The sequence below is a fragment of the Mycolicibacterium arenosum genome (assembly GCF_024320865.1).
In the GTDB taxonomy this organism is placed as follows: Bacteria; Actinomycetota; Actinomycetes; order Mycobacteriales; family Mycobacteriaceae; genus Mycobacterium; species Mycobacterium arenosum.
The window spans coordinates 96,782-210,197 of the sequence record NZ_JANDBD010000009.1 but is presented as its reverse complement, the minus strand read 5'-3'; the positions used below and the strand labels follow the sequence as shown (position 1 = coordinate 210,197).

Below are 113,416 nucleotides of genomic sequence, written 5' to 3'. Positions count from 1 at the left end.
ATGGGACAGAACCAACGCGCGGCCATCGCGATGACCGACGACGAGATCGCGCAGTTCATCGAGCGCAGCCGCACCGCCACCATGGCCACGGTGCTCCCGAATGGGCGCCCGCACCTCGTCGCCATGTGGTACGCCCTGATCGACGGGGAGATCTGGTTCGAGACCAAGGCCAAGTCGCAGAAGGCGGTCAACCTGCGTCGCGACCCGACCATCACGGTGATGATCGAAGACGGCCGGACCTACCCGACCCTGCGCGGCGTGTCGATCGACGGCACGGCCGAGATCGTCGACAGCGACGCCGATCTTCTGCACCGGGTCGGTGTCAGCGTGTGGGAGCGCTACACCGGGCCCTACACCGACGAGATGAAGCCGTTCGTCGACCAGATGATGAACAACCGCATCGCCGTCCGCGTCGTGCCCTCGCGGCTGCGCAGCTGGGACCATCGCAAGCTGGGCATGGGTGACATGCCGGTGTCCGGGTCGACGGCGCAGTACCTGAGCTGACGGGTCCACCCGCGGAGCGGTCCTGATGACTGCTGCCATTTGTTTGCCAGAACTGCCAACACGGGGCGCTGGGCGGCGCTGAAAGCGCCCCGCAGGATTCAACGCCGCAGCTAGCGCAGATTGCCGAACCGGCCATGGAAACGGCGTTGAGGACGCACTCGACTGTGCTGTTTCAAGATTGCTGTGTAAATTCTGATCTTGAGACCGGGCCGCTGACGGGTGAGGAGATTCACGTGACATCCGTGCCACCGGAATGCCGTGTCGACGGCCCGATGGCATCCGCCGACGCGATGTGGCTCTGGTTCTCGGCCCGCTTCCCAACCGACCAGGCGCTGGTGTTCGCCTTCCGGGGAGTTCCGGCGTCGGTGCCCGAGGCGGTGGCCGCCACGTTGACGCGGGCCCGCGAGATCCCCTATCTCGCCGTTCGGATCCGCGAGGACCCTGCCGGGTGGCGCCACCCCACGTGGGTGCCCGCCGCTGTGGCACCGGAGCAGGCCGTTGTGCACGAGTTGCCGACGTCCACCTGGGACGCCTGCCTGGATGCGGTCAGCGCAGTGCTGCGGCAGCAGCTGGATCCACGGGTGAGGGCCTGGCGACTGCACGTGTTCACCCCGGTGCACGGCGTGCCCGGCACATCGGGAGCGGCCACGGTCGTCGTGCTTCAGATCGACCACACGCTGGGCGGTGGGGGCAGGACCGCCGCGTTGGCCGGGGCGCTCTTCGGGCGGCCCGCACTGCCCGACCCGATTCAGCGGGCCACGTGGGTGCGGCCGCTGCGCAGCGTGACAGCCAAGGCGCGCGCCAAGCGCACGTTGGCCGCCGACACCGCAGCGGGCAGGCTGCCCGCGGTGAAGGCGCCGGTGCGCTCGCTCAGCGTCAACGCAACGCCGTCGGGCACCCGGGTGCTGCGAACTCTGACATGCGACAGGGACCGCCTGTCCGGCCCGACGGTGACGGTCGGGGCGATGACCGCGATCTCCGACGCGATGACGGGCTACCTGACGGCCCGTGGCGAGGACCCCGCCCAACTGACGGCGGCCGTCCCCGTCGCCAAACGCGGAGTTGCCAAGTCCTACAACCACTTCGACCAAACCTGGATCGGCTTCCATCCCGACGCACCGACGCGCGACGAGCAGATTCGCCGCATCACCGACGACTTCGCGGCGTGGCACAGGCGTACGCAGCACCCGAGCTACGACATCGCGTCCGCCCCCTCCGAGGCGATCCCCGCTGCAGTACGCAGGCTGGCGATCAAGCTGGCCCGAATCGACGGCGGACGGGAGCTGGTGCCCGCGCACACGACCGTGTCCAGCGTCGACCGCGGGCCGGCCGACCTGTCGTTCGGCGGGTGTTCCGTCGCCTTCACCACCGGGTTTCCCGCCCTCGTCCCGATCTCCAGCCTGAGCCACGGCGTCCACGTCATCGGGCGCACCGTGGCCATCGGCGTGCACGCGTCAGCCCCGCAGGTCGACGTCGACGACTACCTCGACAGGCTCGACGCGGCGCTCACGCGGTAGCCGCGGCGTCACGCCGCGATCGAGGGTGCCAGCACGACGGCCGAGTTGTGTCCGCCCATCCCGAGCGACGTCTTCAGCGTCAGGCCCGCGTCCATCGGGGTCGCGCCGTCGAGAAGTCGGGGATGCCCCGGTGCGACGGTCGGCGGCGCGGGGATGACGCCGTGCTCGTAGCCGAGTGCCGCGGCCGCGATCTCGACCGCAGCCGCCGCGCCCTGGCAGTGCCCGGCGAGCGGCTTGACGGAGTAGATCTGGGGCCTGCCGCCGAAGATGTCGTCGAGCACGCCCGCCTCGGCCGCATCGCACTGGGCGGTGCCGGGGCCGTGCGCGTTGATGTACCGGATGTCGCCCGACTCAACCCGCGCCGCGCTCAAGGCATCTCGCACGCACGCGTCGACGTGGGTGCGTGCCGGATCGACGGAGGTGAGGTGGAAGGCGTCGTGGCTCATCGCTCCGCCCAGCATCGACGTGTACGAAGCACCCGCCCGTTTCGACAGCACGAAACTGATCGACGCCTCGCCGCCGGGGAAACCGCGGCTCCCCTCCTGGAACGGGCGGCATCCGTCCAGCGGTTCCACGTCGACAACGGCGACACCCAACTTGACGAAATGCTCGACGTGCTCCGGAGTCAGCGACAGGTCGGTCGCGATGAACAGCACGTCGTCGACCATGTCGGCGTCCAGCCACATCTTCGCGGTGATCAGCGCGGCGTTCCCGGAGGCGCACATCGCCGAGACGTTCATGGCCGGACCGTGAAAGTCGAACTCCCGCATGATCAACGACACCGGAGTGGACGGCATCATCCCCAGGTAGTCGCGCACCCGGCGGTTGGACTTGTCGTTGAGGTAGAAGCGCCGCCACTCCTCGACTTCGGGGACCACCACGGCGTGCAGCAGGCCCACCCGCCGGCCGGGGGTCCAGCCCCGTGCCACAGCGTCGGCGATCGCCTCACGGGCGGCCGCGCGCATCGCGCGGGCGGACCGACTGATCCCGTCCTGCGGGTCGCCGCCCGGGGGAACCATGGCCAGCCAGGCACTGCCACCGCCGCCGTATCCCTCGTACAGGTCGGCGGCGGGCTTACCGCTGAGCAGTCCCGTCCACAGGGCATCCGCGCCCCAGCCGTAGCCTGTCACCGCTCCCAGCCCGAGGATGTGCGCGCCCGACGCAGATGTGAGTGTCATTGACGTCTCCGTTAATTGTGTTGTGGCGTGGCCGGTTTGGCCTCCATTGATTTACCCTCAGCCGAGCCGTATTGACCAGTCCGACGATTCAGACGTTGGCCGAGGTAAGCGATCGATTCGGTGTTACTTTTGACGCGACTAGCCAAGGGGAAGTAGCTGTGACTGTGGGGGACGGCGACTACGAGGCCGAGGATGTCAGCGCGACCGACGACACCTCGGCCGACTTGATCGCGGCCCGCAGCGAGTCCGCCGACGACCGGTACCAGCGGTTGCTGGAGCACAGTCCCGACGCCATCTGCGTGCACCAGGGCGGACGCGTCGTCTACGTGAACAAGGCCGGGTTGCGGTGGATGGCGGTGCCGCCCGGCGAGGACCTCGTCGGCACCGTCATCACGCAGTTCGTGCACGCCTCGTCGATCCCCGCGATGCTCGAACGGATCGGGTCGCTGCGCAAGCAGGGCGACATCTCCGAACCGTCCGAGGCGATCATGCTGACGTTCGACGGAAGGGAGGTCGACGTCGAGGCGGTGTCGGTGCTCACCGTGTGGAACGGCGAACCTGCGTACCAGGTGATCTTCCGGGACATGACGGGGCACAAGGTCGCTCAGGCCGCGCTGCGTTTCCAGGCAGCCCTCGTCGACCATGTCAGCGATGCGATCATCGCGACCACCGATGCCGGGCTGATCACCTCGTGGAATCCCGCCGCGGAGGCGATCTACCACCGCTCCGCCCCGGAGGTGCTGGGTTTGCCGGTGAGCGAAGCCGTTGGGGCGCAACTGGATCCGGCGGCAGTCATCGCCGCCGGTGGCCGCGTCAGCGTCGCACACCGGTCGGCCGACGGGGTGGCGCTCTCGGTGCGCGTCTCCGCGGCGGCCATGACCGACGGGTACGTCCTGCTGTGCACCGATCAGTCCGCGCTGCGACGGGCCGAACAGCACTTCCAGACCGTGGTGAGTTCGCTGGAGGAGGGCGTCGTGGTGCTCGACCACGCCGGCCGCCTGCTCTCGGTGAACCCCGCGGTGGCCCGAGTGCTCCGGCTCACCGAGGAGGACCACCGGCTGTCCTACGTCGAGGTGGCGCAGCGGTGGAAGCTCGACCCCGACGCGGCTCAGATCTCGGGCAGGCCCGTGCTGGACACGTTGACGACGGGAACCCCGTTCAGCGGCGAGGTGTACAACGACGGACCGACCGGGGAACGCCGGTGGCTGTCGATCAGCTCCCGCAGGCTGAACCCCGAAGACGGCCGCCGCTCAGCGGTGTTGATCACCTTCCACGACATCACCGCGGTGCGCACCGCGACCGAACGTTTCGCCCACCTCGCCCTGCACGATCCGCTCACCGGACTACCCAACCGCGCACATCTGGTCGCGCACCTGGATCGGCTGCTCGCCGACGGCACTCTCGGCGCCGTGCTGTTCGTCGACCTCGACGATCTGAAGACCATCAACGACTCGCTCGGCCACGACACAGGTGATGAAGTGATTCAGCTTGCAGGACAACGGATCAGGGAGTCGGTTCGGAGAACCGACAGCGCCTATCGGCTGGCGGGTGACGAGTTCGTCGTATTGATGACCGGCCCACTCGAGGGCGCCGCTCTCGACGAGGTCACCGGGCGGATCAACGCCAAGTTGGAAGAGCCGATGAGTGTGGCCGGACTGACCATCACCGTAGGAGGCAGCATCGGCGTCGTCGACGTTCGCCCCGACGAGGCCCGTGGCGGTGCGGCCCTGCTGCGGCAGGCCGATCGGGCGATGTACGCCGCGAAGGCGCGCGCCCGCCGGGCCGCGACCTACGTCATCGACTCGGACGCCGGCGTGGACGATCAGGCATCGCCGACGCCGCTGACGCGCAGGCGCTCGTAGAGGTCCCGCATCGCGTCCAACGACGCCGTGTCGGGAATGCGCGCCGACGTGATCGCGACGCCCGCGCCCAGTTCCTCGTCGAACATGCCGAGGATCACCAACACCGTCATCGAGTCGAGGAAGCCGTCGCCCATCAGGTCGGTCGACGCGGCGACGTCGTCGGCGGTGTGCGCGTAGAAGACCCTGGTCAGCAGTCGGGCGCGCACCTCCTCCCACGGCGCGGGCGCGGCGGTCACAGCTTTCCCGATTCCGGTAGCGAAGCCGGGTCGAGAACCTCGACGACGGCGGCGGCTGCAGCGTGACCGATGTTGTCGGACAACGCGATTCGCACCGCTCGCTCCGCCGCGTCGCGGTTGGCCCTGGACGGGATGAGGACCCGGAGGTGGGGGCACTCACCGAAGGCCTGATGCCGCACGGCGGACACCCGGACGTCGAGCACGCCGTCGACGTCCCGCACGATCTGCCGGAGGTGATCGAGGCCGATACGACCTCCGAGGAAGTTGATGTCGGACGCGGCTCTCCCCGTGATCAACACGGTGCCGTCGGCGCCGACGCGTCCGACGTCACCGGTGGGCCACCAGTCGGCCGACGCATCCGCAGGCACGGGTTCGCCCGCAGCGGTCACGTAGGACTCCATCCGATACGGACTGCGCACCGAGATGCGACCCTGCGGATCCGCCCGCACATCGACCCCCGGCAGCGGTCGGCCCACGTCGCCTTCGCGGAACGCCGTGATGGCGGACCGCCCGATGGAGATGCGCGGGCCGAGCTCCGCCTGGCCGTACATGTTCGTCACCGTGGCGTTGGGAAAGCAGCGCCCTAGTGCGTCGACCATCGACTGCCGTAGTGGACCGCCTGCGAACACCAGCTCGATCGGTGCGTTGAAGCGCCAGTGCGGATCCTGCGCCAGCAGAAACGAGTGATGCGGCGCCAGGTAGATCGTCGAGTCGGGCCGCAGCGACTCGCGGACGTCCGCCCACTCGGCGAGCGTGGTCGGGGGCTTCGCGAAGCGCACGGGAGTCCCTGCGAGGTGGTGGCTGTGCAGCACCGACAGCCCGTACGCGAACCGCGGATTGATCAGGGCGATGTAATCGCGGGCGGCCTCGAGTTCCAGCATCCGGGCGATCGCCGTCGCGCAGTCCCGGATGACCTGTTTGCGATAGCGGACCAGTTTCGGGTCCCCGGTCGTCCCGGAGGATTCGAAGACGAGCTCGTCCGTCCGTTGGCGGGCGGTGCCGACGAACTGCGCCGAGCAGTCGGTGACGTGCCACCCGGCGAAAACCGCCGATGATGCCGCGCCGGCAACCCTGCCGGGCGCCACGACGACGACGGACGTGAGGTCGGAGAACGCGCGAAGGTACCGTTGCAGGACCTCCGACGCGTTGCCCAGCCGACCCGACGGTGCCGACGGCTTCATCAACGTTTGCCCGACCTCCCCCGCTGTGCATCGTTGCGCCGGCCGGCGACGCTTTTGATCATGAAACGATGCTGGCAGAGGTTCGGTTCACCGTCCACTCGTACAACTCGGCGACCGAGGTCAGAAGAATGCTGAACTCACGATCACGGCATGGAAACCTTTCAGGCGGGGTCGACGAGATCGGCGTACGCGCCGCTCTTCTCGATGTATTCGGCGACCATCCAGCACGGCGCGACGATCCGAAGACCGTCGGCGCGGGTGGCCTCCAGCGCGTGGGCGACGAGGATGGTGGCCAAACCGCGGCCCTGAAACCGTCGGTCGACGACGGTGTGGAAGAACGAACGGCGGCCCGCCGACTCCGAGAACTCGGCGAATCCGACTTCGCGGCCCTCGACGGAGATCGTGAAGCGATCGGACTCTCGCCCGACGGTGGTCGGGGCACCGGTCCTATCGGTCTGCTGGGCGGTCATCGGGCCTCCTGGTCGGTGGATTGCCACGGGGACGCAGAGCGCCGTTCGGCAGTGGGGGAGCGGACAGTCGGTTGCCGGGATAGCCGACGACGGAACCGAATCGGGCGTCGTGGTCCTGCCACCGGCGGCGGTACTCGACGATGTCGGAGTGGCTGCGGCCCACGAAGTTCCACCACATCACCAGCTCCTCGCCGAAGGGCGGGCCACCGAGGACCAGCAGCCGCGCGGGCTCGGCGCCGGTGTTGACGAGGGCGAGCCGGCGGTGCCCTGGAGACTGATACCAGAGGTCGCCTCGGGCGAGCGCGGTACCGCCCGCCGAGACCGCGCCCGCGTCGAGGAGCACGCCGTGCTCGAAGTCGGGCGACACCTCGAACGACGCGGTGCCGCCGGGCGCGATGTCGACCTGTGCGCCCAGCAGCGGGGTGAAGGTCGGCACGGGCGAGGTGGCTCCTGCCAGCGTGCCGAGGAACACCCGGACGTCGACGCCGTCATGATCGCGAGCCGGGGGAGCGAAGTGGTGGAAGTCGCGCGCCGTGTCGCGATGCGCGTCGGGAAGGGCGACCCAGAGCTGTACGCCGTGCAACACGGTGGTGTCCGGCAGCGACACCTCCGAGTGGCAGATGCCCGCGCCCGCCGTCATCAGATTCAGCTCGCCGGGCCGGACCACGGCGTGAACGCCCGCGCTGTCGCGGTGCTCGATCTCGCCGCGGAACAACCAGCTGACGGTCTGCAGGCCGGTGTGCGGGTGCGGCGGTACGTCCATGCCCGGACCTGCACCGACGTCGTCGGGACCGTAGTGGTCGACGAAGCACCACGCGCCGATCAGCGAGCGTTCCCGCTGCGGCAGCGTGCGGCGCACCCGCAGGGCGCGGGGGCCACCCAGCGGAACGTCGCGGGGGTGCAGCACGCCGGCGAATGACGATGCACCGCAAGCGACTTCGTCAGGGCCGGGCTCGACGTTGCTCACCCGACCACAGTAACCTCCGCCGAGTCGGCCGTCATGGCGGTGCGAATCACCTCGAAGTCGTGCTCGCTGATCGCGAAGACGCCGGTCCGGAAGCGGTAGCCCCACCGCGACGGATCCACGATGAAGTCGAGCCGATCCAGCAGCGGCCTGATCGGCGTCTCGGTACACGGCAGGAATTCGACTGCGCGTCGCCACGGCTGGAACTGCGGATCGAGGTCCTCCTGATACACCTCGTCGTCGGCGACCTGACCGATCGCGGTGAACGCCTGCAGCGGCGGACCGTCCGGGTAGTCGGTCTTGGGGGAGTAGAAGTCGATCCAGTCGCCGCGGGCCATCCGCTTGAGCATGTGCGGCTTGCCGTGATTGGCCTGAGTGAATCCGCCGGCGACGCCGCGCAGCACGTGTCCCCGGCTCACCGTGTTAATCCAGTACGTCATGTCCACCACGCTAGGAACCCGCCCCGACATTCCGCCGAATTCATCCACAGGCCCCCCGGCACCCCCGGTTCTCCTTAGGTGGCGCTGACGCCGGGTATCCGACCCGCCCTGAAGGCCTCCACGAAGTGGCGGTGGTCCTCCCGAACGACCGCGGAGTACGTCAGGCCGAACTCGACCATGTCGGCCACGAACCCGGCCTCGTCGTCGCCGATCACCGAGACGATCGCGTCCTCGGTCTGGAAGTCGACGAGTGACTGGTCACTGTCGGTGTCGCTGACGCAGTGCACCTTGGCGACCGCTTGGCCGAGTTGTTCGACGACTTCGGCCAACGCGTCCGGCTCGGTGAGCTCGCTCCAGTCCAGATCGGCCTCATACGGCGAGAGCTCGCTCACGACGAAGCCGACCCCGTCGATATCGGTGTAGCCGAGCAGCGGGTCGGCGTGCGCCTGCAGTGCCCGCTGGGAAACGGCGGTGCGGTGGCCGTGGTGCATGAAGTACTCGTGCACCTGCGGGTCGTCGACGACCCTGCTCGGCGCCGCGACGTTGCCCTGTTTCATCGACAGCACCACGTCGTTGTCAAGCGCCTGATTGAAGCCCTCGATCAGGACGGTGTAGGACGGCAGGCCGGCGCTGCCGATGCCGAACCCGGTCTTCGCGATGACATCCTTGACGTCGTAGGCGATTCCGCGAAATCGCTGGGTGCGGGGGATCGTGTCGAGATAACGCGCGAAGGCCGACTCCACCCGTCCCCGCTCGTCGTCGTCGAGTCGGACGACACCGGAGGCGTCCCGGAACCGACGGTCGTACTCGTCGACGAAGGTGATGCGGTCGAGCATCTCGGCGCGGGTGGACAGCCGGGCCGACTGCAGTGCGGTCAACACCGCGCCACGGGCGGTGAGCAGGTTGAGCGAGAAGCTGGAGTCGTCCTCCACGTCGACGAACCACCGCACCTGCCTCACGTACGCGCGGGTGAACGTCTCGATCAGCATCGCGATCGACTCGTCGGAAAGCGCCTTCTGCCAACACATCAGCGCGATGCTCGCGACGAATCTCTGCACGTCCCAGGTGAAGTGACCAACGTACGCCTCGTCGAAGTCGTTGACGTCGAAGATCAGCACGCCGGCGCCGTCCATGTAGGTGCCGAAGTTCTCCGCGTGCAGGTCACCCTGAATACAGATCCGGCTGGTGCGCTCGTCCGCCCACCTGTCGTCGAGAGCGGACACGTCGGCGTAGAAGAGGCAGGCGCTCCCGCGGAAGAACGCGAACGGATCGGCGGCCATCTTGCGGAACTTGGTTCGGAACGCATCCGGGTCCGACTTCATCAGTTCGGAGAACGCGTCGACCAGGGTGGCCACGATGAACGACTCGCGTTCGTCGGGCTCGGATGCACTCATCCGGTGCGAATGCCCGGCCCGCAGCCGACTCAACCGCGGGTACATCGGATTCGCACACGTCAGCGCGGGTACCCGGTCCGAACCCGACGAAGTGGAGAAATCTCATGAGCTCGCCCGACCACGCGGAGAACACCGGCGACAACCTGCGCCATGCGGCCGAGGTTCAGGAACAGGCGCGTGACGACGACAACGGCACCGAGGTGCCACCCGAAGAGCAGGCGCCGGAAACCCCGTTGCCGGACTTCAACAGCTAGCTTCGGTAGGCTGACGGCTTGTTACTCCTCTTCGGTTTCGGCACCAAGCAGAAGCTCCTCGGCGCGGGCGACACACGCACCTGCCCGCGCTGCCACAACACCACGCAGTGGACCCGCGTGCGTGAATTCAAGCAGTTCACGCTGTTCTTCATCCCCGTCGCGAGGTGGCGGCGACGGGTGTTCGAAGTGTGCGGAATCTGCGGAGCCGCAGTCTAATCGCGCGTCGCCCGTCCGATCGCCAGCGGGTGCACGACCGCGGGCATCCCGCGCCACACGGCCGCCGACACTTCGACGGTGAAGCCGGCCGCCCACATCAGGTCCACAGTCGGGCGATTGCACACGCAGCCACCGGCGAAGCCGCGCCACGGTCGCAGCATCAGGTCCTGGCATCTAGCGAGGAGCGATGCACTCGAGCGCACTGCTCGATGAACAGCAGTTGGCCGCCGGGCCGCAGCACCCGTGCGATCTCACGCAGCACGAGCGCGGGATCGGTGACGGTGCACAGGACGAGCGTCGACACCACGGTGTCCACCGACGCGTCCTCGACCGGTAGCCGCTCCGCGAGCGCGGCGACGATCCGGGCCTCTCGCGCGGTGCGCCGCTCGAGTTTGCGACGCATCCCCGGTTCGGGCTCGGTGAGCACCAGTTCGTCCACGGCCTCGGGGTAGTACGCCACGTTCAGCCCTGTGCCGGCGCCGATTTCGATGACGCGGCCGCGCGCTGCGGCCACCAGGTCACGCCGCCTGCGTCGCATGCCGAACAGCTCACCCAGCCAGAGCACCGGGTCGTAGACGACGGCGAAGATCCGCAACCACGTTGTTGACGGGGTGTGCGGCGGGGCCGCGCAGGTTTCAGCCATGGCGTGAAACTACGAGCGCGACGTCGACGCGCGCATCGCCCGAATCGGCCATTGCGCCGAGAATGGCCCGTTGCGGCTACAGCAGCCCGAGGCGCGCGGCCTCGGCGACGGCGGCCGTCCGCGACGGGCTGCCGAGCTTGCGGCGGATGTTCGCGACGTGCCGGTGCACGGTATGCGGGCTCAGCACCAACTGCCGGGCGATCTCGCGATCAGCCAACCCGCGCGCGACGCACGCGAGAATCTCCCGCTCGCGGCCGGACAGCAGCTCCGATTCGATCTCGGCACGGGGGACTCGCGTGCCCAGTGCACTGCGGATCGCCCGGACCACCGAGTCGACGTCACCGTGCCACGGAAAATGCGAACTCCCCTGCAGTGGAATCAGCGTCGCACCCGCAATCGCGGCGGCGACCTCGCGTCCGAGCGCATACGGCACGGCGCTGTCGGCGCGCCGGTGCACGACCGTCGTCGGCACGCGGACGAGCGGAAGCAGCGACCGGACGTCGAGCCGATACACCAGCCGCAACACAGCGGCCGCCACCTCGGCGGTAGCGGACTCCCGCTGCAGTCGTCCGAACGCAGCCTGTTCCGCGGCGTCGGCGCCACCGAGGAAGACATCGGCGAGCAGCCGCGCGCCTAATCCCCAATGTGCTTGTACCGCAGCCACTATCGCGTCCGCCACGCCCGGCGGCGTCAATGCGGCGCCGTACGAGTAGGACCCGTACAGCACCAGCTGCTCGACGCGCTCCGGGTGGGTAGCCGCGAATGCGACGGCGGTGCAGCTGCCTGATGAACCGCCGACGAGAGCGACGCGTTCGAGGCCGAGTTCGTCGAGCAACGCGTGCAGCGTGGCGACCTCGCCCTCGAGGGTCAGATCGGCATCCGAGACGGCCCGGTCCGACATGCCGACGCCGAGTCGGTCGTAGCGCACCAGGGTGCGACCCTGCGCCGCGCCTAGCCAGAGCCGGCGCACACCGCTGTTCTCCCAGTCGAGTTCGAGGTGGCTCACCCACCACGCGGGAGCGACGAGCGCCGGCCCGGCACCGCGCACCTCGTACGCCACGCGCCGGGCACCGAGCGGGAGGAACCGGATCTCGGACTCGTCGAGCATCGCTTCAGAGCGTACGACTCCCTCCGCGGGCTACGTGGCGCGAATGCTGCGCAGGCCCGCCACCGCGGCGCCCAGACAGGCCGCCGCCACGACGCCCGCGAACCACGGGAACACCGCGGCCAGCTCCCACTCCGTCGCCGCCCAGCCCGCGATCAGCGTGGGCACCGCCATCGCCGAGTACGCCAGCAGGTAGAACGCCGACATCGTCTCGCCGCGCCGCCCGGCGGGCACCACGTCGGACAGGTGCCGCAGCGAGCCGCCGAAGCCGAGCCCGAACGTCGCCCCCAGCAGTGCGGCGGCCACGAAGACGAGCTGCCACTGATGGGTCAGCAGCACCGGAATCGTCAGAACCAGCGCGACTGCCATGCCGGCGTCGCCGATGATCGCCGAGTAGCGGGCGGGGACGCGGGTCGCGGCCAGTTGGGCCAGCGCGGCGGCGAACGCCGTGGTGGCGACGACGACGGCGCCGCCGAAGACCAGGTTGTCGATGTGGGTCTGACGCGCGGCCAGCGACGGATACAGCGACAGCAGCACGCCGAGTACCGACCACGACGCCATCGCACCTAGCGCGGAGAATCAGAAGTCGCCGCGGATCTCGGCGGGCACCGCGGGCTTCGCGATGCGAATCGGGCCGTCCGAGCGGGCGGTGTGCGGCTCGTCCAGGGCGAGCACGCCGACGCCCACGATCAGACAGATCACCGCGACGACGGCGTACGGCGTCCGCAGGGGGTGCGGGGCGTACTGGGCCAGCAGCGCCGACCCGAAGATGGCCACGGTCATGCCGACGTTGAACGCGACGCCGCTGTGCTGGCCGGCGCGGACGCCGTGGTCGGGCCGCAGATCCAGCAGCGCCGCCGCACCCGCGACCACGATCGAACCCACCGCGGCGCCGTGGATGGCGCGCGCGAGCAGGAGCAGCGCCATGTTGTCGGCGATCAGGAAAACGCCGAGGCCGATCAGCAGCGCCACCAGCGCGGCCAGCAGTACCGGCTTGCGCCCCACGACGTCGGAGATCCGGCCGGACACGAGGACCGCCGCGAGTGCGGCGACGGCGTACACCGCGAAGACGACGGTGGTCGCCAGGGGCGACAGATTCCAGGTGGTCTCGTAGATCCCGTAGAGGGGGGCGGGTACGCCCGACACGCCGAGCGCGACGCCGCTGAGCACGAGGAGCAACGAGTACGCCCAGCGCTGTCCGCCGTCGAGCGCACCGTCGAATGCCACCACCTGGTTACCCAACAGCGTCGGGGGGAGGATATTCCCGCACGCGTGCGCCGCGCCGACGATAGGGTTTGCCGATGCGGATAATCACCAGGGCATGTGTAGTGGCGGCGATTGCCGGGTCGGCATGGGCCGGTACGGCGGCGACCGCGGGCGCCGACCCCGGGTGCGACCACTTCGGGTTCCTGCACCCGATGTGCGCCGGTGGTGCGTGGGACGAATCCGCCAGCCAGGAGTTCGGCCCCGACGCGAGCACCGAGGCGGGCCTCGAAGCGGCGCAGGAACCGTCGATGGTGCCGAACATCGACGGCGGGCTGAGCACGCCGGGTTCGCCGGGTGCCATCTAGGGGACGAGCCGGACGAAGCGCTTGAGCTTCCCGCTGGCCTCGTTCCGGTCGATGGTGTCGACGCCGCGTACCCGCACCGTCGGGTGGGTGACGCCGTAGCGCTGCATCGCCTCGACCAACGCCGCACCGAGCGCTCGCACGTCGGAGTCCGCGACCACGAGGACGTCCGCTCCGCGCTCCGTTTGACGCACCTGGTATTCGACGATGCGCGGATCGGTCCCGAGCACGTGCCGGAAGGCGCTGGCGGGCACCGTGTTCGGCCCGTAGGCGAAGTCGTCGTCGTGCCGTCCACTGACGTCGGCGACCCGCGCGAAGGCGCTCCCGCACGCACACGGCTCCTGCAACATCGTGATCTCGTCCCCGAGGTCGTACCGGATGAAGGGGAACGTGCGGTTCGACAAGCCGGTGGCCAAGGTCCGAGCCGCCGGTTCGTCGTCCGGCACCGGCCCGCCGCTGGCGTCGACACGTTCGAGGATCACCTCGTCCTCGCAGATGTGCAGGCCGGACCCGCGGCCGCAGCCAACCGCCTGAACGCCGAGTTCCGTTGATCCCCAGAGGTTGTGCAGCGGGCAGTTCCAGGCCCCGACGATCGCATCACGGTCCTCGGGAAGCAGCGGTTCCGAGTTGGTGCTGACCCGCACGGGTCGGATCCCGAGGTCGCCGGCCAGCGCGGCGCGAGCCAGTCGCCCGATGACGCTGGGATAGCCCACCAGGTGGGTGGGGTCGTACGCGGCTACGGCGGCGAGGACGTCGTCGAAGGGCGCGCCCGCTTCGATGACCGCGATGTCCATACCGCGACTGGTCGGTACCGCGAACAACGGTGTGCTGGCGTGCGGTGGCACGCCGGCCGTCAGCACCGCCAGTCGCGCGTTCGGCACGGCGCCACCGCGCTCGGCGCCCGCCTGCACACGCCACGCGAGGCATGCGGCGGTGATGAAGAAATCCCAATCCCACACGTACACGCCGCGAACGCCGCTGGAACCACCCGAGCTGAACACCTGCTGGTCGCCGGGCGTGTACGAGAACCAATCCTGTTCGGACAGAATGCGTTCCGCACCTGCGCGATCTAGACCCGGCGTCGTGACGATCGCGTCCCAGTCGCCCTGCGCCTCGGCCTTCGTGAGCATCGGAATCGATCCCAGGTCGGCGACGGTCACCGCGTCGACGTCGATACCGCGCAAGCGCTCTCGGTAGAACATGGAGCGTTCGCGGGCGTAGCCGAGCAACGAGCGCAACCGCGAGTCGCGGTGCTCGCGGATCCGCTCCGCGGACCAGTCGAGGCGGTTCACATGATCGTCCAGAGCCCCCTGCACGGCGCTGAGGTGAGCGGCGCGAAGGCGGTCGTACTCGGCTGTGCTCATCCCGGCTCCGTTCCTCACCTGTAAATCGGCAGCGACCGGTCGAACGCCATGATATGCGGGCCTCGTGCCGTTGTCGTCGGTACATCCGCAGGGGGAGTGTTCATGGCCGATGTCGTCCGTCCCGCAGTGACTGCCGGGATCATCGCGGTCGGAGTCGGTCTGTGGGTGGGAGCACTCGCCGAACCCGCCTCGTCCCCAACGGTTCGCCTGGCCTCCACGGATTCGGAACTCGAGAGTCCCGCGCCGTGCGTCGACCTTCTGTGCACCGGACTGCACGGGTCGTCCAGTTCTGGTCTCACACCGCCCAAACTGAGTGCGGCGCAGCTCTCGTCGACGATTGCCGGACCGAGCGCGATCGCCGCCCCCGGCGGTCCCGACCTCATCAGCGCGCTCATCGCCGTCTTCGTCAGCAACGGGACCGCCGAACATCCCGACGCCGGATTGCTGATCGGCAACGGCGCACAGGGCGCGGCGGGCCGCGATGGCGGCCGGGCGGGCCTCCTGCTGGGCAATGGCGGTGCCGGGGGTACCGGCGCGCCGGGGCAGAACGGCGGCAACGGCGGCCGCGCGGGATTGATCGGCAACGGCGGAGACGGTGGCGCGGGCGGCGACGCGCTCGGCGTCGACGGGGCGGCGCTAGCGGGCTCGGGCGGACGGGGCGGCGGCGCTCTGCTGATCGGCAACGGCGGAGCCGGCGGCAGGGGTGGCGGCGCCAGCGCGGCGAGCGGCGACGCGACTACCCCGGTGCGATCCGGCGATGGCGGTGACGGCGGTAACGGCGGCCTGCTGGTGGGGAACGGCGGTCTCGGTGGTAGCGGTCAGTTCGCCGCCGGCGGTAACGGACCCGCGGTGGGCGGGGACGGCGGCGACGGCGGCAACGCGGGCTTCTTCGGTGAGGCGGGCAACGGCGGCAGCGCGTCGATCGTGCAGGCGAACGGTTCCGCGACCGGCGGGAACGGGGGCTCCGGAGGCAGTGTGCTCGGCCTCGGTACCGGTGGCGACGGCGGTACCGGCGGGCTCGCCGGAAGCGGAGGCGACGCACGGGGCGGCAGCGGTGGCAGCGGAGGCAGCGGGGGACTGGCAGGCGGCGACGGTGGCGACGGCGGAGCGGGCGGCCGGGCCACGTCGAATACGGGGCTGGCGACCGCGGGCGACGGCGGCGCCGGCGGCAACGCGATCAACGGTGACGGGGGCAGCGGCGGTGCGGGCGAGGTGGCCTCAGCCCCGGCGGGCGCCGTGTCCGGGTCGGGTGGCGACGGTGGAAACACGTTGTCGGGCAACGGCGGTGCGGGTGGTGACGCCGGCATCGCCACCGGCGACGGCGGCGTGACGGCGGGTGACGGCGGAACCGGCGGGTCGGTGGCGCTGACAGGCGACGGCGGTGCGGGCGGCAGAGGGGGCGGAGCATCGGCCGCATCCGAGGCGGGCACCGGCACGGTCCAGTCGGGGCTCGGCGGCGACGGCGGCAACGGCGGCGTGCTCTCCGGAAACGGCGGCGACGGCGGCACCGGCCAGTTCGCTGCGGGCGCGAACGGATCCGCACTCGGTGGCGATGGCGGTGACGGCGGCAACGCCGGCCTGTACGGGACCGGTGGCGCCGGGGGTGGCGGTTCGATCGCCCAGTCGAACGGCGGTCAGGTCGTGGGCGGCGCCGGTGGCCGCGGCGGCGACGTGCTGGGTGTCGGTGACGGCGGCGATGGGGGTGCCGGTGGCCTGGCTGGTGGCGGCGATACCGCGCTGGGAGGCGACGGCGGCGACGGTGGCAACGGCGGACTGGCCGCGGGGAACGGCGGCGACGGGGGATCCGGGGGACCGGCGGCCTCGAACGGACCGGCCACCGGTGGATCCGGCGGCGACGGCGGGAGCCCCGGAGGGGCTAGCGGGTCGGACGCCTGAGCACTAGCGGAAGCGCACGTTCAGCGTCGCGAGCCCGAAGATCTTCTTGCCCTCGGACTTCGCGCCCACGATGACGACACCGGAGCGGGTCGCCGGGTCCAGCGACTTGATCTTGCCGCTGAATTCGATGTCCGCGCCACCCTTGGCCGACACGATCGCGGGTGCGCTCAGCCGGATCGTGTACCGGGTCGCAGCGCCGGGGTCGCCGGACCACGCCGACGCGAAACCGGCGCCGAGGCCCATCGTCAGCATGCCGTGGGCGATCACGTCGGGGAGGCCGGCCAGCTTGGCGATGTCCTCGTCCCAGTGGATCGGGTTGGCGTCGCCCGCCACGCCCGCGTAGTTCACCAGGTCGCCCCTGGACAGCGTGGTGTGGCGCACCGCCAGCTCGTCACCGACCTTGACGTCGTCGAACGACGGCGTTCCCGGCGTCCTCGTCAGACCGCCGTCGGCGATGCGGATCTCGCCGGCGGGGCGGACCTCCTTCTCGTACGCCCCGTCCGAGCCGGGGATGTCGAGGATGTTCATGTCGTGCATCATCGCGGCCTGCACGGCCGTCTTGACTCCGGCGTCGATGTCCTCCGCGGTGACGCCGACGACGGTGGTGTGCAGGGTGTGCACCCGCTCGCCCGCGGTGTCGGTGAAGGTGTTGGTGACGGTGATGAAGTCGCGGCCCGCCGTCCGGCGCACCGCGGTCAGTTCGACGTCGATGAGCAACTCGTCGCCCGCCACGATCGGCCGGTGCTGCTCGAAGACCTCCTCGGTCTGCAGGTACGTGTCGTAGCCGACGACGATCGACTCGAACATCCGGCGGTTGCACTGCATGCCGGGGGTCGAGGTGAACGTCAACGGCGCGACGACGTCCGAATAGCCCAACTCAGCGGCGGCGGCGACGTCCCAGTGCGCGGGGTGGTAGTCCTGCACGGCGCGGGCGTACTCGCGCAGCTTCTCGCGGCCGACGAGGTAGGTGCCGTCCATCCGGTAGTAATGGCCGACCCGTGCTTCGAGCGGCGACGAGTCTCCTGGTTCGGTCACCCCAGCACAGTAACGGGTGGGGTCGGGCACGCCCCCACGACGCAGGCGCGCAGCTAAGGTCGCAGCCATGACGCTGATCGCACTCGAGGAGCATTACGCCTGGGATCCGGCCAGTGCCGACAACGTCGTGGCCACGTGGCTGCGCACCCACAACCCCGTCGGCTACGACAGGTTGTACGACCGGGGGCCGCTCCGTCTCGAGCAGATGGACGCCGCAGGCATCGACTTCCAGATCCTGTCGTTGTTCGATCCGGGGGTGCAGGAGGAGTCCGACACCGCGCTGGCGGTCGACTTGGCCCGCCGGGCCAACGACGACCTGGCCGAGACGGTGCGCGCGAACCCGCGCCGATTCGGGGGGTTCGCCACCCTGGCGACGCAGGACCCCGACGCGGCGGCGGCCGAACTCGAGCGCGCGGTCACCGAACTGGGGCTGGTCGGCGCCCTGATCAACGGGCACTCTCAGGGCCGCTACCTCGACGACCCGGCGTACGAGCCCCTCTTCGCGATCGCCGAGGCGACGTCCGCGCCGATCTACCTGCATCCGACGACGCCGCATCCAGCGGTGATGGACGCGTGGTTCGCGCCGTACGTGGACGACGGCCTGCACCTCGCCTCGTGGGGGTTCGCCGCCGAAGCGGGCACTCACGTTCTGCGGCTCATCTACTCCGGAGTGTTCGACAGGTTCCCCGGACTGCAGCTCATCATCGGCCACCTCGGCGAGATGTTGCCGTTCGCCGCGTACCGGATCGACCGGTACTACGGGCTCGGCGGCAGCGGCGCTTCGAGCAGGGGGCTGAAGCACCTGCCGTCGGAGTATCTGAAGAGCAACGTGCACGTCACGACTAGCGGCAACTTCTGCCCGCCGGCGTTCGCGTGCACGCTCGAGGTGATGGGCGCGGATCGGGTGATGTTCTCGGTCGACTACCCGATGGACGACAACGGGACCGGCGCGGAGTTCATGGCGTCCTATCCGATGGACGACGCAACGCGTCGAAAAGTGGCCTCCGAGAACGCGATTCATCTCTTCGGTGCGCGGATCCCGGACGTGATCGGCCGCTAGAGTTCGAACACCTGACCGTCGCGGGCCACCGTGAGCCGCCCCGAGTAGTTCTGGCCGATGGCCTTCTGCCATTCCGAGTCGGGCAGGTCCGTGGGCTCGTAGTGGCTCAGGATCACCTGCCCGGCATTGGCCGCCGCGGCGACCTCGCCGACCTGCACAGCCGACGTGTGCGACCTGACCAGGTAACCGGGCGGGAACCTGTTGCCGTAGTAAGCGTCGTCGAGACTGAACTGCGCCTCGTGCACCAGGATGTCGGTGTCCTTCGCCAGCGCGATCAGGTTGTCGGATTTCGTCGTATCGCCCGAGAACGTCACGGAGACACCGGATTTCTTCAGATCGAACCGGAAAGCGAATGCCGGGTAGACGTCGTAGTGGGATACCAGTGTCGCCGTGACGGTGACGTTGTCGTCCGCCGTCACGGGGAAGGGCGCGGTCGCCGGTGCCCGGTCGAGGTAGCTCGAGCCCGGCGGCACCGCGATCTCCACGACGTCGATCAGTCCTTCGATGTCGTCGGTGCCCATGTCGCGAATGAAGATGTTGTTGGTGTAGGCGAACGCCTGCTGCAGCGCCCGAGTGGTCGCGGCCAAGCCGGGGGTGGGGGCGGCGGGGTCGATGGTCGCGGGATCGGTGCCGCCCACCCGACTCGGCGGCAGCCCCCCCGCGGAACCCGGACCGAACACGCTGACGGGTGCCTTGCCCTTCGCGGCGGTGTAGCCACCGGACAGGAAGAAGCTCCAGTAGTCGACCATGTGATCGGTGTGCAGGTGGGTGATGAACATGCTCTTGAGGCCGTCGAACGTGAAGCCCGCGTTGGCGAAGGCGTTGAGCGAACCCAGGCCGCAGTCGATCTGATAGAGATCACCGCCGATCTTCAACGTCGACGAGATGCCCGTGCGGTGGGGCACCGGCGGGGGTCCGGCCTGCACCCCGAGCGTGACCAGAGCGTTCTCCGGCAGCGGTCGCGGCATCGTCGGGTCGGCGGAGCCGGCGGGCGCCGCGGCCAGTGCCGCTCCTCCGGCGACAGCGGCCACGGACGCCGTCAACAGTGACCGCCGCGACAACCCGCCCTCACCGGGGCAACTGCAATGCACGTCGACAGGCTAACCGACCCAGCGTTTGCTGCAGTGCAACGGATCACACTGTGCCTAGCTCGCCGGAAATCGGGCATTTTGCTGCCAACAGCAAGCGTTGTGCTTGCAGAAGCTAGCGAATTAAGGAGAAGCCATGTCGATCCTCGAGGCGGGCTACCAGCTCGGCGGCGGCATCGCTGACCAGGTGTTGACCAGATTCAGCCCGGTTGCGACCGCACTGCTGGCAACGGTGGGCGCGAAACCGGCAACCCACGTCCGCCCATACGACGTGGTGATCGTGGACAGGGAACTGACGCGGTGTTAGTCACCACCTGCTGAACGACGACGTCCGCCCCCTGCCGAAAGCAGGGGGCGGACGCTGTTGGATGCGTATCCGGGTTAGCCGCCCGTTCCGACGCAGATGCCGCCGGCGCACGCCTCGGCGCCGCCGGGGCCCGCACCTGCACTGGCGCCGGGCACGCCCGCGCTCGCCCCGCCGGGGCCCGCGCCCGCGCCGCCGCCGGGCACCTCTGCGCTGGCACCGCCGGGTCCTGCGCCGGCACCGGTGTCCGCGCCGGGCACCGATGCGCTGGCACCGCCCTCACCGGCACCCGCACCCGGTGCGCCCGTGGTCGCCGGCGCAGGTGCCGGCGCGGGCGTGGTGGCACTGGTGGTCATCGGTGCCGTCGTCGAGGTCGTCGTACTGGTGCTGGAACTCGACGGGTCTTCGGAGCTCTCGCTTCCGCCGCACGCCGCGGTCAGGGTGCTCAGCGCGATAACGGCAGCGATTCCTACCGTCGCGGACAGTCGGCGGTGCTTCTGGACGTCCATCGTGTCCTCGATTCGTGTCGGTGTTGCTGTGAACAGAAACTTTCGACGACGCGCATACCCGGTCTGACGAAAATGAAGCCCGCGACGACATGCGATTGGCGCTCACTGCCGCGTTTCACTAATTTCTGTGAGGTGACGTCCTCAGCTGCTCATGCAGTCGCACGGTTCATCGCCCCCTTCCTGACGGTCGCGGCCGTCGTCGGCGCCGGAGTCGTGATCACCCCGGCTCAGGCGCTCGCCGCCGACGGCAATCCGCTGGCCGGGCAGAACTTCTACGTCAACCCCGACTCGAAGGCCAAGCGCGCCGCGGCGGGCGCGGGGAGTCCGCAGCTGGACGCCATCGCGAACACGCCGACGGCGTACTGGATGGACAACCGCTCCACACCTGCGGTCGACGCCAAGTACATCGCCACCGCGCAGGCCGCCGGGACCGTGCCGATTCTCGCGCTCTACAGCCTCCCGCATCGGGACTGCGGCAGCTTCGCTGCTGGTGGGTTCGGCTCCGGCGACGCCTACCGGGGCTGGATCGACGGCGTCGCCGCGGCGATCGGTGGCGGTCCGGCCGCGGTCATCCTCGAACCCGATGCGCTCGCCATGGCCGACTGCCTGTCGGCTGATCAGCGCCAGGAGCGCTTCGACCTGATGAGCTACGCCGTCGACACGCTCACCCGCAACCCGGCCACCGCCGTGTACGTCGACGCGGGCCATTCGCGTTGGGTCGCCGCCGACGAGATGGCCAACCGGCTGAACCAGGTCGGCGTCGCCAAGGCGCGGGGCTTCAGCCTCAACACGGCGAACTTCTTCACCACCCAGGAGTCGATGGGATACGGCGACGCCATCTCGGGAATGACGGGCGGCAAGCCCTACGTCATCGACACCTCGCGCAACGGCGCCGGGCCCGCGGACGGCGAGTACTACTGGTGCAACCCCAGCGGCCGCGCCCTCGGTGTGGCGCCGACCGCCGCCACCGGCAACGGCAACGTCGACGCGTTCCTGTGGGTGAAGCGCCCCGGTGAGTCCGACGGCTCCTGCGGAGCGGGCGAGGCGTCCGCGGGCACCTTCGTCAACTCGTACGCGATCGAACTCGCGCAGAACGCGGGCTGGTAGACCTGACCGCCACGCTCGTCGCCAAGGGCCTGGCAGGCGGCTACGCCCACCGCACCCTGTTCGAGAACCTCGACGTCACGGTGGCGCCGGGCGACGTGATCGGCGTCGTCGGCGCCAACGGCGCGGGCAAGAGCACCCTGCTGCGGATCCTGGGCGGTGAGCTCGCGCCGCTCGACGGCACGGTCAGCCTCGCGCCCGCCGACGCGTTCGTGGGATGGCTACCGCAGGAACACGAACGCGTGCCCGGCGAGACGGTCGCAGGCTACGTTGCGCGCCGCACCGGTTGCGCGCAGGCCACGCAGGCGATGGAAACGGCGGCCGAGGCGCTGACCGAATCGGAGTCGAGCGCGAACGCCTACGCCGTCGCGCTCGATCACTGGCTGGCGACCGGCGCGGCGGACCTCGACGAACGGCTACCGGCGGTGCTCGCCGACCTCGGCACCGACTCGCTGCAGCCGGAGTCCACCATGATGACCGACCTCTCCGGTGGGCAGGCGGCGCGGGTGGGGCTGGCTGCCCTGGTCCTGTCGCGCTTCGACATCGTGCTGCTCGACGAGCCGACCAACGATCTCGACCTCGACGGCCTCGCGCGGCTGGAACGCCTCGTGCGGGAACTCCGCGGCGGTGTGGTGCTGGTGAGCCACGATCGAGAGTTCCTCGCGCGCACCGTGACCCGGGTGCTCGAGCTGGATCTCGCACAGCACACCACCACCGTGTTCGGCGGCGGCTACGAGAGCTACCTCGAGGAGCGCGCGGTCAACCGCCGCCATCGACGGGAGCAGTACGACGAGTTCGCCGAGAAGAAGGCCGACCTGGTCGCCCGCGCCCGCACCCAGCGGGAGTGGTCGAGCCAGGGAGTCCGCAACGCGATGCGCAAGGCTCCCGACAACGACAAGAACCGGCGCCGAGCGCAATCGGAATCGAGCGAGAAGCAGGCGCAGAAGGTGCGCCAGATGGAGAGCCGGATCGCTCGGCTCGAAGAGGTCGAGGAACCGCGCAAGGAGTGGACGCTGCAGTTCACCATCGGCGCGGCCCCGCGGTCGAGCGCTGTCGTGGCCGCGCTGGACAACGCCGTTGTGCGCCGAGGTGATTTCACCCTGGGGCCGGTGTCGCTGCAAGTCGACGCCGGCGAGCGAATCGGCATCACCGGCCCCAACGGCGCGGGCAAGTCGACGCTGCTGCGGCTGCTGCTGGGCCGGACGCAGCCCGATGACGGCCGGGCGAGTCTCGGCGCCAACGTCGCCATCGGCGAAATCGACCAGGCGCGTGCGGAATTCGCGGGCTCGGATCGCCTAGTCGACCGCTTCGAACTGCACGTGCCGGACTGGCCGACCGCCGACGTGCGCACCCTGCTCGCGAAGTTCGGCTTGACCGCCGACCACGTCGAGCGCGCCGTCGACGACCTCTCGCCGGGGGAGCGCACGCGCGCCGGCCTCGCGTTGCTGCAGGCCTGCGGCACCAACGTGCTGGTGCTGGACGAGCCGACGAACCACCTCGACCTCGCGGCCATCGAACAGCTGGAGCAGGCGCTGGACACCTACGACGGTGCGCTGCTGCTGGTCACACACGACCGCAGGATGCTGCAGAATGTCCGATTGGACCGCACCTGGCTAGTGGACGCAGGACGGGTCGTGGAACTGTGAGGCGACCGCGGTCGCGCGGCCTCGGAAAACGGGCGTGGCTGCTGACGTGGTCGATTCGCCTGGTCCTCTGGACGCTCGGCTTCACCCGCGTCGTCCGCACCGAGATCGTGAACGGTGACGTCGTGCCCGACAAGGGGGCGGTGATCCTGGCCGCCAATCACACCTCGATGATCGACGTGTTCTTCATCCTCGGGGCCATTCGCAGGCAGGCGATCGCCATGGCGATGGCGGAGCTGTGGAAGTCGCCGTTCACCCGGTGGCTCGTCGAGGTGCTGGGTCAGATCCCGGTGGTCCGCGGCGACTCCGAGTCCGGCAGGCGGGCGATGGAGAGCGCCGAACACGCGCTGAAGGACGGGGCGCTGGTCGGCATCTTCCCCGAGGGCAGATGCGTGAAGCCCGGCGAGACAGCCCAATACAGGCCCGGCGTCGCGGTGCTGTCCAAGGACACCGGGGTGCCGATCATTCCGGTCCGGATCATCAACGCCAACAGGGTGCTTCCGCTCGACCGGAGATTTCCGTCGCTCGGCCACGACGTCAAGGTCGTGTTCGGTGAACCCATAGAGCCCGACGGGTTCGACTCGGTCGACGAGCTTCTCGGTGAGGTTCAGCGGCGCATCACGTCGCTGGCGTGAGCGGCCCTCGCGACCGGCGGGTGGCCTAATCGTGATGAACACTTGACCGAGTTGTCGACGTGTGCGGCGAGGCCTACGGGCGGCCCGTCCCTAGTATGGCAGTGAGCACGAAAACGTCGTCATATCAACGAAATCGGATTGATGCGCACAGTAACTCATTCGGTTCTCGCGGTGGTCGTCGTCGGTACCACCGTCTTCTGGGGTACCGGCGGCGTGGACAACGCCGCCGTCACCCTGCCGCTCGGTTCGGACATCGATTCGATCGCCCCGAATCCCACCGATGTGGTGGGTGTGGCACACCCGCTGATCGTGAAGTTCCACCACGCCGTGGCCAATCGCACGGCCGTCGAGCGGGATCTCGCGATCACGTCAGTGCCCTCGATGACGGGGCGCTTCGAGTGGTTGGCCGACGACGCCGTCCAGTGGATTCCCGACCGGTTCTGGCCGGCGCACAGCACGGTGCTGCTCTCCGTGGGTGGCCTCAAGACCGAAATCCAGACGGGCCCAGCGCTTGTCGGCGTCGCGGACATCTCCGATCACACGTTCACCGTGACCATCGACGGGCAGTCGCCGGATTGGCTGCCCGCACCTCACCATTCACCGCACGCCGGCGAGCCGGGTGTTCTGCTGGCCAGCATGGGGCGACCGGAGTACCCCACCCCACCCGGTACCTACCCGGTGTTGGGCAAGGAACGCGACGTGCTCATGGACTCCAGCAGTGTCGGCATCCCCGTCGACGCTCCGGACGGATACCTGATGGACGTGGAGTACGCGGTCCGCATCACGCGCCGCGGCCTTTTCGTCCACTCAGCGCCCTGGGCGGTCAACTCGATCGGGTACGAGAACGTCAGCCACGGCTGCATCAGCCTGATCCCGGCGGCCGCGGAGTGGTACTTCAACACCGTCAACGAGGGCGATCCGGTCATCGTGCAGGAGTAGCCGGCGACCAGCAGTCGTCGCCGGAATTCGGTTGTCCCCCAACGACGGAGGACGGACCCCCGTAAGGGCCCGTCCTCGTGCGCGTCGATCAGTTCTGGGGGCCCGCCGGCGTCGGGACGCCGTCGGTCCCGGCGGGAGCACCCACCGGATCACCCTTACCCGCAACGCCGCCCATCTCGAGCAGCGGCGCTCCCGCCACCGGAGCGGCGGCCGGGATGATCGGAGCCGCCGCCGGAATGATCGGCGCGGCGGGCACCACCGGAGCGGCGGGGACCACCGGGATGGGCGGCGCCATCGGAATCGGGGGTATGAGGGGCGGCGCGGCCGGCACCACCGGAACGATCGGCACGGGTGCCGCCGCCGGGATGATCGGTGCGGCTGCCTGCGCGATGGGGGCCGCGCACGGCGCGGCAGCACCGGCCGCACCCGCCGCGCCGGCGGCACCCGCCGCGCCTGCAGCGCCCGCGGTGCCCGCGGCGCTGTCGACGCACGCGTAGCCGCCTCCCTGGACGAACGGCGTCGCCGTCGCCGGGGGCGTCAATGCCACTGCAACAGCGCATAATCCAGCGCTGGCTATCCCCGCGATGGTGATGCGATCGAGGATGGTCGTCACCGGTGCCTCCCATGACCCAAGCGTAAATTTTCTGACGAGTTAATTACTCCTGAACCGTATGACAAGCGTGTAAGACGTGTCCATGCGCGATGCGGATCGTTGTCGGGTTGATACAAGATCACGCGAAACCGTGACCCAGCCGTTTCGAGAAGCCTCTACCGCAGCAACGATCGGTGCGCTAGAACTCCTGGTGACCGAGTCACACCACCGATAGCGTGGTAGGTGTGGCGCTGAGTCCGAACATCGTTGGGATGACGTACGAGTATCCGGATCACTACGTGGTCGACCGGGAGATGGTGCGCCGCTATGCGCTCGCGGTGAAGAACCCCGACCTCGCCTTCTACGACGACGACGCTGCGTCCGAACTGGGACACGAGTCCCGCCCGGTACCTCTGACCTTCGTCGCGATCTTCGGACTGCAGGCCCAATTGGCGTTCTTCGAGCACGCCGGTATCCCGATCGAGGACGAGAAGATCGTTCAGGCCGAGCAGGGGCTGACGATGCTGCGGCCGATTTTCGTCGATGACGAGCTGCGCTGCAGCATCCGCCTCGACTCACTGCGTAAAGCGTTCGGGGCCGATGTACTGACGATTCGGAGCACGATCACCAACCAGCACGGCGACGTCGTCCAGGAGGACTACACCGTCATGGCCGGCCGGAGTGAGCCTGAAGCGGGCGACCCGATCGTGTAAACGGCCTGTGAACATCGCCGCGACCACGCGTGTTCCACCGCGCGGAAACGGCGACCCCACGGTTAGCTGAGCCATGGCGATACATCACATCAGTGCATGCGCCGACCCTCGAACCGAGGGCAGCGCTGCTTTCGAACAGCAACTGCGCGAGGATATTCGACTGCGGCACCCGACGCTGCGCTCGCGGACGATACGAATCTGCGGCTACCGAACGAGACTGTGCCGCGCCATCGACCTACCTCATCTCAGGGAGTACACGGTGCAGGTGGTGGCCGATCACGGCATCCCCGAAGCCAACTCGGCCTGAGTCGCTCACCGCCTTCGCAACGTCAGGATCGTGACGTCGTCGTCGGTGTCACCCGACGCCATCGCCGTCGAAATGTCCTCTGCGGTCGGAGCTCCGGCGGCCTCGAGGCTGATCGCCAGTCGTTCGATCCCGTCGTCGATGGTGGAGTCGCGCCGCTCGACGAGTCCGTCGGAGAACAGCACCAGGCCCTGCCCGCGCTCGATCGTGAAGGTGCTGGGGCGGTAGGTGATCCCCTGGACGCCGATGGGCGGTGACAGCCGGATGGGCGCTTGCACGGGCCGCGCCGCCGAGCCCGTCAGGAACGGCATCAAGTGCCCGGCCGATGCGGCCTCCACCCGTCCCGTGCCGAGATCCACCCGTGCCGCGATGACCGTCGCGAACGCCCGCGACACCAGGTGCAGGCTGAAGGCGTTGAGTTCGGTCAGTGCTTCGGCGGGCGTGACGCCCGAGAACAGCTGCGCCCTGAGCGCGTTGCGCAGTTGGGCCATCGTGCCCGCAGCCGTAAGGCCGTGTCCCGCAACGTCACCCAGCAGGACGATCATGCGACCGTCACGGAGCTCGAAGGCGTCGTACCAGTCGCCGCCGACCCGGCCGCCCACCGCGGGCTCGTAATGAGCGGTGAGCTGCCACCCCTCGGGCGCCGGAATGGACTCCGGCAGCAGGCTGCGCTGTAGCGTCTCGGCCACCTGCAAGGCCCCCCTGGTGCGGCGGTACAGCGACTCCACCAGGTTCCGCCGCAGGGCCTCCGCCGCTTCGGTCTCGACGACCGACCAGGGCTCGCTGCACTCCGCGACAATCTCGCGCCAGCGATCGAAGGACTTGCGCGGGCTGATCCGGACGTCGTCGCCCTCACCGACGGCGATGGCCTTGTTGTGGGGGTCGCCGCCCCAGTCCACCGAGCGCAGCACCTCGCGGCGGAACCAGACGGCGTACTGCCCGTCGGGAAGGGTGATCGCCAAAGCCCCGGAGGCAACCTGCGGATCGACGCCGATCGCGGGCAGTTGAGCCGACAGGCACCGGGTCATCGCGATGTCCTCGCCCGCCTCGCGCGCCCAGTCGACGACGGCCGACACCGCATGCGGCGAGGGCACCGTGCCGAGGGTGCGACGCTCGTCGCCGATGTCGACGACGACGCCGTCGGCGGGGACGAGGTCGAGCAGGCTGGGTGCCCCGAGCAGTGCCGTCACGAGGGATTCACCGTGATCGAGAGTCGCAGCGGTCAGCTTGCCGAGCACGGCCTGGCTGTCCAGCCGCCGCCGCAGTTCATCGCCGTCCGCCTGGTCGACGAGCCGGAGCGACAGCGTCGAGCCCAGGAACTCGGCAGCCGCCCGTGCCCCGTACGGCGGTAGGTGCGGGCCCGCGTAGTGATGGCAGGCGATCAACCCCCACAGCCGGCCGTGTCGTAGCAGCGATATCGACATCGACGCGCGTACGCCCATGTTCGTCAGGTACTCGATGTGGATCGGGGACACGCTGCGCAACGTCGCGTGCGTGAGATCCAGCGGTGCTGCGGTTGCGGGCAACAGCGGAACGGGGGTGTAGCCGACGTCCGAGATCAACCGCAGCCAGCTCTTCTCGTACAAAGCGCGGGCCTGAGCGGGGATGTCCGAGGCCGGGTAGTGCAGGCCGAGGAAGGAGTTGAGGTCGTCGCGCTTTGCCTCCGCGACGACCTCGCCGTTGTACTCCTCGTCGTAGCGGTACACCATCACCCGGTCGAAACCGGTCAGCTCGCGAACGGCGCGCGCGGTGGTGTCGTAGAGCTCGGTGAGCGCGGACGCGCGATTCAGCTGCTCGACCGAGCTGCGCACCGCCTGGTAGGTGTTCGGGAATGAGAAGGGTCGCGCCCCGTACGCGATCTCGAGCTCGAGAAGCAGGACACCGCCGGGCTCACGGTGCAGGATCGCGTCGAACAGCCGGCGCCGCCCCCCGATGTCCACATTGCACTCGAGCGGGTTGCGCTGGTGCAGGTCCCCGAAGACCGCGGCCGCGTGCTCGATCGCCGCGGCCTGCTCGACGCCGATCAGAGCGGATAGGTGCTTATCCAGGACGTCGTCGACAGATCGACCGAGGAGATCGTCGACGTTGGCGCTGACCTGCCGCACCGTGAAGTCGGGTTCGCGCACCACGGCGAGCACGCCGCGGGGCTGGACGCTGCCGGGGATGTGGATCGGCTCGCGGGCGCAGTTGTCCAGGTCGATGGGCGTGCCGGGGGGGACGAAGTCGTTCGCCGGATCGATGTTCAAGCACGTCCTCACGGTTGGCCGATGGGCGTTCGCGAGACTGTGCACTCAATCCCTACCGCGCCGCGACGGGCAACGCTCGGGCAGCGATCCTACTCCGCCGGAGCGTCACGCCCATCTCGCGATGGCCCACTTCTCGAACAGGCCGAGCAGCGAGTCGGTCAACTTGCCGAGCAGCGCCAACGAGATGATCGCCAGGAAGATGCGGTCGATGCGTCCGTTCTGGCCCGAGTCGAGCAGCAGGAAGCCCAGCCCCATGGAGCTCGCGATCAACTCCGCGGCCACCAGGAACAGCCAGGACTGCGCGAGCGCGAGTCGAAGTGCCGAGATGGTCGACGGGACGACCGCTGGCAGCTGGACCGTGGTGAACAGCCGCATGCCGCGCAGACCGAAGGCACGGCCGGCCTCGAGCAGGTGCGTGTCGACGTGTCGGAGTGCCGCGCCCACGATCGTGTAGACGGGGAAGAACGCGCCGATCGCGATCAGGATGATCTTCGATTGCTCGCCGATCCCGAACCAGAGGATGAGCAGCGGCACCCAGGCGAGCGAGGGGACGGCGCGCACGCCTGCGAAGGTCGGCGCGAGCAGGATGTCGGCGAACGTCGACAGACCGACGACGGCACCGAGCGCGAGTCCGATGGCGGCGCCCACTGCGAACCCGACCAGGACCCGCTGCGTGGAGATCGCGACGTAGTGTCCGTAGAGACCGCGCTGGGCGAGGTCGACCGCGGCCTGCCACACCATCCACGGCGAGGGCAGCACCGAGACCGATATCAGGCCGTTGGTCGAAACCCCCTGCCACACAACGACTATCAGGATCGGAATGACGAGGCCGCCGGCAACCCGCAGATATCTCCGCGACGCGACGGTTTCGGTGACCGGCGTCGTGACGGTCACGCGTTCTGCGTGAAGCGCGCCGCGTCGGCCCGCTTCGCGAACGTGTCGTTGACGATCGAGCCCAGAGCGTCGTCGACCTGCTGCTGGTCGGGTACGTCACCGAGTTCGACGAAGATCGGGCCGATCTTCTCGAGCACCGCGAGCTGCGCCGGTCCAGGGGTCTGGTCGACGTCGAGATTGGAGCGCTCGCCGATCACGCGTTCGGCTACGGGGGTGTCGATGCCGGCGGTCTCGGCGAGGATCTCCGCGGTCTGCTCGGGGTTCTCCGCGGCCCAGTCGGCGGCCGCGGCGTAGGCGTCGACGACGAGCTGAGCGACGTCCGGTTCGGCCTGCAGGAAGTCCTCCCGCGCGTTCAGGACGCCGAAGCTGTTGAAGTCGACATTGCGGTAGAAGAGCGTGGCGCCGGTCTGCTCGGCACCGGCCATGATCGGGTCGAGACCGGCCCACGCGTCGACCGAACCGTTCTGCAGGGCGGCCCACCCGTCCGCGTGCTGCAGGTTCTGCACGGTGACGTCCTGCGCCGTCAGGCCGTTCGCTTCGAGGGCCTGCAGGAGGAAGAAGTAGGGGTCGGTGCCCTTCGTCGCGGCGACGTTCTTGCCGCGCAGCTGTCCGACGCTGGTGATCGGGCTGCCCTTCGGAGCGACGAGTGCCGCCCACTCGGGTTGGGAGTAGACGGCTATGACCTGGATCGGCGACCCGTTCGATCGCGCGAGCAACGCAGCGGACCCGGCGGTCGAGCCGATGTCGATGGCACCCGCACGTAGGGCCTCGTTGGCCTTGTTGGAACCGGCGGACTGCACCCAGTTGACCTTCAGCCCCTGCGCTTCGAGCCAGCCCTGCTTCTTGATGATCAGGCTCAGCGGGTTGTATGTGGCGAAGTCGATGTCGAGTTCCCGGCCCGCCACCGCGCTGTCACCGTCCGAACCTCGATCACCGCCTTCGCCGGAGACGCAACCGCTGAGAAGCATTGCGGTAACGGCGAATACCGCGCAGAAGGCCCTGCTGAGTTTCATGTGTCGCTTTCCTGATCGGTGCGGATGATGTGAGTGCTTTCGACGCCGAGTCCGCGCAGCAGCCGTGCCCGTAGCTCGGCCAGTTGAGGGGAGCCGCGATCCCGCGGTCGGTCGCCGGGAACGGTCAGCGTCTGGCGGATCGACGCGCCGGGAGTGTCGCCGTCGTAACCCAGCAGGAGAACGCGGTCCGCCAGGTACAGCGCCTCGTCGACGTCGTGGGTGACCAGCAGGACGGTCGCCGGCGTCGCGGCGTGCACGTCGAGTAGGAGGTCCTGCATTCTCAGCCGGGTCAGCGCGTCGAGCGCGCCGAACGGCTCGTCGAGCAGCAGTACTCCGGGCGTGCGGGCCAGCGCCCGCGCCAGCGACGTGCGCTGGGCCATTCCGCCGGACACCTCGCGGGGCCGGTGGCCGGCGAACTCCGTCAGGCCGACGAGTTCGAGCAGTTTCGCCACGGTGCGCCGACCGGCCTCCGCCGGGGTGTTCGGCGGCAGACCCAGTGCGACGTTTCGGGTGATCGAGCGCCACGGCAGCAGCCGCGGCTCCTGGAAGGCGAACGCGCACCGGGAGTCGTAGTCCCGCACGGGGCTGCCGTCGATGCGCACCCTGCCTGCCGAGGGCACGTCGAGACCCGCGGCGATCCGCAGCAGCGTCGACTTGCCGCATCCACTCGGCCCGAGGATCGCGACGATCTCGTGCGGCTCCACGTCGAAGGTGAGTTCGCGCAGCACGGACCGTCGTTCGCCGTCGCCCGCGGTGAAATCCCGGCCCAGTCCGTCGAAGGTCAGCCCGAATGCGGTGGAGACGACGGGGTCCCGCACAACCGGGGCACTCGCGGGCATCCCCGCATGGTTGCCCGCGGGTCACGGGACGTCACGGGTTTACGCCAGCGCGGTTGGAACCGTTGCCCTACTGCTCGGAGGCGTCGTCTCCGTCGACCCCGTCGTCCTCGGTGCTGGGTAGGGCCTGCGCTCCAGGGGTGGCGGGGGTCGACAACACTTCGTCGACGGCGACATCGTCGTTCTCGGGCTGCGTCATCGTGCACTCGTACCCCGCGCGCCGCGGCCGAATCACGTTCGATGACGCAGGTGCAGCAGCGTCCCCACCACGGTGCAGGAACCGATGAGGTCGCCCATCTTCTTCGACTGCTGTTCGGCCAACTGCCAAGCCGGGTGATCCCGGTACCGCGACTCCAGCTCGGCTGCCACGCGGTCGGTGCGCTCCTGCCAGTCCGCGGAACCCGCGCCGAGGTCGACCGCCGGGCACTCGTCGACCTTCTGCAGGTTCGCGCCGCGCACCAGAGTGTCGAGCGTCTCGGTGCTGGGAAACGAATTGCCCTCGGGCTGTCGATCTTTCGGCACGTCGGTGGTGGCGGTGTAGACCAGTAGACCGATTCCTCCGCCGGGTCGCACCACCCTCGACAGCTCACGCAGCAGTCCGAGCTGGTCGGCCATGGTGCAGAGCACTCCCAGCGACCACACCGCGTCGGCGCTGCCGTCTGCGAGCGGTACCGCCGACCCCGACGCCTGCACCACGGGTAGGCCGAAGAGCACCTCGGCGGCACGGCACGCGCCCATTTCGGGCTCGACGAGTACGGGCGCTGCGCCGCGCTGCCGTGCCGCGTACGCGGCCGGACCGCCGATCCCGGCGCCGATGTCGACGAGGACGTCACCGCTGCTCATGTCGACGGCGTCGCACAGCCAGTCGATGGCGGGCGGACTGCCGCTGCCGCGGCACGCCGCGGGTAACGCGTACTCGGGCCCCAGCGCGGTCGCCACCTCCGCGGTCCACGTCGCCACCGTGTCGAACTCGGCCTCCATCGCCCCACTCACGGCAGCGCCCTGATTCGGGCTGCTACCTCGGCCTTGATCGTCGCCCCGACACCCGTGCCGGAGGCCGACGCCGACCCCGACAGGTTCACCCCCTCGACTCCGTCGATCGACAGCAGCGCGCGGGCCTCGTCGACCGCCGCCGTGATACCCGCTTCGATCGGATCCGGCGCGTCGAGCACCGCCGCCACCACGGCGGGGTCGAGTTCGAGACCGGGAAGGCCCTGCAGCACCGCCGCGGAAGGAGCGTCGCTGAACACGGCGACGGCGGCGAGCACGGGGATGCTCAGCCCCGCCGACTGCGCGGCACTCATGAACTCCGCCACCGCCGCGGGCGACGTCACGTGATTGAGCACGGCGATACGCGCGCCCGCTCGTTGTTTCTGCACCAGTCTGATCGGCCTGGCGTGCTGCGGCGGGGCGGTCGGCGTCTCGGGAACCGCCGCGACCATGCCGAGGGATGAGGCGAGCGCGACCAGCCGCGGTCCGTCGAGGTCGAACGTCTGCGTCACGTCGGGCCGTACGTCGTATCCACGGCCGTCGCCCGTCACGCAGAACACCGTCCGCACCCCGATCAGATCCAGGCCCCGCAACTCCTGTTCGAGCACGATGCGGTTGCGGTCCCGGCAGGACAGGGTGATCCACGGCGTGGCTCCGCTGTCGAGGAGCATCCGGCCGATCAGCGTCGGCGGGAAGTCGGGGCGGTTCTGATGTTCGCCCACCAGCACCGCGTCACATGCCGGCGCGAGCGTGGCGGCGACGGAGGCGGCGTCGACCGGGTCCCACGGTGCGCAGCTGAAGTCACTCAGGACGAGCGGGGCGCTCACCGCCGGCGTGTCGGGTGCGGGGGTCGGCCAGGGCACCGCGTCGGGAAAGACACAGGGGCCGGGACGCATCTCACACGCGCCGTCCTGTCTCACCCCACCGCACGGTCCGAACTGCATTCGCTTGGGACAGCCGTCGCTCACACCCGTCCGACTTCCCCCACTGCGGCGGTTCACGCGGGCCGGAGCCCGCTTTCTCGGGGGCGGATGACGCCGCTACCGCCGGTTGCGGCGCCAGATGTCGGTCGTCATCACCGTCGCGAACGCGCACCACAGCGGGTACGGCGCCAGGGCGGCGCCGCTCGCCGGACTGACCTTCGCGGTCCGGCGGGCCAGGTCGGCGCTGCTGGCTGTCAGCGCGGCGGCGGCCACGGCCGAGGCACCGAGCTTGTGCGCCTTGAAGAACAGCCAGCTCCAGCCGGCGTTGAGCACCAGGTTCGTGGCGAGCGCGGCGGTGTAGGAGCGAGCGGCCTGCTCGTCCCCGCGTGCACCCAGGGTGTCGATCGTCTTGCCGCTGGTCACCGCGATGTCGGTGTACAGCGTCGTCCACGCGATCGGGAACACCGCATTCGGCGGGACGTAGGGCGGCTTGTCGATGGTGCGGTACCAGGTGTCGATCGCCGATCGGCTGGCGAGGCTGCCGACGACGGCGGCTGCCGCCGTTCCCAACGAGGTTCCGACCAGTGCACGCATGGGCTCCACCGTAGCCCGCACCAAAGCGCTACACGGTGACGCGTGGCGTGGTTTCGCGCGTGGGGAGAGTCGCGGCGTCGTCGCGGCGCACCTGGCGACGCCCGTCCCTGGTGATCCGGCGAGTGAGAACGCGCTCGTCGCGTTTCGAGACGGAGTGATTTCGCTCGGCGAGCAGGTCGAGCTGCTGCCAGCTGAGTCCGTCGAGTTCACCGTCGGAGTCGTGGGTGGCGATGACGACACCGCCGCGGAGCAACGGCACCGACTTCGCTGCGAAGGAGGTCGTCGCGAGCAGCAGCTCGGTTGCCGGGCGGTTGACCCGCCGCTGGCACTTCCGCGTCGACGGGCTGAACCAGAAGTCGAACTGGCCGTCGGCGCTGGTGAGGCACTGCAGCCCCTGGCTGTGGACTAGCTGGTCGATATCGGCCTTGGTGTAGGCGCGGGTCTCATAAATGGCGCCGTTGGCGCTGCAGTAGAGGACGGTGTTCATGCATCTGATCCATTCGGCTCTTTCGTCGCTGATAGGGCTGCGCCGGCTTGCCAGCGCTGTTACCTGAGTTACCCATGTGACATTTGGGACAAACCTTGATAACGAAGCCGATATTCCCGTTTGAGTCCGTGAAACAGCACGAGATCAGCTGAGAAACGTCGAATAGTCCTGGTGAAAGCGGTTCTCTAGCGGCCGCGCCACTCCGGTTTGCGCTTCTCCCGCCGCGCCTGGAAGCCCTCGACGACGTCCTCGGTCGCGCCCGCGACCTTGCGCATCGTCTCGCCGAACCGCACCGACTCGATCCAGCCCATGGTGGCGGTGCGCCACGCCACCTCCTTGGTGGCCCGCTGCGCCAGCGGTGCGGCTTCGGTCAGCGTGCGCGCCCATTCGCGGGCCGACGCCTGCAGGTCGTCGGGCTCGACCAGCCGCCACACCAGACCGGTCTCCTTGGCGCGCTCGGCGGTGATCGGCTTGCCGGTCAGCAGCAGTTCCATGGCGTCGGCCCAGCGCACCCGCATCGGCAGCCGGATCGCGCCGACGATCGTCGGCACGCCGAGCGACACCTCGGGAAACGCGAACGTGGCAGCGGTGCTCGCAATGACGAAGTCGCAGAACAGAACTCCCGTCACCCCGTAACCTATGCAGGGCCCGTTCACGGCGGCGATCGTCGGCTTGAACAGTTCCATCCCACTCTCGAACGAGTTGATGGTCGGCTTCTCCCAGAACGTGCCGCCGAAGGTTCCCACCGACCCCTCGCCGTCCTTCAGGTCGCCGCCCGCGCAGAACACGTCACCGTTGGCGGTGAGGATTCCGACCCACGCGTCCTCGTCGTCGCGGAAGCGCTCCCACGCGGCGTTGAGGTCGCGGCGCATCTCGCCGTTGATCGCGTTGCGCGCGTCGGGCCGATTCAGGGTGATCGTGGCGACGTGCTCGTCCAGCTCGTAAGTGACCAGGGGCATGTGGCCGATTGTGCGCCTACGCCGTCATCAGGTACTGGGCGCTGCCGACGTAGACGACGCCCGACGGATTCGGGGTGGTCGCCGCCGTGACGATCGCCGCCGCGAAGCCGCCGTCGACCGCGTCGCCCGAGACCACGGTGAACCGGATGCCGGCGCGGCTGAACTCCGAGCGCATCCCGTAGAGCGCGGTCTCGCCTGCGCGCATGCGGGCGGCGTCGGCCGCGTACCCCTTCGGAACCGCCTTGTGCGGGTAGAAGTGCGCCTGATGGCTGGTGACGAAGACGATGTGGCCGCCGATCGGCATCAGGCGCACGGCCCGCTGGGCGAACTCGCGCAACTCGGCGCGGTCGAGCCGCGTCGCCGAGGCGTTCAGCACCAGCGTGTCGAGGCGACCGAACCGGGCCGCGACGTCGTCGATCAGCGCCGCCGCGTCGGAGTCGCCGGCGATGACATGGCTGTGGGTGTCGTCCAGTTGGGCGACGACGTCGGCGCCGACGCCCTGCGACGCACCGGTCACCAGCACGATCCTGGGTTCGTCAACTGTCTGCATGTCGGTTCCTCTCGTCACTGACGGAGCCAACGGTACACGCAACTCTAAGAAAAGTGAGCGCTTCTTAAGGTAACGATAAGAGCACAAGTGAGCTGCGTCACAGCGACGGTAGCGCCCCGGTGAGGTTCGACGGCCGGCACCACAGGGCCACCGCGAGGCCGACGACGGCCGCGACCCCGAAGGCCGCCTGCACGTTGACAAGGTCCGCGGTGCCACCGAGGACGGCCGCCGCGATGGGCCGGGAGCCGAGGAAGCCGACCAGCCACAGCGCCATGATGCGGCCGCGCAGCTCCTCGGGGGCGCGCTCCTGCACGACCGTGCTCAATCCCGTGAGCGCCCAACCGAATCCGAGGCCCGTGACGACGAAACCGACGACCGCGACCGGGGTGACCGACGCGGCCGCCAGCACCACACAGCCCAGCGCCATGCCCCAGAGCCCCACCGCCGACACCACCGCCGACGCGATGCGGCCACCGAGCAGCGCCAGCACCGCCATCCCGACCGCGGCGCCGACGCCGAACGTCGCCGACAGGATGCCGACGAGACCGGCACCGCCACCGAGTTCGTCGGCCATCGACGGAGTCAGCGTGATCGACGGATCGGACACGATGCCGACCGTCGTGACGGCGATGAGCGCGAGCAGCAGAGGACGGTCCCGCCACACGTAGCGGAGCGCCGTCCGCACCCGGTAGTCGGCGCCGAGCCGACGTACCGGAGGCGGTGGGAACCGCACCAAGACCAGGAAGATCGCGAAGACGGCGTGCAGCCCTGCGCTGACGGCGAAGCCGACGGCCGAGCCGAAGTGGGCCGCCAGATAGGCACCCGCCGCGGGCCCGACGATGCGGCCGATCGTCATGGGCATGCTGTTGAGCGCCATCGCCGTGGAGAGTTCGCCGTCCCGGATCAGGTTCGGCACGATCGATTGCATCGCGGGCCCGCCGACGACGAAACCGAACCCGACGAGAAGGGACCCGAGGAGCACCGGCACCGCGGGCGACACGCTCTCGCCCGGATCGGCGAACAGCCACACCGCCACGAAGCCGGACCCCGCGATGCACAGCAGCCGGCCGAGCAGGATTTGCCGCGTCGGATTGCCGGTGTCCGCCCACTTGCCGCTGGTGGGGCTCAGAATCAGCTGCGGCGCGAACTGCGCGACGCCGACCAGCCCGACCATCAGAGCGGACTGGGTCGCGTCGTACATCACGATCGCCGCCACGATGCCGTGCGTCCACACCGCGACGACCGAGAAGATCTTTCCCCAGAAGAGCGCCCCGAACACCGGGTCGAAGATCAACCCGAGCGCACCACGAGGCGGCGTCACGGTCGTCGACTCGAGGGACTGGGCCACGCCTAAATGCATAGTACGTCGATGTTTCATCGATGTCCGTAGCGGTTGCCACCCCGCGCCGGACTACGGGTTTTCCGTGATTCGCGCGCGCTACCGGCGGTGCGACGGTCGTGATGCACGACTTACCACGATTCCGAGAGGCACCCCGATGAACGACGAAGTGCTCCAGAAGCTGATGACCGCGATGACTGTGATCCAGAGCGTGAAGCCCCCGGTGATCCCCGCGGACGCCGACGTGATGACCTCCGTCATCGAGTGGGGGCCGGGTGACACGGGTGCGCCTCCGCACCGGCACCCCGGTGGTCCGTGCTTCGGCTACGTCCTCGAGGGCGAGATGCTCTTCGAACTCGAAGGGGAGGCGCCCAGGGTGCTGAAGGCGGGCGAAGCTTTCTGGGAGCCGGGCGGCGACGTCATCCACTACTCCGACGGCAACAACCGCGACGACGTCCCGCTGCGCTTTCTGGTCATCATGATGTGCACGCCGGGCGAGCAGATGTTCGTGATCGTGGACGAGGACGAGCTCGAAGCACGCCGCGACCGCCGGGTGAGTGCGGCGTGAGAGTCGTCGTCGCCGGTGCGACCGGCACCATCGGGCGGCACGTGCGCCGCACAGCCGTGCGCCGCGGCCACGACGTCGTCGCCCTGTCCCGCGCGTCGGGCCAGGACGTCACGACCGGTGCGGGACTCGTCGAGGCGATGGCCGGAGCCGACGTCGTCATCGACGTCTCCAGCCAGATGACGATGAGCACGCGGAAGGCGAGGGCGTTCTTCACCGCGGCCACTGAAAACCTTCTCGCCGCGGAACGGGCCGCCGGTGTCGGGCACCACGTCGCGCTGTCGATCGTCGGCATCGACGACATCGACACCGGCTACTACGCCGGAAAGCTCGCCCAGGAGCGTGTGGTGGCGTGCGGACCCGTGCCCTGGACGATCCTGCGCGCCACCCAGGTCCACGAGTTCGTCGACCAGGCGGTACAGCAGGGCACCGTCGGCCCGGTGACCGTGGTTCCCACCATGCCGGTCCGGCCGGTCGCCGCGAGCGAGGTGGCCGAGCGTCTGCTCGACATCGCCGAGAGCGGACCCGCCGGCCGGGTGCGGGATCTGGTGGGTCCGCGCGACGAGACGCTGATCGATCTCGTTCGTCGGAGGTTCGCCCACGACGGCACGACCCGACGGGCGATCGGAATATCACTGCCCGGCAGATACTTCCGGTCCTGTGCCTCCGGGGTGCTGCGGGGATCCGACGACAGCGTCCACGGTCGAATGACGTTCGATCAGTGGCTCGGGTCCGAGGCGGTATCACGATGAAGGTCACCGTGGTGGGGGCCACAGGCCAGATCGGGACTCAGCTCGTCCCGCTGCTGACCCGAACCGGTCATCGGGTGGTCGCCGCGTCCCGCGCCTCGGGGGTCGACGCCGCGATCGGCACCGGCCTCGGCGAAGCGTTGCGAGACGCCGACGTGCTCGTCGACGTGCTGAACGCGCCGAGTACGGAGGACGACGCGGCACTGTCGTTCTTCACGGGGACCTCGGCGAACCTCTCCGGTGCGGCGAGGGCGGCCGGGGTGCAGCACTACGTGCTGCTGTCGATCGTGGGCGTCGGGGAACTGCCCGGCGGCTACATGCGGGGCAAGCTCGTCCAGGAACAGACGGTCGCCGCCTCGGGCGTCCCGTACACGGTCGTACGGGCCACGCAGTTCCACCAGCTCACCGACGCGATCGCCGGTTCGCTGATCGTCGACGGGGAGGTCCGCGTGCCCGACGCGATGATCGAGCCGATCGCCTCGGCCGACGTCGTCTCCGTGCTCGCCCGCCTCGCCGGCGAACCCGCCGCCGACGGTGTGCTGGAAGTGGGTGGGCCCGAGCGGATGTCGTTCGCGGACATGGCCGCAGCGGTACTCGCAAGCCGAGGCGAGGAGCTCCCGATCGTCGTGGACCCGGATGCGACGTACTTCGGTATCCCGATTCGGCGGGACAGCCTGGTCACCGGCCCGGACGCGGAACACGGTGCGACGTCACTGCGCGAACATCTTGCGCAGTTCGCGACGTGACCGGATACCCTTCTTCGCGAACACTTTTCGCAGGTGGTACTCGACGGTGTGCGCGCTGATGAAGAGCTGGCCCGCGATCTCCTGGTTCGTCATGCCGCTGCCTGCGAGCTGCGCGATCTGATGCTCCTGTGGGCTGAGGGCGTCTCCCGCCGCGGTCGCACGCTTGCGCGTCTTGGCGCCCGCGGCGAGCAGTTCGCGGCGCGCGCGTTCGGCGAACGCCGCCGAACCCATCCCCGCCAAGGCGTCGTGCGCCGCGCGGAGGTGCTCACGGGCTCTGGTCGTGGCGCGCTGCCTGCGCAACCACTCGCCGTAGATCAACTGTGCGCGCGCCAGATGCGTTGCCTGCTGGGTCCTTCGGAAGTGGTCGATCGCCTCGAGGTAGAGCGTCTCGGCCTGTTCTCCCTCGGCGCGCAGAGCCCGAGACCGGGCCAGAGAGCCGAGGGCGCGATGCGTGCCGCTCGCGAGCGTGCGCTCCGCGAGTCGCGCCAGTGCTGCATCGGCGGTCTCGTGGTCGTCGCAGCGCGCCGCCGCTTCGATCAGCTCGATCAGCAGCTCACTGAAGAAGCCGAGGTCTTCGTACTGGAACGCGGTGCGCGCCGCGTCGAGTGCGGTCCGGTATTCACCCAGACCGTTGTGCAGGATGGCGGCGCCGTAGTTGGCCAGCCCCGCGATCCGGCCCTCGGCACGGGCGGCGCCGGCCTTGAGCGCCGCGGCGATGAGGCGAGTGGCCTCGGCCTCCTCGCCGCACCACGCCGACAGCACCAGCCGGTGGTACTTGAGCGGTGCGTAACCGGTGGCGACCGCCATGTCGTTGGCCTCGGCGACGAACGTTCGCGCACTGTCGAACTCGCCCTTCTCCATGTGCGCGCCCGCCTTGGACAGCAACGCCGAGGGCAGCAACGCGAGTGCGCCGCGTTCGGCGGCGAGCCGGTGGGCGTGCGCCGAGACCACCTCCCAGCCGTCGTCGTCCCACACCTCGTGCACCAGCGACTCGTGGACGATCGGGAACGCGAGCCAGAACCACTGTGCGGCGGCGCCTTCTCCCGCGGTCTTCAGTGAGGCGAGGGCGCGTTGCATCGCGGGCATCGCGGGTGCAGCGCCCAACGCCAGTCGGTCGGCGAGCGCGTGCGCGAGCTCGTCCAGCGGACGGACCGGTGGGGCGACGCTGAATGCGCGGCGGGCGGCGACCGCGATCTCCGTCGCGCGCGACCCCGCGGACCGGCCCACGTACATGGCCGCGGCCATCGCCTCCAGGTAGGCCTCCGTGGCCGACGCGCTGTCGAGAGTCTCCAATCGCCATGCTGTCGAGGCGAAGTCGTCGATCGCCGCGACCAACGCGTCCGCGTCACCGCTCACCCGCGCCGAGACGAAGGCCAACCGTGTCCGCAACTGGTGCAGCCGGGTGCGCTGCACCTCGGTCAGCGGTGCGAGCTCCGCCGTCGCGAGTAGGCTTCGCGCCGAGTCGAAGGATGCGACCTCGCGGTGCGCCTCCGCTGCGTCCAGCGCGCGGGCGGCGCGTCTGGCCGGGTCCGGCGTCAGCTCGACCGCGCGGGTGAGGAAGGCGGCGGCGGCTGCTGTGCCGCCGCGTTGCCGGGCCCGACGTGCCGAGCTCTCGAGCTCGTCGGCGACGACCTCGTCGACCGTCTCGGCGGCGAGCGCGCGATGCCAGGCGCGGCGGTCGGGGTCGACGTCTGGATCGGTGCTCGCCGCCAGCGCCGCATGCGCCGCACGGCGCTCCTCCACGCCGCCCGAGCGGTAGGCGACGCTGCGAGCGAGCGGATGGTGGAACTGCACCCTGGTGTCGATCGTGATCAGCCCGGCTTCTTCGGCGGGGGTGACCGCGGTCGGTGTGAGCCCCAGCCGATCCATCGCCCTGTACAGCAGCGTCGGATCCCCGACCGGCTCCGAGGCCGCCAGGACGAGGAACCGGCGCGACTCCGGGGGGAGCGCCTGCAGCGTGCGCTGGTAGTGCTCCTCGATGTCCGCGACCACCGGACGCCTGTCGGGCCGTTGGTATCCACCCGCGAGATCGACGGCGCTCAGCCCCTTCGGGATGGCCAGCAGCGCAAGCGGATTCCCGCGTGCCTCCGAGACGATGCGGTCTCGCACCGCAGCGTCGAGGCGGCCGGGGTACGCCGACTGCAGCAGGGCGGACGCGTGGTCGTCGGTCAGGCCGCCGACCACGAGAGCCGGTAGGCCGGCGACACCGTCGATCGGGGTGCGCAGGGCGAGCACCAGGCCGACGGGTTCGGCGAGTAGGCGACGCGCCACGAAGCTGAGCGTCTGCGCGGAGACGGTGTCGAGCCACTGCACGTCGTCGACGACGCAGAGCACGGGACGTTCCCGCGACGCCGCGGCGAACAGCCCGACGATGGACAGGCCGACGAGGAACCGATCGGGGGTCGGGGCGGCATCACCGAGTCCGAAGGCGCTCTCGAGTGCCTCGCGCTGCGGTCGCGGGAGCTCGTCGCGCAGCGGGAGAATCGGCGCGCACACCTGATGCAGGCCCGCGTAGGCGAGTTCCATGTCCGACTCGATGCCGACGGCTCCGAGCTGCAGACAATCCGTTGCCGACTCGCGCAGGTAGCCCAGTAGCGCGGTCTTCCCGATGCCGGCCTCGCCGAGGAGGACCTTCACCGCACTGTGGCCCGATCGCACGGTGCCCAAGAGCTCCCGCAGGACCCGGCACTCGGCGCTGCGCCCGGGCAGATCGGTCATCGTGGGCAGTCTTTCACGACGCCACCTACCCTGGGGTGCCCAACATCGGAGGACTGATTCATGCAGCGGCGTGCCGCACCCAGCGCGACTCTGATCATCTCGCTGCTCGTCGGATCGGCGTTCGTCATGATCCTCAACGAGACGATCATGAGCGTCGCCCTGCCCGCGCTGATCCTCGACCTGAACGTGTCGGCGAGCACCGCGCAGTGGCTGACGAGCGGCTTCCTGCTCACGATGGCCGTGGTGATCCCGATGACCGGCGCGCTGCTCGAGCGCTTCCCGGCGCGCGGCGTCTATCTCGCATCGATGATCCTGTTCTGCAGCGGAACCCTGATCGCGGCGCTCGCGCCGGGATTCGGCGTGCTGCTCGGGGCCCGGATCGTGCAGGCGTGCGGGACCGCCGTCATGATCCCGCTGCTGATGACCACGATCATGACGCTGGTTCCCGTCGCTCGCCGCGGGCAGACGATGGGCACGATCTCGATCGTCATCGCCGTCGCCCCGGCCGTCGGTCCCACGCTGTCGGGCTTGATCCTCGGTTCGCTGAGCTGGCGCTGGATGTTCTGGCTGGTGCTACCGGTCGCCCTGACCGCGCTCGCCGCCGGGTTCCGCTGGCTGCACGTGTCCACCGAGCGGACGCGGGTCACGCCGATCGACGCGGTGTCCGTACCGCTGTCGGCCGTCGCGTTCGCCGGGTTGGTGCTCGGGCTCTCGCTGATGGGGGAGGCGGCGCACGGCGGCTCCAGCGTCCCGGCGTGGATACCGGCAGGGGTCGGTGCGGTCGCCCTGCTGGTGTTCGGGTGCCGGCAGCTGCACCTGCAGCGCCGCGATCGCGCCTTGCTCGATCTGCGGCCGTTCACCTACCGCCGCTTCTCGGTGTCGCTGCTGCTGGTGATCCTCGGCTTCATGGCGTTGTTCGGCGCCATCATCGTGCTTCCGCTGTACGTGCAGGACGTGCTGGGGCGCAGCGCGCTGGTGGCCGGACTGCTCAGCTTCCCCGGCGGGATCCTGATGGGCGTCATGGGCCCGTTCGTCGGGCGCATCTACGACCGCCGCGGCGCGCGGGTGCTGGTGATCCCCGGATCCGTGCTGCTCTGCGCGGCGCTGTGGGGTTACGCGACGCTCGGTGGGCAATCGCCGATCTGGGAGATCGTCGTCCTGCAGACCCTGATGATGGCGGGCCTGTCGCTGATGTTCACCCCGCTCATGACCGACGCGCTCGGCGTCCTGCCCGAATCGCTCTACTCGCACGGCAGCGCGATCCTCACGACGCTGCAGCAGGTCGCGGGGGCGGCGGGAACAGCGCTGTTCATCACCGTGATGACCAACGCCTCGGCATCCGGTGGCGCTCCCGATCTCGCCGGCGTGCGCGCCGCCTTCACCGTCGCCGCGGTGATCGCCGTCGTCGCGGTGGCGGCGGCGTTTCTCACGGGTCGCCAACCCGCGCCTGCGGCCGATGTCGAGAACCTCGAAGTGGCTCCGTCCCAGGGGTGAGCGACCAACTAGGGTCGCGAACCGAAGGGAGAACCCGATGGCGAAGTACCTGTTCCTGAAGCACTACCGAGGCGCGCCCGCATCAGTGAACGACGTGCCGATGGACCAGTGGACGCCCGCCGAGATCGACGCCCACATGAAGTACATGGACGATTTCGCGGACCGTCTGAAGGAGAGCGGCGAGTACGTCGCCAGCCAGGCGCTGGCCTACGAGGGCGCCTGGGTGCGGTACGGCGGCGAGGGTGAGCCCGCGATCACCGACGGCCCGTTCGCCGAGACCAAGGACCTCATCGCCGGCTTCATGATCGTCGACGTCGACTCCTACGAACGCGCCGTCGAGTTGGCGGGCGAGCTGTCCGCGGCGCCCGGTGCGGGCGGACGTCCGATCCACGAGTGGCTCGAACTGCGTCCCTTCATGGGGTCTCCGACGACCGTCACCGAGTAGTGCACGAAGCGCGGCTGCGGGAGCTGATCCCCGGCGTATTGGCCGCCCTCGTCCGCCGCGGTGCGGATTTCGCCACCGCGGAGGACGCGGTGCAGGAGGCGTTGCTCCGCGCGGTCGAGAAGCCGGGGGTCTGGTCCGACGTCGACGACCTCAAGGGCTGGCTGATCACCGCGGCGTGGCGGCGTTTCCTGGACCTGGCTCGAGCCGATGCGTCCCGGCGGGACCGCGAAGACCGCGTGGCCGACGAGCCGCCGGCCGGACCCGTGCAGCCGACCGATGACACGTTGGCGCTCTACTTCCTCTGCGCTCATCCGCGTTTGACGCCGACATCGGCGGTTGCGTTGACGCTGCGCGCGGTCGGCGGGCTGACGACTAAGCAGATCGCACAGGCGTATCTAGTGCCGGAATCGACTATGGCGCAACGGATCAGCCGGGCCAAGCGCACTGTCGGCGATGTTCGGTTCGACAGTCCGGGTGATCTGCGAACCGTGCTGAAGGTGCTCTACCTGGTGTTCAACGAGGGATACAGCGGCGACGTCGACCTCGCCGCCGAGGCGATCCGGCTGGCGCGCCAACTCGCGGCGTCGACCGACGACGAGGAGGTGGCCGGACTGCTCGCGCTGTTCCTCCTGCACCACGCGCGCAGGCCCGCCCGCACCCGCGCCGACGGCAGCCTGGTGCCACTCGCCGAGCAGGTCCGTGGGCTGTGGCGACGCGAGCTGATCGCCGAGGGGGTTGACGTGCTGCAGGCTGCACTGGCGCGGGATCGGTTGGGGGAGTATCAGGCTCAGGCCGCGATCGCCGCCCTGCACGCCGACGCCCAGACCGCTGACGAGACCGACTGGGTGCAGATCGTCGAGTGGTACGACGAACTCGTCGCCCTCACCGGGAGTCCGGTGGTGCGCCTCAATCGGGCGGTCGCGGTGGGTGAGGCCGACGGTCCTCGGGCGGGCCTCGCTGCGCTGGCCGACCTCGATCCGACACTGCCGCGGCACACCGCCGCAGCGGCCTACCTCCACGAGCGGGCCGGTGACGTCGCGTTGGCCGCGGACCTCTACGCGCGGGCTGCCGCTGCGGCGCAGAACGTCGCGGAGCGCAACCACCTGATCCGCCGCGCCGCGACGTTGCGGTTCGGTTAGGGGCGCTGCAACTCGAAGACCGGGATCACCCGAGTCGTCTTGTTCTGGTATTCGCCGAACTGCGGCTCGACGGCGACCTGCTTGGCGTACACGGTGTCGCGCTCGTCTCCGCTGAGAAGACGGGCGTTCGCGGTGTAGGTCTCGGTCCCGAACTCGATCGTGATGGTCGGGTTGGCGACCAGGTTGTGGTACCAGTCCGGATTGGTGTCGGCGCCGCCCTTGCTGGCGAAGATGTAGATGCGACCGTCGTCGAGCAGGGGCACCAGCGGCGCAATTCGCTCCGTCCCCGACTTGGCGCCGATGTGGTGGACGAGGACGAGGGGCTTGCCCTCGAATATTCCGCCCGCCTTACCGCCGGTCTGGCGGAACTCGGCGATGACGGGACGGTTCATGGCATCGAAGTCGATGGGTTCGGACATGGTTGGGTCAGCGGGGCGGGGGCGGGAGGTATTCCCGAATCAGAGGACGCGGTGCTGAGCGACCGCTTAGCATCGACGGTATGGCCACCACGACGAAGCCGGGCATCTGTCGCATCTGCTCGGCGCACTGCGGTGTCATCGCGACGGTGACCGACGGCAAGCTGACGAAGGTCACCGGTGATCCCGACAACCCGATGTTCCAGGGTTACAGCTGCGCCAAGGGCCGGGCGTTGCCCGAGATCCACAACAATCCGCATCGGCTCCTGCGTAGTCGGAAGCGCGCCCCGGACGGCAGCTACGCGGACATCGAGGCGGAACGGGCGATGGACGAGATCGCCGCCAAGCTTCAGGAGTTGATCGCCACCCACGGGCCGCGGTCGGTGGCGATGTACCTCGGAACGAACGGGCTGCCCTACCCGGCGTCGGCGTTGATGGGCAACGCGTTCATGCGGGGCATCGAGTCGCCGATGTTCTTCACCGCCAACACGATCGACCAGCCGGGTAAGCAGATCGCCCTCGCTGCGCACGGACACTGGCTCGGTGGCGATGTGAACTTCCACGAGGCTGACAGCTGGCTGCTGGTCGGCACGAATCCGTTGGTGTCCAAGGCGATCGGCATTCCAGGGCAGAATCCAGGGCAGGGGCTGCGCACGGCGATCGCCCGCGGCATGAAGCTGATCGTGATCGATCCGCGGCGTTCGCAGACCGCGGCCAAGGCGGCGATACACCTGCAGCCGCGGCCAGGTCAGGACGTCGCGATCCTGGCCGGGATGATCAACCTCGTCATCACCGAGGGTCTGTTCGACGATCGGTTCATCACCGAGCACGTCGCCGGCTTCGACGAACTCGCGCGAGCGGTGGCCCCGTTCACGCCCGCGTACGTGGCCGCCCGAGCCGATCTCATCCAGCAGGAGTTCGTCGACGCGGCCAGGCTGTTCGCGACGCACGGCGACCGCCCCGGCATGGTCAACGCGGGCACCGGCGCCAACTTCGCGCGGCACGGCAGCCTGCTCGAGTACCTGTGCCTGTGTCTCACCACGATCTGCGGCCGGTGGCAGCGCGCGGGCGAACCGGTCACGCGGCCCAACGCGATGATGCCGGCCTACACGGCCAAAGCTCAGGCGCACCCGCCCTACGAGGGCTGGGGCTACGGCGAGCAGTTGCGCGTTCGCGGCCTCACCGATGCGGTGTGTGGGATGCCGACCGCCGCGCTGGCCGACGAGATCCTGCTCGAGGGCGAGGGGCAGGTGAAGGCGCTGATCTGCATCGGCGGTAATCCGATGGCGGCGTGGCCGGATCAGCGCAAGACCCTGCGCGCTCTGGAGTCGCTCGAGCTACTCGTCACTCTCGACACCGAGATGTCGCTCACCTCGCGCCTCGCCGACTACGTCATCGCCCCGATGATGCAGATGGAGACGCCGGCGATGACGATGGGCAGCGAGCTTATCAAGTACTACACCAGCGGCACCGGCATCCCTGCGCCGTACGCGCAGTACACCGAGCGCGTTCTCGAGCCGCCGCCGGACTCGGACCTGACCGAGGAGTGGCTGTTCTTCCTGGGCCTGGCCAAGCGGATGGGGTTGGAGTTGTGGTTCGTCAACTTCTTCGGCGGTGGCGGAGGCCGCTTCATGGAGTCCCCGCCGATCGTGCTGCCGATGAACGCCGCCACCGAGCTCACCACCGAAGAGCTCTTCGCGCAGATGTGCTCGACGTCGCGGATCCCGTTCGACGAGGTGCGACGGCATCCGCACGGCAGGATCTACGACGTGCACGAGGTGGTCGAGGAGCGCGACGCGGACTGCACCGCCCGCCTCGACGTCGGCAATGCCGGCCTGCTCGCTGAGCTCGACGAGGTACTCGAAGAGGACGCGTCGGAGGTGCTCGACCCCGACTTCCCGTTCCGCATGATCTCCCGCAGGCACAACAACTACATGAACTCGTCCGGCACCAATCTGGCTGCGCTGCATCGGGGTAAGCCGTACAACCCGGTGTACATGCATCCGGATGCGATGGCCGAACTCGGGCTTCAGTCCGGCGAGTTGGTGACCGTCCGGTCTCCGCACGATTTCATTCCGAGTGTCGTCGAGGCCGACGACTCACTGCGGCCGGACGTCGTCGCGATGCACCACGCCTTCGGTGGCCTGCCCAGCGAGGACGGCGAAGTGCGCGAGCGGGGCAGCAACATCGGAAGGCTGATCCCCACCGACATCGAGTACGACCGGATCACCGGGTTGCCCCGGCAGAGCAACATTCCCGTTGCCGTCACGGCCGGTGTGCGCGACTGATGGGCGCCTGCGACGGCAAGGTGGCTCTGGTCACCGGAAGCAGCCGGGGGCTGGGCAAGGCGATCGCGCAGCGGTTGGCCGCCGAGGGCGCGACCGTGGCGCTCACCGCCCGCACCCTGGAACCCGACGCCAGGTACGAGGGCTCGCTGAGCCAGACCCTCGACGAGATCGTCGAGGCCGGGGGCCGGGCCATCGCCGTGCAGGCCGACCTGTCGTCCAGCGAGGAACGGGAGCGGCTGTTCGCGGAGGTGGTCGAGGCCGTCGGCGCGCCGGACATCCTGGTCAACAACGCGGCCGTCACGTTCCTGAGGCCGCTCGACGGATTCCCGGAGAAGCGGGTCAAACTCATGCTGGAGATGCACGTCGTGGGCCCACTTCATCTGAGCCAGTTGGCGATTCCCGCCATGCGCGAGCGTGGCCGCGGTTGGATCCTGAACCTGACGTCCGTCGGCGGCGACCTGCCGGGCGGTCCGCCGTTCGACGAGTTCGACAGCTCCGCCGGATTCGGCGTCTACGGCACGGCGAAGGCCGCGCTCAACCGACTGACCAAGAGCCTGGCCGCCGAGCTGTACGCGGACGGTATCGCGGTGAACGCCGCAGCGCCCTCGAACCCGGTCGCCACGCCCGGAGCCGGCACGCTGGACCTCGCCAAGACCGACACCGAGGACATCTCACTCATCGTGGAGACGGCCCTCACGCTGTGCACCGGCGATCCCGCGATCCTGACCGGACGTATCGCACACACAAGCGAGTTCCTTCGCGACATCGGTTGGCTGCGTGACTGATTCCGACCTCGACGCGCTACGAAGCCGGCTCGCCGGACACGGTGTGGTCGATGTCGTCCCGTTGGCGGGTGGAGCGTCCAGCCTGACCTACCGGGGTGATCGTGACGGAGCGCCCGTCGTCGTCAAGGTCGCGCCACCGGGTCACGCGCCGGTCGGGCATCGCGACGTGCTGCGGCAGGCGCGCATCCTAGATGAGCTCAGTAAGTCCGACGTTCCCGTGCCGGTGGTGCTCGCGCGCGATGAGGGTTCGCCGCCGTTATTCGTGATGACGCTGGTCGAGGGCGACGCGTTCGAGCCGCTGTTCGACCGGCCTCAGGTGTTCGATCCCGATGTGCCGCAACGCTATCGAGAGGCGACGCGCGTCATGGCGGCGCTTCACAGGGTGCGTCCACCGCTATCCGAGCCGGTGGTCGACGCCACCGCCGAGGTCGACCGCTGGTGCGCGACGCTCGGCACCGTCGATGCGGCACTGGTTCCGGGGTGGACGAACACCGCCGACGCGCTGCGGTCGTCGGTGCCCGCAGCACTGGAGCCGTCGATCGTGCACGGCGACTTCCGGCTGGGCAACCTGCTGGCCGAGGGTGCGCGCATTAAGGCCGTGATCGACTGGGAGATCTGGTCTCTCGGCGATTCGCGTATCGATCTGGGCTGGTTCCTGATCAACGCAAACCCCGCCACCTACCAGCGGCCGTCACCGTACACCGACGCGGTGCCGACCCGTGCGGAGCTGCTGGAGTGCTACGGGAACGCGCCCGACATCGAGTGGTTCATGGCGCTGGCGTGCTTCAAATCCGCGGCGACGTGGTCGCTGATCGTGAAACACAACCGTCGGCGGGCGACGCCGCGACCCGAGCTGGAGGCGATGGCGCCGGTGCTGACGGGGCTGCTGCGGCAAGCGGATGAGCTGCTCGCCTAGCATACGGGTGTGACACGAATCGTGTTGCAGGCCTGAGTCATCCACAGTCCGGGTTTCATCCACAGGTCGAATGTGCACCGTGGCGAGAGGTCCTCGACGTCCGGATAATCGAATGTATGTGCGAAGCGTTTCGGGATCCGGCGGGGATGGACGATGCCGCGCTGAACCTCGCGATCACCGGCTACGCCCGCGCCGAGGCCGCGACCGCCGGACACCGCCTGGCCCTGATCGCGGAACTGGTCGACCGGCGGCTGGGTACCGAGTTGGCGCTCTCGCGGGAGCGCTCGGCCTGCGACGCGTGGGATTGCTGTGCCGCCGAGATCGCCGCCGACCTGATCGTCAGCCACCGCACGGCCTCGGGGTTGATGTATCGGGCCCTGGACCTGCGCGACCGGATCCCTTTGACCGGGGACCTGCTGCGCCGCGGCGACATCACCCTGAAGGTGGCGGCCACCGCGTCCTGGCGCACCCAGCTGATCGTCGACCCCGACGCCCTGGCCCGGGTGGACGCCGACCTCGCCGCGGTGGCCACCCGGTGGGGCGGCTACTCCGAGCAGAAACTCGCCGACGCCATCGACGCCGCGATCGAACGCCACGACCCCGACGCGGTGCGCCGGTTCCGGACCGCGCAGCGCTCGTTGAACATCGCGTTCGGTAAACCCGACGACGCCACCGGCACCCGCTCCATCTACGGGCGGGTCAGTGCCCTGGACGCCGAACTGACCGACCGCCGCCTCGACGCCATGGCCACATCGGTGTGTCCCGAGGATCCGCGCACCCACGGCGAACGTCGTGTCGCGGCCCTCGGGATCATCAACGCCGGCGGGGATCACCTGCCGTGTCTGTGCGGATCCCCGGACTGCCCCGCCACCGGGCCCGACGCCCGCGGTAAGCAATTCGAGATCCTCGTCCTCACCGACAACCCCAACCCCGCCGCCGACGGCCGGAGCGACGGTCCCGGACCAGACAACGGCCCCGACGACGATGACGACGGGCCGCGCTACGACCGCGACTACGACTGGGAACAACACTGGACCGACGAAGCGCCACCCGAGGACGAGGAAGAGCCCGAACTGCTGCCCGGCGACGGGGAACCGGACCGAGACGTCGACCCCACGCGTGACGACGGTCTAGGGGACGACCCGGACGTCAACTGGGAACACCATCGGCCGGGTGCCGACGACGAACCCGACGATCAGGACCTCGAACCGCCACCCGAGGACGAGCAGGCGCCCGATCCCCCGTCCGAGGGTGAATCCTGTGGAACCCCAGCCACACCCGCCCCGTGTGGCTACACCGCGATCATCGCCGGCGGAAGCGTCCTGCCCGCGGCGCTGCTGGCCGACCTGTGCCGGATGGGCGCCTCGGTGCGCACCGTCGCACAACCCGAGGACCTGAGCGCCGAGGTGCGCTACCGGCCCTCCATCGCGACCCAACGCCTCGTACGGGCCCGCGACATGACGTGCCGGTTCCTCGGCTGCGATCACCCGGCCGAATACGCCGACCTCGACCACACCGTCCCGTACGGCCGCCCCGGCGGGCTGACCCATCCGGGCAACATCGCCACGCTGTGCCGAAAACATCACCTGCTCAAAACGTTCTGGGTCGGCGACGGCGGCTGGTCCGAACTACAACTCGACGACGGCACCATCGTCTGGACGAGCCCATCCGGCCTCAAACACCGCGCCCCACCGGGCAGTCGCATCTACTTCCCGAACTGGGACCCCACCACACCACTACCCGACACCCCGACACCGGTGGTCACCGAACCGCCCCCCGGCCGCGACCTGCGCATGCCACAACGAAGACGCACCCGCGCCCAACAACGCGCCGCCACCATCGCCGCCGAACGCCGACGCAACCACGAAGACCGCCTCGCCGAATGCACCGCACCGTTCTGACGCAGCGGATCGATGCGGTCAATCGGCGAAGTAGAGCGTGTAGTGGCCCGGCCCGGTTTCGTAGCAGTACGAGTAGCCGGTACCGGAAGCATTCGCTTGCTTGGCCGCACTTCTGCACGCTGCCTGATGTGTTCCGAAGTCGACGTATTCGTCGGCATGGGCCGCGCTCGCACTAGCTATGGATACTGCCGAATGGTCATGAACTAGCCCTCCCAGTCACCGGCTCCGCGGAATCCCGGCCAGCTTGTCGGCGAACTTGGCCTCAGCGGCTTCGCGGAGCCTCAGCAGATGCCCGGAGGGGAACGCGTCGGGCGCCGGCTCGACGTCCTTGAGTAACAGCCGGGCCAGCGTGACCTTGTGCACTTCGGTGGGCCCGTCGGCCAGACCGAGCACGAAGGACTCCGTCAGGTACTGCACGAACGGCATCTCGTGCGACGTGCCCAGCGAGCCGTGCAGTTGCAACGCCCGCGCCGATACGTCGTGGAGCACCTTCTGCATCATCGCCTTGACCGCGGAGATATCGCCGCGCACCGCCTTGTAGTCGTTGTACTTGTCTATCTTCCAAGCGGTTTGGAGGGTCAGTAGCCGGAACGCCTCGATCTCCATCCACGAGTCGGCGATCATCTCCTGCACCATCTGCTTGTTCGCCAGCGGCTCGCCCTGCGTGTAGCGCGACACCGCACGTTCGGCGAGCATGTCGAAGATCCGCCGCACCAATCCGACCGTGCGCATCGCGTGGTGAATGCGCCCGCCGCCGAGCCGTGTCTGCGCGACGACGAACGCACCGCCCCGCGGTCCCAGCATGTGATCATCGGGAACGCGGACGTTCTCGTAGCGGACGTACCCCTCCCGGCCGCCACCACCGAGCGGCTGATAGCCGAGCCCGACATCGCGCAGCACGTTGATGCCCGGCGTGTCACCGGGTACGACGAACATCGAATACCGTTGGTACGGCGGCGCGTCCGGGTCGGTCATCGCCATCACGATGAGGAACGAGGCCATCGACGCGAACGAGGAGTACCACTTCTCGCCGTTGATCAGCCAGTGGTCGCCGTCCTGAACGGCGCTGGTGGTGAACACCTTCGGGTCAGCGCCGCCCTGCGGTTCGGTCATCGAGAAACACGACACGATCCGGTTGTCCAGCAGCGGCTCCAGGTAGCGGGCCTTGAGTTCCGGGGTCCCGTAGTGGGCCAGGATCTCGCTGTTACCGGAGTCCGGTGCCTGCGAGCCGAATACGATCGGCGCGCACTCCGAGCGGCCGAGAATCTCGTTCAGGAGCGCGAGCTTCATCTGGCCGTAGCCGGGCCCGCCGAGATGCGCGCCCAAGTGGGTGGCCCACAGCCCGCGCTCCTTGACGATCTCCTGCAACGGCGGGATGAGCGCCTGCCGCACCGGATCGTTGAGATCGTGCGACTCCTTGACGATGTAGTCGATGGGCTCGCATTCGGTGCGAACGAAATCCTCGACCCAGGCCAGCTGTTCGGCGTATTCGGGATCGGTGGCGAAGTCCCACGACACGGCTAGCTCCTCTCCCGTGCTGCGTCGGCGTGACTGAGCACTTGGTTGCGATTCTCGAGTTCGAGCGCGGCGGCGAGCGACGCGTCGGTATTGGCCTGAAGCGCTCGCTTGGTCAACTGGACTCCCAGCGGCGACAGGCCGGCGACACCGGCGGCGAGTTCCAGGGCGCGGGCGTCGAGGTGGTCGGGTTCGACGAGCTCGCTCACCAGACCCCGACGGTCGGCTTCGGCGGCGCTCACCGTGCGTCCGGTGAGCATCCAGTCGGCGGCGATACTGGTTCCGACGATGCGCGGCAGGTGATAGCTCATCCCCATCTCACCGCCCGACAGCCCGAGCAGTATCGCCCCGTTGCCGAATGACGCTGCCGTCGAGCAGATTCGGATGTCGGCGGCCAGGCACAGTGCGAATCCCGCACCGACACAGGGCCCGTTGACCGCGGCGATCACGGGTTGCGGCAACGCGCGAATGGCCTCGGGCAACGCCACCATCGACTCCTGAAACCGCAGCCGGTCGGCGGCCGGATCGGTTGCCGTCGGAATGCCGTCGCCGAAGTTTCGCGTATCCAGCCCCGAGCAGAAGCCGCGCCCTGCGCCGGTCAGGACGACGACGCGCACGGCCTCGTCGCGCCCCAGTTCCGCCAGCGTGGCGACCAGGTCATCGCGCATCGTCTCGTTGATCGCGTTGAGCTGCTTCGGCCGGTTGAGCCGCAGCAGCGCGACGCCCTCGCGCCTTTCGAGTTCGAGCGTCACTTATGCGCGGCGGGCACGACGGCGCGCGGCAGATTCAGCGGCAGGTCGTTGTAGGTCGCGATACCCGGTGCGGCGGCGACGACGGCGGGGATCGCGTGGATCGGCGGCATCGCGGTCATGATGTGGCCGAGTTCGAAGAAGTCCTCGATCGACGTCGCCGTGGCGATCATGTCGGGCGGCGGAAGGAAGCCGACCTGCATGTTGACCGTCGGCCGCCCGTCGATGGTGATCTTCCAGCCGTCGGCGTCGAGCTGCCAGTCGGGCTCCAGCGTCTGCCCTTTCTTCCACCGCACGTTGATGTCGATCACGGTCTCGCCGTTGACGATTCCCTGCCAGCTGGCGAACACCCCCGCCACGTGGCCGGCCTTGATGGTCCACGACGCCATCGGCAGGTCCTCGGTGGTCTTGGCGTACTCGGAGACGCACCTGATCTCGTCGAGCTCGACGCCGATCGCATCGGCGACCAATTGAACCGCCTCGGCGAACACCGCGGTGCCCTGCTCGGCCATCGGCGGCAGGTCGGGATCGTCGATGTGCTTGTCGAAGCCGACCGGCCGCTCGGTGTCGGGGGAGTCGTACAGCGTGGTGTCGGCGGACTCCGCGATGGTGATCTTGTCGATCCGGTCGCACGCGGTCGCGGCGACGATGGCGAGCAGTTCGGCGAAGCCGGGGCTGACGCCGGACCCGAACAGGGTGGCTCCGCCCAACTGGGCGGCGTCCTCGAGCTTCTGCCGACCGTCGCCGAGGTTGCGGCCGGTGATGAAGGACGCCGACGCGACGACGTTGACGCCCGCGGACAGGATGCGCGCGAGCTCGTCGACGTCGTTCCACATCGGGTTGTAGACGACGCAGTCCGGCTTGAGGGCCAGCAGGGCGTCGACGTCGTTGGTGGCCTGGACGCCGAGCGGCTCGATGCCGACCAGCTCGCCGACGTCACGGCCGACCTTGTCCTCCGACCAGGCGAAGAGGCCGACGAGTTCGTAGTGGGGATTGGCGGCGATCGCCCGAACGGAGCTCTTGCCGACGTTGCCGGTCGTCCACTGGACGACGCGATAAGGGGTGTTGGGCACACGCTCAGCTTAGGGAACTGCGACGCGGTTCGGAAGGACTTTTTCCCGACCGGTGATAAATCGTCGATTCGCACTACTGTGTACCCCGTGACCGAAGCCGAGGTGCGCAGGCCGCGTGGCCGACCACCGCGGATCAGCCGCGAGCAGATCGTCGCCGCCGCACGTGCCCTGCCCGCGCGCGACCTGACCATGCAGGCGGTCGCCGACGCGCTCGGCGTGAGCCGCAAGGCGCTGCACTACTACGTCGGAGACCGCCAGGGCCTGCTGTCCCTCGTCGTCGTCGATCGCTTCGAAACCGAACTCGGCGGCGTCGAACTGCCTGTGCACGGCGACTGGCAGGCGGTGCTGCGCAGTTACGCGCACGCCTTCCGCGAGGGGCTCGTTCAGGTGGGCATCGCCGTCGACCACACCCCGTTGCGCGGGGCGGGCGCGACGGCGGCCCTGGCCATGGCCGAGCGGGTCCTGGACGTGATGCTGACGGCCGGGTTCGCGCCCGACGACGCCCGCCGCGGGCTGACCGCGCTGGCCAACATCGCGCAGACGGCGGCGCAGGGCACGATCCGCGCATCCGCGGGCCAGCACGACTACGGCGCGGAAACCGTTGCGGCTCTTGAAGACATCGGTTACGACGACTACCCGGCGCTGCGTCGCGCGCTGACGGACGCGCCGTCGCCGGACGCGGGTCAGTTCGACTTCGAACTGGACATCGTCATCGCCGGACTGGCTCACCGCTTGGGCTAGGACCCGGCTGGCACGCCGGACACCACCACGTCCGCCGCCGCTCCGGGTCGTTGGCGACCTCGGCGACCACCCGCACGCGCGTTCCGCAGCGCAGACACGGCCGATGCGCCCGGCCCGCCACCCAGTGCTGTTCCCCTTTTCGGCGAACGCCCGTCGTCACCTGCATGGCACCCGGCACCGTGGCCGAATGCCGGAGGGCCCGCGCGCCGAGCGTCAGGAGCGCGTCGACGTCGACGTCGGCCACCGGCGTCCACGGACTGTGTCCGCGAAGGAAACACAGTTCGTTCGCCCACAGGTTGCCGAAGCCGGCGACGCACCGCTGATCGAGCAGCGCCGCGACGAGCGGCCGCTGCGGGTCGCCGGCGATCCTTCGCGCCGCCTCCGCGGCGTCCCAGTCGGTGCGCAGCGGATCGGGTCCCAGATGCCCGACGACGTCGGCCTCGTCACCGGTGGCGAGCAGATCGACCACCGGCAGTCGCACTCCGTAGGCCGCCGGTCCGTCGGTGCGAAGCACGACTCGGACGTCCGGCATCACCGTTCGGGGCAGCCACCGCCCGGCGCTCGACACGGTCCACGACCCGGACATCCGCAGGTGCGTGTGCAGAGTGACGCCACCCGAGAGTCGGGTGAGCAGGTGCTTTCCGTGGGTGTCGTGCTCCAGCACGATCAGGCCGGCCAGGTCTTCGGTGGCGTGGGCGGGCACGCGCAGTTCGCCGTGTGTCAGAACGCGATTGCACAGCGCGGCGTCGAGTCGGCGCGCCAGCGCGTAGACGGTGTCACCCTCGGGCACGTCTCCATGGTGCCCCTGTGTGAGCCGTGGCTCCGCGGGTACGCGGGCGACACCAACGATGAGGAGTGAAGGACATGGCAAGTGGCGTCGCGACAGTGTGGTTACCCGTGGAGGACATGGGACGTGCGGTGAAGTTCTACGGCGAAACCCTGGGCCTCACCGTCAAATCCGAGGGCGATGACTGGTCGGAGCTGACAACGGACGGCCTGACGATCGGCCTGAACGGGCGGGAGGACACCCACGACGGCGCCACCGGCGGAGCCGTCATCACCTTCGAGCCGGACATCGATCTCTACGACGAGATCGTGCGGCTGACGGACGCCGGCGTCGAGTTCGTCGGCGAGGTCTCGAATAATCCGTGGGGCCGCATCGCGACGTTCAAGGACTCCGAAGGCAACGACCTTCAGCTGTTCGAGCCGCCGCCCTCGTAGCGCTGGGCCACGGATTCGTCGACACCGCTCGGCGGCGCGGTCAGGTGCTCGAGCACGCCGGTGAGGTCGAGGATGCGCTCGAAGTGTGGGGGCATGTCGTCGAGATGCAGCTGAATCCCCGCGGACGACGTGCGCCGATGGATCTGAATGAAGCCGGACAATCCCGCGGAGTCGCAGAAGGACATCCCGGTCAGTTCGAAGCGCAGGTCGCGCAACGCGGGTGCCGTGGCGAGCAGGTCCGTCACGGTCGCGACGAGTGTGGCGGTCGTCAGGTAGTCGACGTCGCCCACTACGTGCACGGTGATCGACTCGGGAGACGTGGACTGGGTGGCGATGTCGAGATTCATGCGATCCGTTCGGTGAGAGCGGTACGAGCCGACTGCAACAGGCGTCGGCTGCGCGGGTAGTCCCGCAGTTGGGTGTCGAGTACGTCGAGTGCCGGATGCAGCGAGGCGGCGGGAACGCCGCGCGCGGACAGGATCTCACCGGTCCACACGATGAACCCGACGAACAGGTCGTCGTCGTCCGTGTAGAGCGCGGCGCCCAGGAAGTCGACGATGTGGGCGATGTCCTCAATGGTGTTCTGGCGCTGCGATTCCGAATACGACGCCATCGCCGGGTGACGCTTCGCCACGCCGAGCACCGTCGCCTCGACCAACTGCGGCGCCGCGGTGCGCACGTAGGTGTACTCCTGGTCGGCGAGATGCGGCAGGTCGTCGACGGGCTGATGAATGGTGGTGTGGCGGCGCTGCACACCCGCCGACATGAGTTCGGCTGCCGAGCGGGCGTCGGGGGCCCAGGCGTCGGCGCCCAGCAGTCGCGCGTACCGCCCGTCGGGTCCGAAGGCGGCGCCGCCGGCCAACACGGCCACGCCGGCCGCCTGACACGCGGTGATCGCCGCGTGGGCCGTCGGCAATCGCGTCGGAATCGAGCACGACAGCGCGACGACGTCCGGCACGTGCTGGTGCAGGTAGCCGATCAGGTGCGGCGTGGGCACCTGGGCGCCGAGAAAGTCGACCTGCCAGCCGCGCAACCGCAGCACCTCGGCGAGCAGGCGCGCGGGCAGCGCGTGCCACTCACCGTCGACGCAGGCCACCGTGACCCGCCCGACCGTTGCGTCCCGGCGCGCGGCGGGGTGGTGCGCCAGTGCGGCGATGACGCGGTCGTTGATCGCCGTCGCGGAATGCTCCTGAGCCACCGAGATCCGGTTGGCCGCCCACTCGGTCCCGATCCTGCGCTGCACCGGGGCGATCACCTCGAGCAGGACGTCCTCCGGGGGCATACCCGCCTCCACGGCGGCGAAGATCGTTGCGCCCGCGGCGTATTCGTCGCCGTCGAGCACGGCTCCCCACAGGCGCTCGCGAGTCAGCGCGTCATCGGTGGGGGCCTCGGTGTCCGATCCGCTCACGCGGTGTACCTGCCGGCGGTGTGCCCGTCGACGGCACTGAGGTGGGTGCGCCGCGGCGCCGTGATCGCGACGACGGCCATGTCGTCGTGCGAGCGGTGGTTCACCCACTGCGTGGCGAGCATCATGATGCGCTCGACGACGGCCTCGGCCGGCATGCCCGCACACTCCGCGAGCGCCGACGACAGCCGCTGCTCGCCGAACTGGCCCATGCCCATCGGCCCGCCGCGGGCTTCGGTCACGCCGTCGGTGAACAGCAGGCAGGTCTCTCCCGGCGCGAGTGCGGTCTCGAACGACCGCGCCTTGAACTGGGGCAGCGCGCCGACCAGGGTGCCGCGGGTGTCGGCCGCCTCGACCCGTCCGTCGTCGCGCACGATCAGCGGCGCCGGGTGTCCGGCACAGGTCAGGCGCAGACGGACCTGGCCGTCGCGGCGCGCGACCGAGGCGAGCACCACCGTGGCGAACCGGCTGTTGTCGGGCGACAGCAGCGCGCTGTTCAGCAGGTTGAGGACACCTTCGTGGTGGTCTGCCAGCGGAGCCAACGCCTGCAGCGTGTTGCGGATCTTGCCCGTCAGCACGGCGGCCTCGAGCCCTTTGCCGCACACGTCGCCGAGCACGACCAGCGTCTCGTCCTCCGGCTTACTCGAGGGGTGGACGTCGTAGAAGTCGCCGCCGACCAGCTCGTGGTCCTCCGATGCGCGGTAACCGCCTGCGAGTTCGACACCGTGCAGCCGGGTCAGGCGGGGCGGCAGGAGTTCCCGCATCAGCGTGCGGGTGATGGCCGACTGTTCGGCGTACAGCCGGGCCGCGGACAGCGCCGCCCCCGCCCGCGCGGCGAACAGCCGGGCGAAGAGTTCCTCGCCTTCGGTGAACGCGGTGTGGGACGTGCGGCGCAGCAGCACCAGCGCTCCGGCGGGAACGCCGTGTCCGGGCAGCGGGGTGATGACGACCGAGCCGACCGGCCCGGCGAAGTCCTTGGGCACCAGCCAGCCCGGCACGGCGGCCGGGTCGATCCAGCGCGACGGCACGGGCGGGAAGCCGCGCAGTGCTTCGCCGAGGCCGCCCACCTCGGCGGGGTCGGCGTCGACGCTGCGCAGCTCGACTGCACCGTTGGACGCGGAGCACACGACGGGGATCTTCCCGTCGGAGATCGGGGCGACGACCACCGCCGCGTCGGCGAGGTGGCGGGCCGCCATCTCGACGGTGGCCTCCATGCACCTGTCGAAGTTCAGGGACGCCATCAGCACCGCCGACGCCTCGTCCAGGAACTCGGCGCGCTCCCGCTCACGGGCCAGCGCGCGCTGCGCGTCGTGCAGGGTCAGGTCGGTCTGGTCGAAGAGCCACCACGCCATGTCGCCGCCGGGCAGCGCGGTCGGGCGCCCGGTGAGGGCGCGGCCGTCGACATCGGCCGCCGCGTCGGTGCCCGCGAGCCACGACGGCGCCGCGCTGCCGGGGACGGCGCCGGGCAACAGCGACCGGGCCGAGTGGCTCGACGCGGTGACCAGGCCGGCGTCGTCGACCACGACGACGGGGTGGGGTACGGAAGTCCAGGCGGTATCCGGTGCGACACCGACGGGCGTCTCGTCGAGCATGCGCCTCCTCAACGGGCGGAGCGTCGCACCATCGGGAGGTTTCGGCGGCCACATTTCTCGGGTCCGCTTCCCTCGAACCGGCGTCGTTGTTCGACACGGTGAGGGTGAGATCGCCTAATCGCACCTTAGTACGCATTGCAAATATGCAACACCCTGCCGAAATGGACCCCGCCGCGGACAACTGCGCGTTGTAGAGTGCCTGCGTCCCACGGACTCGGCGCTGGTGAGGTGAACGCACCGTTGAAGCTCATCCTTGATCTGCTGCGCCCCTACCGGTGGATGGTGGCCGGGATCTTCGCCGTGTTGCTCGTGCAGATCGCCATGGGACTCGCGGCGCCGTGGCCTCTGAAGATCGTCCTCGACAGCGTCGTCGGCGACCACCCGCTGCCGGGTTGGCTGCACGGGATGCTGCAACCGATCCTGGGCGGCGAGGGCAAGATGCACGTCGCAGGGCTGGCGGCGATCATCGTGATCGTCATCGCCGTGGTCGCGGCGATCGCGACCTACGTCGCCAACTACCTGACCGAGACGGTGGGCCAGCGCGTCGGCAACGACCTGCGCACCCGCGCCTACCACCACCTCCAGCAGCTGTCGCTGAACTACTTCGACACCCACCGCGTCGGACCCATCCTCAGCACGCTCACCGACGACGTCGACACGATTCAGGACTTCGCGTCGGCGTCGACGCTCGGCATCGTGACCGATCTGCTGACGATCGTCGGAATGCTGTCGCTGATGCTATGGCTGCAGTTCGACTTCACGTTGGTGGCTCTCGCGGTGGCCCCGCTGCTGCTGCTGTTCGTGTCCCGCATCCGCAAGGCCGTGAAGGCCGCGACGCACGAGGTGCGACGACGTGAATCGGACATCGTGGCCGTCGCCGAGGAGGGTCTGCAGTCGATCCGCGTCGTCAAGGCGTTCGATCGCGAGGAGCAGCAGGAGCGCCAGCTGGCCGAAGCCGGGCAGCAGGCGGTCGACGCCGCGCTGAACGCCCGGAAGGTGAAGTCGGTGGTGTCGCCGATCGTCGCGGTCGTGGTCGCCGCCTGCACGGCGCTGGTGCTGTGGCGCGGATCGGCGCTCATCCTGGCCGGCGCGATGACCGCGGGCACGCTCACGGTGTTCATCTCCTACCTGGCCTCGTTCTTCAAGCCGGTGCAGGATCTCGCGAAGCTCACCAACACCATCGCGATGGCCTCGGTCGGCGTGGAACGCGTCAGCGCGCTGCTCGAGGCACAGACGACGGTGGAGGAGAAGCCGGACGCGGTCGAGCCCGATCGGATCGCGGGGGCGCTGAGCTTCGAGAAGGTCGCGTTCAGCTACGACGGTGAGACGCCGGTCCTGCGGGACGTCACCTTCGAGGTCGAAGCGGGCCAGGTCGTCGGCATCGTCGGGCACACCGGCAGCGGCAAGTCCAGCCTCGTCAGCCTGATCCCGCGGTTCTACGACCCGAGCGTCGGCACGGTCCGCGTCGACGGGGTGGATCTGCGTGATTACAAGCTGCACGAGCTGCGCAGGCAGATCGGCTACGTGCTGCAGGACACCGTGCTGTTCCGCGGCACCGTCCGCGACAACATAGCCTTCGGCAGGCCCGACGCCGACCACGACGAGATCGTCGAGATCGCGAAGCTGGCCAACGCCCACGAGTTCATCTCCGAGATGCCGCAGGGCTACGACAGCGCGGTCGGTGAACGCGGGCTCACTCTGTCGGGCGGCCAGCGCCAGCGCATCGGCATCGCCCGCGCGTTGATCCGGAACAGTCCGATCCTCATCCTCGACGAGCCGACGGCGGCTCTGGATGCGGAGTCGGAGCACTTGGTGATGTCGGCACTGCAGCGGCTGATGAAGGGCCGTACCGTGATCACGATCGCCCATCGGCTCAGCACGATCCGCGACGCCGACAAGATCGTGGTGCTCGAGGAGGGCCGCGTCGTGGAAGAGGGCACGCACGGGAAGCTGCTGGCGATCGGCGGTAGGTACGCCGAGTTGCACCGCATTCAGTACGAGGGAGAGACACCGTGACGCGCTCTCTGATCATCCTGCCCGACGACTCGGCCAAGCCGGTGCTCGACGCGATCGACGGGGCCAAGCACACGGTGCGCATCAAGATGTTCGCCTTCAGCCATCAGCCGCTGCTGGACGCTGTCGTGGCCGCGCACCGTCGTGGCGTGCACGTCAAGGTGATGCTGAACCCCGAGCGGCGCGACGGTGCCACGGACAACGATGTTGCGCGGGACATGTTGCAGCAGTTCGGCATCGAGGTGCGGGCCAGCAATCCGGCCTTCGATCTGACGCATGAGAAGTCGATGGTGATCGACGGTGAGATCGCCTTCGTCGAGTCGTTGAACTGGACCGACGAGAACTTCACCGAAACCCGCGACTACGCCGTGGTGACGCCGAGCCCGCACGAGATCGCCGAGATCGTCGAGTGTTTCGAAGCCGATTGGCACCGCGAGGATTTCGATCCGGCCGGCGGATCGCACCTGATCTGGTGTCCGACCAACGGCAGGCACCGGCTCGCGGATTTCATCGACGGTGCCCAGAAGACCCTGTTCGTCCAGAACGAGCGCTACCAGGACCCGGTGATCCTCGAACGCCTCGTGCGGGCGGCGCGCCGCGGGGTCAAGGTGCACGTGATGGCGCGCGCTGCACACCACCTGAAGGCGGACAAGTTGCTAGAGGGTGTCAGCGGACTGCGGTTACTCGACGACGTGGGCATCAAGATCCACCGTCTCAAGCACCTGAAGCTGCACGCCAAGATGATCCTGGCCGATCACAGCCGCGCCGTCGTCGGCTCCATCAACTTCTCGCCGGGGAGTTTCGATCACCGGCGCGAGCTGGCCATCGGTGTGGACGACGGCGACCACGACCTGCTGAAGCGCATGAACGAAGTGGCGCATCATGATTGGAAGCACTCCGAGCCGATGGACCTGACGGACAAGGGCCTGCTGGCCGACCTTGCGAAGCGGGATCCGCGCGAGGTCGACCAGCTGGCGTTGCACGACGACGGCGAGGAACTCTAGCTCCGCGGCGAGGACAGCCCGGCCTTGACGGTGCGGGTGAGCTCGTCGGCGAGGATCTCGGGCGCATCGGCGAAGAGCCCGTCGAGAGCCTGCTTCGCGACGACGCCGGGATCGGTCTTCTGGTCGGCAGGAATGTAACTCACCATGTCGGTGTCCATGTAGCCCACGTGTAGGGCCGCGACGTGAATACCCTTGGGCGCCAGCTCCTCACGGACGGCGTCGGTCATCGCCCACGATGCCGCCTTGGCGGCCGCGTAGGCACCGCTGGACTGCGGGTGTACCCACGACAGCACGGACAGCACGTTGAGGATCCGGCCGCCGCCGTTGCGTTCGATGACGGGAGCGAAGGCGCGGAGCACCTGGAGCGTGCCGAAGTAGTGGGTCTCCATTTCGAGGCGGATGTCGTCGAGTGCGCCGTCGAGCAGTCCCGCCCGTGTGGAGACACCCGCGTTGTTGATGAGGACGTTGACGTCGTCCGCCACCTCCGCCGCGCGGCGGACGGATTCCGGGTCGGTGATGTCGAGTTGGACGGGTACGACGCCGGGGATGTCGACGGACTCGGGATTGCGCGCGGCGCCGTAGACCTTCGCGCCGCGGGCGACGAGTTCCTCGGCGAATCGGCGGCCCAGACCGCGGTTCGCGCCGGTGACGAGTGCGGTGATCTGTTCGGTGCTCATGGCGTGCCTCCTGAAGTGGATTACACCCGGCCGGTGCTGGGTCTACCGAGGTGAACACAGGTCGGGTCGGCTTCGTTCCCGATCGGAGCGAATTGGCGGCTAGCCGGAAGACGTTCGGCGGCCAGCCGGAAGGCTCAGCGGCCGGTTGAGCCGTCACGATGTCCTCCAGGGTCGTTCGTTGCGTTCGCGCCGAGCGATCTCATCCCCGCGGTCCTCGGACCAGTAGTTCTTGAAGCGCTCACCGAGCCACGCCGGCGCGACCGATGGCTCGTACTGAGGCACGACGAAGCTCAGTGCGGCGAGCGTCTTGAGCACGACGAACACGCCGAAGAACGACGCGGGCGCATCGGTGAGCGCGATCGCGACCAACCCGAAGATGAGCGTCAAGTGCACGACGACGACCCGGCTGAGTCCCCGGTTGGCGAGCCGCTCGAGCCGCCAGAACGACCACCGGCGCAGGCTGAACAGGTCGACGGTGATGTCGACGAGCAGGAAGACGAGGACCGTTAGGCAACCGAAACCAACGCTGCGCCAGTCGATGTCGACAAGTGCGCTCTGCTTGTTCTGGTGCAGCAGCAGGAGCACGATCCCGAGGAACACGGCGTGCACCGCACAGAACGACACGCTGATGAGGGTGAACCAGCCGACGAAGGACGACCGCTTGGGGCCACGGCGACTGGTCTCCGCCGCGGCTTCGTATCGGAAGTGGCCGCGCCTGGGCGTCCAGTGCTGGTGCATTAAGGCTCGTACGGACACCAGCAGGCAGGATGCGACGGTTTCGAACCAATACACCGCCAGCGTCGTCGCGCTGGACCAGCCTCCGGCGAACCACCCGATGACCGGCACGGCGATGACTGCCAGCGCGATGAGTACGTGGACGATGCGGGACACGGCCCGGCAAAGCTACCGCGTGAACGGGCTCGTGCGTGACTAACTAGCCGAGCTACCTATACGGTCGGCGTATGACGCGCGTAACGGTGATCACGGGTGGGGCAGGCGGCATGGGTCAGGCGACTGCCAAGGTCGTCGGACGCGACCACGCCGTGGTACTCGCCGACGTGCGGCAGGACCGGCTCGACGACGCGATCGTCGCGTGCAAGGCCGCCGGCATCGAGGCCACCGCCGTCGACTGTGACGTCACCGACCGGGACGCGGTCGACGCGCTGCTCGAGACCGCGGCCGGCCTCGGCACCATCACCGCGGTGATCCACACCGCGGGCGTGAGCCCCAGCATGGGCGACGCACCGTACGTCGTGACCACGAACGCCATCGGCACCGTCCACGTCAACGAGGCCTTTCTCGGTGCGGGAGCCGAGGGATCGGCCATCGTCAACGTCGCGTCGATGGCGGCGCACATGCTGCCCGACGAACTGATCCCGACGGCCAAGTTCCCCCTCGCGCTGCAGGATCTCGACGCCTTCACCGCCGAACTGCTCGCCGCGTGCGAGATCGTGCCGGAGGAAGCGCGCTCGGGCATCGCCTATGCGGTCAGCAAGAGCTTCGTGAAGTGGTACAGCTCATCGCAGGCGGAACGTTTCACCGCCAAGGGAATTCGCATCGTCTCCGTGTCTCCCGGCTCGATCGAGACCGAGATGGGCCTGCTCGAGGCCGACGCGGGTGCCGGCGCGATGGTCGCGGACGCCGCCGTTCCCCGGTGGGGCAAGCCCGAGGAGATGGCCGAGTTGCTCGCGTTCTGCGCCGGCGACAAGGCGGGTTACCTCACCGGCACCGACATCCTCAACGACGGCGGAGTGATCGCGTCGATCAGGGAGCGCGCACGGCTTGGATCTGGATGAGGTTGCCGCACGTGTCGTCCAGCACCGCCGTCGTCACGGGACCCATCTCGGTCGGCGGTTGGGTGAACGTCACACCTAGTGCGCTCAGTCGCTCGTACTCGGCCTGTACGTCGTCGACCTCGAAGGCGGTGTACGGAATGCCGTCGGCGACCAGGGCCGCCTTGAACGGCTTGGCCGCGGGGTGACCGTCCCGTTCGAGGACCAACTCGGTGCCCTCCGGGAGGTCGGGTGACACGACCGTGATCCACCGCGCCTCGCCCATCGGGATGTCGTGCTTGACCTGGAAGCCGAGCACCTCGGTGTAGAACGTCAGCGCCCTGTCCTGATCGTCGACCATCATGCTGGCCATGGTGATTCTCATGCGGATCCCTTCCGGTCGGTGCTCAGCCATCGCTCGACGATCGACTCCAGAGGCGTGATGTTGAGGTGGTGGAACTTGTAGCGGCCTTCGCGGCGGGTCTCCACGAGGCCCGCATCCGCGAGTACGTCGAGATGCTGCGAGATGGCCTGCCGTGACGAACTGAGGCCGTGGCGCGTGGCCAGTCGTGCGCAGATCTCGAACAGCGTCTGCCCATCGTGCTCGGTCAGTTCGTCGAGGATGGTGCGGCGTGTGGGATCCGCCAGCGCTTTGAAGACGTCGCCCACGAACACACCATAGGCAAGTGAATACTTGCCTGTCAGTCGATGGTTCAAGATCGCCGAAAGTCGTTGTCCCTGCTCGTTTTCGGATGAGATCAAACTGTGACCGAGTGGTGTCCTGTGGACCACTGTGGCACGTTGCCGAGCACCGCGTAGTCGTATACGTTGGCAAGCTCCAGACCGGTTTCGGGGGTCGGGCCCGCGGCGGACAACTTCGAAATTTGAGGGATCCCAACTTGATACGCGACCAGGGGGTGAATCGCCGCGCGGTCCTGAAGCTGCCGCTGGCCGTGGCTGCGGGCGCGGCGCTCACACGCGTTCCCGTCGCCTCCGCAGCCGAGCCGGTGCGCTGGACGGTCGAGTCGGCGAACACGTGGTACCGCACGCAGGGCTGGGTCGTCGGATGCAACTTCATCACGTCGAACGCGGTCAACCAGCTCGAGATGTGGCAGGCCGCCACGTACGACCCGCGCCGTATCGACAGCGAACTGAACGCCTGTAGGCTCATCGGCTTCAACACGGTGCGGGTGTTCCTGCACGATCAGCTGTGGGCGCAGGATCGGCTCGGCTTTCAACGGAGGCTGGCGCAGTTCGTGGCGATCGCCGCGAGTCGGGGTATCAAGCCGCTGTTCGTGTTCTTCGACTCCTGCTGGGATCCGTTCCCGAAGGCGGGGCCACAGCGCGCCCCGACGCCGGGCGTGCACAACTCGGCGTGGGTGCAGAGCCCCGGTGCCGCGCAGCTCGACAACCAGCAGTACCGCCGCGTCCTGCGCGACTACGTGGTCGGCGTGATGAGCCAATTCCGCACGGATCCTCGCGTCCTGGGCTGGGATCTGTGGAACGAGCCGGACAACCCCGCGCCGCAGTACAAGGACGTCGAGCGTGAGGACAAGCTGGATCGCGTGGCCGCGCTGCTACCGCAGGTGTTCCAGTGGGCGCGTTCGGTGAACGCCCTGCAGCCGCTGACGAGCGGGGTGTGGGACGGCAAGCGCGGCGACTGGACGGATCCGGCCCGGCGCAAGGTCATCCCCGGCATCCAGCTCGACAACTCCGACATCATCACCTTCCACAGCTACGGAAAGCCCGAGGACTTCGAAGCCTGCATCGACGAGCTGGCGCCGATGAACCGGCCGATCATGTGCACGGAATGGCTGGCTCGCCCCGAGGGCAGCACGGTCGACGGGTGCCTGCCGATCGCCAAGCGGCGCAACGTCGGGATGTTCAACTGGGGCCTGGTGGCGGGCAAGACTCAGACCTTCTTCCCGTGGGACTCCTGGGAGAAGCCGTATCAGGAGGCGCCGACGCAGTGGTTCCACGACCTGCTGCTGCCCGACGGCCGCCCCTACCGGGCCAGGGAGATCCAGGCGATCCGAGATCTCACCGGTACGGTCATGCCCGCCTGAGTACGCCGTCCAGGAACGTCCGCAGGTAGCTTTCGAACAGCTCGTCCGCGGTGGTGCCCTCGATGGTGTCGAGGGCCCTGCGCAATTCGGGGTGGGACTCCGTATCGGGACTCGGCCCCTGGCCGCTGTCCGCGTAGTCGGCGGCGTTCTCGACCAGGATCGCGGCACCCATGGTGAGCGCGGTCAGGCCGTCGACGATGTGCACGTGCAGCGCCGCGGGCACCCCGGACGCGGCGAGGAACCGGCACATCTGCTCGTACTCGCCGAACATGTTGTCGCGCGGCATGAAACGGATCAGCAGCGGCCCGCAGTGCGGATGCGCGACGATCGCCCGGCGCAGCGCCACGGACTGGCCGATCAGGTAGTCGGTCCAATCCCCGCCGTCGGGTACCGCGGGAGGCGCGTCGGGTGTCGCCACCGTGCGCGCGACCGCTTCGAGTAGCGCGTCTCTATTGGCGAAGTAGTGGTAGATCGACGGCGTCCGGACATCGAGGGCCGCCGCGAGCTTCGGCATGCTGAACCCCTCGAGGCCGTGCTCGCCGATCAGCTCGATCGCGGTCTGGACCACCGCCTCGGCGGTGAGGGACGCGGTCTTCGGTCTCGCCAATCACGCTTCCAGACGTGCGCGGACCGCCGAGAGCCGCTGCGCCAGTTCGGCTTCGGTGATCACACCGCGATTGAGCAGCGAGTGTGCCAGCGACATCAGCTGGTTCTCGGGGTAGGGGAGGTCGGCGTAGACGGTCGCCGACAGCTCGTCCTCCTCGTCGCGACGCTCCTTGAAGTCGGGCACGTCGGCGTCGCAGGCGGTTCGGTCGAGCGCGTCGCACAGGCCGTCGAGGCTGGTCTTCCACGGCGGGACGGGGTTCTCCACGCCGTACTTCGCGGCCATCCTCGACCACACCTGATTGCGCTCGACGATTCCCGCCAACGCGTCGGGCGGGGTGTTCACGCGCCGCTCGGATGGATTGCGGGGCGGGTCTCGACGACGACGTTCGTCGTCACGCCGGCCTTGGGCAGCGCGACACCGATCAGGCAGTCGCGGGTGACGATCTCGGCCAGCTGATCCTCGGTCCAGCCGTCGGTGCCCGCCGGGCGCAGCGGCATGACCATGAAACGGTGCTTCTGATTCGAATCCTGAACGCGCACTTCGACGTCGTCGCCGAGGTAGAGGCCGAACTCGGAGAGCACCTGCCGCGGCCACCGGACCAGCCGACGCCGGTAGTTGGGCGTGCGATACCACTCGGGGGAGTTGCCGAGGATCGGTCGCGGGTAGCAGGAGCACAGCGCGCACACGATGACGTGGTGCACGGTCGGGGTGTCGGCCAGGATCTCGAATGCGGTGAAGTCGCTGGGCGTGCCGAACCCGGTGGGCTCCATCCAGTCGACGCCGACCTCCTTGCTGGCGGTCATCGGCTCGGACAGTGCCAGCGCTTTGAAATCGGGGTCGAGCCACGCCCGTGCCACCAGCCGCGCCGCGGGCGTCGGCCCGATCTGTTCGGCGAACTCGGTGAAGCGGCGATGCTCCTCGGCGGTGAAGATGCCCTTCTCGATGCACAGTTCGCGCAGGGCGATCTCCAGCACCTCGAAGTCGGTGATCTCGTCGACCATCGGCTTGACAGTGCGGTCGTGATCGTGGTCGTGGTCGTGCATTATGCTCCTCGCAGCCAGTGTTCCGGGATCTCGGTTCGCAGTGTGTCCGTTGGGGATCCGGTGTAGTCGTCCCACAGGTCGGCCATCCGGAACTGCACGACGTAGAACCACTCCGGCTTGGCATCGGCCCGAGCCCACGTCTCGTCCTCGGCGGCTGGGCTCTCGTAGGCGACGACGGCGATCTCGCCCTCGGCGCCCCGGCAGTACTCGGGGGTGCGGGTGTAGAACAGCACGGGCAACTCGTCGCGCACCACCACGCGATCACCGACCGCGAACGCGGCCTCGCCCGCCTGGCCGGCGTAGACCTGAGGGTCGCCCTTGCCGACGGCGTGGATGTGATGCTCGTTGCGGGCGACCTGCGATCCGTCGCCCTCGGACTTCGGCTCGGCCTTGAGTTGCCTGCCCGCCAGCCCGTCGGCGTAGCGGTCCCGGACCTCGATCATCCGTTCGGTGAGTTCGGTGAGCCCGATGTGGTGCTTCTCAACCAGTACGCGCGCGACCGAGAGCAACCAGCGGCCGTAGTACGGAAAGCCCTGATACACAGCACGTCCCACGTCGACGTTGCCGATCCTGCGGCGTTCCTCGGACAGCCAGATACCCCGCCAGGCGAGCACTTCGCAGATGACGTACGTCATGTGCTCCCAGTACTCGTAGTCCTTGTTGACGTACTTCATCGGTGCGTCGGGTTCGCCGCCGACGTCGTGCACCGGCTTGGTGAGCGCGACGATCCGGCCGTGGTCCATCAGGTCCGGATAGGGCGCGTCGGGGATCTCGGGAAAGGCCGATTTCAAGCGGCCGACGAGATCGAGTTGGCGTGCGCGTTCAGCCGCTGTGCTCATCAAGTCCCCTTCGAGAGCTCTCTAAGGGCTTTAGGTTAAAGGTTGCGGGCGCCCTCGCGCATTGTTTTCGAAGGAGATCAATTCGGAACGTCTAACTCATCGGGTGAGCACCGACTTCAACGACGCGTCCAGGATGTCGAGCCCGGATTCGAGTTCGTCGTCGGTCACCGTGAGCGGCGGCGCGATGCGGAAGATCCCGCCCATGCCGGGCAGTTGCACGATGTTCATGTGCAGCCCCCGCTCGAGGCATTCCGCGGTGACGCGGGCGCCCGTGCTGTCGGCCGGGGTCCTCGACTCCTTGTCCGTCACCAGCTCGAGCCCCTGGAGCAGGCCGCGACCGCGCACGTCGCCGACCTCCTCGTAGCGGTCCTGCAGGTCGAGCAGCCGTGCCGAGAGCCGCTCACCGAGCTGCGCTGCTCGTGCGACGAGACCTTCACGTGCGACGACGTCGAGCACCGTCACCGCCACCGCCGCGGCGAGCGGATCGGATACGTGAGTGGTGAAGAACAGGAAACCCCGCTCGTGGCAGCGGCTTTCGATCTCGTCACTGGTGACGACGGCCGCGACGGGTAGTCCCGCGCCGAGCGTCTTCGACAACGTCAGCAGGTCGGGAGTGACGCCGTCGCGTTCGAACGCGTACATCGTGCCGGTGCGCCCGACGCCGGTCTGCGCCTCGTCCAGGATCAGCAGCATTCCGCGCTCGGAGCAGAGTTCGCTGAGTCGCCGGAGATAGCCCTCGGGCAGCTCGATGATCCCGCCCGACGAGAGGATCGGCTCGACCAGGCACGCGGCGAGGCTGCCCGACGACTGCGCGTCCACCATCGCGAACCCGTACTCGAGTTCGGTCAGCCAGTCGTGGGAGCCGTCGGCGTTCCGGAACGGCGAGCGGTACGCGTTGGGCGTCGGCAGGGTGAGGTTTCCCGGCATCGGCGGCCCGTAGCCGCGCCTGCCCGCGCTGAAGGTCGCCGAGGCCGCACCGGACGTCATCCCGTGCCAGGACCGATCGAACGACACCACCTCGTAGCGGCCGGTGTAGAGCTTGGCCATCTTGATGGCCGCCTCGTTGGATTCGGCCCCGGTGGTCAGTAGCAGCGTCCGGCTCAGCGACGGGGGCAGCGTGGCCGAGAGCGTGGTCGCCAGGGTGACGACGGGCTCGCTGAGCATGCCGCTGTAGAGGTGGTCCAGCGTGTCGACGGATCGGGCGACCGTGGCGACGATGTCGGGATGGCCGTGTCCGAGGACGGCGCTCATCTGGCCCGACGTGAAGTCCAGGATCGCGGTGCCGTCCTGGTCGTAGACGTAACTACCCTTGGCGCGCTTGATGATTCGCGGGACGAACGACGAGCCGTACCGAACCAGGTGGCGGTCGGCGTCGCTCCAGAACTGCTGGCTGTCCATGCGAACGACCGTATCAGCGGCGGGCGCGCAGCCTTATCATCCCGGCGGGGGCATCGCGGGCGGCGTCGCGTGCGGCCAACTGCGTCAGCTCGACGACCTTCACGGCCAGCGGCGACATCGTGCCGGCGCTGAGCGCGTGGATCTCCCGAGGCTCCAGGGCCGGGGTCAGGGGGTGAGTGGTGACGGTCGACGGGAGCAGCGTCGAGACGGCGAGCCAGGGCATGATCGCCCATCCGAGTCCCGCGTTGACCATGCTCACCACGGCGGTGTTGTCCGCCGTGCGGAACACGAACTGCGGGAACACGCCCATGGCGTCGAGGGCCGCCTCGACCCGGCGCTGGTCGCAGATCGGCGGCTGCGCCACCATCGCCGCGCCGTTCAGTCGGGTGATGTCGACCGGTCCCGGTTCGAGATCGCCTGCGGCAGCGAGCAGGACGAGCGAATCCCGCAGGATCAGGGTGGAGTCGACGTCCGGCGGGGCCGGGCCGTCGACGAACAACACGTCCAGGCCCTCGAGTTGCGGCACCTCGGCGTCGTCTTCGAAGAGTTTGATCTCGCAGTCCGGATGAACGTCCCTCAGCTGTCGGACCACCCGCGGCAGCAGCGTGTTCGTCACCGTTTGGAACGTGCCGATGTCGACCCGTCCGGACCCCGCCTGGAAGCGATCGATCGCGTCGGACACCGCTTCCGCAGCAGCGAGGAGGTCACGACCGTGCTCGAGCACCAGGCGTCCGAGCGGAGTGAGCTGGGCCGGACGAGGCCCGCCCGTGCGATCGAAAAGCTTTCCACCGACGGCCTTCTCGAGGGACGCGACCTGCTGGCTCAGGGTGGATTGGGAGTAGCCGAGCGCGGTCGCCGCCTTGCCGAACGAGCCCGCTGATGCAATCGCATCCAGCGCGGCGAGATGTCGCAATTCGAACACGAGTAATGATCGTAATCGGCGATGAACAGTGTCGAGGACGATCGCTTTTCAGAACGGTGGGGGTTCCTCGTCGTGGATGTTCTTGGCGCGCTCGGCGTTGATGCGTTGGGCCTTGGCTTGGGCGCGGGTGCGTTGTCGGCGGGGCATCATCATCGAGCGGTACGGGCTGGGCGGTGGTGGCCGGGTGGGTCGGGGTGCGGGGGTGGTGACGTCGGCGTCCGGGAACAACAGCGTGATTCCCGGCTTGGTGGTGTAGGTGTGCCCGGTGGGCGTGGTCGTGATGACGGTCCCGTCGGGAAGTTGGTCCTCGGACCAGCCGGCGTGGAACGTCTTGATCAGGTGATGTTTTCGGCAATCGCACTTGAGGCCACCGGCATGCGTCGGCCCGGCCGGATACGGCACGGTGTGGTCGATGTCGGTGAATTCGGCGAGCCGGTCGCAGCCCGGTGCCCGGCAGGTGAGGTCGCGCAGGCGGACGAAGTGATCGGTGGCCGCCGAGGGGCGGTAGCGCGGTTCGGCGTCCTCGCGGGGGCTGGTGATAGGTCGGATCGTGGCGCCGCGGGCGATGAGGTCGGCCAGCAGGGGCGGGGGGACGACGCCGTGGCCGGGGATGATCGCCAGAGGCCGTGACTCGGGCCCGGGGTCGGGGACGGGCGGTTCCTCGACGTGGTCGTCGGTGCGGGTGTCGGCGTCGTGCTGGGCGTCCTCCTCGACCTCGTCGATGATCTCGTCGAGTTCGCCCTCCACGGTGCGGGGGCCGTGCAGATCGGACTCGGCCGCGCCACCGGTGGCCAGGGCGGTGTCGAGGGTGGCCCGATCGGTGATGACGTGGATGCTCACACTGCTGGCCGCGGCGTCGGTGACGGTGGCGGCGGCGCAGTCCGGGTTGCCGCATCGACACGCCAGGACGGTGGATCCGGCCATCAGCGCGGCGTGCGCGTCACCACGGCGCTGTTTGAGGGTGCGGGGGTCGTCGGGGCACACGCTGCGCGCCATCCGCCGGATCTGCGTGACGGCGATCGCGGCGTCGGGTCCGGTCATCCGGCCCCAGTAGGCCACGGTGCCCGAGCCGTCGTGGCGGCCGACGACGAAGTCGCGGTCGCGGACCTGTTCGCGGACCCGGTGCACCGCGGCGGGGTCGATGCGGGCGATCTCGGCGTCGAGGAGTTGTTCGAACTTCCACTCCGAGAGCGGACCCCACCCGAGGATCCGGTCGGCGAGCACCCGATCCAACTGCGCCATCACGTCCGGATCGACGACGAGATCGGTGCGCTTCGCCAGGATCCAGACCCGCCGCCCGGTGACCACGCCCTGCAGGAACAGGGCGTTCACGCGCGGGAACGTGTCGCGCAACATGGTCGCGATGTCGATCTCGCCGAGCGCGCGGCCGTGACCGATGTTCAACGCGGCCGAGATCTCCGCGGCCGCCCCGTCGACGGCATCGGCGGCGGCGTCCTCGAGCTCCACGCCGTCGCGCAGCCGGCGCCGCGCCAACTCCGCGATCGCCGCGTACCTCTCCGCATCCGCAACCGCACTGGACCGAGCACGCGCGGTGATCACGTCGACCAACTCCCGCGCACTCAAGCCTTCGAACATGTGTTCGATTCTACCCCGTACTTGTGACAAGAATCGGGGTTGTCGGTGGCCGGCCTCAAGCTGATTCCAAACGGTCGACAAGGGAGTTGGAATATGTGCGACAAGTGCCTCAATGAGCTGCGTGCAGGGATGACAGAGCATCACGGATGGGTGGTTCAGTACGTACATCACGAGAGGCGGCCGTTCGCGTACACCATCGGTCTACACAACCGCGGCGTTCCCGAGTTGTTGGTCACGGGACTCGACGGCCATGTGTCTAACAGGGTGTTGAAGTCGATCGGGCACATGATCGTCGATGACGGCGCGACCGTGGCCCCCGCGATGCTGATCGACTACGAGGACAGGTTCCTGATGGAAGTCGTTGCGGTCGCGCACCCTGATGTGCACCTGAAGTACGCCGCACGAATCTGCGGCAAAGACGTTCGCGCGTTGCAGTTGGTGTGGGCTGACGACAAAGGCCGATGGCCGTGGGAGAAAGGCTGGAACGACGAGCGAGGCGTGCAGCCGGTTCTCGGCGTGCGGAGCCCGTGGCCGCCCCCGTAACGACGGTCGCACACACTTGGACCGAATCGTCCACATACGGTCTACAGTTGACGGATGCCGCCTCCATCGAGCGGCCCGCCGAAGCCGAAGCTGACGTCGCGCGGCGCCGCTACCCGCACTCGCATCGTGCTTGCGGCGGCCGAACTGATGCACGCCAAAGGGGTGGCTGCTACCACCATCGACGAGGTACTCGCCGCCAGCGTGACCAGCAAATCGCAGTTCTATCAACACTTCAGGGACAAGACTGAGCTGGTCTACGAGGTCATCACGCTGCGTGCCGATGAGATCCTGTCCTGGCAGCGCATCAGGCTGGAGAAGGTGGACTCGTTCCGCGGGCTTCACCAGTGGCGCACCGCGATGGTGCAGCGCTGTACCTTGCGCCGCGGCCTGTGGGGATGTGAACTCGGCTCGCTCGCTGCGGAATTGTCGGACACCGATGACAAGGCGCGCATGTCCCTGGCCGAGCACTTCGCGGAATGGCGGGGGCTGTTGGCCGCAACCCTGGAGCGCATGCGTGACAGTGGGCGGTTGCGGGCCGACGTCGACGCACCGACGTTGGCGACCGGACTGCTCGCCGCCGTGGAGGGTGGATATCTGCTGTCGCAAACCGCGCACGATCCGCGGCTCATGCAGACCGCCCTGGATTCGGCCATCGCACACATCAGGTCCTTCGCGCCCGCCGGAGCCGTGGACGCCGACTAGCGACAGAAAAGTTGGGGCAGTTCGGAATCGAACTGCCCCAAACTTTTTCAGACGATCAGTTGTCGCCGGGAACCGCGGTGGGTGCGGGCGGCGCCTTCACCGACGGGGTGAACAGGTTGCCACCCGTGGGGTTGATGCTCTTCTCGGTGGGCGACACCGACGGCGTCGTCGTCGAGGTCTCAGTGCTCGGCGCCGGCTCTTCCTTGTCGGTGCCGCATGCGGTCAGGGCGCCGCCGAGGATCGCGGCGGAGATGCCGACGGTCGCGGCGATTCGGCGGGTTGTGTGCTTCTTCATCGTGCAGTCCTATCCAGGGCTTCAGGTTCTCGGTGTCAACGCGAACTGAACTATATCGTCCATTAATGCCCCTGGTCAAGGCGGGAAATGCACGTTTAACAGCGGATTCGCGCTAGAGCAACGGACTATTGCGTCCAGGTACGGCATGATTTGAGGATTGTTTGAGGTACCTGCGGTGAACTGGCGGGGTGATCAGAACGCTCGCCGCGGTTGCCGCACTGGTGGTGGCGGTACCTGTCGCCGCCTGCACGGATAGGGAGTCGGGCGCCCCCGCAGCTCCTGTGACTCGGCTGTCGTGCACCGTCGCCGAACCGCCGGCGTGGACGGCGGCGATCGCGGGCAGCGGCGTCGACACCGGCGGGGTGTCGACGACGGCCCGCGCTGTCGCGCCCGGCGGTGAGGTGCTCGCGGTTCGAGACAACGGCAGCACTCGCGATCTGATTCTGATCGGGACCGACAAGAGCGTGCGTGACATCTACGCGGTTCCGGACCCCGACACGTTCGACATCGGCTACGCGGCAATCGACGATCGCTGGATCGTCTTAGCGCTCGATCGCATCCCGCGCGCATCCAACGGCGTACTCCCGACGATCAAGCGCATCGAGATCATGGACCGCGCCGACGGTTCGATCCGCACCGTAGCTGCGCAATCAGCGGCCGACGGCGCAGCCGTTCCCGAACGCAACGCGCTCGATTCCGTCGCCCTGCGCGACGGCAAGGTGTTCTGGCTGACCCTCGACACGTACGCATCCGAGCGCGGCACCGTGCGATCGTTCGATCCGGCCACCGGCGTCACGACCGACGTCGAGTCGGGGCCGGGGGTTGACCTGGTGACGCTGCCCGGTCAACTGCCCGAACCGCTGGCCGATATCGACGCGGCGGACCGGGCGTCGTTGGGCACCGACGGCACCGCGTTCGGCTGGATCGTCGACGTCGAGAACGGTGGCACCGGGGTGGCGTACTGGTCGCCCGACAGCGGAGTCGTCACGGTCACCGGGCTCAACCTGAAAACCGATGGCGTCGTACCCGACCTGTTCGTCTACGGACGTTTCGTGATGCTGGACAAGGGTTTCGGCGGAGACAGCGACAACTACGCAATCGTGGTCGACAGCCGGACGGGTGCGGTCACCGGACTGGAGCGTCGGCGCGATGTGCAGTACGACCGCGTCGTCGACGCGCACGACGGCGTGTTGGCGCTGAACCTGTGGTCCGGGCCGGGCAAGGGCGACTACCGGGTGGGCGTGCTGACGCGCGATGCCCTGTCACCGCTGACCTGCTGACGCCTCAATCCAGTCGCCCCGCAGTGACGACGCGAAGCACCGCCGCCCCCTCCTCGTCGGACGCTTCCAGATCGACCTCGACGTCGAAGCCCCAGTCGCGGTCGCCCGCGGGGTCGTCGAGGATCTGACGCACCCGCCACTCGCCGGGCCGGCGATCGAAGATCAGCATCGCAGGGCCGCGCGCATCGGGACCGGTGCCGACGGAGTCGTGGTCGTCGAAGTAGTCCAGGCCGACGTCCTGCCAGCGATCGGCGTTCCAGCCCGAATCCGCGTCCAACTCACCCAATTCGTGCCAGCGCCGACGGGCGAACAGTTCGACTCGGCGGAACAGCGCGTTGCGCACCATCGCGGTGAACGCCCGCTCGTTGCCCGTCAGCGGACGCGGGCGGGCCGGCACCGCGAGATGGGCGGACGGATCGACCGAGTCCTCAGCGGGGTTGGTCAGCTGCTCCCACTCGTCGAGCAGGCTCGAATCCACCTGTCGCACCAGCTCACCCAGCCACTCGACGATGTCGGTGAAGTCCTCGGTCCGCGCCGATGCGGGGACGCCCGAACGCAGTGCCTTGAACGCGTCGGACAGGTAGCGCAGCACCGCGCCCTCGGAGCGGGTCAGCCCGTAGAGGCTGACGAACTCGCGGAACGTCAGTCCGCGCTCCCACATCTCGCGCACGATCGCCTTCGGCGACGGATGCCCGTCGGCGGCCCACGGGTTCGTTCGGCAGTAGACCGTGAACGCGTGCTCGAGCACGTCGTCGAGCGGCTTGGGGTAGGTGACGTCGTCGAGGAGTTCGATGCGCTGCTCGTACTCGATGCCGTCGGCCTTCATCTGCGCGACGGCCTCCCCGCGCGCCTTGTCCAGCTGTGCGGCGAGGATGCGGCGAGGATCCTCCAGGGTCGCCTCGATCACCGAAACCACGTCCAGGGCGAAGGTTTCCGAGTCGGCGTCGAGCAGGTCGACGGCCGCCAGGGCGAACGTCGACAGCGGTTGGTTGAGCGCGAAGTCGGGTGGCAGGTCGACGGTCAGCCGATACTGCACACCGTCGGCGTCCGACACCCGCTCCAGCACACCGGCCTGCAGCAACGAGCGCGCGATCCCGATCGCCTCGCGAATGTGCCGCAACTGCCGCTTGCGCGGTTCGTGGTTCTCCTCGAGCAGCCTGCGCATCGCCGAACACGGGTCACCCGGTCGATCGATCACGTCGAGGATCATCGCCGTCGACACCCGCATGTTGCTCGTCAGCGGTTCGGGGGTGGCGGACTCCAGCCGCGTCAGCGTGGACTCACTCCAGGGCACCATCCCCTCGGGAACCTTGCGGCGCACTAGCTTTCGGCGCTTCTTCGGATCGTCGGCGACCTTGGCGAACTGTTTGAGGTTCTCCACCTCGTGATCCGGCGCCTGTACGACGACGGTGCCCGCGGTGTCGAACCCCGCCCTGCCTGCGCGGCCAGCGATCTGGTGGAACTCACGCGCACTGAGCAATCGAGTGCGAACACCGTCGTACTTCGACAGCGCGGAGAACAGCACGGTGCGGATCGGCACGTTGATACCGACGCCGAGAGTGTCGGTGCCGCAGATGACCTTGAGCAGGCCGGCCTGCGCCAGTTGCTCCACCAGCCGTCGGTACTTGGGCAGCATCCCGGCGTGGTGCACCCCGATGCCGTGCCGGACGAGCCGCGACAGCGTGGAGCCGAAGGTCGTCGTGAACCGGAAGCCGCCGATCGTCTCGGCGATGGCGGCCTTCTCGTCCTTGCTGCACACGTTGATACTCATCAGCGCCTGCGCCCGCTCGAGCGCCGAGGCCTGCGTGAAGTGCACGATGTAGATCGGCGCCTGCTTCGTGTCGAGCAACTCGGCGATGGTTTCGTGCATCGGCGTCGTCGCGTACGAGAAGTACAGCGGCACAGGGCGTTCCGCATTGGCCACCAGCGCCGTCGAGCGCCCGGTGCGCCGGGTGAGGTCCTCAGCCAGGTTCGTCACGTCACCGAGCGTCGCCGACATCAACAGGAACTGCGCCTTCGGCAGTTCCAGCAGCGGCACCTGCCAGGCCCACCCGCGATCCGGGTCGCCGTAGAAGTGGAACTCGTCCATCACCACCAGGCCGATGTCCGCGTCGGCGCCTTCGCGCAGCGCGATGTTGGCCAGGATCTCGGCGGTGCACGCGATGATCGGCGCGTCGCCGTTGACCGACGCGTCCCCGGTCAGCATGCCGACGTTGGCCGCGCCGAACACGTCGCACAGGGCGAAGAACTTCTCGCTCACCAGTGCCTTGATCGGTGCGGTGTAGAAGCTGGTTCGGTCCGCCGCCAGCGCCGCGTACACCGCCCCCGTCGCGACCAGTGACTTGCCCGACCCGGTCGGCGTCGCCAGAATCACGTTCGCGCCGCTGACCAGTTCGATCAGCGCCTCCTCCTGCGCCGGGTAGAGCGTCGTGCCGCTCTCCTCGGCCCAGACCGCGAACGACGTGAACAGGTCGTCGGGGTCGGCGCCCTCGGGCGGCAGGGGGAGGGTCACGGCTACCAGCGTGCCCTAGGGCGCGACAACCACGTCCGGCGGCCTGCGAGGTCCGTACGATCAGCCGGTGACCACGCCCGACCTGCTGCGCAGTTCGCCACTCGCCGAGGAGATCCTCGAGTCGCACCGTCACCACGCCCGCGGTGACGACGTCGGCTTCGACGCCTACAAGGCACACGTGTACCGGATCCTGAACTACGCGCGGGCGTTCAGCCCGGATGGGCCCGATCGCGATGACAAGCTGGCCGTCGCCGCGGCGTTCCACGACCTCGCGGCCTTCGACACGCTCGACTACCTGGTGCCGTCGATCGAGGCTCAGGACGCGTGGCTGCGACGGACCGGTCGCGAGAACTGGTCCGACGAGCTGGCGCTGATCGTCGCCGAGCATCACCGGATGCTGATGTACGGCCCGGAACGCCCTCACGCGCCGCTGGTGGAAGCGCTACGCAAGGCCGATCTCGTCGACGTCAGCCAGGGCGTGATCCGCTTCGGCCTACCCCGCGCGTACGTCAGGGAGGTACGTGCCGCCTTCGACGCGAGCGTCTTCTTCAGGCGCGTCATCCCCTCCGGAGCGCTGCGGGCACTGCGTCAGCGTCAGCGGCCGGGCTTCCTGCAACCGGGGAACGCCCTGCTCCGCTCGGGTCACGCTGGCTCCGATCGCTGACCGCTCAGCGCACGTCCTTGACGAAGAACACCCGATCGAAACCCTCGTCGGTGCGACGGTCCACTTCGACGTAGCCCAGGCGCGGATACATCGCGAGGTTCTCCGTCATCGCGGCATTGGTGTACAGCCGGGTCTGGGTCAACCCGAGCTCCCGCGCGCGAGACTCGGCGTCCGCCAGCAGCATTCGGCCGTAACCGCGTCCGGTCTCGGCAGGCGCCACCGCAACGCTGTCGACGAATACGTGGTCGGATTCCACCACCGCGGCGAGGACTCCGATTATCCGGTCACCGTCGACCAGTACCCTGCTGTGCGCCACGGCATCCGCGTAATCGGCGTCCATCGGCGCCGGCCGCCGCCCGATTCGCTCGACGTACGGCGCGTAGGCGTCCTGCACGATCCGCTCGATGGCCGGCACGTCCGCGGCCGTCGCGGCCCGGACCCGAACGCTCCCGAGGCCGGCCAGCGAGGCGGGCAGCGGCCCTCGGTGCAGGACGCCGAGCCGTTGGGTGGCGCGGGTCAGCGCGACGTAGAGTTCGGCGGCCCCGCGTGTCCCCTCGGCGAGAATCCGTTCCGGCTCGACGACCAGCACCGCGTCGAACTCCAGCCCCTTCGTCTCGGCGGGCGTCACGGTGCCGGGCACATCCGGCGGGCCGATCACCACACTCGTCCCGACGCGGGCCGCCTCCTCGCCGACGAACTCCGCGATGGCCGTGGGCAGTTCGTCACCGTCGACGAGCCGCGCCCACGGCGCCACGCCGCTGGCGCGCACGGAATCCGGTGGCTGGACGTCCGGGGCGAACTTGGCGAGCACCGAGGCGGCCACGGCCATGATCTCGGCGGGGGTCCGATAATTCACCGACAGCGCGCGATATACCCAGCGGCCGGGGACGTAGGGCTTCAACACGTCTCCCCATGACGTCGCGCCAGCCGCCGACCGGCGCTGCGCGAGATCGCCGACCACCGTGAAGGACTTCGCGGGGCAGCGCCGCATCAGCAGCCGCCAGTCCATCTCGGAGAGTTCCTGGGCCTCGTCGATGACGACGTGCCGGTACGTCCAATCACGATCCGCGGCAGCGCGTTCCACGAGTTCGCGAGTATCGCGCTCCTCGAAGCGCTCCGCGAGGTCCTCGGCGTAGACCATGTCGGTGGCGAGCAGTTGGTCCTCGTCGTCCATGAGGTCCTCACGGCTCACCATCAGGTCCAGCACCCCGGCGGCGTAGGCGGCCTCCTCCGCACGCTCCCGTTCGGCGGCCAGGTCGGTGGGGCCGTGCCTGCCGAGCAGGTCGACCAACTCGTCGAGCAGTGGCACGTCGGACACCGTCCACGCCTCGCCGTTCTCGCGCCACAGCGACGGATCGGCGCCCGCGGCCCGTAACCGCTCGGGCGACTCGTACAGCGTGGCGAGGAGCGCCTCGGGGGTCAGCAGCGGCCACAGTTCGTCGAGGGTGGCCGCGAAGCCGGCGTGATCGTCGAGGTCGCCGATCACGCCGGCTTTGATCTGATCCCACGCGGCCTTGTCGTCGCGCGTCAGCCAGCCCTTCCCGATTCGCGACGTGGCCCGCTCGCTCAGGACGTAGGTGATGACGTCGCGGAAGGTGGTCCGCGCCTCGTTGTGCGGCAGCCCGGTATCGCGCGCCTCCTGCCTGGCCCACTCGGCGGTCGCGGCGTCGATGCGAACCTCCGTGTCCGACAACACGATCGACACCGGCTCATCCGGCAGCCGCTGTCTGTCGGCGATCGCCCCCGCGAGCACGTCGAGCATTCCCAGCGAGCCCTTGAAGCGCGCCGCGTCGTCGCCGTCCTCGGCGGTGACGTGCAGACCGGGGACGAAGCCGCCGGGGGTGGTGAACACGACGTCGGACTCGCCGAGCGACGGCAGCACGCGGCCGATGTGGTTGAGGAACGTCTCGTTGGGGCCGACGACGAGGACGCCGTGGCGCTCCATCTGCTTGCGCTGGGTGTAGAGCAGATAGGCCACCCGGTGCAGGGCCACCACGGTCTTGCCGGTGCCGGGTCCGCCCTCGATGACCAGCACGCCGGGGTGATCGAGCCGGATGACGTCGTCCTGCTCGGCCTGGATGGTGGCGACGATGTCGCGCATCCCGTCGCCGCGCGGCGCGTTAACCGCGGCCAGCAGTGCGGCGTCGCCGAGGCTGCCCTCGCCGTCCCGCGCAGGATGGTCCGGTCTGCCGAGGACGTCGTCGGTGAAGCCGCGCAACCGCCGCCCTCGGGTGTGGAACTGGCGGCGGCGGCGCATGCCCTCCGGGTGTGCCGCGGTGGCGACGTAGAACGCCCGCGCCGCGGGTGCGCGCCAGTCCAGCAGCAGCGACTCGTAACCGGCGTCGTCGTCGAGCAGGCCGATCCGCCCGATGTACAGAACCTCGGACTCGTCGGAGTCGAGCCGACCGAAGCACAGTCCGTCATCGGCGACGTCGAGCCGTTTCATCTGCTTGGCCTGTGCGCGGACTTCGACGTCGCGGTCGACGAGGGTCTCGCCCCTGTCGCGCAGCGCCGCGTGGTACCGCCCCTGTGCCTTCGCGCGCTCCGCCTCGAGTCGCGTGTAGAGCCCGTCGACGTACTCCTGCTCCGCCCGCAGTTCCTCTTCGTATGCCATCGCCTCCGATGGTCCCAGGCGCCGCGTCTACATTCGAACGGTGATCGCCTACGACGACGCGCTGCGCGACCGGATTCACACCAATCTGATCGCGCACTCGCGTCGGACCGTGACCGACGACACCAAGCGGCACGCAGCCGTGGCCGTGGTGCTCGCCGACTCCGACGTCGGCGAGGACCGGGTGGATCCCGCCCCCGTCGACGACTGGATCGACGGCCGGCCGATGGAACCCGGCCTCGACGGCCGGATGATCGACGTCTCGGGTGGCGCCGCCTTCCTGCTGTGCCGTCGGACCTCGCGGTTGTCGTCGCACGCCGCGCAGTGGGCCCTGCCCGGCGGTCGGCTCGATGCGGGGGAGACGGTCGTCGACGCCGCCCTGCGGGAGACCGAAGAGGAGGTGGGCGTGCGGTTGCCGGAGACGTCCGTCCTGGGCCTGCTCGACGACTACCCGACGCGCTCGGGCTACGTCATCACCCCGGTGGTCATCTGGGGCGGCGGCAGGCTGGACCTGCGGCCCTCGCCCGACGAGGTCGTCGCCGTCTACCGGGTCGGCCTGCACCAGCTGCAGCGCGACGACTCCCCGCGCTTCATCGAGATTCCCGAGAGCCCGCGACCGGTGGTGCAGATTCCGCTGGGCAACGACCTGATCCACGCCCCGACCGGCGCAGTGCTGCTGCAGCTGCGATGGCTCGGCCTGGAGGGGCGCGGCGATCCGGTCGACGAGCTGGAACAACCGGTCTTCGCCTGGCAGTGATGAGTTAGGTCACTTCTGTAACACCCGGCCGCCCGTCGAACGAAGTACCCGTCAGAAGTCAGGGTCGGAGGGTTTGTTCATGTCTCGTCGTGTTGCGCTGGCCGTGTTGGCCACCGGATTGGGTCTCGCCGGGCTGGTCACCGGCACCGGCACCGCCGCCGCCGTTCCCGGCTGTGGCGATTACCACTGGATCGGTGCCGCGGGCTCGGGCCAGCGGGATGCCGCGGGCCTGCAGGCCAACGGCGGAATGGGCCCGGTGGTCTTCGAGTCCTACCAGCAGCTGAGCACCGCGTTGGCGAGCCAGGGCAAGACCATCACCGCCGAGGCCGTGCAGTACCCGGCCGTCCCGGTGCCGGTCGACGGTGGGCTGGGCGGCTGGATGGGCTTCATGGACAGCGTGGAAGCCGGCGAGGAGGCCACCGCCGACCAGTTCGCGGCCTTCACCGAGCGCTGCCCCGCCACCAAGGTGGTGCTGGCCGGCTACTCGCAGGGCGCCATGGCCATCCACCGCAATCTGCACGACCTCGCCGACAACCCCAACGTCGCCGCCGCGCTGCTGATCGCCGACGGCGACCGGCTGCCCGGCGACACCACCGTCAACCTGGGCTCCGCGGCCGTCGTGCCCGGACCCGGTAAGGGCGTCGCACAGGAGCACTCGTTCCTAGCCTCCGCCCCGACCGATCCGCTGCCGGTCTCGATCGGCTCGCGCACCATCAGCGTCTGCGACGTCGGCGACCCGGTCTGCGACTACGACCCCGACACCGCCGGCGACGACGCCACCACCAACGCCGCGGGTATCGCGATCCACACGTCGTACGCGCCCGCCACCACGGGTGCCCACGCGTGGGGTGCACCGCTCTACCGGGCGGTCGTGAGCTCGGCCCCGCTGCAGGACGCCACTCCGCTGGATCCGACCCTTCAGGGCCCGCTGCCCGGTCCTGCGCAGGATCCGTCGGTGTCGCTCGCCGCCACCCACGGCTGAGCGGCGTCAGTCGGCGACGTTGAACGCCTTGACGATCTTGGTCGGTGCCACCCGCACGATCAGCTCGCCTGGTACGCCATTGCGCCGCCCGTAGTCCGCGGCCTGCTCGGCGCCCACGTAGCGGCTTGCGATGCGCGTCGCGGTGTCGATCAGTGCGGCCGGGTCCTCGCTCAGCTCCACGACGCCCTGCACCTGGACGAACGAGAACGGCGGATGCGGATCGTCGACCGTGAGCACGACGCGTGGATCACGTTGTAGCGCGCGGCCTTTCGCGGTGTCCTTCCCGGTGTTGAAGACCAGGTGCCCGTCGTCGACGATGAACCACACCGGCGCGACCAGTGGTCGGCCGTCGCGTGCGAGGTAGCCCAGCATTCCGGTGCGGGTTCCGGTGGAGAGGAATTCGACGACGTCGGGTGTCAGGTCGGCCATGCGAGCGAGCCTAGGGAAAGAATCCGGCCAGTAGGCTCGGGTGAGCATGTTCTTCGTCATTCTCAGCTCCGTCCTCACGCTGATGCACCTGTACGTCTGGAAGCGGGTGGCGCGCGACACCACGCGGCCGGGGCGCGCCAGGTGGGCGCTCACCGGAGTGGTGGTCGGCCTCGGGGTGCTCCTGGTGGCGACGCTGATACTGCCGAGAGCTCTCGACACCCCCGAGCCCCGGTGGCTGGCGTGGCTCGGCTACGTCTGGTTCGGCGCCGTCGTGTACCTGGTGCTCGCGCTGCTGGTGCTGGAACCGGTCCGGCTGGCGCTGCGGCGCTGGGTCCGTCGCGAGCCGCCCGCCCAGGAGGCTCCCGTGGTCAACCGCCGGCTGTTCCTCGCGCGTGCGAGCGCCGCGGCGGCGGGCGCTACGGCGTTGGGCGTCACGGGCTTCGGCGTGCACACCGCGCTGTCGGCGCCGGACGTACTGCGGGTGCCGGTGACGCTTCGACGTCTGGGCGCCGGGTTCGACGGTTACCGGATCGCGGTGGTGTCCGACATCCACCTCGGCGCACTGCTGGGCCGTGCGCACACCGAGCGGATCGTGCGGATGATCAACGAGACCGAGCCCGACCTGGTGGCGATCGTCGGCGACCTGGTGGACGGCTCGGTCGACGAGTTGGGCTACGCCGCGGAACCGTTGCGCGATCTGGTGTCCCGTGACGGCGCCTTCTTCGTCACCGGGAACCACGAGTACTTCGTCAACGACCCGCCGTCGTGGATTCGGGAACTCGACCGGCTGGGTGTGCGGTCGCTGCAGAACGAGAGCACGGTGATCCGCCGCGGCGATGCGGCCTTCGATCTCGCCGGAGTCAACGACATCGGCGGTGCCCGGTTCGACGAACCACCGGACTTCGACCGTGCCCTCGCCGCGGCGGATCCCGCGCGCCCGACCGTGCTGCTGGCACACCAGCCCGTGCTGGTCGACGAGGCCGCTGCACGCGGTGTCGACCTTCAGCTGTCGGGGCACACGCACGGTGGCCAGACGTGGCCGTTCCACTACGCGGTGCGACTGGTCCAACCGTCACTCGCGGGGCTGTCGACGTTCGACGACACGCAGTTGTACGTGACCCGCGGCGCCGGGTTCTGGGGCCCGCCGCTGCGGGTCGGCGCGCCGCCCGACATCAGCGTCCTCACGCTGCAGGGTGAGTAACCGGGAGCAGAAAGTGATACACCTCCTCCATGGCCGAACGCGTTGGATTCCCGAGCACCACCGGACCCCTGCTGGCCGGCGTGATCGAACGCCCCGCGGGTGAGGTGCGCGGCTGGGGGGTGTTCTCCCACGGCTTCACCCTCGGCAAGGACTGACCCGCCGCCTCGCGGATCTGCAAGCAGCTGGCGTCGGACGGCATCGGCATGCTGCGCTTCGACGCGCTCGGTCTCGGTGACTCCGAAGGGGATTGGGGCGACGGCTCGTTCACCCACAAGGTCGACGACGTCGTGCGGGCGTGCGAGTTCATGGCGGCGGAGGGCATGTCGCCCGACATCCTGATCGGGCATTCGTTCGGAGGCGCCGCGGTGCTGGCGGCGGCCCGGCGGGCCCCAGGGGTGAAGGCGGTCGTGACGGTGGCCGCGCCGATCGACCCGTCGCACGCCGAGAAGCAGTACGACGCCGTCGTCGATCAGGCGCTGGCCGAAGGCAGCGCGCAGTGGATGGTCGGCGGCCGCACGCTGACGCTCAAGCGGCACTTCGTCGAGGACGTCCGCGCCGCGCGTCTGCACGACAAGATCAAGGCCCTGCGGCTGCCGCTGCTCATCCTGCACTCGCCGACCGACAACACCGTCGGCATCTCGAACGCCAGCGAGATCTTCCGCACGGCACGGCACCCGCGCAGCTTCGTGTCGCTGGAGGGCTCGCAGCACCTGCTCACCGGGCCCGGTCAGGCGCACCGGGCCGGCCGCATCATCGGCGCGTGGGCCGACGCGTACCTGGACGCCGCGGACTGACGCCGGGAATCGAGACGCGCATCACGCGGTTGGTCCAGTCATGCCGAAGATGACCAGTTCCGAGCGCGAGGCCTATCTCGCGGAGTTGCACGTCGCCGTCATCGCCGTCGAACGGCCCGACCGCGCACCCCTGTCGGTGCCGGTGTGGTACTCCTACGAACCCGGCGGGGACGTCCTGCTCTCGACCCTCACCGGGTCGGTGAAGGAGCGTTTCATCACCGCGGCGCGGCGCTTCTCCCTGACCGTGCAGGACGAGACGTTCCCGTACCGCTACGTCACCGCCGAGGGCCCCGTCACCGCGATCGAGCAGGCCGACGACGCGACGGTGCGCGCGATCGCCGTGCGCTACCTCGGCGAGGATGCGGGCAACGCGTTCACCGACGCCAACCCCGCCTCGGAGTCCGTCCTGGTGCGGATGCGACCCGAGAAGTGGCTCAGCACCGACTACTCCAAGGAGTAGCTAGTACTGTCGCGGCTCGTCCGGGTCGTGGATGCGCGTCACCAGGTGGAATTCGTCGCCGTGGGTGCAGGCGCCTTCGACGACCGCCTCTTCGACGAGTTGGGTGCTGCGCCTGTCGACCTGGACGATGCGGTCGGTCCGAAGGTCCTTGTAGAGCGCCACGCACAGCAGCACCATCACGAGCACGAACGGCACCGCCGCGATGATCGTCAGGTTCTGCAGTCCGGTCAGCGCCGTGTCGTCGCCGCCTCCGATGATCAGCATGATGGCGGCGACCGCTCCGGTGAGCGCACCCCAGAACACCACGGTCGCGCGACGTGGATCGTGCGAACCCTTCTCGGACAGCGACCCCATCACGATCGACGCCGCGTCAGCGCCCGACACGAAGAAAATCGCCACCAGCACCATGACGAGCACGGTGGTCACGCCGGCGATGGGCATGGTGTCGAGCAACCGGAACAGCGCGCCGGTGCTGTTCACCGAACCGTCCGCGTCCACCATGTCGCCGACCGTGCGTTGCCGCTCGATGCCCGCGCCGCCGAAGATCGCAAACCACAGCAGGCTGACGACCGTGGGTACCAGCAGCACGCCGGTGACGAACTGCCGGATGGTGCGCCCGCGACTGATGCGGGCGATGAACATGCCGACGAACGGCGTCCACGATACCCACCACGCCCAGTAGAAGATCGTCCACCCGGACAGCCAACCCGCAAGCGCCGCATCACCGTTGGCGTCGGTGCGCGCGCTCATCGCGACGAACTCGCGGACGTAGTCACCGAGCGCACTCGGAATCAGGTTGAGGATCAACAGCGTGGGGCCCGCGACGAAGACGAACAGGGCGAGCGCCAGGGCCAGCACCATGTTGATGTTGGACAGCCACTGAATCCCGCGTGCGATACCGGATACGGCCGAGGCGATGAACGCGACGGTGAGCACCGCGATGATCGTGACGAGGATCGGCGTGCCGACGGTGCCGACCCAGCCGTTGAACTCGAGGCCGTCACCGATCTGCAGGGCGCCGAGGCCCAGCGACGCGGCGGACCCGAACAGCGTCGCGAAGATGGCGAGGATGTCGATCACCTTGCCCGCCGGACCGTTGGCCCGGTCACCGAAGAGCGACGTGAACGCCGCCGACAGCAGACCCGAGCGGCCCTTGCGGTACATGCCGTAGCCGATCGCGAGGCCGACCACCGCGTAGATGGCCCACGGGTGCAGGCCCCAGTGGAACATCGTCGTCGCCATCGCGGTCTGGAACGCCTCGTCGGACTGCGCCTGGGTGGTTCCCGGCGGCGGCGTGACGAAGTGGGTCAGCGGTTCGGCGACGCCCCAGAACATCAGGCCGATGCCCATACCCGCGCTGAACATCATGGCGATCCACGACGTCGTGCGGAACTCCGGCTGCTCGTCGTCGGCGCCGAGTGGAATGCGCCCGTACTTGCTGGCCGCCAGCCACAACACGTAGATGACGAAGAAGCTCGCGGCGAGTACGAAGAACCAGCCGAGGCCCTTGATGGCGGCGTCCTTCGTGCCTGCGGACACCGTGGAGAGGCTCTCGGTGTCCAGCAGTCCCCATGCGACGAAGGCGATCGAGATGACGCCGGTGACGCCGAAGACGACCCAGTCCCGACCGGGGTGGGCGTCGGCGGGTGCGACGGCGGTGATCGGGGCGAGCGGGTGTCGTCCGGTGTCCGCACCGTCGCCGGGGTCGGCGGATTCAGGCGCAGTGGGGGTGTCGAGTGACATGACGGGTATCCCTTGGGTCGTGTTGCGTAGTGCACACTCGTTGCGTATTAGACAACAGTTCTTCACTGCGTGCGCGCCAAACGTTCACAACAGCCCTAACAAGGAAGCGTGCCTCGGGTCAACATTCGACGACGTTGAGCGCCAGTCCGCCCAGCGACGTCTCCTTGTACTTCTCGGCCATGTCAGCGCCTGTATCGCGCATGGTCTTGATCGCGGTGTCCAGTCCGACGTGGTGACTACCGTCACCCCACAGCGCGATCCGCGCCGCGGTGATGGCCTTCACCGACGCGACGGCGTTGCGCTCGATGCACGGGATCTGCACCAGGCCGCCGACGGGGTCGCACGTCAGGCCCAGGTTGTGCTCGATGCCGATCTCGGCGGCGTTCTCCACCTGCTCCGGCGTGCCGCGCATCAACTCCACCAGTCCTGCGGCGGCCATCGCGCACGCCGAGCCGACCTCGCCCTGGCAGCCGACTTCCGCCCCGGAGATGGAGGCGTTGGTCTTGCACAGCACGCCGATCGCGCTGGCGGCGAGTAGGAATCGAACCACGGCGTCGTCGTCGAAGCCGGGCACGAAGTCCCGGCAGTAGTGCAGCACGGCGGGCACGATCCCCGCCGCGCCGTTGGTGGGAGCGGTCACCACCCGTCCGCCCGCGGCGTTCTCCTCGTTCACCGAAAGTGCGTACAGTGCAACCCAATCCATGGCGACCAACGGGTCCCGGTCGTCGGACTCGACGTCGAGCTTCGCCCGCAGTGCCGCCGCCCGACGACGCACCCGGAGCCCGCCGGGTAGCACGCCGGTGCCCGCCATGCCCCGGCGCACGCACTGCTGCATCGCCTGCCAGATCGTCATCAGGTCCGCCTGCACGTCGCGGCCGGGGTGCAGCGCGCGCTCGTTGGCCAGCACCAGTTCGCTGACCGACAGCCCGGTGCTCGCGGCGAGAGCCAGCAGCTCGGTGGCGGTGGTGAACGGGTACGGCACCGGAACCGCGTGGCCGGGTCCAGCGGTGCCGATCTCGTCCTCGTCGAGGACGAATCCGCCTCCGACGGAGTAGTACTCGCGCTCGAGCAGCGTGGCGCCGTTCGCGCCGAGCGCATGGAAGCGCATGCCGTTCGAGTGGTGGGGAAGCGTCACTCCGATGTGGAGCACCACGTCGGCGTCGGCGGAGAAGGGCACCGGATGACGACCGCCGAGCGTCAGCCTGCCGCTGTCGGCGACCTCGGCGAGCGTCGCGGGCACCGTGTCGGGGTCGACGGTGTCGGGTTGGGCCCCGAGCAGTCCGAGCACCACCGCGTCGACGGTGCCGTGGCCGCGTCCGGTGGCGCCGAGCGAGCCGAACAACTCCACCCGCACGGTGTGCGTGTCCTCGAGCAGGCCGTCGTCGGTCAGTCGGGTGACGAACGCCGCCGCGGCGCGCATCGGACCCACGGTGTGCGAACTCGACGGTCCGATACCGACTTTGAAGAGATCGAAGACGCTGATCACGGTGCAGCCTTTCGTCGGCCCAGCTCAGCCGGTGTGGCCGAGCCTGCGGCTGATCGCGGCCGCGGCGGCGATCGTCATCTCCGCGACGACCTCGTAGCGCGCCGGTTGGAGACGGTAGGCGGGCCCGGAAACGCTCAGTGCGGCAATGACTCTGCCGGTGCTGTCGTGGACCGGCGCGGCCACGGCGTTGAGCCCGACCTCGAGTTCCTCACTAACGCTGGCCCAGCCGTTCTCGCGTACTCGAGCGAGCTCGGCGGCGAGCTGGGATGCCGAGGCGACGGTGTTCTCGGTGAACGTCGGCAGCGGGTCGCCCATCCGCTTCAGTACGGCGTCGGGTGGCAGGTCGGCGAGCAGCGCCTTGCCGCTCGACGTGGCGTGGGCGGGGCAGTTCTGGCCCACCCAGCTGCGCAGCGTGATCTCCGCCGGGCCGTGTGCCTCGACGATGTTGATGATCCGGTTCTCTTCGAGGATCGCGACGTTCGTCGTCTCACCGCTCTGCTGCGACAGTCGGTCGCAGATGGCCTGGCTCTCCTTGGCGAGATCCATCTGCGCACTGGTGGATCCGGCGAGCCGCACGATCGCGAAGCCGAGGCGGTACTTGCCGCGGTCCGACAGCTGTTCGACGAAGCCACGCGACTCGAGTACGGCGATCAATCGGGACACCGTCGACTTGTGCACGCCGAGCTCGGTGGCGATCTCGGTGACACCGGCGGTGCCCAGCTTGCCGACGATCTCGAGCACCGTCAGCGCGCGGTCCACCGACTGCACCGCCGCGACGGACTTCTCCGGACCGGTACTCACGTCAGCCTCGAGACGATCCAATCGTGGAACTCGCCGATGTGGTGCTCGGACGGGACCAGCACGCCACCCGCCCGGTACCCGCGCGACGACATCGCGGGCTGGGTGCGCTCGCAGGCGTCGAAGTCCTGCATGTTCACCCGGTGGAACAGCTCAACCGACCGCTTGAGGTCCATGTCCTGCTCGACGACCTCGGGCACGTAGAGCCAGTCGCACTCGACGACGGTGCGGTCGGCGGCCATCGGGTACATCCGGTGGATGATCACGTGGTCGGGGACCAGGTTGACGAAGACGTTCGGCCGGACGGTGATCGCGTAGTAGCGGCGGTCCTGCTCGGGGGTGATGCCGGGAATGGAAGGGACCCCTGCGCCGCCGTCGATCGTGAAGCCCTGCACCTGCTCACCGAACTGCGCCCCGTGTCCGACGAAGTACTGGGCGGCCAGCCCGTCGGCGAACTCGGGAAGCACCTCGGTGAGTTCCGGGTGGATCGTCGCGCAGTGGTAGCACTCCATGAAGTTCTCGATGATGAGCTTCCAGTTGGCCGCCACGTCGTAGACGATGCGCCTGCCCACGGCCAGATCGGACACGCCGTAGCGTTCGACGGCCTCGGGGTCGCCGAGGCGCATCGTCACCGACCCGACGACGTCGGTCTCGAACGACGGCGGGTCGTCCGCGAGGCACACCCACGCGTAGCCGAGCCATTCCCGCAGCGCGACCTTGATGAGCCCGTACTCGACGCGGTCGATGCGCTGGCCGTTCGCATCGGTGAGCGACCCCAGATTGGGTGCGGCGAACAGCTTTCCGTCCAACGCGTACGTCCACGCGTGGTAGGGGCACTTCAGGTGACGCTTGACGGTGCCGGACTCCTCCGTGCAGATCATGGCGCCGCGGTGCCTGCAGACGTTGAGGAAGGCGTTGAGTGCGCCGTCCCTGCCGCGGACCACGAGCACGCTCTCGCGGCCCACCTGCACCCTCCGGAACGCGCCGGGCTCGGGCAGGTCGGCGCTGCGCACCGCGCAGAACCACATCTGCTCGAAGATGCGCTCCTGCTCGGTCGCGAAAACATCCGCGCTGCAGTAGTAGTCGCCGGACAGCGTCGGCATCAGCGAGCCACCGGTCGGCGGCGTCACGGGGTCTTCGAGCGTCGTCATCGGACCGTCACCTCCGGATCAGCGTCATATCGGGATCGACGACCGGTTCGGCGTGCACGGTCGCGGTGTGGGAGGTGGTCAGGTAGGCCACGTTGACGGCGTCGCCGACGCCGACACCGGCGGGCAGCCACGCGTAGGCGATGGTGCGCCCGATGGTGGCCGAGTAGCCGGCACTCGTCACGTAGCCGACGACGACTCCGTCGACACTCACCGGTTCCTTGCCGAGCACGACCGCGTCCGGCGCATCGAACACGATGCTGCGCAACACCTTCGACGGCTCAGCGGCGCCGTCAAGCGCGGCCTTGCCGAGGAAGTCGGCCTTCTTCTTCGATACGGCGAACCCGACGCCTGCCGGGCCGGGATGGTGTTCGGCGGTCATGTCGGTGCCCCAGGAGCGGTAGCCCTTCTCCAGCCTGAGGCTGTTGAAGGCGATCCGGCCCGCGGCGATGGCACGGTGCTCGCGGCCGGCCTCGAACAGCAGGTCCCAGAGTTTGGCACCGTGCTCGGCGGACGCGTAGATCTCCCAGCCCAGTTCGCCGACGTAGGAGACGCGCATCATCGTCACCGGCACCGACCCGATGAACGTGCGGATGGCGCGGAAGTAGCCGAACGCCCCGTGCGAGATGTCGGCCGCGCACACAGGTGCCACCAGGTCGCGGGCGCGCGGTCCCCACACTCCGATGCAGCAGGTGCCGCCGGTGATGTCGCGCAGCGTCACCCCGGACTCGGGCAGGTGCCGAGTCAGCCAGTCCATGTCGAGCGGGCCGTTGGCGCCGACCTGGTACAGGTCGGCGGCCAGCCGGGCGACCGTGAGATCGCTTCGCACGCCCCCGGTTTCGTCGAGCAGCAGGGTGTAGGTGACCGAGCCGACGCTCTTGTCGACGTTGTTCGTCGTCATCCGCTGCAGGAACTCGCACGCACCGGGTCCGCTGACCTCGTAGCGCGTCAGCGGAGTCATGTCGTAGAGCGCCACGTGCTGACGTGTCCACCGCGCCTCGGCGATCGAGATGGGCGAGTAGAACCGGTTCGACCAGTCGTCGCGCTCGGGGAAGGCCACGCCGTCGGCGGACAGTTCCGCGATGAGAGGGGCGTTCGCCTCGTACCAGGCCGGGCGCTCCCAGCACCCGCCCTCGAAGAAGAAGGCACCCAGTTCGCGTTGCCGCGCGTGGAACGGACTGACGCGCAGATCGCGCGGCTCCCTGCGGTATTCGTGCGGGTGGATGATGTCGTACACCTCGACGAACGCCTGCGAGCTGGTGGTGAGGATGAACTCGGGGCTCTTGGCGGGCTCCTCGAACCGGTACAGGTCGCACTCGTGCACGTCGACGCTCGGGGCGCCGTCCAGAATCCACTCGGCCATGGCCTTGGCCACACCGGCCGAATGCGTGACCCAGACCGCCTCCGCCACCCAGAAGCCGGGCAGGTCACGGTGTTCGCCCATGATCGACATCCCGTCTGGGGTGAAGGAGAAGATGCCGTTGAAGCCCTCTTCGACCTTCGAATCACCCAGTGCGGGAAGCAGATCGGTGCTGGCGGTCCAGGCGGGTGCGAAGTCGTCCTCGGTGAACGGGAGCATCGACGGCATCGCCTCGCCTGCGGTGTCGGTCAGCAGCGTCGCCATGTCGACCGGCATGGGACGGTGGCCGTAGTAGCCGATGCCGAGCCGATCTCCGTACTCGCGGTAGTAGAGGTCCTTGTCCTGGTATCGCAGTATCGGCAGCACGGCGGCGTCCGGGGCCTGGCCGTCGCGGCGCAACTCCGCCAGCTGTCCGGTCTTCGCGAACTGGTGTGCCATCGGCACCAGCGGCACCGTCAGTCCGACGGTGGCACCCAGTTGCGCGCCCCAGAACCCGGCGGCGGACACCACGACGTCGGCCGCGAACTCGTCGCCGGCCGCCGTGCGCACTCCCGTGACACGGCCGCCCCGCTGCAGCACCTCGACGACCTCCTGGTCGCCGAGGAACCGCGCGCCGAGCGATGTCGCGCGGTCGGCCTGGGCGGTGGCGGCAAGCACGGCCTTGGCCAGCCCGTCGGTGGGGGTGTGGAAACCGCCGAGCACCCGGTCGACGTCCAGCAGGGGGTGCAGCTCCCGGCACTGCGCGGGGTTGACGAGCTCGCCGGGGATGCCCCACGACTGCGCCCAGCCCAGCCTGCGGTGCAGGTCGGTCAGCCGGGCCTCGGTGGTGGCGATCTCGAGTCCGCCCAGCTGGTTGAACGCGCCCAGACCGACGAACTTCTCGACCGTGTAGCGCGCGAACTCGCTCATGGTCTTGGACCCGTTGGTCTGGAACACCAGGCCGGGGGCGTGCGAGGTCGACCCGCCGGTGGTGAACATCGAGCCGCGGTCGAGAACCGTGACGTCGGTGCATCCGCGTGTGGTCAGTTCGTCGGCCAGCGAGGTGCCGACGATGCCGGCGCCGATGATGACGACCTTGGGCTGGGTCATGGGCGGTCCTCGGGGCATGCGACGGGAACATGCGTTGCGTATCAAGCAACTAATGCGTACTGCGCAACAGTATGGGCGTTGTGGCAGGCACCCGCAACCGTGTCGGGCGGCTACCGCGACGTGGGTTTCGGCGCGGCCTTCGAGGTGGTGGGATCGCTCGCCTTCACATGCTTGGCGATCCACTCCGCGGCGGTCTTCACCAGCCCCGACTTCTGGTAGGTGACGTGCGAGTTCCAGTCTCGACCCAGAGAGCAGATCGGGTCGGCCTTATTGCACAGATCGGCGGTCTTGGGTCCGAAGTCCGGGCTCATCTTGGTCAGCGGTTGGCCGAGGCGCGCCGACGGATTGCCGAACACCACCACGGCGGCGACGTGTGGCACGACCGCTCGTGGCAGTGGAGCGGTGTAGCCGAGACCCGCGATCGGTGAGGTCGCCACCACATCGACCACCGCAGCGCCCTGCGAGTAGCCGCCGAGGACGATCTTCGTCTCCGGGCAGTTCGCGACCGTCGCCTGGACGTGCTTGCTCATGTCGGTCGCCCCCGCCGCGACCTCGAGGAAGTCGTAGGAGGCGGGGTAGTCCACGGCGTAGGTGCTGATCGACGAGCCCTTGAGCATCGGCTTCAGCGTGTCGACGAGCGCCTTGCCGACGGCCCCGATGCCCGCCGGTTCGTCGGTGCCGCGGGCGAAGACGACCTCGACGTCGGAGCACTCGGGCGCGGCCGTCGCGGGGGCAGTGCTGCCGAGCATCGCGCCGACGGACGCGACTACCAGAGCGGCCATTCCCAGGGCACCGCCGACGCGCACTGTGTCTCCTAAGTAGAGGAATCGATCTTGACCTGTCCAGCATCTACCCAATCGTCACTTCCGTCACTCCCGCCACGCCCGTGCTGTGATCAAGCCGATACATCGTGCCCTAACAATTAGGCTACGATTCAACTTGTGGCCAACCGCACGGATGTCGACCCCCTCGCGCTGGAGCAGCAGGTGTGCTTCGCGCTCGCCGTCACCAACCGCGCCGTGCTGTCGATCTACCGGCCGCTGCTCGAACCGCTGGGGCTCACCCATCCGCAGTACCTGGTGATGCTGGCGCTATGGGATCGCCGGAAAGCGGGTGAGCCTCCGATGTCCGTCAAGCAGATCGCCGCAGCGCTGCAGTTCGATTCGGCCACGCTGTCGCCGATGCTCAAGCGACTCGAGGCGCTCGGTCTCGTCACCCGCACTCGCAACGCCGCCGACGAACGGTCGACGCACATCGAACTCACCGACGCGGGCGTGCAGCTGCGCCGGCGCGCACTCGAGATCCCTCCCGCCGTCGTCGCCAAACTCGGCGTCGACCTCGACGAGCTCGACGACCTGCGCCGGGTGCTCACCCGCGTCAACGCCGCCGCCCGCGCCGCCGGCGCACTCGAATCCGAAGGAGCCTGATGTCCGACCCGACTAACGCCGACCGGCCCACCCCGCTGCAGAAGCTCACGTACGCCTACGGGCGCCGGCTGCCGGCGTCGATGAACCGCTGGGTCGCCGAGGATCTCGCAGGCCAGGGCGCGGTGCGTCGGCACATGATCCGGATGGCGATCCCACCGCTTCTGGTGCTCGCTCCCGTGTGGCTGATCCCCGCCTCGTTCTACGTGCACCTCGAGATGACCGCGCCGATCTACATCTGGGCGCTGCTGATGGCACTGGCCCTCAACAAGGTGTGGCGGCGGCACCGGTTGGCCCAGCACGGGCTCGACCCGAATCTCGTCGACGTCATCAAGCGCAAGCGCGACGCCCACATTCACGATGACTACGCGCGCCGCTTCGGGCCGAGGCCCGACGAGGCCAAGTGGCAGTCGAACAGCAGCCCGTTCTAGCGTTCGGTAGTCGAGCGCGGTCGCGGATACGATCGTCACCGTCGGAACACGGGGAACGGACGCGGCGGTGCCATGGCGAGCGGAGGCGAGCAGCTACGGCTGCGCGGCCGGGACGGGGAGAGCCGCAGACTGCGCGACCTGATTGGCGCGGCTAAGGGCGGCAGCAGCGGAGTCGTGGTGCTGCGGGGCGAAGCCGGTGTCGGCAAGACGTCTCTGCTCGACTACGCCGCCACCGTCGACCCGGCGTTCCGGGTGGTGCACGTCGCGGGTGTGGAATCCGATATGGAGCTCGCGTTCGCGGGTCTGCAACAGCTCTGCGCACCGCTGCTGGAGTACGCCGACGGTCTTCCGGCGCCCCAGCGCGATGCGTTGAACGTGGCGTTCGGCCTCGGTGCGGGGCCCGTTCCCGACCGCTTCCTGGTGGGGTTGGCGGTGCTGTCGCTGATGGCGGCGGCTGCTCAGCGACGGCCCCTGCTGTGCATCGTCGACGACGCCCAGTGGCTCGACGAGGTCTCGGTGCAGACGCTGGGGTTCGTCGCTCGCAGGCTGGCCGCGGAGCCGATCGCGATGGTGTTCGCCGTCCGAGAGCGTGCCGACGTGCTCGCCGGCCTGCCCGAGCTGCTCATCGAGGGCTTATCGGATCGGGATGCGCGAGAGTTGTTGGACGACGTGATGATCGGCGGAATCGATCCCCGAGTGCGCGACCGCATCGTGGCCGAAACCCGCGGCGTGCCGCTCGCGATACTCGAAGTGCCGCGCACCGTGTCGCCGACCGAACTCGCGGGAGGCTTCTGGATATCGGGAAAGCGCTCGTCGACCGCCGCACTCGAGGCGGAGTTCGTGCGCCGAGTTCAGGCGCTACCCCGGCAGACTCAGCTGCTGCTGCTCGTCGCAGCCGCCGAACCCATCGGCGACTCGGCCCTGTTCCTTGCGGCCGCAGCACGTCTTGAGATCGCCGTGGACTCCTTGGGGCCCGCTGAAGCCGAGGGGCTGATCGAGTTCGGCCCGCGGATGCGCTTCCACCATCCGCTGATTCGCTCCGCCGCGTACCGCGCGTCGGACCTCGGTGACCGCCGGTCGGTGCACGGTGCGCTCGCCGCCGTCACCGATCCCGAGTCCGACCCGGACCGCCGCGCGTGGCACCGCGCTCACGCCGTTGCGGGACCGGACGACGACGTCGCCGCCGAACTCGAGGCCTCGGCTAGCCGGGCACAGGCCCGCGGCGGGATCGCCGCAGCGGCGAAGTTTCTGGAACGTGCGACGGCGCTCACCGCCGATCCGGCCATGCGCGGGCCACGGGCCATCGCCGCCGCACAGGCCAAGTGCGACGCGGCCGCGCCGGACGAGGCGCGCAATCTGCTGGGCATCGCGACTCTCGCGCCGCTCGATCCGTTGGAGCAGGCCACCGTGGCGCGCATGTACGCGCAGATGGATTTCGCGAGCAGCCGGGCCGGTGTGGCCGGTGCGCCGCGAATGAGCGAGGCCGCCCTGCGATTGCTTGCTGCCGCGCAGGCGCTCGAATCGCTCGACGCCGAACTGGCACGGGCCACCCACCTCGAAGCGCTGGCCGCGGCCATGTACGCGGGCCGGCTCGGGGATGCCGCAACGCTGCCGGAGGTGGCCGCCGCCGGCCGTGCCGCACTGGCCGGTCCCGCCGAGATCAGCACACCGGGCGATCTTCTGCTCAGCGGGATGACGTCCAGGGTGCTCGACGGACCGGGAGCGGGCGCTGAGCAGCTGCGTGTGGGCCTCGAGCTCTCCAACGCGGACACTTTCGGCGGCGACGGACCCGTGACGCAGTGGCCGTTCCCGATCGTGCAGGAATCGGCCGCCCACGAACTGTGGGACGACGCCGTGCTCCAGCGCATCGCCACCGACATGGTGCGCAAGGCGCGTGACACGGGTGCGTTGGCAGTCCTGCCGCCCGCGCTGGCATATCGTGCGGGTGTCCACGTCTACACGGGTGAGTTCGCCTCCGCCGCAACGCTGATCGCGGAAGCGAATGCGATCACGGCCTCGATCGGCAACATGCCGGTCAAGTACCACTCGCTGACACTGGCCGCCTGGCGCGGCGACCCCGAGAACGCGGTCGGTCCCATCGAGGAGGCGACGACGGACGCCGCCGCGCGCGGAGAGGGCAGGCTCGTCGGTCTCAGTGGCTATCTCTTCGCCGTCCTCTACAACGGGCTCGGTCGCTACGAGGAGGCGCTGGCCGCGGCGCGCAACTCCTGCGAATACGAGGATCTGGGCTTCTACAGCTGGAGCCTCTGCGAGTTGGTGGAAGCCGCGGTGCACACCGGGGACCGGGCGGAGGCACTCCGGGTGCTGCCGCTGCTGGAGGAACGCGCGGGCCGGAGCGACACAGACTGGGGCTCGGGCGTGGTGGCCGCCGCAAGCGCTCTGCTCGCAGATGCGAAGGAGGCCGAGGCCCACTTCGTGGCGGCGATCGAGCTCCTCGAGCGTGCGGGCATCACCCCGCAGGTCGCGCGCACGCGGCTGTCGTACGGCGAGTGGCTGCGCCGCGCGGGTAGGCGCAACGACGCCCGCGATCAGCTCAGCCGAGCGCACGACGTGTTCCGCCGGATGGGTGCCGACGCGTTCGCGGAACGAGCCCGTCGCGAGTTGACCGCCGTAGGTGAGAAAGTGCGGCGGCAGGCGATCACCACCGGCGACGAGCTCACGGCGCAGGAAGCGCAGATCGCGAGTCTGGCGGGCGACGGGTTGACGAACCAGGAGATCGGCGCGCAGCTGTTCATCAGCGCGCACACCGTCGAGTGGCATCTGCGCAAGGTGTTCGCCAAACTCGGCATCACCTCGCGCAGACAACTGCGGACCACCAGCAGGGCCACCGCGACGTAGCAGCGGGGAACTACGGATTCTCAAGGGCTCGCCCGGCGCACGCCCTGGTGACCATGAACTCGTGGACGTATACGAAGCGGTTAAGACCAGGCGTGCAGTGCGGGGTTTCACCGATCGGCCGGTGCCGGATGACGCGCTGCGGCGCGTGCTGGCCGCCGCCGCATGGGCGCCGTCGGGTTCCAACATCCAGCCGTGGCGGGTGTACGTCCTGACCGGCGAACCGCTGAAACAGCTCAAGAAGGCGGCGGTGGAACGCGTGACCGCGGGCGACCCCTGGGACGAGCGGCAGTTCCAGATGTACCCGCCGGAGTTGAAGTCGCCCTACGGGGAGCGCCGGTCGGCTTTCGGCATCCAGCGCTACACCGCACTGGGCGTCGCGCGTGAGGATTGGGAGGCACGGCAGCGCGCCGCCCTCGGCAACTGGGACTGCTTCGGTGCCCCCACTGCACTGTTCTGCTATATCGACCGAGACCTCGGGATGCCGCAGTGGGCGGATATGGGGATGTACCTGCAGACCGTCATGCTGCTGCTGCGCGCGGAGGGCCTGCACAGCTGCCCGCAGATGGCGTGGTCTCAGGTTCGCGAGACCGTCGCGGACGCGGTGTCACCGCCGGACGACCTGATCCTCTTCTGCGGCATGTCCATCGGCTACGAGGACCCGTCGGTGAGCGTCGCGCGCACCGGTCGCGCGCCTCTCGGCGACACGGTGTCGTTCGTCAGCTGACCACGGGGTCACCACGGTCGGACTACGGACTTCCAAGGGTTCGCTACGGACTCGATGCGACGAATCTGATCTCAACGGGCCAACCGGCCCCGTCATCAGCAGAGATCACGGAGATTCATCATGAAGGTGACCACCGACTCGGAGCTCGCATCGCGGTTCACCCGTGATGCGGGGCCCCTGTTGGATGCGCTCAGCCGCCGCGCCCGCCGGTTGACGACGTGCGACGCCGACGCCGAGGATCTGCTGCAGGACACGCTGCTGCACGCCTATCGGGGCTTCCGGTCCTTTCGGGAGGGTTCCAACCTCAAGGCCTGGATGTTCCGGATCATGCACAACCGGTGGGTCAGTGCGCACAGGTACAAGCAGTGCAGGCCCGCGGAGGTGGCCGTGGACGACCTCGGCGAATGGGAGCCGACCGACGGTCACTGCGTGGAGGCGGGCGTCCTCGAGTCGCTGTCCGACAGCGAGGTCAAAACCGCGCTCGCCACCCTGCCGGAGGGGGTTCGCGCGGTCATGTACTACGCGGGGGTGCAGGGCTACACCTACGCGGAAACCGCTGCGCTGATGAACATTCCGGTGGGCACGGTGATGTCGCGGGTGTCCCGCGGCAGGCAACGGCTGCGCGTCGTACTGGCACATCTCGACCACAGCGCCGACCTCGCCGCCTGAGCAACCGAACATCAAGGGAGACAACATGTCCGCGAACAATTACGACCCGGCATGGGAGAGCGCGCTGGTGGTGCTGCAGGAGGTGCAGCCGCCGTTCCTTCCGCAGGACCCCCATGCGATGACGGTCAGCATCACCTATCCACCCGGCAGCGCGGGCGCTCCGCCGCACCGACACCCCGGCGGGCCGGCCTTCGGCTTGGTGTTGGAGGGCGAGATGCTCTTCGAGTTGGAGGGTGAGTCGCCGCGCGTGGTGCGCGCCGGCGAGGCGTTCTGGGAACCGGGCGGCGACGTCATCCACTACTCGGACGGCAACAACCGCGACGACGCGCCGCTGCGCTTCACGGTGACGATGATCTGCGACCCGAACCAGCCGATGCTGACGCTGATCTCCGACGCCGAACTGGCTGCGCGGCAGCACCTTCGGGTGCGCGTCGAGGGGGCGTAGCCGATGTCCAGAATCCTGCTTCAGACGACGATCACCGACCATCCCGACGACTGGGGGATCGAGCGCTTCTCGCTGCTGACCGCCGAACTCCGCGCTGCCGGGCACACGGTGATCGCGCGGAACCGGGCGGACGGTGCGGGGGACGACCCGGTACTGAGCCATGTTGATCAGCTCGGCGTCGACCAGCTGTGGCTGATGGCGGTGGACGTCGGCACAGGGCTCACCGTCGCCGAGGCCGACGCCATTACCCGCTTCCGCCACCACGGCGGTGGCGTGCTGACCGCGCGCGACCACGAACAGCTCGGCAGCTGCCTGAGGCACCTCGGCTCGCTGGGCGCCGTCAACCGGTTCCACGACGCGAGCATCGACCCCGAGTCGATGCTCGACGACCGCGACACCCCCGAGATCTCCTGGCCCAACTTCCATTCCGGGTCGAACGGCGACTATCAGCCGGTCCTCGTCGACGGCCCGGTGCACGAACTCCTGCGGACCCCGCGTACCGCGAGCGGCCGGATCGAGTGGTTCCCGGCACATCCCCACGAGGGGCTGGTGGTGGCGGACGTGCCGGGGGCGACGGTCCTGGCGCAGGGCCGAAGTACGGCGACGGGAAGGCGCTTCAACCTGGCGGTCGTCCTCGACGGCGAGCGTGCGCCCGACGGACGGCCGATGGGTCGGGCAGTGGCCGAGTCCACGTTCCACCACTTCGCCGACTACAACTGGGATGTCAGCTGTAGCGCGCCGTCCTTCGTCAGTGAGCCACCGGGCAGCCAGATCGCCGACGATCCAGCGCGCCTCGAGCCGTTCAAGGACTACGTGCGCAACATCGCCGCCTGGTTGGACCAGTCCGGCGGGGACCGGAGCGTCGCCAATGCCAGGCTGCTCAGGCCCATCAAGACGATGGTCAGGACGAGGAACGGCGGGTAGCCGCCGAATCGGTCGAACGTCGCGCCGGCGGCGAGTGGACCGAACGCGGTCCCGAGCGGCAGCGCGGCGACCATGCCGCCGAACAGACCGCCGAAGTTCTTGAGCCCGAAGTAGCGCGATGCGAGATAGGCGATGACGTCGACCTCGGCGCCCAGCGTCAGACCGAACAACGCCGCCGCGATGCTCTGGCTGAGCGGATTGGCGCCGTCGACCAGCAGCAGCGCCGCGCCCGCTATCGGCTCGAGGTAGGCGCAGGCGCCGACGATGCGGCCGGGGAACCGGTCCAGGAGGAACCCGACGCCCAACCTGCCGACGATCGAGAACACACCCACCAGGGCGGCGGTACTCGCAGCGGCCAGCGGCGCGGCGCCCGCGCCCCGCAGGATCGGCACCAGGTGCACCACCACCCCCAGTGTGGTGAACGCGAACAGGCCTGCGGCGGTGAGGAGTTGGTAGAACGTGATGGACCGCAGCCCCTCGGCGAGCGTGACGCCGGGGAGGTCGGCGGCGGCGGGCGCCGGGGAGCTGGAAGTGGCCGGCGTGTTCGCGGTCCGGTCGTCCTGCGCGCCGCGGAAGAACAGCACGACCGCGATGAGGACGAGCGTGCCCCACCCCGCGGCGAGCGCCACGAAGGCGCCGCGCCAGGCGAATTCGCCGATGAGGGCGGTCGCCAGCGGAGGCAGCACCGCGGCCGCGAGCGACCCGCCGGACAGCGTCACCGCGAGAGCCAGCCCGCGTGACGTCTCGAACCGGCTGGCCACCGCGCTGGTCCACACCGTCGTCTGCACCCAGAAGCTGGCGAAGGCCAGCACACTCCAGAGCAGAATCCAGTTGGTCAGCGATCCCGTCGCGGTGCTCAACAGACCGAACGCGACCGCCATCAACACGACGCCGGTGAGCCCGACGCGACGTGGGCCGAGGCGGTCGACGGCGAGGCCGATCGGAAGGGCGGCGACGGCGCTGGCCATGCCGACGATCGTGAGCCCGAGTGAGGTATCGGCACGCGACCAACCGAACGCCTGTTGCAGGGGCTCGAAAAACGCGCCGAGTGAGTAGACGTGGATGACGCCGATCGAGTAGCCCAGCCCCGCGGCGACGGGCAGTGTGCCGTAGCGCCGCCACTCGGAAAGACCGTCCGTGTTCGCAGCCGTCACCACGTGTCCACGAATCGATGCGGTCGCTGCGGCCGAGGCGGCACCGCAGCCAGTGTGTTGACGATCAGGGCTCGCGTCTCCGCGGGGTCGATGACGTCGTCGATCTCGAAAAGCGCTGCGGCGTTGAGGGCACGGGCGTGATCCTGAGCGGCGGCGGTGGCCTGCCGGACGCGCTCCTCGCGTTCCTCCGCGTCCGCGATGGCCTCCAACTCCTTGCGCATGCCCAGTCGCACGGCGCCCTCGAGGCCCATCGGGCCGAGGTGCGCCCCGGACCACGCGACGGTCAGCACCGGTTCGTGCAGGCTGCCTCCCGACATGGCCTGCGCGCCGAGGCCGTAGCCACGGCGCAGCACGACGGCGATCAGCGGAACCGTCAGCGCCGCACCCGCGACGAGCATGCGGGAGGCGCGTCGCACCAGACCCTCGGCCTCGGCGGCGGGGCCGACCATGTAGCCGGGGCAGTCGATGAGCGACAGTACGGGCAGGCCGAACGCCTCGCACAGTTGCAGGAAGCGCGCCGCCTTGTCCGCGGCGCCCGCGGTGATCGCGCCCGCCATCACGCGGGTGTTGTTGGCGATGACGCCGACGGGCCGACCCGCGACGCGTCCGAGTGCCGTCACCATCTCCGGCGCGAACCGCTCGCGCAGGAACGTGACGGAGCCGGTGTCGCAGAGGGTTTCGATGATGGGGTTGACGAAGTAGGCGCGCCTCGCCCGCTCCGGAATCAGGGTTCGGAGCGCGGTCTGGTCGGCGGCGGCCCCGGCCGGGACCTCGCCCTGGAAGTAGCCGAGGAGTTTCTTCGTCGCCGCGACGGCGGCGGCCTCGTCGGGCACCACGACGTCGACGACCCCGTTGGGGGCCTGCATCGCGATGGGCCCGACGTCGTCAGCCGGTACGTCGCCGAGACCGCCGCCTGCGATCATCGCGGGGCCGCCCATGCCGATCGACGCGTCTTCGGTGGCCACGATCAGGTCGGAGCAGCCCGCGATGACGGCGTTGCCCGCGAAGCACCTCCCCTTGACCACCGCGAGGCGGGGAACCAGGCCGGACAGGCCCGCCCACAACGCGAACGCGCGGGTGTCGAGCATCGACACCGCCGGGTAATCGGTGTCGCCGGGGCGACCACCGCCGCCCTCGGCGAAGAAGACCGTGGGGAGTCGCAGGCGTTCGATGAGCTCGAAGAGCCGATCCTTCTTGCGGTGTCCGAGCGCACCCTGGGTACCGGCGAGCACGGTGTAGTCGTAGGACAGCACCGCGGCCGGGTGGCCGTTGATGCGCGCGGTGCCGCCGATGAGGCCGTCGGCGGGCGTGCGGGCGATGAGGTCGTCGACCTCGCGCCGGGCCCGCTGCGCCGCGATCGCGAACCGCCCGTACTCGACGAACGAGTCGGGGTCGACGAGATCGTCGAGGTTCTCGCGTGCCGTGCGGCCACCCCGGTCGTGCCGACGGGCCACGGCGTCGGGACGTGCGGCGTCCTCGGTGAGCGCGCGCCGCTCGAGCAGGTGGCGAAGATCCTCGCGCATGTCGTCCGTCACGCCGTCCTCCCTCACAGGGCCGCCTGCGCCGCGAGGAGGCGGTGCCGCCACCAGGCGAGCCGCTCGGGGTCGGTCACCGCGTACTCGGCGAGCCGGGTGGGGTCCGGGCCGGGGGGCATCGGTGCCACCGGGAGATGGCCGTCGTGCGGCACCAGGGTGCGCCCGTCGGCCACGACGTCACCGAGCAGCCAGGCCGGCCGCCCTATCGGGCACGCGTACGGCAGCGCGGGCAGCGCACCGGCCAGCGCGGCCGCAGCGGACATCCCGACACTCGTCTCGAGGCCCGAGCCCGCCACACAGGGCAAGCCGGATGCCTCGGCGACGCGCAGCGCCCTGCGCACGCCGCCGAGAGTGCCCGGCACCAGCACCAGGACATCGGCGGTAGCCGCGAGATCGGCGGCTCCGGCCCGCACGAGGACGGCGATCGGCACGTCCGTCCGCAGCCGCAGCTGGGTGGATTCCGTTGCTGTTGAACAGGGTTCGACGACGTACTGCAATCCGCCCGCCGCCGCGGCCAGCCGGCTGACAGCGGAGGCGGCGGTGTCGGCGTCCCAGGCGCCGCCGGCGTCGCAGCGGATCGCCCCGCGGGGGCCGAGGGCGTCGCGGACCGCCTCGACCCGCGCCACGTCGTCACCGATACGGCCCGCGCCGACCGCGACATCGGCCGTGCCACAGCCCGACTCGACAACCAGTCGGTGGGCGTCGGCGGGCGCCACCGCGGGCACCCGCACGGCGACAGGCACCCGGCCGCGCACGGGATCGGGCCACCCGACGGTGCCCGGTTCGACGGCCGCGGTGAGCCACCGCACCGTCGCATCGTGGCCGGCGTTACGCGGTGGGCTGAACTCGCCCCAGCCCTGTGGTCCCTCGAGGAGCATGCACTCGCGAGCGCCGTCCTCGCCGAAACCGCTGGCGACGGGCACCGCGACGATCGCTGCGCCGTCGAAATCGATCAAAGTCTTCACTGAGGGACCACGCTAACGGGCAGGTACCCTCGGGCTGATGCCGGACCGCCATTCCGTGAGCACCGAACCGCGTGCGCGTGCGCGCGCCCGATGGGTCCGCCTGGTCCCCGTCTTCGTCATCGAGTCGATTCTGCTCGGCGTGCCGTGGTGGACCCTGTTCGGCTCCGGAGCGCTGTGGCCGTCTCCCGTCGTCGTCACGGGCACCGCGGTGCTCGCCGGCGCGTTCGTGGCGCTGCCGCTGCTGATGATGGTCGGGCACGGCCGCAGGCACCGCGACGGGGCGGCGATCGCCGGTGACGCCCTGCTCGGCGTGATGTGGGTGCTGTTCGTCTGGTCGGTCATCGGTCAGCTGCTCGGCCTCGGGTTGCTCGTCGCGGGTGTCGAGAACCCGACGCGGGCGCGCATCGTGGCGGGCGCAGTTGTCGCCGTCGTAGCCCTCCTGCTCGCCTGGGGCTACACCGAGGCCATGCGGGTGCCGCGGCTGCGCCACGTCGACATCGCGATCCCCCGGCTGGGCCGCGGTCTGGACGGGTTGCGGGTGGCCGTCGTCACCGATACGCACTTCGGTCCGATCGACCGATCTCGTTGGACCGCAGGCGTTGTCGAGCGCGTCAACTCGCTCAGGGCCGACGTCGTGTGCCTGGTGGGCGACATCGCCGACGGCACGGCCGAGGTACGTGAGCCGCAGGCGCGCCCGCTGGCCGACGTCCGGGCGAGCATGGCTCGGGTGTACGTGACGGGCAATCACGAGTACATCAGCGAGGCACAGGGCTGGCTGGCGTACATGGAGAACATCGGGTGGGACACCCTGCACAACCGCCATCTGGTGGTCGAGCGCGACGGGGCGGAACTGGTGGTCGCGGGCGTCGACGACGCCACCGCGCGCGGGTCCGGGGTCGACGGGCACGGTGCGGACCTGGACGCGGCGCTCGACGGTGCCGACCGCGCGACGCCGGTGCTGCTACTGGCGCATCAGCCCAAGCAGGTCGGTGACGCGGTGGCGGCGGGCGTGGATCTGCAGATCTCCGGGCACACGCACGGCGGGCAGATCTGGCCGTTCAACTTCCTGGTGCGGCTCGATCAGCCGGTGGTGCACGGGTTGAGCGCGCACGGGGAGCGGACGCAGCTGTACACCAGCCGCGGAACGGGCTTCTGGGGGCCGCCCTTCCGGGTGTTCGCCCCAAGCGAAATCACGGTGCTGACGCTGCGCTGCCCGTGACATAGCGGAATTTCCCTGCATCGAGCCGGCGTTCGACAGAGCACCAGCACGACACGATTCGCAGGGAGCCCATCATGATCGACCCGTACGCCGCCAGTGAGAGCGACGGTCGTCGTGCGCTCCGTCTGCTGATGATGCTCGCGACCGTGATCGTCGCGGCCGCCGGACTCGCCGCGGTCGCCGCGCCGACGGCCCGCGCCGCCGAGGCGTGCAGCGACGTGGAGGTGGTGTTCGCCCGCGGTACCGGTGAGCCCGCGGGCCTCGGCCGCGTCGGCGACGCCTTCGTCGACGAACTGCGCGACGACCTGAGCGGACAGACCGTTTCCGCCTACGCCGTGAACTACCCCGCGTCCTACGACTTCCTCAAGGCGGCCGAGGGCGCCAACGACGCCAGTGCGCGCGTGCAGGCGACCGCGGCGGCGTGCCCCGACACCAAGATCGTGCTGGGTGGCTTCTCGCAGGGTGCCGCGGTGGTCGACTTCCTCACCGCCGCACCGGGTCCGGTCTTCGGCTTCACCAACGTGCTGCCTGCACCGGTCAGCGATCACGTCGCCGCCGTCGCGGTGTTCGGCAACCCGTCCAACAAGATCGGTCACGCGCTGTCCGCGTGGAGCCCGCTCTACGGGGTTAAGACGATCGACCTGTGCAACGGTGCCGATCCGGTGTGCTCGCCGGGTAACGACCGCCCCGCCCACAGCCTGTACGTCGAGGCCGGATTGACCGATCAGGCAGCCGATTTCGTGGCCGCCCGCATCAACACGCCCGCCAGCGGCGTGGTCGACCAACTGACCGCGCAGGGCTGATCAGACGCTGAGCTTGCGGTACCGCTGGAGGCGGCGCACCCCCGCTGCGGGCGATGGCCCGTCGTGGGGACGGAGCGCCGCCTCCATGCGTGCGCGCACGTCCCCGACGTCGAGGTGCGTGCCGATCGCGACCAGGCGGTTGACGGGCGCCGTCGGCGGTGCGGCCGCGACGTGCACCGACGGGCCGACGACGTTCACCAGATAGCGGCGCTCGCGCTCCCGATAGCGCACGGCGACAGTGCCTTTCATGCGATACACGCCGGTGGGCGGCTCCTCGAGCAGGTCGAGGAGGGCGCCGATGTCGACGCACCCCGCGCCGGTGACGGTCACCGAGTCGGCGTGCACGTGGGCGTGCGCGTCGGCCGGGGTCGCGGGTCCGGGATCGGGGGCCGCGTCGAGCAGCAGCTCGCGAAACGACAGCTGCCCGCCGACGTCACCGCTCTCGTCGGCGTCGGACACGTCGTAGAGCAGCGTCGGATCCACCCTGGCGCCGATCGCCCCGACGATGTGCGCGTGCGGATTGCGTTCCCGCACCCGGTTTTCCACTCGTTCCAGGGTGGCAGTGCGGTCGGCTTCGGCTACCTGGTCGAGCTTGTTGACCACCACCAGCGACGCCGCGCCGTACCGCGCGAGCGGAAGACCGCCGGTGTCGACGGTCTCGAAGTGCGTGGCGATGTCGATGACGTCCACGACGCCGCCGGGCCGTACCCGCTCGACTCCGCTGTAGCGGATCAGCCGCGACACCGCGATGGGGTCGGCGAGTCCGCTGGCCTCCACGATGATGGCGTCAAGCGCGAGGCGCGGGTCGGTCAGCTTCTCGAGCGCGCCGTCGAGACCCTCCTCGTCGGAGAGACAGCAGATGCACCCGCCGGTGATCGACGCCGGCTCGTCGACCTGGCCGGTGACCAGTGAGGCGTCGACGTTGACATCGCCGAAGTCGTTGACCACGACGCCGATTCGCGCGCCGGGTGCCCGCAACACGTGATTCAGCAGGCTCGTCTTGCCCGCGCCGAGATACCCGGTGAGCGCGATGACGGGGATCGCCGTCGCACCGCTCACAGGTCGGAGATGTCGTCGGGTACGTCGACGGCGTAGTCCGCGAGCACCTCGATCGACACCAGGTCGAGCGTGCGTTCGTGCGTCGCGGCGAGTACCACCGGGCATGCGAAGCCGTCCTCGTGCGCCCGCAGCCAGTTCACCGCGGTCACGCACCAGCGGTCGCCGGGCGTCAGGCCGGGGAACCGGTACTCCGGCCGGGGCGTGGAGAGGTCGTTGCCTATCGACCGCTGATGGTCCAGGAACTCGGATGTGACGACGCCGCAGATGGTGTGCCTGCCCGCGTCCTCTTCGCCGGTGCTGCAGCAGCCGTCGCGGTAGAAGCCGGTCATCGGCTCCGTTCCGCACGGCTCCAGTGTTTCGCCGAGCACGTTGCGTTCCGCCATGAGCACAAGTATTGCGAACGTGCCGGGGCCGCCGGAGGACGGCACTAAGTCCTCAGCCGTTGACATGCCCGAGGGGTGGGCTTAGTGTGCCAAGTCACCAAGTGTTGACATAGCTTCCGGCATCGAATGGAGCCACCCTTGAGACGCATCGCGCAGCTCGCTATCGCGGCTCCCCGCCGCCTGCTCGTCCTCGCCCTCCTGATCGCCGCGGCGGCGAGTGTCTTCGGGGTGCCCGTCGCGAAGAGCCTGTGCGCCTGCGGATTCGAGGATCCGACCTCGGAGTCCGCCGCCGCACGGCAACTGCTCACCAGCACGTTCGACATCGGCGACGTACAGCTGCTGCTCCTCGTCAGCGGGCCGGGCGGCGTCGACGGTCCGCAGGTCGGCCCGGTCGGCAGGCAACTCGCCGCCGCCCTGACCGGCTCGCCGCACGTCGTCTCGGTGAGCTCGCCGTGGACGTCGCCGCCACCGCAGCGCGCCCCGCTCGTCGGCCGGGACGGCTCGGCGGGTCTGATCGTCGTCGGGATCGCCGGCGACGAGAGCGTCACCCAGCAGTACGCCGCGGATCTGGCCGACCGCTTCGCCCGCGACCGCGACGGCGTCACCGTGCAGGCGGGCGGCGACGCCATGGTCAACGTGGAGATCACCCGACAGTCCCAGCGCGACCTCCTGCTGATGGAGTCGATCGCGATCCCCATCAGCTTCCTGATACTCGTCTGGGTCTTCGGCGGCGTGCTCGCCGCGGCGGTTCCACTCGCCGTCGGCGGGATGGCGATTCTCGGCTCGCTGGCCGTGCTGCGCGGCGTCACCACCTTCGCCGACGTGTCGATCTTCGCGCTCAACCTCAGCGCCGCGATGGGCCTGGCGCTGGCCATCGACTACACGCTGCTCATCATCAGCCGGTATCGCGACGAACTCGCCGACGGCGTGTCCCGCGACGACGCGCTGACCACCACCATGGCCACCGCCGGCCGGACCGTCGTGTTCTCGGCCACCATCGTCGCGCTGTCGATGGCGGTGATGGTGATCTTCCCGATGGCCTTCCTGAAGTCGTTCGCGTATGCGGGCGTCGCCACCGTCGCCTTCGCCGCGTTGGCGGCGCTCGTCGTCACGCCGGCCGCGCTGGTGCTGCTGGGAGATCGGCTGCAGGCGGCCGACGCCCAGCCGGTCGAGCGGCGGTTCCTCCACCGGTGGACCAGGGCCGTCATGCGGCGCGCGCTGCCCGCGGGCCTCGCCGTCGTGACGCTGCTGCTTCTGCTCGGCGCGCCGTTCCTCGGGGTGAAGTGGGGTTTCCCGGACGACAGGGTGCTGCCGACGACGGCATCGGCGCACACCGTCGGCGACACCCTGCGCGACGACTTCGCCGACGACGCCGCCGCCGCGGTGAGCGTCGTGATCCCCGACGCGGCCGGACTCGTCGCCGCCGAGTTCGATCGCTATCGCGACGATCTGGCCCGCGTCGCCGACGTCTCCGCCGTCTCCCCGGTGCGCACGGCCGACGGCAGGGCCACGCTGACGGTGCAGAGCACAGCGCCGCTGTTCTCCGACGCCTCGGAGCGACAGCTCGACGCGCTGCACGCCGTCACCGGTCCCGGCGGTCGCGAGGTGCTGTTCGCCGGCACCGCACAGGTCAACCGCGACAGCGTCGCCGCCGTCACGTCGCGGCTGCCGGTCGTCCTGAGCAGCATCGCGATCATCATGTTCGTCGTGCTGTTCCTGCTCACCGGCAGCGTGCTGATCCCGCTGAAGGCGTTGCTACTCAACGTGTTATCGCTGTCGGCTGCGTTCGGCGCGATGGTGTGGATCTTCCAGGACGGGCATCTGGGCGGCCTGGGCACGACGTCCACCGGCGTCCTCGTCGCCAACATCCCGGTGTTGCTGTTCTGCATCGCGTTCGGCTTGTCGATGGACTACGAGGTGTTCCTGGTGTCCCGGATCCGGGAGTTCTGGCTGACGACCCGCAACAGCGACGAGGCCGTCGCGCTCGGCATCGCCCGCACCGGTCGCGTCGTCACCGCCGCCGCCCTCGTCATGTCGATCTCCTTCGCCGCGCTGATCGCCGCCGAGGTGTCGTTCATGCGGATGTTCGGACTCGGTCTGACGCTCGCGATCCTCGTGGACGCGACGCTGGTCCGAATGGTGTTGCTACCCGCCGTCATGCACGCGATGGGCGAGTGGAACCGGTGGGCCCCGAAATGGCTGACGAGGCTGCACAACCGCTTCGGGATCTCCGAAGATGAAGTGAACCCCATGGGCCCGGACATCGTGCCCATCACCAGGAGGTGTGTGTCGTGACCGTGATCGCCGCCGTACGAGGAGAGCTGCCCCGGAGGCGCTATACCCAAGCCGAGGTGACCGAGGCGCTGATCGGGATGCCGGGGTTCACCGAGCACGCCGACTTCATCAGGGCCGTGCACCGCAGCGCCAAGGTCGAGAGCAGGCACATGGTCGTGCCGCTCGAGGAGTACGTGACGCTCACCGACTTCGGTGCCGCGAACGACGTCTTCATCGAGAACGCCGTGGCGCTCGGCTGCGCCGCGGTGACGGGCGCGCTGGAGGAGGCCGGCCTGCAGCCAGAGGACGTCGACGTCATCTTCACCACCACCGTGACCGGGCTGGCGGTGCCGACCATCGACGCCCGGATCGCCGGCCTGATCGGGCTGCGGCCCGACGTCAAGCGAGTCCCGCTGTTCGGCCTCGGCTGCGTCGCAGGTGCCGCGGGGACCGCGCGGATGCACGACTACCTGCGCGGCGATCCCGACGGCGTCGCCGTGCTGCTTGCGGTCGAGCTGTGCTCGCTGACCCCCAAGACCGATCCGTCGCTGGCGACGCTCGTCGGCAGCAGCCTGTTCGGCGACGGTGCCGCCGCCGTCGTCGCGGTGGGCGACCGCAGGGCCGAGGCGATCGACGCCTCCGGACCCGAGGTGCTCGACTCGCGCAGTCACCTGTACCCGGACTCGCTGCGCACCATGGGGTGGGACGTCGGGCCGACCGGCTTCCGGCTGGTGCTGTCGCCCGACGTGCCCGCGGTCGTCGAGAAGTACCTGGCCGACGACGTCACCGGCTTCCTCGCCTCGCACGGCCTCACCACCGCCGACGTCGGCGCGTGGGTGAGCCACCCCGGCGGTCCGAAGGTGATCGAGGCGATCGTCTCGAGCCTCGACCTGCCCGATGATGCGCTGGAACTGACCTGGCGGTCGCTCGCCGAGGTGGGCAACCTGTCGTCGGCCTCGGTGCTGCACGTGCTGCGGGACACGATGGCCAAGCGGCCACCCGCGGGCAGTCCCGGCGTGCTGATGGCGATGGGGCCGGGCTTCTGCTCGGAGCTCGTCCTGCTGAAGTGGCGCTGAGCATGCTCGCCTACGTGGCGCTCATCGCCGCGGTCGCCGTCGAGCGGGTCGCCGAACTGGTGGTGTCGAAGCGGAACCTGGAGTGGAGCCGGGAGCGCGGCGGCACCGAGTTCGGGGCGGGCCACTACCCGGTGATGGTGGTGCTGCACACCGCGCTGCTGGTCGGTTGCGTCGTGGAAGTCGTTGCGCTGCATCGGCCGTTCATCCCGGCGCTCGGCTGGCCGATGCTCGCGGTCGTGGTGGCCACGCAGGTTCTGCGGTGGTGGTGCATCAGCACGTTGGGGCACCACTGGAACACCCGCGTCGTCGTGATCCCCGGTGCCCAGCGCGTGACGGGCGGACCGTACCGCTTCATCCCGCACCCGAACTACGTCGTCGTCGTGATCGAGGGCGTCGCGCTGCCGCTGGTGCATTCGGCGTGGCTCACCGCGATGGTCTTCACGGTGCTCAACGCCGCGCTGCTGCGGACTCGGCTGAGGGTCGAGAACACGGCGCTGGCGAGCCTGTCGTGATCGACCTGCTGGTGGCGGGCGGCGGACCCGCGGGCCTGGCGACCGCGCTGTACGGGGCGAAAGCGGGCCTCGAGGTGGTCGTCGTCGAACGCCGGTCCGGTGTCCTGGACAAGGCGTGCGGCGAGGGCATGATGCCGCACACCGTCGCCCATCTCGAGGGCC

At 69.2% G+C, this 113,416-nt stretch carries 113 protein-coding genes and 3 pseudogenes (1 of these 116 only partly in view); 52 read left to right on the top strand and 64 right to left on the bottom strand.

All coding sequences use genetic code 11. The features are described 5' to 3' along the window. Positions 1 to 504, top strand: a complete 504-nt coding sequence (locus NM203_RS21965; RefSeq protein ID WP_255062547.1) for a pyridoxamine 5'-phosphate oxidase family protein — start codon at positions 1 to 3, stop codon at positions 502 to 504. Positions 505 to 737: 233 nt separating this feature from the next. Then, positions 738 to 2,021 carry a serine/threonine-protein kinase gene (locus tag NM203_RS21960; protein ID WP_255062546.1) on the top strand — a complete coding sequence of 428 codons (1,284 nt, stop codon included), beginning with the start codon at positions 738 to 740 and terminating at the stop codon, positions 2,019 to 2,021. A gap of 8 nt (positions 2,022 to 2,029) precedes the next feature. Here NM203_RS21960 and NM203_RS21955 read toward each other — a convergent pair whose 3' ends face one another. Next, positions 2,030 to 3,199, bottom strand: coding sequence for a beta-ketoacyl synthase N-terminal-like domain-containing protein (locus NM203_RS21955; protein ID WP_255062545.1), 1,170 nt, complete (start codon positions 3,197 to 3,199; stop codon positions 2,030 to 2,032). A 158-nt stretch (positions 3,200 to 3,357) separates the two neighbouring features. Between NM203_RS21955 and NM203_RS21950 the strand changes: the two genes are divergently transcribed. Then, a complete protein-coding gene (locus NM203_RS21950; protein ID WP_255062544.1) occupies positions 3,358 to 5,061 on the top strand; it encodes a sensor domain-containing protein in 1,704 nt (567 codons plus the stop codon). On the opposite strand, the gene NM203_RS21945 is transcribed toward NM203_RS21950, so the two are convergent. The 6 genes from NM203_RS21945 to NM203_RS21920 all read right to left on the bottom strand — a co-directional run bounded on the left by NM203_RS21945 (position 5,022) and on the right by NM203_RS21920 (position 9,746). After that, complete coding sequence (locus NM203_RS21945; RefSeq protein ID WP_255062543.1) at positions 5,022 to 5,297, bottom strand: hypothetical protein; 276 nt, start codon at positions 5,295 to 5,297, stop codon at positions 5,022 to 5,024. The two genes, NM203_RS21950 and NM203_RS21945, sit on opposite strands and share 40 nt — an antisense overlap. Continuing rightward, positions 5,294 to 6,478 carry an AMP-binding protein gene (locus NM203_RS21940; protein ID WP_255062541.1) on the bottom strand — a complete coding sequence of 395 codons (1,185 nt, stop codon included), beginning with the start codon at positions 6,476 to 6,478 and terminating at the stop codon, positions 5,294 to 5,296. Before NM203_RS21940 ends, NM203_RS21945 begins: the two co-directional genes overlap by 4 nt. A gap of 161 nt (positions 6,479 to 6,639) precedes the next feature. After that, positions 6,640 to 6,948: a GNAT family N-acetyltransferase gene (locus NM203_RS21935; protein ID WP_255062539.1), complete on the bottom strand. Its 309-nt coding sequence runs from the start codon at positions 6,946 to 6,948 to the stop codon at positions 6,640 to 6,642. Next, positions 6,926 to 7,915: a pirin family protein gene (locus NM203_RS21930; RefSeq protein WP_255062538.1), complete on the bottom strand. Its 990-nt coding sequence runs from the start codon at positions 7,913 to 7,915 to the stop codon at positions 6,926 to 6,928. The genes NM203_RS21935 and NM203_RS21930 overlap by 23 nt, the downstream gene beginning before the upstream one ends. Then, on the bottom strand, positions 7,912 to 8,352 hold the full coding sequence (locus NM203_RS21925; RefSeq protein ID WP_255062537.1) for an EVE domain-containing protein: 441 nt from the start codon (positions 8,350 to 8,352) through the stop codon (positions 7,912 to 7,914). Before NM203_RS21925 ends, NM203_RS21930 begins: the two co-directional genes overlap by 4 nt. Positions 8,353 to 8,426: 74 nt before the next feature. Further along, complete coding sequence (locus tag NM203_RS21920; RefSeq protein ID WP_255062536.1) at positions 8,427 to 9,746, bottom strand: DUF2252 domain-containing protein; 1,320 nt, start codon at positions 9,744 to 9,746, stop codon at positions 8,427 to 8,429. Between the two features lie 104 nt (positions 9,747 to 9,850). Here NM203_RS21920 and NM203_RS21915 point away from each other — a divergent pair, with 104 nt between their 5' ends. Both NM203_RS21915 and NM203_RS21910 read left to right on the top strand, forming a co-directional pair. Next, positions 9,851 to 10,000 carry a hypothetical protein gene (locus NM203_RS21915; protein ID WP_255062535.1) on the top strand — a complete coding sequence of 50 codons (150 nt, stop codon included), beginning with the start codon at positions 9,851 to 9,853 and terminating at the stop codon, positions 9,998 to 10,000. 18 nt (positions 10,001 to 10,018) lie between these two features. Further along, complete coding sequence (locus tag NM203_RS21910) at positions 10,019 to 10,216, top strand: zinc-ribbon domain-containing protein (protein ID WP_255062534.1); 198 nt, start codon at positions 10,019 to 10,021, stop codon at positions 10,214 to 10,216. Here NM203_RS21910 and NM203_RS21905 read toward each other — a convergent pair. From NM203_RS21905 to NM203_RS21890, 4 genes and pseudogenes are all read right to left on the bottom strand, one after another. Further along, on the bottom strand, positions 10,213 to 10,377 hold the full coding sequence (locus tag NM203_RS21905; protein ID WP_255062533.1) for a hypothetical protein: 165 nt from the start codon (positions 10,375 to 10,377) through the stop codon (positions 10,213 to 10,215). The two genes, NM203_RS21910 and NM203_RS21905, sit on opposite strands and share 4 nt — an antisense overlap. Then, the gene (locus tag NM203_RS21900; protein WP_255062532.1) at positions 10,377 to 10,859 is read right to left on the bottom strand and encodes a class I SAM-dependent methyltransferase; all 483 of its coding nucleotides are present in this window, start codon (positions 10,857 to 10,859) and stop codon (positions 10,377 to 10,379) included. The genes NM203_RS21905 and NM203_RS21900 overlap by 1 nt, the downstream gene beginning before the upstream one ends. A 76-nt stretch (positions 10,860 to 10,935) precedes the next feature. Further along, positions 10,936 to 11,967: an alpha/beta fold hydrolase gene (locus NM203_RS21895; RefSeq protein ID WP_255062530.1), complete on the bottom strand. Its 1,032-nt coding sequence runs from the start codon at positions 11,965 to 11,967 to the stop codon at positions 10,936 to 10,938. A 30-nt stretch (positions 11,968 to 11,997) separates the two neighbouring features. Continuing rightward, positions 11,998 to 13,194: pseudogene (locus NM203_RS21890) on the bottom strand (MFS transporter). 98 nt (positions 13,195 to 13,292) lie between these two features. Between NM203_RS21890 and NM203_RS21885 the strand changes: the two are divergent. Then, positions 13,293 to 13,535, top strand: coding sequence for a hypothetical protein (locus NM203_RS21885; protein ID WP_255062529.1), 243 nt, complete (start codon positions 13,293 to 13,295; stop codon positions 13,533 to 13,535). Here the strand turns inward: NM203_RS21885 and NM203_RS21880 are convergent. Next, the gene (locus NM203_RS21880) at positions 13,532 to 14,896 is read right to left on the bottom strand and encodes a phenylacetate--CoA ligase family protein (protein ID WP_255062527.1); all 1,365 of its coding nucleotides are present in this window, start codon (positions 14,894 to 14,896) and stop codon (positions 13,532 to 13,534) included. The two genes, NM203_RS21885 and NM203_RS21880, sit on opposite strands and share 4 nt — an antisense overlap. Before the next feature lie 102 nt (positions 14,897 to 14,998). Here NM203_RS21880 and NM203_RS21875 point away from each other — a divergent pair, with 102 nt between their 5' ends. Further along, positions 14,999 to 16,792 (top strand): PGRS repeat-containing protein, encoded by a 1,794-nt coding sequence (locus tag NM203_RS21875; RefSeq protein ID WP_255062526.1) that lies wholly within the window; start codon positions 14,999 to 15,001, stop codon positions 16,790 to 16,792. 3 nt (positions 16,793 to 16,795) lie between these two features. Here NM203_RS21875 and NM203_RS21870 read toward each other — a convergent pair whose 3' ends face one another. Next, complete coding sequence (locus NM203_RS21870) at positions 16,796 to 17,827, bottom strand: fused (3R)-hydroxyacyl-ACP dehydratase subunits HadA/HadB (protein WP_255062524.1); 1,032 nt, start codon at positions 17,825 to 17,827, stop codon at positions 16,796 to 16,798. 67 nt (positions 17,828 to 17,894) lie between these two features. Between NM203_RS21870 and NM203_RS21865 the strand changes: the two genes are divergently transcribed. After that, positions 17,895 to 18,887, top strand: a complete 993-nt coding sequence (locus NM203_RS21865; RefSeq protein WP_255062523.1) for an amidohydrolase family protein — start codon at positions 17,895 to 17,897, stop codon at positions 18,885 to 18,887. Here the strand turns inward: NM203_RS21865 and NM203_RS21860 are convergent. Beyond that, the gene (locus tag NM203_RS21860) at positions 18,884 to 19,843 is read right to left on the bottom strand and encodes an MBL fold metallo-hydrolase (RefSeq protein WP_308212847.1); all 960 of its coding nucleotides are present in this window, start codon (positions 19,841 to 19,843) and stop codon (positions 18,884 to 18,886) included. The two genes, NM203_RS21865 and NM203_RS21860, sit on opposite strands and share 4 nt — an antisense overlap. 268 nt (positions 19,844 to 20,111) lie before the next feature. Here NM203_RS21860 and NM203_RS21855 point away from each other — a divergent pair, with 268 nt between their 5' ends. Further along, positions 20,112 to 20,282 (top strand): hypothetical protein, encoded by a 171-nt coding sequence (locus tag NM203_RS21855; protein ID WP_255062521.1) that lies wholly within the window; start codon positions 20,112 to 20,114, stop codon positions 20,280 to 20,282. Positions 20,283 to 20,356: 74 nt separating this feature from the next. On the opposite strand, the gene NM203_RS21850 is transcribed toward NM203_RS21855, so the two are convergent. Beyond that, positions 20,357 to 20,788 carry a hypothetical protein gene (locus NM203_RS21850; RefSeq protein WP_255062520.1) on the bottom strand — a complete coding sequence of 144 codons (432 nt, stop codon included), beginning with the start codon at positions 20,786 to 20,788 and terminating at the stop codon, positions 20,357 to 20,359. A gap of 132 nt (positions 20,789 to 20,920) precedes the next feature. On the opposite strand from NM203_RS21850, the gene NM203_RS21845 reads away from it, so the two are divergent. From NM203_RS21845 to NM203_RS21830, 4 genes are all read left to right on the top strand, one after another. After that, positions 20,921 to 21,895, top strand: coding sequence for a glycoside hydrolase family 6 protein (locus NM203_RS21845; protein WP_255062518.1), 975 nt, complete (start codon positions 20,921 to 20,923; stop codon positions 21,893 to 21,895). Positions 21,896 to 21,897: 2 nt separating this feature from the next. Continuing rightward, positions 21,898 to 23,538 carry a ribosomal protection-like ABC-F family protein gene (gene abc-f, locus NM203_RS21840; protein ID WP_255062694.1) on the top strand — a complete coding sequence of 547 codons (1,641 nt, stop codon included), beginning with the start codon at positions 21,898 to 21,900 and terminating at the stop codon, positions 23,536 to 23,538. Next, positions 23,535 to 24,170: a lysophospholipid acyltransferase family protein gene (locus NM203_RS21835; RefSeq protein ID WP_255062517.1), complete on the top strand. Its 636-nt coding sequence runs from the start codon at positions 23,535 to 23,537 to the stop codon at positions 24,168 to 24,170. The genes abc-f and NM203_RS21835 overlap by 4 nt, the downstream gene beginning before the upstream one ends. Before the next feature lie 141 nt (positions 24,171 to 24,311). Beyond that, positions 24,312 to 25,109: a L,D-transpeptidase gene (locus NM203_RS21830; RefSeq protein WP_255062516.1), complete on the top strand. Its 798-nt coding sequence runs from the start codon at positions 24,312 to 24,314 to the stop codon at positions 25,107 to 25,109. 88 nt (positions 25,110 to 25,197) lie between these two features. Here NM203_RS21830 and NM203_RS21825 read toward each other — a convergent pair whose 3' ends face one another. Beyond that, a complete protein-coding gene (locus tag NM203_RS21825) occupies positions 25,198 to 25,722 on the bottom strand; it encodes a hypothetical protein (protein WP_255062515.1) in 525 nt (174 codons plus the stop codon). Between the two features lie 251 nt (positions 25,723 to 25,973). On the opposite strand from NM203_RS21825, the gene NM203_RS21820 reads away from it, so the two are divergent. Continuing rightward, complete coding sequence (locus NM203_RS21820; protein WP_255062514.1) at positions 25,974 to 26,414, top strand: FAS1-like dehydratase domain-containing protein; 441 nt, start codon at positions 25,974 to 25,976, stop codon at positions 26,412 to 26,414. 312 nt (positions 26,415 to 26,726) lie between these two features. On the opposite strand, the gene NM203_RS21815 is transcribed toward NM203_RS21820, so the two are convergent. The 12 genes from NM203_RS21815 to NM203_RS21760 all read right to left on the bottom strand — a co-directional run bounded on the left by NM203_RS21815 (position 26,727) and on the right by NM203_RS21760 (position 37,558). After that, entirely contained in the window at positions 26,727 to 28,964 is a 2,238-nt protein-coding gene (locus tag NM203_RS21815) for a SpoIIE family protein phosphatase (protein ID WP_255062513.1), read from the bottom strand. A 105-nt stretch (positions 28,965 to 29,069) separates the two neighbouring features. Next, complete coding sequence (locus tag NM203_RS21810; RefSeq protein ID WP_408633392.1) at positions 29,070 to 29,780, bottom strand: ABC transporter permease; 711 nt, start codon at positions 29,778 to 29,780, stop codon at positions 29,070 to 29,072. Between the two features lie 74 nt (positions 29,781 to 29,854). After that, positions 29,855 to 30,871 carry an aliphatic sulfonate ABC transporter substrate-binding protein gene (locus NM203_RS21805; protein ID WP_255062511.1) on the bottom strand — a complete coding sequence of 339 codons (1,017 nt, stop codon included), beginning with the start codon at positions 30,869 to 30,871 and terminating at the stop codon, positions 29,855 to 29,857. After that, a complete protein-coding gene (locus tag NM203_RS21800; RefSeq protein ID WP_255062693.1) occupies positions 30,868 to 31,599 on the bottom strand; it encodes an ABC transporter ATP-binding protein in 732 nt (243 codons plus the stop codon). Before NM203_RS21800 ends, NM203_RS21805 begins: the two co-directional genes overlap by 4 nt. A 178-nt stretch (positions 31,600 to 31,777) precedes the next feature. Then, a complete protein-coding gene (locus NM203_RS21795) occupies positions 31,778 to 31,906 on the bottom strand; it encodes a hypothetical protein (protein ID WP_255062510.1) in 129 nt (42 codons plus the stop codon). A 32-nt stretch (positions 31,907 to 31,938) separates the two neighbouring features. Then, complete coding sequence (locus tag NM203_RS21790) at positions 31,939 to 32,700, bottom strand: class I SAM-dependent methyltransferase (protein WP_255062509.1); 762 nt, start codon at positions 32,698 to 32,700, stop codon at positions 31,939 to 31,941. After that, positions 32,697 to 33,641, bottom strand: coding sequence for a methylenetetrahydrofolate reductase (locus tag NM203_RS21785; RefSeq protein WP_308212846.1), 945 nt, complete (start codon positions 33,639 to 33,641; stop codon positions 32,697 to 32,699). Before NM203_RS21785 ends, NM203_RS21790 begins: the two co-directional genes overlap by 4 nt. A gap of 96 nt (positions 33,642 to 33,737) precedes the next feature. Then, positions 33,738 to 34,214 (bottom strand): TspO/MBR family protein, encoded by a 477-nt coding sequence (locus tag NM203_RS21780; RefSeq protein WP_255062507.1) that lies wholly within the window; start codon positions 34,212 to 34,214, stop codon positions 33,738 to 33,740. 28 nt (positions 34,215 to 34,242) lie between these two features. Beyond that, positions 34,243 to 34,701 (bottom strand): hypothetical protein, encoded by a 459-nt coding sequence (locus tag NM203_RS21775; RefSeq protein WP_255062506.1) that lies wholly within the window; start codon positions 34,699 to 34,701, stop codon positions 34,243 to 34,245. A 185-nt stretch (positions 34,702 to 34,886) separates the two neighbouring features. Beyond that, entirely contained in the window at positions 34,887 to 35,660 is a 774-nt protein-coding gene (locus tag NM203_RS21770; RefSeq protein ID WP_255062505.1) for an enoyl-CoA hydratase/isomerase family protein, read from the bottom strand. Between the two features lie 16 nt (positions 35,661 to 35,676). After that, positions 35,677 to 36,210 carry a Rossmann-fold NAD(P)-binding domain-containing protein gene (locus NM203_RS21765; RefSeq protein WP_255062504.1) on the bottom strand — a complete coding sequence of 178 codons (534 nt, stop codon included), beginning with the start codon at positions 36,208 to 36,210 and terminating at the stop codon, positions 35,677 to 35,679. A gap of 97 nt (positions 36,211 to 36,307) precedes the next feature. Further along, positions 36,308 to 37,558, bottom strand: coding sequence for an MFS transporter (locus NM203_RS21760; protein ID WP_255062502.1), 1,251 nt, complete (start codon positions 37,556 to 37,558; stop codon positions 36,308 to 36,310). 148 nt (positions 37,559 to 37,706) lie between these two features. Between NM203_RS21760 and NM203_RS21755 the strand changes: the two genes are divergently transcribed. The 3 genes from NM203_RS21755 to NM203_RS21745 are packed head-to-tail and all read left to right on the top strand — an operon-like array spanning position 37,707 to position 39,609. Then, positions 37,707 to 38,117: a cupin domain-containing protein gene (locus NM203_RS21755; protein ID WP_255062499.1), complete on the top strand. Its 411-nt coding sequence runs from the start codon at positions 37,707 to 37,709 to the stop codon at positions 38,115 to 38,117. Beyond that, positions 38,114 to 38,866, top strand: a complete 753-nt coding sequence (locus tag NM203_RS21750; protein WP_255062497.1) for an SDR family oxidoreductase — start codon at positions 38,114 to 38,116, stop codon at positions 38,864 to 38,866. Before NM203_RS21755 ends, NM203_RS21750 begins: the two co-directional genes overlap by 4 nt. Further along, entirely contained in the window at positions 38,863 to 39,609 is a 747-nt protein-coding gene (locus NM203_RS21745; protein WP_255062496.1) for an SDR family oxidoreductase, read from the top strand. The genes NM203_RS21750 and NM203_RS21745 overlap by 4 nt, the downstream gene beginning before the upstream one ends. Here the strand turns inward: NM203_RS21745 and NM203_RS21740 are convergent. After that, entirely contained in the window at positions 39,574 to 42,327 is a 2,754-nt protein-coding gene (locus tag NM203_RS21740; RefSeq protein ID WP_255062495.1) for a helix-turn-helix transcriptional regulator, read from the bottom strand. The two genes, NM203_RS21745 and NM203_RS21740, sit on opposite strands and share 36 nt — an antisense overlap. A 60-nt stretch (positions 42,328 to 42,387) precedes the next feature. On the opposite strand from NM203_RS21740, the gene NM203_RS21735 reads away from it, so the two are divergent. The 3 genes from NM203_RS21735 to NM203_RS21725 are packed head-to-tail and all read left to right on the top strand — an operon-like array spanning position 42,388 to position 45,405. Continuing rightward, a complete protein-coding gene (locus tag NM203_RS21735; protein WP_255062494.1) occupies positions 42,388 to 43,821 on the top strand; it encodes an MDR family MFS transporter in 1,434 nt (477 codons plus the stop codon). A 37-nt stretch (positions 43,822 to 43,858) separates the two neighbouring features. After that, positions 43,859 to 44,266 (top strand): YciI family protein, encoded by a 408-nt coding sequence (locus NM203_RS21730; protein WP_255062493.1) that lies wholly within the window; start codon positions 43,859 to 43,861, stop codon positions 44,264 to 44,266. Continuing rightward, positions 44,266 to 45,405, top strand: a complete 1,140-nt coding sequence (locus NM203_RS21725; RefSeq protein WP_255062492.1) for an RNA polymerase sigma factor — start codon at positions 44,266 to 44,268, stop codon at positions 45,403 to 45,405. Before NM203_RS21730 ends, NM203_RS21725 begins: the two co-directional genes overlap by 1 nt. Here NM203_RS21725 and NM203_RS21720 read toward each other — a convergent pair. Next, entirely contained in the window at positions 45,402 to 45,824 is a 423-nt protein-coding gene (locus tag NM203_RS21720; protein ID WP_255062491.1) for a nitroreductase family deazaflavin-dependent oxidoreductase, read from the bottom strand. The two genes, NM203_RS21725 and NM203_RS21720, sit on opposite strands and share 4 nt — an antisense overlap. An 80-nt stretch (positions 45,825 to 45,904) precedes the next feature. Here NM203_RS21720 and NM203_RS21715 point away from each other — a divergent pair, with 80 nt between their 5' ends. From NM203_RS21715 to NM203_RS21700, 4 genes are all read left to right on the top strand, one after another. Continuing rightward, entirely contained in the window at positions 45,905 to 48,109 is a 2,205-nt protein-coding gene (locus NM203_RS21715) for a molybdopterin-containing oxidoreductase family protein (protein WP_255062489.1), read from the top strand. After that, on the top strand, positions 48,109 to 48,894 hold the full coding sequence (locus NM203_RS21710; RefSeq protein WP_255062488.1) for an SDR family NAD(P)-dependent oxidoreductase: 786 nt from the start codon (positions 48,109 to 48,111) through the stop codon (positions 48,892 to 48,894). Before NM203_RS21715 ends, NM203_RS21710 begins: the two co-directional genes overlap by 1 nt. Continuing rightward, positions 48,887 to 49,810 (top strand): phosphotransferase family protein, encoded by a 924-nt coding sequence (locus tag NM203_RS21705; RefSeq protein ID WP_255062486.1) that lies wholly within the window; start codon positions 48,887 to 48,889, stop codon positions 49,808 to 49,810. Before NM203_RS21710 ends, NM203_RS21705 begins: the two co-directional genes overlap by 8 nt. A gap of 116 nt (positions 49,811 to 49,926) precedes the next feature. Continuing rightward, positions 49,927 to 51,711 carry an HNH endonuclease signature motif containing protein gene (locus NM203_RS21700; RefSeq protein WP_255062485.1) on the top strand — a complete coding sequence of 595 codons (1,785 nt, stop codon included), beginning with the start codon at positions 49,927 to 49,929 and terminating at the stop codon, positions 51,709 to 51,711. A 216-nt stretch (positions 51,712 to 51,927) separates the two neighbouring features. Here the strand turns inward: NM203_RS21700 and NM203_RS21695 are convergent, their stop codons facing one another. From NM203_RS21695 to NM203_RS21685, 3 genes are read right to left on the bottom strand one after another with little or no spacing between them, the layout of a single operon-like run. Then, the gene (locus NM203_RS21695; protein ID WP_255062484.1) at positions 51,928 to 53,229 is read right to left on the bottom strand and encodes an acyl-CoA dehydrogenase family protein; all 1,302 of its coding nucleotides are present in this window, start codon (positions 53,227 to 53,229) and stop codon (positions 51,928 to 51,930) included. Positions 53,230 to 53,231: 2 nt separating this feature from the next. Beyond that, positions 53,232 to 53,978: an enoyl-CoA hydratase/isomerase family protein gene (locus tag NM203_RS21690; protein ID WP_255062482.1), complete on the bottom strand. Its 747-nt coding sequence runs from the start codon at positions 53,976 to 53,978 to the stop codon at positions 53,232 to 53,234. Beyond that, positions 53,975 to 55,048 (bottom strand): NAD(P)H-dependent amine dehydrogenase family protein, encoded by a 1,074-nt coding sequence (locus NM203_RS21685; RefSeq protein WP_255062481.1) that lies wholly within the window; start codon positions 55,046 to 55,048, stop codon positions 53,975 to 53,977. Before NM203_RS21685 ends, NM203_RS21690 begins: the two co-directional genes overlap by 4 nt. An 87-nt stretch (positions 55,049 to 55,135) precedes the next feature. Between NM203_RS21685 and NM203_RS21680 the strand changes: the two genes are divergently transcribed. Continuing rightward, positions 55,136 to 55,789 (top strand): TetR/AcrR family transcriptional regulator, encoded by a 654-nt coding sequence (locus NM203_RS21680; RefSeq protein ID WP_255062480.1) that lies wholly within the window; start codon positions 55,136 to 55,138, stop codon positions 55,787 to 55,789. On the opposite strand, the gene NM203_RS21675 is transcribed toward NM203_RS21680, so the two are convergent. Further along, positions 55,758 to 56,579 carry a DNA-formamidopyrimidine glycosylase family protein gene (locus tag NM203_RS21675; RefSeq protein WP_255062478.1) on the bottom strand — a complete coding sequence of 274 codons (822 nt, stop codon included), beginning with the start codon at positions 56,577 to 56,579 and terminating at the stop codon, positions 55,758 to 55,760. The genes NM203_RS21680 and NM203_RS21675 overlap by 32 nt on opposite strands. A gap of 74 nt (positions 56,580 to 56,653) precedes the next feature. Between NM203_RS21675 and NM203_RS21670 the strand changes: the two genes are divergently transcribed. After that, entirely contained in the window at positions 56,654 to 57,010 is a 357-nt protein-coding gene (locus NM203_RS21670; protein WP_255062477.1) for a VOC family protein, read from the top strand. Here NM203_RS21670 and NM203_RS21665 read toward each other — a convergent pair. The 3 genes from NM203_RS21665 to NM203_RS21655 are packed head-to-tail and all read right to left on the bottom strand — an operon-like array spanning position 56,983 to position 60,007. Continuing rightward, on the bottom strand, positions 56,983 to 57,357 hold the full coding sequence (locus NM203_RS21665; RefSeq protein WP_255062476.1) for an STAS domain-containing protein: 375 nt from the start codon (positions 57,355 to 57,357) through the stop codon (positions 56,983 to 56,985). The genes NM203_RS21670 and NM203_RS21665 overlap by 28 nt on opposite strands. Beyond that, entirely contained in the window at positions 57,354 to 58,418 is a 1,065-nt protein-coding gene (locus tag NM203_RS21660) for a cobalamin B12-binding domain-containing protein (RefSeq protein ID WP_255062475.1), read from the bottom strand. The genes NM203_RS21665 and NM203_RS21660 overlap by 4 nt, the downstream gene beginning before the upstream one ends. Then, on the bottom strand, positions 58,415 to 60,007 hold the full coding sequence (locus NM203_RS21655; protein ID WP_255062474.1) for a PP2C family protein-serine/threonine phosphatase: 1,593 nt from the start codon (positions 60,005 to 60,007) through the stop codon (positions 58,415 to 58,417). Before NM203_RS21655 ends, NM203_RS21660 begins: the two co-directional genes overlap by 4 nt. Before the next feature lie 240 nt (positions 60,008 to 60,247). Between NM203_RS21655 and NM203_RS21650 the strand changes: the two genes are divergently transcribed. Next, on the top strand, positions 60,248 to 62,023 hold the full coding sequence (locus tag NM203_RS21650; protein ID WP_255062473.1) for an ABC transporter ATP-binding protein: 1,776 nt from the start codon (positions 60,248 to 60,250) through the stop codon (positions 62,021 to 62,023). After that, entirely contained in the window at positions 62,020 to 63,024 is a 1,005-nt protein-coding gene (locus NM203_RS21645; RefSeq protein WP_255062471.1) for a phospholipase D-like domain-containing protein, read from the top strand. Before NM203_RS21650 ends, NM203_RS21645 begins: the two co-directional genes overlap by 4 nt. Here the strand turns inward: NM203_RS21645 and NM203_RS21640 are convergent. Further along, positions 63,021 to 63,701, bottom strand: a complete 681-nt coding sequence (locus NM203_RS21640; protein ID WP_255062470.1) for an SDR family oxidoreductase — start codon at positions 63,699 to 63,701, stop codon at positions 63,021 to 63,023. The two genes, NM203_RS21645 and NM203_RS21640, sit on opposite strands and share 4 nt — an antisense overlap. Before the next feature lie 153 nt (positions 63,702 to 63,854). Then, a complete protein-coding gene (locus tag NM203_RS21635; RefSeq protein ID WP_255062469.1) occupies positions 63,855 to 64,592 on the bottom strand; it encodes a DUF6498-containing protein in 738 nt (245 codons plus the stop codon). Between the two features lie 71 nt (positions 64,593 to 64,663). Between NM203_RS21635 and NM203_RS21630 the strand changes: the two genes are divergently transcribed. Continuing rightward, a complete protein-coding gene (locus NM203_RS21630; protein WP_255062468.1) occupies positions 64,664 to 65,497 on the top strand; it encodes an SDR family oxidoreductase in 834 nt (277 codons plus the stop codon). On the opposite strand, the gene NM203_RS21625 is transcribed toward NM203_RS21630, so the two are convergent. Continuing rightward, a complete protein-coding gene (locus NM203_RS21625; protein WP_255062467.1) occupies positions 65,466 to 65,858 on the bottom strand; it encodes a VOC family protein in 393 nt (130 codons plus the stop codon). The genes NM203_RS21630 and NM203_RS21625 overlap by 32 nt on opposite strands. Further along, positions 65,855 to 66,142: an ArsR/SmtB family transcription factor gene (locus NM203_RS21620; RefSeq protein WP_255062692.1), complete on the bottom strand. Its 288-nt coding sequence runs from the start codon at positions 66,140 to 66,142 to the stop codon at positions 65,855 to 65,857. Before NM203_RS21620 ends, NM203_RS21625 begins: the two co-directional genes overlap by 4 nt. Positions 66,143 to 66,390: 248 nt before the next feature. On the opposite strand from NM203_RS21620, the gene NM203_RS21615 reads away from it, so the two are divergent. After that, positions 66,391 to 67,539: a glycoside hydrolase 5 family protein gene (locus NM203_RS21615; protein WP_255062691.1), complete on the top strand. Its 1,149-nt coding sequence runs from the start codon at positions 66,391 to 66,393 to the stop codon at positions 67,537 to 67,539. Here the strand turns inward: NM203_RS21615 and NM203_RS21610 are convergent. The 7 genes from NM203_RS21610 to NM203_RS21580 form a co-directional block, all read right to left on the bottom strand. After that, positions 67,526 to 68,146, bottom strand: coding sequence for a TetR family transcriptional regulator (locus tag NM203_RS21610; protein ID WP_255062465.1), 621 nt, complete (start codon positions 68,144 to 68,146; stop codon positions 67,526 to 67,528). The genes NM203_RS21615 and NM203_RS21610 overlap by 14 nt on opposite strands. After that, entirely contained in the window at positions 68,147 to 68,428 is a 282-nt protein-coding gene (locus NM203_RS21605) for a thiocyanate hydrolase (RefSeq protein WP_255062690.1), read from the bottom strand. It lies immediately after the preceding gene. A gap of 56 nt (positions 68,429 to 68,484) precedes the next feature. After that, the gene (scnC, locus tag NM203_RS21600; RefSeq protein ID WP_255062464.1) at positions 68,485 to 69,189 is read right to left on the bottom strand and encodes a thiocyanate hydrolase subunit gamma; all 705 of its coding nucleotides are present in this window, start codon (positions 69,187 to 69,189) and stop codon (positions 68,485 to 68,487) included. Next, positions 69,189 to 70,028, bottom strand: a complete 840-nt coding sequence (locus tag NM203_RS21595) for an SH3-like domain-containing protein (RefSeq protein WP_255062463.1) — start codon at positions 70,026 to 70,028, stop codon at positions 69,189 to 69,191. The genes scnC and NM203_RS21595 overlap by 1 nt, the downstream gene beginning before the upstream one ends. A gap of 96 nt (positions 70,029 to 70,124) precedes the next feature. Beyond that, positions 70,125 to 71,426, bottom strand: coding sequence for an aspartate aminotransferase family protein (locus tag NM203_RS21590; protein ID WP_255062462.1), 1,302 nt, complete (start codon positions 71,424 to 71,426; stop codon positions 70,125 to 70,127). Positions 71,427 to 71,439: 13 nt separating this feature from the next. Then, on the bottom strand, positions 71,440 to 72,348 hold the full coding sequence (locus tag NM203_RS21585) for a LysR family transcriptional regulator (RefSeq protein WP_255062461.1): 909 nt from the start codon (positions 72,346 to 72,348) through the stop codon (positions 71,440 to 71,442). 48 nt (positions 72,349 to 72,396) lie between these two features. Further along, positions 72,397 to 73,944, bottom strand: coding sequence for an HNH endonuclease signature motif containing protein (locus NM203_RS21580; RefSeq protein ID WP_255062460.1), 1,548 nt, complete (start codon positions 73,942 to 73,944; stop codon positions 72,397 to 72,399). A gap of 45 nt (positions 73,945 to 73,989) precedes the next feature. Between NM203_RS21580 and NM203_RS21575 the strand changes: the two genes are divergently transcribed. Both NM203_RS21575 and NM203_RS21570 read left to right on the top strand, forming a co-directional pair. After that, the gene (locus tag NM203_RS21575) at positions 73,990 to 74,487 is read left to right on the top strand and encodes a DUF4262 domain-containing protein (RefSeq protein WP_255062459.1); all 498 of its coding nucleotides are present in this window, start codon (positions 73,990 to 73,992) and stop codon (positions 74,485 to 74,487) included. 54 nt (positions 74,488 to 74,541) lie between these two features. Next, a complete protein-coding gene (locus tag NM203_RS21570; protein ID WP_255062458.1) occupies positions 74,542 to 75,189 on the top strand; it encodes a TetR/AcrR family transcriptional regulator in 648 nt (215 codons plus the stop codon). A 55-nt stretch (positions 75,190 to 75,244) separates the two neighbouring features. On the opposite strand, the gene NM203_RS21565 is transcribed toward NM203_RS21570, so the two are convergent. After that, the gene (locus NM203_RS21565; RefSeq protein WP_255062457.1) at positions 75,245 to 75,484 is read right to left on the bottom strand and encodes a hypothetical protein; all 240 of its coding nucleotides are present in this window, start codon (positions 75,482 to 75,484) and stop codon (positions 75,245 to 75,247) included. A gap of 188 nt (positions 75,485 to 75,672) precedes the next feature. On the opposite strand from NM203_RS21565, the gene NM203_RS21560 reads away from it, so the two are divergent. After that, positions 75,673 to 76,764: a hypothetical protein gene (locus NM203_RS21560; protein WP_255062455.1), complete on the top strand. Its 1,092-nt coding sequence runs from the start codon at positions 75,673 to 75,675 to the stop codon at positions 76,762 to 76,764. A 4-nt stretch (positions 76,765 to 76,768) separates the two neighbouring features. On the opposite strand, the gene NM203_RS21555 is transcribed toward NM203_RS21560, so the two are convergent. Further along, entirely contained in the window at positions 76,769 to 79,276 is a 2,508-nt protein-coding gene (locus tag NM203_RS21555) for a DEAD/DEAH box helicase (protein ID WP_255062454.1), read from the bottom strand. Positions 79,277 to 79,343: 67 nt separating this feature from the next. Here NM203_RS21555 and NM203_RS21550 point away from each other — a divergent pair, with 67 nt between their 5' ends. Then, positions 79,344 to 79,940, top strand: coding sequence for an HD domain-containing protein (locus NM203_RS21550; RefSeq protein ID WP_255062453.1), 597 nt, complete (start codon positions 79,344 to 79,346; stop codon positions 79,938 to 79,940). Between the two features lie 4 nt (positions 79,941 to 79,944). Here the strand turns inward: NM203_RS21550 and NM203_RS21545 are convergent, their stop codons facing one another. Beyond that, complete coding sequence (locus NM203_RS21545; protein ID WP_255062689.1) at positions 79,945 to 80,334, bottom strand: GNAT family N-acetyltransferase; 390 nt, start codon at positions 80,332 to 80,334, stop codon at positions 79,945 to 79,947. Positions 80,335 to 80,391: 57 nt separating this feature from the next. Then, positions 80,392 to 82,554: pseudogene (gene helR / locus NM203_RS21540) on the bottom strand (RNA polymerase recycling motor ATPase HelR); the annotation flags it as partial. A gap of 40 nt (positions 82,555 to 82,594) precedes the next feature. Here helR and NM203_RS21535 point away from each other — a divergent pair. Beyond that, complete coding sequence (locus NM203_RS21535) at positions 82,595 to 83,308, top strand: NUDIX hydrolase (protein WP_255062452.1); 714 nt, start codon at positions 82,595 to 82,597, stop codon at positions 83,306 to 83,308. 79 nt (positions 83,309 to 83,387) lie between these two features. Beyond that, positions 83,388 to 84,290, top strand: a complete 903-nt coding sequence (locus tag NM203_RS21530) for a cutinase family protein (RefSeq protein ID WP_255062451.1) — start codon at positions 83,388 to 83,390, stop codon at positions 84,288 to 84,290. 6 nt (positions 84,291 to 84,296) lie between these two features. On the opposite strand, the gene NM203_RS21525 is transcribed toward NM203_RS21530, so the two are convergent. After that, the gene (locus NM203_RS21525) at positions 84,297 to 84,719 is read right to left on the bottom strand and encodes a PPOX class F420-dependent oxidoreductase (protein ID WP_255062450.1); all 423 of its coding nucleotides are present in this window, start codon (positions 84,717 to 84,719) and stop codon (positions 84,297 to 84,299) included. Positions 84,720 to 84,765: 46 nt separating this feature from the next. Here NM203_RS21525 and NM203_RS21520 point away from each other — a divergent pair, with 46 nt between their 5' ends. From NM203_RS21520 to NM203_RS21510, 3 genes and pseudogenes are all read left to right on the top strand, one after another. After that, positions 84,766 to 85,920, top strand: coding sequence for a metallophosphoesterase (locus tag NM203_RS21520; RefSeq protein WP_255062449.1), 1,155 nt, complete (start codon positions 84,766 to 84,768; stop codon positions 85,918 to 85,920). A gap of 29 nt (positions 85,921 to 85,949) precedes the next feature. Continuing rightward, positions 85,950 to 86,714, top strand: a pseudogene (locus tag NM203_RS21515) (alpha/beta hydrolase family protein). 40 nt (positions 86,715 to 86,754) lie between these two features. Then, positions 86,755 to 87,174, top strand: a complete 420-nt coding sequence (locus tag NM203_RS21510; RefSeq protein ID WP_255062448.1) for a TIGR03618 family F420-dependent PPOX class oxidoreductase — start codon at positions 86,755 to 86,757, stop codon at positions 87,172 to 87,174. Here the strand turns inward: NM203_RS21510 and NM203_RS21505 are convergent, their stop codons facing one another. The 6 genes from NM203_RS21505 to NM203_RS21480 form a co-directional block, all read right to left on the bottom strand. Beyond that, positions 87,175 to 88,917: a BCCT family transporter gene (locus NM203_RS21505; RefSeq protein WP_255062447.1), complete on the bottom strand. Its 1,743-nt coding sequence runs from the start codon at positions 88,915 to 88,917 to the stop codon at positions 87,175 to 87,177. Positions 88,918 to 89,035: 118 nt separating this feature from the next. Next, entirely contained in the window at positions 89,036 to 90,403 is a 1,368-nt protein-coding gene (locus NM203_RS21500) for an L-serine ammonia-lyase (RefSeq protein ID WP_255062446.1), read from the bottom strand. Between the two features lie 24 nt (positions 90,404 to 90,427). Further along, positions 90,428 to 91,204, bottom strand: coding sequence for an IclR family transcriptional regulator (locus NM203_RS21495; protein WP_255062445.1), 777 nt, complete (start codon positions 91,202 to 91,204; stop codon positions 90,428 to 90,430). Continuing rightward, on the bottom strand, positions 91,201 to 92,352 hold the full coding sequence (locus NM203_RS21490) for an aromatic ring-hydroxylating oxygenase subunit alpha (RefSeq protein WP_255062444.1): 1,152 nt from the start codon (positions 92,350 to 92,352) through the stop codon (positions 91,201 to 91,203). Before NM203_RS21490 ends, NM203_RS21495 begins: the two co-directional genes overlap by 4 nt. Before the next feature lie 7 nt (positions 92,353 to 92,359). Further along, positions 92,360 to 94,798 carry a GcvT family protein gene (locus NM203_RS21485; protein ID WP_255062443.1) on the bottom strand — a complete coding sequence of 813 codons (2,439 nt, stop codon included), beginning with the start codon at positions 94,796 to 94,798 and terminating at the stop codon, positions 92,360 to 92,362. Between the two features lie 110 nt (positions 94,799 to 94,908). After that, a complete protein-coding gene (locus NM203_RS21480; protein ID WP_255062442.1) occupies positions 94,909 to 95,580 on the bottom strand; it encodes a cutinase family protein in 672 nt (223 codons plus the stop codon). 159 nt (positions 95,581 to 95,739) lie between these two features. Between NM203_RS21480 and NM203_RS21475 the strand changes: the two genes are divergently transcribed. The 7 genes from NM203_RS21475 to NM203_RS21445 all read left to right on the top strand — a co-directional run bounded on the left by NM203_RS21475 (position 95,740) and on the right by NM203_RS21445 (position 102,274). Next, positions 95,740 to 96,225, top strand: a complete 486-nt coding sequence (locus NM203_RS21475) for a MarR family winged helix-turn-helix transcriptional regulator (protein ID WP_255062441.1) — start codon at positions 95,740 to 95,742, stop codon at positions 96,223 to 96,225. Next, complete coding sequence (locus tag NM203_RS21470; protein WP_255062440.1) at positions 96,225 to 96,653, top strand: DUF5313 domain-containing protein; 429 nt, start codon at positions 96,225 to 96,227, stop codon at positions 96,651 to 96,653. The genes NM203_RS21475 and NM203_RS21470 overlap by 1 nt, the downstream gene beginning before the upstream one ends. A gap of 72 nt (positions 96,654 to 96,725) precedes the next feature. After that, on the top strand, positions 96,726 to 99,512 hold the full coding sequence (locus tag NM203_RS21465) for an ATP-binding protein (RefSeq protein WP_255062439.1): 2,787 nt from the start codon (positions 96,726 to 96,728) through the stop codon (positions 99,510 to 99,512). A 61-nt stretch (positions 99,513 to 99,573) separates the two neighbouring features. After that, positions 99,574 to 100,236, top strand: a complete 663-nt coding sequence (locus NM203_RS21460; RefSeq protein WP_255062438.1) for a nitroreductase family protein — start codon at positions 99,574 to 99,576, stop codon at positions 100,234 to 100,236. Positions 100,237 to 100,356: 120 nt separating this feature from the next. Beyond that, positions 100,357 to 100,905: an RNA polymerase sigma factor gene (locus NM203_RS21455; protein ID WP_255062437.1), complete on the top strand. Its 549-nt coding sequence runs from the start codon at positions 100,357 to 100,359 to the stop codon at positions 100,903 to 100,905. 25 nt (positions 100,906 to 100,930) lie between these two features. After that, complete coding sequence (locus NM203_RS21450; RefSeq protein WP_255062436.1) at positions 100,931 to 101,350, top strand: cupin domain-containing protein; 420 nt, start codon at positions 100,931 to 100,933, stop codon at positions 101,348 to 101,350. Positions 101,351 to 101,353: 3 nt separating this feature from the next. Continuing rightward, the gene (locus NM203_RS21445; protein WP_255062435.1) at positions 101,354 to 102,274 is read left to right on the top strand and encodes a hypothetical protein; all 921 of its coding nucleotides are present in this window, start codon (positions 101,354 to 101,356) and stop codon (positions 102,272 to 102,274) included. Here the strand turns inward: NM203_RS21445 and NM203_RS21440 are convergent. The 3 genes from NM203_RS21440 to NM203_RS21430 are packed head-to-tail and all read right to left on the bottom strand — an operon-like array spanning position 102,160 to position 105,928. Then, complete coding sequence (locus NM203_RS21440; protein WP_255062434.1) at positions 102,160 to 103,428, bottom strand: MFS transporter; 1,269 nt, start codon at positions 103,426 to 103,428, stop codon at positions 102,160 to 102,162. The two genes, NM203_RS21445 and NM203_RS21440, sit on opposite strands and share 115 nt — an antisense overlap. After that, positions 103,425 to 104,951, bottom strand: coding sequence for an acyl-CoA carboxylase subunit beta (locus tag NM203_RS21435; protein WP_255062688.1), 1,527 nt, complete (start codon positions 104,949 to 104,951; stop codon positions 103,425 to 103,427). Before NM203_RS21435 ends, NM203_RS21440 begins: the two co-directional genes overlap by 4 nt. Before the next feature lie 23 nt (positions 104,952 to 104,974). Next, positions 104,975 to 105,928, bottom strand: a complete 954-nt coding sequence (locus NM203_RS21430; RefSeq protein WP_255062433.1) for an enolase C-terminal domain-like protein — start codon at positions 105,926 to 105,928, stop codon at positions 104,975 to 104,977. A 37-nt stretch (positions 105,929 to 105,965) separates the two neighbouring features. Between NM203_RS21430 and NM203_RS21425 the strand changes: the two genes are divergently transcribed. Beyond that, the gene (locus NM203_RS21425; RefSeq protein ID WP_255062432.1) at positions 105,966 to 107,147 is read left to right on the top strand and encodes a metallophosphoesterase; all 1,182 of its coding nucleotides are present in this window, start codon (positions 105,966 to 105,968) and stop codon (positions 107,145 to 107,147) included. Positions 107,148 to 107,221: 74 nt separating this feature from the next. After that, complete coding sequence (locus NM203_RS21420; protein ID WP_255062431.1) at positions 107,222 to 107,950, top strand: cutinase family protein; 729 nt, start codon at positions 107,222 to 107,224, stop codon at positions 107,948 to 107,950. On the opposite strand, the gene NM203_RS21415 is transcribed toward NM203_RS21420, so the two are convergent. Both NM203_RS21415 and NM203_RS21410 read right to left on the bottom strand, forming a co-directional pair. Further along, the gene (locus NM203_RS21415) at positions 107,951 to 109,009 is read right to left on the bottom strand and encodes a CobW family GTP-binding protein (RefSeq protein WP_255062430.1); all 1,059 of its coding nucleotides are present in this window, start codon (positions 109,007 to 109,009) and stop codon (positions 107,951 to 107,953) included. Beyond that, on the bottom strand, positions 109,006 to 109,392 hold the full coding sequence (locus NM203_RS21410; protein WP_255062429.1) for a DUF2237 family protein: 387 nt from the start codon (positions 109,390 to 109,392) through the stop codon (positions 109,006 to 109,008). The genes NM203_RS21415 and NM203_RS21410 overlap by 4 nt, the downstream gene beginning before the upstream one ends. 126 nt (positions 109,393 to 109,518) lie before the next feature. On the opposite strand from NM203_RS21410, the gene NM203_RS21405 reads away from it, so the two are divergent. The 4 genes in view from NM203_RS21405 to NM203_RS21390 are tightly spaced (at most 2 nt apart) and all read left to right on the top strand, a layout consistent with a single transcriptional unit that may run on beyond the window. After that, complete coding sequence (locus tag NM203_RS21405) at positions 109,519 to 111,687, top strand: MMPL family transporter (protein ID WP_255062428.1); 2,169 nt, start codon at positions 109,519 to 109,521, stop codon at positions 111,685 to 111,687. Further along, complete coding sequence (locus tag NM203_RS21400) at positions 111,684 to 112,742, top strand: type III polyketide synthase (protein ID WP_255062427.1); 1,059 nt, start codon at positions 111,684 to 111,686, stop codon at positions 112,740 to 112,742. The genes NM203_RS21405 and NM203_RS21400 overlap by 4 nt, the downstream gene beginning before the upstream one ends. 2 nt (positions 112,743 to 112,744) lie before the next feature. Then, positions 112,745 to 113,254: an isoprenylcysteine carboxyl methyltransferase family protein gene (locus NM203_RS21395; protein ID WP_255062687.1), complete on the top strand. Its 510-nt coding sequence runs from the start codon at positions 112,745 to 112,747 to the stop codon at positions 113,252 to 113,254. Continuing rightward, positions 113,251 to 113,416 carry the beginning of an NAD(P)/FAD-dependent oxidoreductase gene (locus NM203_RS21390; RefSeq protein ID WP_255062426.1) on the top strand. Its footprint extends 860 nt past the window's final position, so only the first 166 of its 1,026 coding nucleotides appear in the window; the start codon lies at positions 113,251 to 113,253; its stop codon lies off the right edge, out of view. Before NM203_RS21395 ends, NM203_RS21390 begins: the two co-directional genes overlap by 4 nt.

Excerpts from the sequence above, each read along its gene's own strand:
- NM203_RS21580 (WP_255062460.1), bottom strand. The coding sequence starts at position 73,944 with ATGTTCGAAGGCTTGAGTGCGCGGGAGTTGGTCGACGTGATCACCGCG.
- NM203_RS21410 (WP_255062429.1), bottom strand. The coding sequence starts at position 109,392 with ATGGCGGAACGCAACGTGCTCGGCGAAACACTGGAGCCGTGCGGAACG.
- NM203_RS21755 (WP_255062499.1), top strand. The coding sequence starts at position 37,707 with ATGAACGACGAAGTGCTCCAGAAGCTGATGACCGCGATGACTGTGATC.
- NM203_RS21740 (WP_255062495.1), bottom strand. The coding sequence starts at position 42,327 with ATGACCGATCTGCCCGGGCGCAGCGCCGAGTGCCGGGTCCTGCGGGAG.
- NM203_RS21570 (WP_255062458.1), top strand. The coding sequence starts at position 74,542 with ATGCCGCCTCCATCGAGCGGCCCGCCGAAGCCGAAGCTGACGTCGCGC.
- NM203_RS21850 (WP_255062520.1), bottom strand. The coding sequence starts at position 20,788 with ATGGACGTCCAGAAGCACCGCCGACTGTCCGCGACGGTAGGAATCGCT.
- NM203_RS21935 (WP_255062539.1), bottom strand. The coding sequence starts at position 6,948 with ATGACCGCCCAGCAGACCGATAGGACCGGTGCCCCGACCACCGTCGGG.
- NM203_RS21630 (WP_255062468.1), top strand. The coding sequence starts at position 64,664 with ATGACGCGCGTAACGGTGATCACGGGTGGGGCAGGCGGCATGGGTCAG.
- NM203_RS21455 (WP_255062437.1), top strand. The coding sequence starts at position 100,357 with ATGAAGGTGACCACCGACTCGGAGCTCGCATCGCGGTTCACCCGTGAT.
- NM203_RS21505 (WP_255062447.1), bottom strand. The coding sequence starts at position 88,917 with ATGTCACTCGACACCCCCACTGCGCCTGAATCCGCCGACCCCGGCGAC.
- NM203_RS21880 (WP_255062527.1), bottom strand. The coding sequence starts at position 14,896 with ATGAGCACAGCCGAGTACGACCGCCTTCGCGCCGCTCACCTCAGCGCC.
- NM203_RS21795 (WP_255062510.1), bottom strand. The coding sequence starts at position 31,906 with ATGACGCAGCCCGAGAACGACGATGTCGCCGTCGACGAAGTGTTGTCG.
- NM203_RS21875 (WP_255062526.1), top strand. The coding sequence starts at position 14,999 with ATGGCCGATGTCGTCCGTCCCGCAGTGACTGCCGGGATCATCGCGGTC.
- NM203_RS21715 (WP_255062489.1), top strand. The coding sequence starts at position 45,905 with ATGGCCACCACGACGAAGCCGGGCATCTGTCGCATCTGCTCGGCGCAC.
- NM203_RS21450 (WP_255062436.1), top strand. The coding sequence starts at position 100,931 with ATGTCCGCGAACAATTACGACCCGGCATGGGAGAGCGCGCTGGTGGTG.
- NM203_RS21735 (WP_255062494.1), top strand. The coding sequence starts at position 42,388 with ATGCAGCGGCGTGCCGCACCCAGCGCGACTCTGATCATCTCGCTGCTC.
- NM203_RS21785 (WP_308212846.1), bottom strand. The coding sequence starts at position 33,641 with ATGCAGTTCGGACCGTGCGGTGGGGTGAGACAGGACGGCGCGTGTGAG.
- NM203_RS21445 (WP_255062435.1), top strand. The coding sequence starts at position 101,354 with ATGTCCAGAATCCTGCTTCAGACGACGATCACCGACCATCCCGACGAC.
- NM203_RS21525 (WP_255062450.1), bottom strand. The coding sequence starts at position 84,719 with ATGGCCGACCTGACACCCGACGTCGTCGAATTCCTCTCCACCGGAACC.
- scnC (WP_255062464.1), bottom strand. The coding sequence starts at position 69,189 with ATGCACGACCACGACCACGATCACGACCGCACTGTCAAGCCGATGGTC.
- NM203_RS21865 (WP_255062523.1), top strand. The coding sequence starts at position 17,895 with ATGACGCTGATCGCACTCGAGGAGCATTACGCCTGGGATCCGGCCAGT.
- NM203_RS21520 (WP_255062449.1), top strand. The coding sequence starts at position 84,766 with ATGTTCTTCGTCATTCTCAGCTCCGTCCTCACGCTGATGCACCTGTAC.
- NM203_RS21900 (WP_255062532.1), bottom strand. The coding sequence starts at position 10,859 with ATGGCTGAAACCTGCGCGGCCCCGCCGCACACCCCGTCAACAACGTGG.
- NM203_RS21720 (WP_255062491.1), bottom strand. The coding sequence starts at position 45,824 with ATGTCCGAACCCATCGACTTCGATGCCATGAACCGTCCCGTCATCGCC.
- NM203_RS21530 (WP_255062451.1), top strand. The coding sequence starts at position 83,388 with ATGTCTCGTCGTGTTGCGCTGGCCGTGTTGGCCACCGGATTGGGTCTC.
- NM203_RS21485 (WP_255062443.1), bottom strand. The coding sequence starts at position 94,798 with ATGACCCAGCCCAAGGTCGTCATCATCGGCGCCGGCATCGTCGGCACC.
- NM203_RS21780 (WP_255062507.1), bottom strand. The coding sequence starts at position 34,214 with ATGCGTGCACTGGTCGGAACCTCGTTGGGAACGGCGGCAGCCGCCGTC.
- NM203_RS21745 (WP_255062496.1), top strand. The coding sequence starts at position 38,863 with ATGAAGGTCACCGTGGTGGGGGCCACAGGCCAGATCGGGACTCAGCTC.
- NM203_RS21470 (WP_255062440.1), top strand. The coding sequence starts at position 96,225 with ATGTCCGACCCGACTAACGCCGACCGGCCCACCCCGCTGCAGAAGCTC.
- NM203_RS21770 (WP_255062505.1), bottom strand. The coding sequence starts at position 35,660 with ATGCCCCTGGTCACTTACGAGCTGGACGAGCACGTCGCCACGATCACC.
- NM203_RS21730 (WP_255062493.1), top strand. The coding sequence starts at position 43,859 with ATGGCGAAGTACCTGTTCCTGAAGCACTACCGAGGCGCGCCCGCATCA.
- NM203_RS21565 (WP_255062457.1), bottom strand. The coding sequence starts at position 75,484 with ATGAAGAAGCACACAACCCGCCGAATCGCCGCGACCGTCGGCATCTCC.
- NM203_RS21595 (WP_255062463.1), bottom strand. The coding sequence starts at position 70,028 with ATGAGCACAGCGGCTGAACGCGCACGCCAACTCGATCTCGTCGGCCGC.
- NM203_RS21490 (WP_255062444.1), bottom strand. The coding sequence starts at position 92,352 with ATGACGACGCTCGAAGACCCCGTGACGCCGCCGACCGGTGGCTCGCTG.
- NM203_RS21855 (WP_255062521.1), top strand. The coding sequence starts at position 20,112 with ATGTCGATCCTCGAGGCGGGCTACCAGCTCGGCGGCGGCATCGCTGAC.
- NM203_RS21805 (WP_255062511.1), bottom strand. The coding sequence starts at position 30,871 with ATGAAACTCAGCAGGGCCTTCTGCGCGGTATTCGCCGTTACCGCAATG.
- NM203_RS21955 (WP_255062545.1), bottom strand. The coding sequence starts at position 3,199 with ATGACACTCACATCTGCGTCGGGCGCGCACATCCTCGGGCTGGGAGCG.
- NM203_RS21965 (WP_255062547.1), top strand. The coding sequence starts at position 1 with ATGGGACAGAACCAACGCGCGGCCATCGCGATGACCGACGACGAGATC.
- NM203_RS21915 (WP_255062535.1), top strand. The coding sequence starts at position 9,851 with ATGAGCTCGCCCGACCACGCGGAGAACACCGGCGACAACCTGCGCCAT.
- NM203_RS21395 (WP_255062687.1), top strand. The coding sequence starts at position 112,745 with ATGCTCGCCTACGTGGCGCTCATCGCCGCGGTCGCCGTCGAGCGGGTC.
- NM203_RS21480 (WP_255062442.1), bottom strand. The coding sequence starts at position 95,580 with ATGGCCGCTCTGGTAGTCGCGTCCGTCGGCGCGATGCTCGGCAGCACT.
- NM203_RS21925 (WP_255062537.1), bottom strand. The coding sequence starts at position 8,352 with ATGACGTACTGGATTAACACGGTGAGCCGGGGACACGTGCTGCGCGGC.
- NM203_RS21655 (WP_255062474.1), bottom strand. The coding sequence starts at position 60,007 with ATGCTCGACGAGACGCCCGTCGGTGTCGCACCGGATACCGCCTGGACT.
- NM203_RS21640 (WP_255062470.1), bottom strand. The coding sequence starts at position 63,701 with ATGAGCACCGAACAGATCACCGCACTCGTCACCGGCGCGAACCGCGGT.
- NM203_RS21710 (WP_255062488.1), top strand. The coding sequence starts at position 48,109 with ATGGGCGCCTGCGACGGCAAGGTGGCTCTGGTCACCGGAAGCAGCCGG.
- NM203_RS21920 (WP_255062536.1), bottom strand. The coding sequence starts at position 9,746 with ATGAGTGCATCCGAGCCCGACGAACGCGAGTCGTTCATCGTGGCCACC.
- NM203_RS21420 (WP_255062431.1), top strand. The coding sequence starts at position 107,222 with ATGATCGACCCGTACGCCGCCAGTGAGAGCGACGGTCGTCGTGCGCTC.
- NM203_RS21510 (WP_255062448.1), top strand. The coding sequence starts at position 86,755 with ATGCCGAAGATGACCAGTTCCGAGCGCGAGGCCTATCTCGCGGAGTTG.
- NM203_RS21700 (WP_255062485.1), top strand. The coding sequence starts at position 49,927 with ATGTGCGAAGCGTTTCGGGATCCGGCGGGGATGGACGATGCCGCGCTG.
- NM203_RS21775 (WP_255062506.1), bottom strand. The coding sequence starts at position 34,701 with ATGAACACCGTCCTCTACTGCAGCGCCAACGGCGCCATTTATGAGACC.
- NM203_RS21820 (WP_255062514.1), top strand. The coding sequence starts at position 25,974 with ATGACGTACGAGTATCCGGATCACTACGTGGTCGACCGGGAGATGGTG.
- NM203_RS21590 (WP_255062462.1), bottom strand. The coding sequence starts at position 71,426 with ATGGACAGCCAGCAGTTCTGGAGCGACGCCGACCGCCACCTGGTTCGG.
- NM203_RS21670 (WP_255062477.1), top strand. The coding sequence starts at position 56,654 with ATGGCAAGTGGCGTCGCGACAGTGTGGTTACCCGTGGAGGACATGGGA.
- NM203_RS21940 (WP_255062541.1), bottom strand. The coding sequence starts at position 6,478 with ATGAAGCCGTCGGCACCGTCGGGTCGGCTGGGCAACGCGTCGGAGGTC.
- NM203_RS21435 (WP_255062688.1), bottom strand. The coding sequence starts at position 104,951 with ATGCGCGAGGATCTTCGCCACCTGCTCGAGCGGCGCGCGCTCACCGAG.
- NM203_RS21405 (WP_255062428.1), top strand. The coding sequence starts at position 109,519 with ATGGAGCCACCCTTGAGACGCATCGCGCAGCTCGCTATCGCGGCTCCC.
- NM203_RS21765 (WP_255062504.1), bottom strand. The coding sequence starts at position 36,210 with ATGCAGACAGTTGACGAACCCAGGATCGTGCTGGTGACCGGTGCGTCG.
- NM203_RS21665 (WP_255062476.1), bottom strand. The coding sequence starts at position 57,357 with ATGAATCTCGACATCGCCACCCAGTCCACGTCTCCCGAGTCGATCACC.
- NM203_RS21605 (WP_255062690.1), bottom strand. The coding sequence starts at position 68,428 with ATGGCCGCGAAGTACGGCGTGGAGAACCCCGTCCCGCCGTGGAAGACC.
- NM203_RS21625 (WP_255062467.1), bottom strand. The coding sequence starts at position 65,858 with ATGAGAATCACCATGGCCAGCATGATGGTCGACGATCAGGACAGGGCG.
- NM203_RS21895 (WP_255062530.1), bottom strand. The coding sequence starts at position 11,967 with ATGCTCGACGAGTCCGAGATCCGGTTCCTCCCGCTCGGTGCCCGGCGC.
- NM203_RS21905 (WP_255062533.1), bottom strand. The coding sequence starts at position 10,377 with ATGCTGCGACCGTGGCGCGGCTTCGCCGGTGGCTGCGTGTGCAATCGC.
- NM203_RS21425 (WP_255062432.1), top strand. The coding sequence starts at position 105,966 with ATGCCGGACCGCCATTCCGTGAGCACCGAACCGCGTGCGCGTGCGCGC.
- NM203_RS21465 (WP_255062439.1), top strand. The coding sequence starts at position 96,726 with ATGGCGAGCGGAGGCGAGCAGCTACGGCTGCGCGGCCGGGACGGGGAG.
- NM203_RS21830 (WP_255062516.1), top strand. The coding sequence starts at position 24,312 with ATGCGCACAGTAACTCATTCGGTTCTCGCGGTGGTCGTCGTCGGTACC.